This window comes from Actinomycetospora soli, from assembly GCF_021026295.1.
GTDB classification, from domain to species: Bacteria; Actinomycetota; Actinomycetes; order Mycobacteriales; family Pseudonocardiaceae; genus Actinomycetospora; species Actinomycetospora soli.
This window is the reverse complement of sequence record NZ_JAJNDA010000001.1, coordinates 166858-279495: the sequence shown is the minus strand read 5'-3', so window position 1 is coordinate 279495 and position 112638 is coordinate 166858. Positions and strand designations below refer to the sequence as shown.

Here is a 112638-nt window from a genome sequence, read left to right as displayed (position 1 = left end):
GGAGAGGTCGGCGTGGGTCACGACCGACCCGTCGTCCTCCCGGCGCAGGATCCGGCGGTCGAGCGCGGACACCGCGATCAGCCGACCGTCGGGGAGCCAGCCGATGCCCGAGGGCTGTGCCGGAATCTCGAGCTCGGTGCGCAGGTCGGCGCCGTCCTCGCGGGCCGAGAGCACACGGTGGGTGTAGAAGTCGACGAACCACAGCCGGTCCTCGTGCCAGCGCGGGCACTCGGTGAACGACAGGCCGTCGACGACGGTGCGGATCTCGCGGCTCATGTACGGACCTCCTGGCCTCGACGGTGCGGCGGGAGGAACCTACTGCCTCAGAACGGGCGGCGGCGGTGTCCGAGCGTGCCCATCAGCAGGAACAGCAGCGGGAACATCACGAAGCCCACCGGGTGCCCGAGCACGGTCAGGGTCACCATGCCCAGCGCCAGCACGACCGGGATCAGGGCGACCGGCCACACCGTGTGCCGTACGGGCAGGTGCGGCTGCGCCGGGACGACCTGTCCGGCCGGGGCGAGGTGCGGCTCCGGCAGGTCGCGGAACAGGGCGTCGAGCTCGTCGCGGTAGACCGCCGCGCCCGCGGCGGCCGAGCGGTCGCTGTACTCGGCCACGTCGAGGCGCCCGGCCTCGAGGTGGGTGTCGAGCGCCTGCATGGCGGCGGTGCGCTCGTCGTGGCCGACCCGCAGGCGGGGCGTCTCGGCCGGCCGGTCCGCGGGGTCGTGGTCCATGCCTCCATGGTGCGCCCGGATCGGCGTTCGTGCCGTGAGGTCGACGTTCAATTCTGCGCGGTCGGCCGGACGACGATCTCCCCGACGTCCACCCCGGGCGGCTGCGCCATCGCGAACGCGACCGCACGGGCGATCGCGTCCGGCGGCATCGCGATCTCCGTCATCTGCCGCTGGTACTCCCGACGACGGGTCGGGTCGGCCACCGCGTCGACGAACTCGGTGGCGGTGAACCCGGGGGAGATCGCGGTGACGCGCAGGTGGGGTCCGGCCTCCTGCCGCAGCCCCTCGCACAGGGTCCGCACCGCGTTCTTCGTCGCGGCGTAGACGACCTGGTCCGCACGATGCGCAGCCCCGAGGTCGACACGATGCTGATCAGGTGGCCCGCGGACTGCGCCCGGAACAGGGGGAGGGCGGCGGCCACGCCGTGCAGCACGCCGCGCAGGTTGACGTCGATCATCTCGTCCCACGCGTCGACGGGCTGCTCGTCGAGCGGGCCCACATGCGCGATGCCGGCGTTCGCGACGAACACGTCCAGCCGCCCGAACGCCGCGACGGCGAGGTCCACGAGCGCGGCGACGTCCGCGCGCGAGCGCACGTCCGTCGCGCGGGTGCGGACCTCCCCGCCGAGCTCGGCCGCCAGCGACTCGAGGCGGTCGGCCCGCCGGGCGCCGAGGACCAGCCGCGCGCCCTGCCCCGCCAGCAGCCGGGCGGTCGCCGCCCCGATCCCGCTGCTCGCCCCGGTGATGACGACGACGGGTGCGTCCATGGTGCGCTCCTTGATGTGATAGGTCTATCACTTGCTAGAGTAACAGCCCTCTCACATCGTTGGAGGGTCGATGCCCGGAGGCCCGCGACAGCGCGGTCGGTACCACCACGGCGACCTGCCGTCGGCCCTGCTCGACGCCGGGCTCGAGCAGCTCGCGACGGCGGGTCCGGCCGGGTTCTCGGTGGCGGAGGTCGCGCGGCGCGTCGGTGTCAGCACCGCCGCCCCGTACCGGCACTTCACCGACCGCGACGGGTTCCTCGCCGCCGTCGCCGCCCGGGCCGCCGAGCGCCTGGCGGCGGCGGTCGCGGCGGCCGCGACCGACGACGACCCCCGCGACCGGCTCGCCGCGGCGGCGGGCGCGTACGCGGTGTTCGTCGCCGAGCACCGCACCGGCTTCGACGTCGTCTACGCGCCGGCGCTCCGGGCGGCGCGCGACGCCGACCTCGCAGCGGCGGGACGCGCGGTGATGGCGCTGTTCCTCGACCCCGCCCGCGAGATCGCCGGCGACGGGGCGCTGGAGCTCACCGAGCAGGTCGTCGCCCTCGCCCACGGCTACGCCACGCTCGACGCCGAGGGCTTCCTCACCGCCGACCGCGTCACCGACGTGCCGACCGCGACCCGGGCCCGGCGGGCCGCCCGGGCGTTGATCGATGGCGCTGCCGGCTGACTACGGCAGGAGCTCGAACCGCTTCGCCTCGTACCGCAGCTCGTCGCGGTGCTCCGGGGCGGCGATCGCGATCAGCTCCCGGGCGCGCTGGGCGATCGAGCGTCCGCGCAGCGAGGCGACGCCGTACTCGGTCACGACGTGGTCGACGGTGTTCTTCAGCGTGGTGACCACGCTGCCCGCCGTGAGCTGGGCGCGGATGCGCGACATCCCGGACGACGTCGCCGCGTGCGTCACGAGGAACGCCCGGCCGCCCTCGGAGTACATGGCGCCGCGGGCGAAGTCGGACTGGCCACCCGAGGACGACCAGTACCGGCCGGCGATCGTCTCGCTGGCCGCCTGGCCCATGAGGTCGACCTCCGTGGTGGCGTTGATCGACACGAAGTTCGGCTCCTCGGCGACCACGCGGGGGTCGTTGGTCCACTCCACCGGCAGGAACATGACGTCGGTGCGCCCGTCGAGCCAGCGGTGCATCGCCTCGTCGCCGATCGAGAAGGTGGTGACGTGCTCGCCCGGGCGCTGCTTCTTGCGGACTCCCGTGACGACGCCGAGGTCGACGAGGTGGGCGAGGCCGCTCGCGAGGCACTCGGTGTGGATGCCGAGGTCACGGTGACCGGTCAGCGCCGCGGTGACCGCGCCCGGGGTGCCGCCGACGCCGATCTGCAGGCACGCCCCGTCGGGGACCATGTCGGCCACCAGCTCCGCGATCGCGTGGTCGGCGGGGGAGGGGTCGCGGTGGCGCACCGGCGGGAGGGCGCGGTCGGTCGCGATCCACCCGGCCACCTGGTCGGCGCGCAGCAGGTTCTCGCCGCGGGTGAACGGCATCGCCGAGGTGGCCTCCAGCAGGAAGGGGACCTCGCCGATCATCGAGGCGACGTAGTCGGCGTTCGTGCCCAGGCTGAAGCGGCCCTCGTCGTCGGGACCGGCGGCCGCGGCGAGGACCACGGTGCGCTTCGTGGCCTGCCGGAGCAGCAGGGGCATCTCGGAGAAGTGGTTGGGGACGAGGTCGCACGTCCCCTTCCGGTAGGCCTCGCGCGAGCCCGGGCCGAGGTAGTAGTCGACGTGGCGCAGCCGGTCGCCGAACTCCCCGCGGATGTACGGCCGTTCGACGAACGGGTCCATCCGGTGCACCCGCACGCCGTCGAGCTCGTCGGCGATCGACTCGAGCAGGTCGAGCAGTGTCTGCGGCTCGCCCTGTCCGATCGGCACGATGACGTCGGCCCCGGGCGGGACGAGGGTGCGCAGGCGCGCGCGGGCCTCGTCGGGGGACAGCGGAGCGGTCATGGTCGAGCCGTACCCGCCGGGGCCGCCGGCTCCACCGGCGACTGGAACAACGTGGGCGAACTCCCGGTTGGAGGGTTGACACGTCAAGCGAGGAGGCGACATGGAGACCACGCTCTGGGACCGGGGCACCTTCCACGCCGAGCTCGGGCAGTGGATCGACGCCGCCCGCGTGCTGGCCGAGCTCGTCGAGGCCGAGCCGGACGCCTCGGCGGCGCGGCTGCTGCTCGCGCGTGCCTACTACCACTCCGCGCAGCTGGGCCGGGCCGAGGAGCAGGCCCGCCTGCTCGTCGCCGACCGTCCCGACGACGGGTACGCCCACCTGCTGCTCGGTCGGTCGCTGCAGCGGCAGGGGAGGCACGACGAGGCGACGGGCCCGTTGCGCCTCGCCGCCGCGCTCGGCGCGGCTGCCTAGCCTCTCGCTGGGCCGTGTGAGTGAACGACACGCCGAGGTCGGTTGCGCACTACTCGATGTGAGCGTCCCGCGTCACGCGGCTGACGTCCGGCCGTCCCCCGCCGATATCCGGCTCGTCGACACGACGGCGAGGGAGTGGCATGACGCAGGTGGGGGAGCCGTGGGTGGTGGTCCTCTCGGACCCGCAGACGGGCGGGATCGAGAGCTTCGGGCCCTATTCGCGGCAGGAGGCGGAGCGGCTGCAGCTGTGGTGCGCGGCGGAGCTCGACCTCGACGATCTGGGGGACGTGGTCGTGCTCGCGGCGCGGATGCGGTCGTGAGCGGGGAGTGGCGGCTGACGCTGCGCCGCTTCACGGCGTTCGACGTGCGGCCGGCGGAGCCCGCCGGCCCGGTGGCACCACCCGTCGTCGGGAACGGATCCGACGATCCCGACGACGGGTGGGGTGCCGCGGTGCGGCACGGCGAGCGCGGGGAGTGGGGCGAGGCGGCCCGGCTGCTCGGGACGGTCGTCGAGGACGACCTCTCGAGCCCGGTGCCGCGGGTGCTCCTGGTGGAGGCGCTGATGTCGTCGGCGCAGTGGCGGCCGGCCGCCGCCCACCTGCGGCGGCTGCTGGCCGACCACCCGGCCGATGCCTACGCGGCGTACCTGCTGGAACGGTGCGCGGCTCAGCTCGGGTCCCACTCCAGCGTGGTGGTGTCGAGCGAGTCGAGCAGGTCGAACCAGGGGCCGGTGCGGGGCAGCTCGAAGCGGTAGAAGAACCGGGCGGCGGCGCGCTTGCCCGCGGCGAACGCGTCGTCCCGCTGCCCGAGGGCGAGCAGCTGCTCGAGCCAGATCCACGCGGCGACGACGTGGCCGACGGCCTCGAGGTAGACGCTCGCGTTCGCGAGGGTGACGTCCGGGTCGCCGGCCGCGTGCAGGGTGGCGGTGGTCTTCTCGATCCGCACGAGCGCGGCCTCCAGGGCGGCGGCGTACTCCTGCTGGTCGCCCGCTCGGCCGATCGTGTCGCGGACGGTCGAGAGCAGCAGGTCCAGGCCGGCCCCGCCGCGCATCACGGCCTTGCGGCCGAGCAGGTCGATCGCCTGGATGCCGTGCGTGCCCTCGTGGATCGGGTTCAGCCGGTTGTCGCGGTAGAACTGCTCGACGGGGAAGTCGCGGGTGTAGCCCGAGCCGCCGAGCACCTGGATCGCGAGGTCGTTCGCGGCCAGGCACCACTGGGAGGGCCAGCTCTTCGCGATCGGGGTGAGCACGTCGAGCAGCAGCGCGGCCCGCGCCCGCGACTCGTCGTCGGGGTGGGTGTCCTTCTCGTCGACCAGCCGCGAGCAGTAGAGCCCGAGCGCCATCCCGGCCTCGGCGTAGGACTTCTGCGCGAGCAGCATCCGCTTCACGTCGGGGTGCTGCGCGATCGGGATCATCGGGGTGGAGACGTCGCGGCCGCCGACGGCGCGACCCTGCGTGCGGGTGAGCGCGTACTCCAGGGAGTGCAGGTAGCCGGTGACGCCGAGGGCGGTCGCGCCCATCCCGACGCCGACCCGTGCCTCGTTCATCATGTGGAACATCGCGGCGAGGCCGCCGTGCTCGGCGCCGACCAGCCAGCCGACGGCCCCCTCGCGCTCACCGAAGTTCAGCAGCGTGTTGACCGTGCCGCGGTAGCCCATCTTGTGGTTCAGCCCGGCGAGGACGACGTCGTTGCGGGTGCCGTCGTCGAGGACGCGCGGCACCGCGATGAGGCTGATGCCCTTCACCCCGGGCGGACCACCGGGGATCTTGGCGAGCACCAGGTGGACGATGTTGTCGGTCAGCTCGTGCTCGCCGCCCGAGATCCACATCTTGGTGCCGACGACGCGGTAGGACCCGTCCGGCTGCGGCTCGGCGCGGGTGGTGATGTCGGCGAGCGACGAGCCGGCCTGGGGCTCGGAGAGGCACATCGTCCCGGACGTGGAGCCGTCGAGCATGCCCGGCACCCACGCCTCGACCTGCTCCGGCGTGCCGTGGGCGAGGAGCAGGTTGACCGCGGCCGTCGTCAGGAACGGGTAGGACGCGGTGCCGATGTTGGCGGCCTGGAACCACGCGAGCGCGGCGCGGGCGACGGTGAACGGCAGCCCGGTGCCGCCGTGCTCGGCCGGGACGGACGCGGCGAGGAACCCGGCCTCGGCGAAGGCCTGGATCGCCTCCTTCACCCCGTCGACGAGGACGACCCTCCCGTCCGGTCCCTGGTGGGGCTCGGCGAGGTCGGCGGCCCGGTTGTGCGGCTCGAAGCGCTCCGTGGCGATCTGCTCGGCGAGGTCGAGCACGGCGTCGATCGTCTCGCGGTCGTGCTCCGCGAACGGCGCGCGGTCGAGCAGGTCTCCGACGCGCAGCCAGTCGTGGAGGAGGAAGTCCAGGTCGGCGCGGTCGAGGATCCGGGAGGTCACCGGACCATCATGCGCCAGGGTCCGCCGGGTCGGCCGGCGGACGGCGAGGTGCACGTGAGGCAGGTTCGCGGGGCGTCGGGCATGTCTGGTGCGACTCCCGGGAGCGGGACCTACCGGCCCGCCCCCAGCCACGCGCAGGCCAGGAGGGCCAGCTCGACGTCGAGGCGGTCGCCGTCGACCGGGCGGCCGCGGATCTCCTTCGCCCGGCGCACCCGGTACTTGACCGTCGAGGGGTGCACCCCGAGCTGGGTCGCGGTGGCCGCGTTGCTGCCGCCGGTCGCGAGGAAGACCCGCAACGTCTCGCGCAGCCGGGCGCGCGTCTGACCGGGCTCGGCGAGCGGACCGAGCACCCGCTTCACCCAGGCGGTGGCCCCGTCGAGGTCGGCGCAGAGCAGGGCGACCGCCCCCACCTCGTCGAACAACGTCACGGCCGGGGCGTCCTCGCCGGCGGCGAGCGTGACCGCCCGGGCCCGCAGCGCCTGCTCGTGCGTCGCCCGGAAGCCCTCGACGCCGGCGGCCGGTGCCCCGCACGCCACCCGGACCGGCTCCCCGCCCCGGCGCACCACCGCCGACACGGTCTCCCGGGACACCTCGACGACGCCCGGCAGCCACACCCACGCGCTCGTGGTGTCCCAGGGGACGACCAGGGCGCGCCCCTGCGCGTCGAGGGCCAGGGCGAGCGCGTCGGCGCAGCGCTCGAGCGCGACCAGGGCCGGACCCGCCGTCGGGGGCTCGTCGAGCCAGAGCACGAGCCCGAGGTGCTCCCGCCCGAAGCGGTAGCCGAGGACGGACTCGACCGCTCGGCGTTCGTCCGCCCCCGACGGCGCCCGGCGGTCGAGCACGTCGCGGATGCGGGCGACGCGGATCGCGTGCCGGTTCTCCAGCCAGCGGTCCCGTTCCGCCTCGTACACGGCGACGACGTGCTGCGAGACGTGGTCGACGTACTCGAAGACGGTCAGCACGACGTGCTGGGAGACCGCGGCGACCCGGTCCCGCTCGACGGCGGCCTCCACGCAGGAGAACGCCCACTCCATGAGGTGGGCCTGCCCCAGGCGGTAGGCGCGGACGAGGGCGTTGACCGGCACCCCGCGCTGCGCGAGCCGCCGGGCGTACTCGACGGCGGCCGGCGGCGCCTCGACCTCGCGCGGGGGCAGGTCGTGCGCCAGGACGTGCAGGATCGTCTCGACGTTGCCGCCGACGCTCGCCCCGAGCAGGTCGATCAGGCCGGGATCGCCGCGCAGCTCGTCGATGCGGGCGGCGAGCAGGTCGCGGATGGCGTCGGAGATCTCGTCCCGGTGGCGGGCGAGACCGGCGGCCACCGCGGCGACCGCGGCCGACCTGTCGTCGGGACGGGGCAGCGTGCCGTTGAGCTCCCGCACCAGACCACCGTCCCCTGTGACGCCCGCCACCGTGACGGTAGACCCGCAGCCGCGGACGAACCAGCGGCCGGGCTTCGTCTCCCGGGGACGAAGCGGCGGAATGTGTCCCGGGTCACGGTTGGGGTCCCGACGAGACGAGGAGATTCCGTGCCCCTGCACCCCGAGGCCCAGGCCCTGCTGAACGCGCTGGCCGAGATGGGCAGCCCGCCCTTCGAGTGCATGACGGTGCCGCAGGCCCGTCAGGCCACGGCGGCGTTCCTCGACCTGCAGCCGCCGGCCGAGGACGTCGGCACGATCTCGAACCGGGCGATCCCCGGCCCGGCGGGCGACATCCCGGTGCGGATCTACGTGCCGAAGGGCGAGAAGGTCCGCGGCGTCCTGGTGTACTTCCACGGCGGCGGCTGGGTGATCGGCGACCTCGAGACCGTCGACCGGCCGTGCCGCTCCATCGCCAACGCCGCGGACGTCGTCGTGGTGTCGGTGGACTACCGGCTCGCACCCGAGCACCCCCAGCCCGCGGCCTTCGAGGACTGCTTCGCCGCGACCGCGTGGGTCGCCGAGCACGCCGAGGAGCTGAACGTCGACCCGTCGCGGCTCGCCGTCGGCGGCGACTCCGCGGGCGGCCACCTCGCCGCGGCGGTCTCCCTGCACGCCCGCGACCACGGCGGCCCCGCCATCGCGTTCCAGCTGCTGATCTACCCGGTCACCGACTTCGCCTTCACCACGCCGTCGCACGCCGAGAACGGCGAGGGCTACCTGCTGCAGCGCGCGACGATGCAGTGGTTCTGGGCGCACTACCTCGGCGCGTCCGACCCGGACAAGGACCAGACCGTCTTCCCGGCGCGCGCCGCGTCCTTCGCCGACCTGCCGCCCGCCTTCGTCGCGACCGCCGAGTTCGACCCGCTGCGCGACGAGGGCGAGGCCTACGCCGAGTCGATGCGCGCGGCCGGCGGCCAGGTCAGCAACACCCGCTACGACGGCATGATCCACGGCTTCCTGTGGACGCTCGGTGCCACGCCGTCGGGTGCCCGGCTCGTGGACGACTCCGTCGCCGCCCTGCGTTCCGCCCTGGAGAGGTGAGCACGATGACCGTGACCGAGACCCGCCCCGAGACCACCGGCTCCGGTGCGACCGAGCACGTCGACGTCCTCGTCGTCGGCGCCGGTGTCGCCGGGATCGGCGCCGGACACCACCTGCGCGAGAACTTCCCGGAGCGCAGCTTCCTCATCCTCGACGCCCACCCCGACCGCGGCGGGACGTGGTGGACCCACCGCTACCCGGGCGCCCGCTCGGACTCCGACCTGTTCACCTACGGCTACCGGCACAAGCCGTGGCGGGGCCCGTCGATCGCGTCGTCCGAGGAGATCCTCACCTACCTGGACGAGGTGATCGAGGAGGACCACCTCAAGGAGCGCATCCGGTACCAGCACCGGGTCGTCTCCACGAGCTGGTCGTCCGACGACGCCTGTTGGACCGTCGAGGTGCACCGCGAGGACACCGGCGAGACCGTGCAGGTCAGCTGCCACTTCCTGTGGATGTGCCAGGGCTACTACAAGCACGACGAGCCCTACACGCCCGAGTTCCCCGGCCGCGAGCGCTTCACCGGCCCGGTGCTGCACCCGCAGAGCTGGCCGCAGGACCTGGACTGGACCGGCAAGAAGGTCGTCGTCATCGGCTCCGGGGCCACCGCGGCGACGGTGGTGCCGGCGATGGCCGAGACCGCCGAGCACGTGACGATGCTCCAGCGCACCCCGACCTTCATGATCGCCGCGCCGAAGACGCACGAGCTCGCGATCCAGCTCCGCGCGCTCGACATCCCGGAGGAGTGGACCTACGAGATCCTCCGCCGGACCTACATCGAGCAGTTCAACGAGCTGACCCGGCTCTCGGCGGAGGACCCGGACACGGCGCGGCAGTACCTCCTCGACGAGATGCGCCCGCACCTGCCCGAGGGCTTCGACATCGAGAAGCACTTCAACCCCGCCTACCGGCCCTGGCAGCAGCGGATCGCGCTGCTGCCCGACGGCGACATGTTCGCCTCGATCAAGGAGGGCAAGGCCTCGGTCGTCACCGACACGATCGAGACGTTCACCGAGACCGGCATCACGCTCTCGTCGGGGGAGGAGCTCGAGGCCGACATCATCGTCTCGGCCACCGGGTTCAACCTCTCCTGCTTCGGGGACGTCGCGTTCTCCGTCGACGGCGAGCCGGTGGACTTCTCGGAGCGGGTCACCTGGCGCGGAATCATGATCGACGGCGTGCCGAACATGGCCTTCGTGTTCGGCTACTTCCGGCACTCGTGGACGCTGCGGGCCGACCTGATCTCCGACCTGGTGACGCGGCTGCTGCAGCACATGGACTCGCTCGGGGTGCGCTCGGTGACCCCGGTGGCCGGTCCGGACGTCGAGCTGCGGCCCTGGTCGGACCCGGAGAACTTCAACCCGGGGTACGTCATGCGCTCGCAGGACAAGATGTTCAAGCAGGGCGACCGCGCCCCGTGGACCCACATGCACGAGTTCGCCGAGGAGCGGCACACGCTGCCCGCGGCCGATCTCGACGACGGGTCGCTCAAGTACGACTAGGTCGACAGCCAGAGGACGAGCCCCGCGAGGACGAGGCTCGTCGCGAGGGTCAGCCAGCCGCCGAGGGCGTGGGCCAGGGCGCCCCACCCCCGGCGGCGGGCGCCGAGCGCGGCCACGACGCCGGAGCCGAGCACCCCCAGCCCGATCAGCACGAGGGCGACGAGCTGGGGGAGCCCGGTGCACAGCAGGGCCGTGCTCGAGGACGTGCACGAGTCCGCCGCCATCGCGATCGGCAGCAGGGCGACCATCCCCACGAAGCCGCCCGCGGCCAGGAGCACGGCCGCGTGCACGGCGGAGGCGATCACGACGGCGGGTCGGGGCGGGGTCTCGAGGAGCATGGCGCAGACCCTGCTCGCGCCGACCCGACGTCGGGACCGGGGAACTACTCAGGCGCCGCGGTAGCGGGGCGGGCGCTTCTCGGCGAACGCCGCCGGGCCCTCGACGGCGTCGTCGGTGCGCATCACCGCGAGGAACGCCTCGTGCTCGCGCGCCATCGCCGTCGCGTGGTCCAGACCGAGCCCGTCGAGCACCCGCTCGCGCGCCGCGCGCACCGCGAGGGGACCCTTCGCGGCGATCGACCGGGCGAGCGCGCACGCCGCCGGCACCAGCTCGGCGAGGTCGACGACCCGGTTGACGAGGCCCGACCGGTACGCCTCCGCGGCGTCGATCGGCTCGCCGGACAGGATCATCTCCATCGCGAGGCCCAGCGGCACGGCCCGCGGCAGTCGCACGGTGCCGCCCGCCCCCGGGATGATCGCCCACTTCGTCTCGGCCAGCCCGAACGTGGCGTTCGGCGAGCAGAGCCGGATGTCGCACGCGAGCGCCATCTCCAGCCCGCCCGCCAGGGCGTGCCCGTTCACCGCGGCGATCAGCGGCTTGTGTCGGGTGGTGGCGGTGAAGCCGCCGAAGTTCCACGGCGGGTCCTCGCCCGCCCGCACGGCCTCCCGGTAGGCCGGGATGAGCGTCTTGAGGTCCGCGCCCGCGGAGAACGTCGTGTCCCCGGCGCCGGTCAGGACCGCGACGAGCCGGGCGTCGTCGGCCTCGAAGTCCGCGACCGCGGCGCCGAGGTCCTGCTGGTGCGCCGGATCGAGGGCGTTGCGCGCCTCCGGGCGGTCGATGGTGATGACGAGGACGCGGTCGTCGTCGGGGTCGGTCGCGACGCGGATCGGCACGGTCCGAGAGCTTCGTCGACCGCCGCCGCTCGATCAACGTCTGCGGTTGTGCGCGATCGGCTCGGGTGCCACAGTGGTGTGGCTCACTCACGATGCTGTGGAGGCCACCACCCATGAGCAGCACCTCTCTCTACGAGCGCCTCGGCGGGACCTACGCGATCGCCGGCGCGGTCGACGTCCTGGTCGACCGGCTCTTCGAGAACGCGGGCGTCAACGCCAACGAGGCGGTGCACGAGCACCACGGCAACCCCGCGAACGGCCCGGGCTACAAGTTCCTCGTGACCGCGTGGTCGATCGAGGCCGCGGGCGGGCCGAAGTGCTACCCGGGGCTGGACATGATCGCCGCCCACACGACGCTGCACATCACCGACGAGCAGTTCAACGCGGTGTACTTCGAGATCGAGGCGACGCTGCGCTTCCTCGGCGTCCCGGAGGCCGAGACCGCGGAGTTCATGCAGATCATCGAGCACTACCGCCCCGAGGTCGTGCAGCAGTCGAAGGTCGACCAGGTCGGCACGCTGGAGCCCGCCGTCGCGTGAGCGAGGAGTCGCTGGACGTCGACCTGCAGCGGGCGTCGGCCGCGTGGCCACGCCCGGTGCGGGTCGGCCTCGTCCCGCCCGACCCCGGGTGGCCCGACGAGGCGGCGCGCTGGGCCGAGCGCCTCGCCCGGCCGGTCCGCCACGTCGGCGCCACCGCCGTGCCCGGTCTCCCGGCCCACCCGCAGATCGACCTGCTCGTCCTGGACCCCGACGACGAGGCGGCGCGTTCCACGCTCGAGGCGTGGGACATGGTCGAGGTCGGCTCCGGGACGTGGCGCCGGCCCGCCCTGCCCGACGACGGCTCGTGCCCGACCGCCGTCGAGGTGCGCCTCCTGCGCCCGCACGACCCGGCCGTCGAGCCCGTGCTCCGGTTCCGGGACCTCCTGCGCGCCGACGAAGCCGCAGCGCGGCGGTACACCGACGTGCGTCGGGGTCTGGCGGGGGAGTACGGCGACCTCGGCGCCTACCGCCGCGCGAAGGGTCCGGTGATCGCAGCGCTCCTGCGGGGGTGAGGTCGGGGTTCGTCCGCCGGCGCGAGAGGCGGCGACGGACCCGCCCCACCCGCCGTCGGGACGATCACACCGACCGTGCGCGGACCGTCAAGAGGACCCGGGCCGGCGTCAACGACGCGTCAACGCGCGCGTACCGGGCCCGGGTCCGACGCAGGGTGGCGTCCACACGGCGGCCCGCCCCGAGGGCCGCCCCTCCGGAACGGACGGCGGACGTGGCGGACCTCCTCTACGTGGGCCTGGTGATCGTGATGTTCGCGGTCCTGGTGCTCGCGGCGCGCGGGCTGGAGCGGTTGTGAGCGGCGTGACCGGCGACGTGGTCGGCGGGATCGTGGCGCTCGCGCTGCTGCTCTACCTCGTCGTGTCCCTGCTGCGCCCCGAGTGGTTCTGATGTCGGACACCGCAGCCGGGTTGCTGCAACTCGTCGTGCTGCTCGTGCTCCTGGCCGCCGCCTGGCGGCCGCTGGGGGACTGGATGGCGCACGTCTACACCACCGAGCACCACTGGCGCGTCGAGCGCGTGATCTACCGGGTCGGCCGCGTCGACCCCGACTCCGACCAGCGCGCGGGCACCTACGCGTTGGCGGTCCTCGCCTTCTCGCTGGTCGGGGTGCTGCTCGTCTACGCGATCCAGCGGCTGCAGGGCTTCCTGCCCCTCGACGCGACCGCCGGCGGCGACGCGAAGGGCGCGGTGGACCCGGCGGTCGCCTTCAACACGGCGATCTCGTTCGTCACGAACACGAACTGGCAGTCCTACGTCCCCGAGTCGACGATGAGCCACGTCTCGAACGCCGCAGCACTGGCCGTGCAGAACTTCGTGTCGGCGGCCGTGGGCATGGCGGTCGCGGTGGCCCTGGTCCGCGGGTTCGTCCGCTCGCGCAGCGGCCGGATCGGCAACGCGTGGGTGGACATCACGCGCGGCTTGGTCCGCGTCCTCGTGCCGATGGCGACCGTCCTCGCCGTCGCGCTCGTGGCCTGCGGCGTGGTGATGAGCCTGCGCACCGGGCTCACGCTGACCGCGGCCGACGGGAGCACCCACCCCGCCGCGATCGGGCCGGTCGCGTCCCAGGAGGCGATCAAGGAGCTGGGCACCAACGGCGGCGGCATCCTCAACGCCAACTCCGCGCACCCGTTCGAGAACCCCAACGGCCTGTCGAACCTGCTCGAGATCCTCGCGATGCTGATCATCCCGGTGGCGCTCACCCGCACCTTCGGCCGCATGGTCGGCTCGATCCGGCAGGGCGTCTCCCTGCTCGCCGTCATGACCGTCCTGTGGGGCGGGATGCTCGCGGTGATCTGGGCGGCCGAGGCGCACGCCCCCGGAGCGACCGGGTCGGGCCTGGAGGGCAAGGAGGCGCGCTTCGGGATCCCGTCGTCCGCGCTGTTCGCCGACACCTCCACCGGCACGTCGACCGGCGCGGTGAACTCGCTGCACGACTCCTACACCGCCTTCGGGGGCGGCGGGACGCTGCTCAACATGCTGTTCGGCGAGCTCTCGCCGGGCGGGGTCGGGACCGGGCTGTACTCGATCCTCGTCATCGCGATCATCGCCGTGTTCCTCGCGGGTCTGATGGTCGGTCGCACCCCGGAACTGCTCGGCAAGTCCCTCGGGCGCCGCGAGGTGACCTGCGCGGCCGTGGTCGTGCTCGTCATGCCGACGCTGGTGCTGCTCGGGACGGGGGCCGCCGTGGTGCTGCCCGGGACGGCCGGGGCGCTGACGAACAGCGGCCCGCACGGACTGTCCGAGGTGCTGTACGCGTTCGCGTCGGCGGCCAACAACAACGGCTCGGCGTTCGGCGGGCTCACCGCCACCTCGCCGTTCTTCCAGATCGCGCTCGGCGCGGCGATGCTCTTCGGGCGGTTCCTGCCGATCCTCGCCGTCCTCGCGCTCGCGGGCCTGCTCTCGGCGCAGCCCCGCCGCGCGGAGTCGGCCGGGACCCTGCGCACGGGCACGCCGCTGTTCGCGGGCCTCGTCACCGCGACCGTGGTGCTCGTCAGCGCCATCACCTTCCTGCCCGCCCTGGCCCTGAGCCCGATCGCCGAGGGCCTGGCGGCGTCCGCCCAGATCGGAGCGCTCCCGTGACCTCCTCGGTCCTCACCCCGCCCTCCGGCACCGACACCCCGCCGGAGCGTCCGTCGGGCACCGGACGGTCCGTCCCGGCCGGCGCCTTCCGGCCGCGGGCCCTGCTCGAGGCGACCCCGCTCGCGCTGCGCAAGCTCGACCCGCGCGTCCAGCTCCGCAACCCGGTCATGTTCGTGGTGTGGGTCGGGTCGGTCGTCGTCACGGTGGCCGCGGTCGTCGATCCCGGCGTGTTCGCGTGGCTCGTCGCGATCTGGCTGTGGTTCACCGTCCTGTTCGCCAACCTCGCCGAGGCCGTCGCCGAGGGCCGCGGGAAGGCCCAGGCCGACGCGTTGCGCCGCACCCGCACCGGCACGGTCGCGCGTCGGGAGGACGGCAGCGAGGTCCCGGCGACCGAGCTGCGCCCGGGCGACCGCGTCGTCGTCGAGGCGGGCATGACGATCCCCGGCGACGGCGACGTCGTCGAGGGGATCGCCACGGTCGACGAGTCCGCGATCACCGGCGAGTCCGCGCCCGTGGTCCGCGAGTCCGGCGGCGACCGGTCCGCGGTCACCGGCGGGACCACCGTGCTCTCCGACCGCATCGTCGTGCAGGTGACCGCCAAGCCCGGCGAGTCCTTCGTCGACCGGATGATCGCGCTGGTCGAGGGCGCGCAGCGGCAGCGGACGCCGAACGAGATCGCCCTGTCGATCCTGCTCTCGGCGCTGACGATCGTCTTCCTGCTCGCGGTGGTGTCCCTGCAGCCGATGGCGGTCTACTCGGGTCGGCCGCAGTCGCTCGTCGTGCTGGTGGCGCTGCTGGTCTGCCTCATCCCGACGACGATCGGCGCGCTGCTCTCCGCGATCGGCATCGCGGGGATGGACCGGCTCGTGCAACGGAACGTGCTCGCCACGTCCGGTCGCGCCGTCGAGGCCGCCGGGGACGTCTCCACGCTGCTGCTCGACAAGACCGGGACGATCACCTACGGCAACCGGCGCGCCACCGCGCTGCACCCGGTCGGCGTTCCCGACGACGAGCTCGCCCGGCTCGCGCGTCTCGCCTCCCTGGCCGACGGGACGCCCGAGGGCCGCTCGGTGGTCGAGCTGTGCGCGGAACGCTACGGCCTGCCCGCGGAGGCGTCCGCCGACGAGGCCCGCGCCGAGTTCGTGCCGTTCTCCGCGACGACCCGCATGTCGGGGGTGGACGTCGCGCGCCCGGACGGGACCACCGTCGCCGTCCGGAAGGGGGCCGTGGCGTCGGTCCTGGCCTGGCTCGACGAGCACGGCGGGGTCGACCCGGCGGACGGCGAGCGGGTCCGCCGGACCGCTGAGGAGATCTCGTCGCGGGGCGGGACGCCGCTGGTGTGCGGGCAGGTCTCGGGGTCGACCGCGACCCTCGGCGGGGCCATCGAGCTGTCGGACGTGGTCAAGCCCGGGATCGCGGAGCGGTTCGCCGACCTGCGGGCCATGGGCATCCGCACCGTGATGGTCACCGGCGACAACCCGGTGACCGCCCGGGCGATCGGCGACGCGGCCGGCGTGGACGAGGTCCTCGCGGAGGCCACCCCGGAGGACAAGCTCGCGCTGATCCGGCGTGAGCAGCGCGGCGGCCGGCTCGTCGCGATGACCGGCGACGGCACCAACGACGCGCCCGCGCTCGCCCAGGCCGACGTCGGCGTCGCCATGAACACCGGCACCACGGCGGCCAAGGAGGCCGGGTCGATGGTGGACCTGGACTCCGACCCGACGAAGCTCATCGGGATCGTCGAGGTGGGCAAGCAGCTGCTGGTCACCCGCGGGGCGCTCACGACGTTCTCCGTGGCCAACGACCTCGCCAAGTACTTCGCGATCCTGCCCGCGATGTTCGCCGCGCTGTACCCGCAGCTCGGCCTGCTCAACGTCATGGGCCTCGCGACCCCGGAGTCGGCGATCCTCTCGGCGGTCGTGTTCAACGCGCTGATCATCATCGCGCTCATCCCGCTGGCCCTGCGCGGCGTCCGCTTCCGGCCGGTGAGCTCCGAGCAGATGCTGCGGCGCAACCTGCTGATCTACGGCGTCGGCGGCGTGATCGTGCCGTTCCTCGCCATCCCGCTCATCGACCTCGTCGTCCGGCTGATCCCGGGGATCGGGTGACCTCATGACCACCACCATCGACCCGACCACCGACACCATCGCCGACGCGGCCGCGGAGGCACCCCGGACGCCCGTCCTGCGCGGCCTGCTGCGCCAGCTCGGGCCGGCGCTGCGGCTGATGCTCGTGGCGACCGTCCTGCTCGGGGTCGTCCATCCCGCCGTCGTCTGGGGGATCAGCCGGGTGCCCGGGCTCCACGGCCCGGCCGAGGGGTCGACGACCGCCGCCGGGGCCTCCACGCTGATCGGCATCGACCCGGTCCCGGCCGACCCCGCGGCGGACCCCTGGTTCCACCTGCGGCCCTCGGCCTCCGCCCCGGAGACGGCGACGGCCGGGCTCGGCCCGGCCGACCCGTCGACCTCCGGCGGGTCGAACCTCGCGACGACCGCCGAGGGGCTCGCCCGGGCGGTCGCGGAGCGCCGCACCGTCGTCGCGGGCCGGGAGGGCGTGGCGCCCGCGGCGGTGCCCGACGACGCGGTGACCGCGTCCGCCTCGGGGCTCGACCCGGACATCAGCCCGGCCTACGCGGCGCTGCAGGTGCCCCGGGTCGCCCGGGTGACCGGGCTGCCCGTGGCGCAGGTCCGCGCGCTCGTCGCCGACGCCACCGACGGGCGGGTCCTCGGTGTGCTCGGCGAGCCGACGGTGAACACGACCGAGCTGAACGCGGCGCTGGTGGCCGCCCGCCCGGGGCTGCGGTAGCGGACGTTGTCGGGGGTGCGGTCCATGATGGACGCCGTGGACGAGACCGCGCGCGACGACTCCCGGCCGGCGGGCCGGGAGTCGGTACGCAGCGACCCCGCCCGGGGTGAGCTGCGGATCCACCTCGGGGCGGCGCCCGGCGTCGGGAAGACCTACGCGGCGCTCTGCGAGGCGCGGCGCCGGCTCGACCGCGGGACCGACGTCGTCGTGGGGCTGGTGGAGACGCACGGGCGCGCCCGCACCGCCGACCTGCTCGACGGGCTGGAGGTCCTGCCGCGGCGCACCGTGGTGCACCGCGGCACGGCGCTCTCCGAGCTCGACGTCGAGGCGGTGCTGGCGCGGGCGCCCGAGGTCGTCGTGGTCGACGAGCTGGCGCACACCAACGCCCCGGGCAGCCGGCACGGCCGGCGCTACTCCGACGTCGAGGAGATCCTCGCGGCGGGCATCGACGTGATCTCGACGGTGAACGTGCAGCACCTCGCCTCGCTGCACGACGTGGTCGAGCGGATCACCGGGACGCGCCAGCAGGAGACGGTGCCCGACGAGGTGGTCCGGGCGGCCGAGCAGGTCGAGCTGGTCGACATCACCCCGGAGGCGCTGCGCCGGCGCCTCGCCCACGGCAACGTCTACCCGGCGGAGCGGATCGACGCGTCCCTGGCGCACTACTTCCGCACCGGGAACCTCATCGCGCTGCGCGAGCTCGCGCTGCTGTGGGTGGCCGACCAGGTGGACGTGGCGCTGCGCCGCTACCGCGCCGACGAGCAGATCGACGAGGTGTGGGAGGCCCGCGAGCGGGTGGTGGTCGCGGTGACCGGCGGGCCGGAGAGCCTCACGGTGCTGCGCCGGGCCGCGCGGATCGCCCGCCGGGCCGGGGCCGCCGACCTGCTCTGCGTGCAGGTCCTGCGCGGGGACGGGGTCGCCACGCGCGACGCCGGTCGCGGCGCCGGGCGGGACCTGCGCCGGCTCGCCAAGGAGGTCGGCGCCTCCTTCCACACGGTGGTGGGGGACGACGTGGCGACGGCGCTGCTCGACTTCGCCCGCGGCGCCAACGCCACGCAGCTCGTGCTCGGCACGTCGCGCCGCTCGCGTCTGGCCCGGCTGGCCGACCCCGGGATCGGGGCGCGGGCCGTCGCGGCGTCCGGGGCGATCGACGTCCACCTCGTCTCGCACGTCGAGCCGGCCGCCGACGGGCGGGGCGCCGACGACGACGCCGGCTGGTGGCCACGCCTCGTGCGGCTCCTGCGCGGCCGGCGGGCGGTCCGCGGCTGGCCCGCGGCGATCGTGCTGCCGATCCTGGCCGCCTGCTTCGGGTGGCTCTTCCCGGCCGTCGGGCTGTCCACCGACACGGTCGCGTTCTTCCTGGCCACGGTGCTCACCGCGATCATCGGCGGGCTCGTGCCCGCCGTGGTCGCCGCGTTGTTCGCCGGGGCGCTGCTCAACTACTTCTTCACGCCGCCGCTGCACACCTTCACCATCGGCCGCTTCGAGGACCTCGTGGCGGTGACGACGATGCTGCTCATCGCCGTGCTGGTGGCCGCGGTGGTCGACCGGGCCGACCGGCGCGCCGCGCAGGCCGCCCAGGCGCGCGCGGAGGCGACCCTGCTCGCGTCGTTCGCGCGCGTGGTCATCTCGCGCTCGGATCCCCTGCCGCGTCTGCTCGAGCGGGTGCGCGAGGCGTTCGGGTTCACGTCGGTGGCCGTGCTGGAGCGGGGCCCGAAGTCGTCGTGGACGGTCACGGCGCGGGTGCCCGACGACGCGGCGGACACGGGGCGCGACCCGGCCGAGACCGACGCCGACGTCGAGATCGACGAGGGCTCGCACCTGGTCGGGTGCGGGCGCACGCTGACCGCGGCGGAGAACCGGCTCTTCGCCGCGGTCGCGGGCCCGGCGCTGCTCGCGCTGCGCAACCGGCGGATCAGCGCGGAGGCGGTCGACGCGGCGCGGCGGGCGGAGGCGAGCGGCCTGCGGACGGCCCTGCTCTCGGCGGTCGGACACGACCTGCGGACGCCGCTGTCGGCGATCAAGGCGGCGGTGTCCAGTCTCCGCGATCCCGAGCTGGCGCTCGACCCCGCCGACCGCGAGGAGCTGCTCGCCACGGTGGAGGAGTCCGGCGACCGGCTGGTCGCCCTCGTCGACAACCTGCTCGACTCCTCACGGCTGGCCACCGGCGCGGTCACCCCGCACCGCACCACCGTGGGCGTGGCCGAGATCGTCGACGCGGCCGTCGCCGCGCTGCCCACCGCCGAGGTCCGCGACCGGGTCGAGATCCGGTCGTCGCCGCCGGGGGAGCCCGACGAGGTCGTCGCCGACCCCGGGCTGGCCGAGCGCATCGTGGCGAACCTCGTGGACAACGCGGTGCGCCACGGCGGCGACGGTCCGGTGTCGCTGCGCACCAGCGCGCACGCCGACCGGGTGGAGCTCCGCGTGGTCGACCGGGGGCCCGGCGCGGCCCGGGACGCGGAGCTGTTCACCGCCTTCCAGCACCTCGGCGACCACGACTCGTCCGCGGCCGCGGGTGGACTCGGGCTCGGGCTGCACGTGGCGCGGGGCTTCGCGCGGGCGATGGGCGGCACGCTCGAACCGGAGGAGACGCCGGGTGGCGGGCTGACCATGGTGCTCTCGCTGCCCCGGGCGCACGTGCCGCGCCCGGTGCGGCCGGTGGTGGCGGGAGCGGTCTCGTGAGCCGGGTCCTCGTCGTCGACGACGACCCGCACCTGCTGCGCACGCTGCGGATCAACCTCACCGCCCACGGCCACACCGTGGTGCCCGTGGCCACCGGGGCGGGTGCGCTGCGCGCGGCCGCGGACCGACCGGCACCGGACGTGGTCGTGCTCGACCTCGGCCTGCCCGACGTCCCCGGTCTGGAGGTCCTCGAGGGCATCCGGGGCTGGAGCGCGATGCCGGTGATCGTGCTGTCCGCCCGCACCGACGCCGGCGACAAGGTGGCGGCGCTCGACGGCGGCGCCGACGACTACGTGACCAAGCCCTTCGGCATGCCGGAGCTGCTCGCGCGCATCCGGGCGGCCGTGCGTCGGGCGGCCACCGTGCCGGGAGAGGGCGAGCCGCGCGTCACCACGCCCGACTTCGAGGTGGACCTCGTCGCGAAGAAGGTGGTGCGGGACGGCGAGGAGGTGCACCTGTCGCCGACCGAGTGGGGCGTGCTCGAGCACCTCGTGCGCCACCCCGGGATGCTCGTCACCCAGCAGCAGCTGCTGCAGGAGGTGTGGGGCCCGCAGTACGGCACCGAGGGCCACTACCTGCGCGTGTACCTGGGGCACCTGCGTCGCAAGCTCGAGCCCGAGCCGTCCCGTCCGCGCTACCTGATCACCGAACCCGGGCGGGGGTACCGCTTCGAGCCGACGGGCTGAACCGTTCCCGCACCCTGCCCCGCGGCACCTCGCATGATGTTGGATTCGGACATCCGCGGACGGAGGTGGCGACGATGCCCGTGACGACGGCCGGCGAGGTCGAGCGCAAGTTCGAGGTGTCCGGGGTCGAGGTGCTCGACGCCGCCCAGGTCCGGGACGTGCTCGGCCACCCCGTCCCCGAGGAGCCGGAGGAACGGCTGCAGGAGGCGGTCTACCTCGACACCGACGACCGGGCGCTGCACCGCGATCGCGTCACGTTCCGGCGCCGGACGGGCGGTCCCGACGACGGGTGGCACGTCAAGCTGCCCGGCGTCGGCGACCGGCGGGAGGAACTGCGCGCGCCGCTCACGCCCACGGGCTCCGCCCCGCCGCCGGGGATCGCCGCGCTGGTCCGGGCGTTCGCGCGGGGTCGCCCGCTCGCGCCGGTGGCCGAACTGCTGGTCCGGCGCCGGGCGTGGGAGGCCACCGACGAGCGGGGACGGGTGGTGGCGGAGCTCGTCGTCGACCAGGTCACCGCCCGCACGCTCGACCGGGGCGGCGACGCCGGCGACCTGCAGGCGTGGCAGGAGATCGAGGTCGAGCTCGGGCCGGCCGCGCCCGCCGGCTTCCTCGACGTGGTGGAGGAGCGGCTCGCGGCGCTGGGGATCCGGCGGTCGGCCAGCGCGTCGAAGGTGGGCCGGGTGCTCGGCGAGCGCACGCTCCCGCCGATGCCGCCGGAGGACGACGCGGCCGGCGTCGTGCTGCGCTATCTCGCCGAGCAGGCCCGGGTGCTGCGCGGCTGGGACCCGCTCGTCCGGCTCGACCGCGAGGACGCGGTGCACCAGATGCGGGTGGCGGCGCGGCGGCTGCGCAGCGCGCTGCAGGGCTTCGGGCGCGTCGTCGACCGGGAGCGGACGCGGGCGTTGACCGACGAGCTGCGCTGGCTCGCGGGAGAGCTCGCCCCGGCCCGCGACACCGAGGTCATGCTGGCCCGCCTGCAGGAGCTGCTGGCGGGGGTGCCCGCGACGCTCGTCGTCGGGCCGGTGGCGGCCGAGGTGGCGCAGGCGTTCCGACGCCGTGCGGCGGCGGCCCGGGAGCGGGTGCTCGGGGCGCTCGACTCGGAGCGCTACGTCGCGCTGCTCGAGGAGCTCGACGCCCTGCTGGCCGACCCGCCGCTGACGACCCGCGCGGCCCGGTCCGCGCGCCGGGAACTGCCCCGCGAGGTCGACCGGGCGCACCGGAAGGTGGTGTCCGCGATGGCGGTCGCCGACCGGTACCCCCGCGGCCGCGAGCGCGACGAGGCGCTGCACGAGACGCGGAAGAAGGCCAAGCGGCTGCGGTACGCGACCGAGCTCGCCCAGCCGGTGCTGGGGAAGCCGGCGCGGCGGCTGAAGCGGCGGATGAAGGCCGTCCAGGAACTGCTGGGCGTGCACCAGGACGCCGCGGTCACCTGCGCGACCCTGCTGGAGCTCGCGGGCGAGGGCGACCGCCGCGAGGTCGCGCACGACTTCACCCTCGGCGTGCTCCACGCCTCGGAGGTCGCGCGGGCCCACGAGGCCGAGGACCGGCTGCCCGGCGTGTGGGCGAAGGTGCCGCCGCTCCGGCGGTGAGCGGGCGAGCCAGGTGCACGGCTCCCGGTCCGCGCGGAGTGACGGACCGGGAGCCGCGCGACCCGGCGACCGTGCGGGGGGTGGCCGGTCGCCGGGGGCCGGGTCAGCCGGGGACCGGTCCGGGTCGGCGGGGGAGGGCCGCGTCGCGGTCGGCGGAGGGCCACTGCAGGCCGGTGACCCCCTCGGCGGCCTCGGAGAGCAGGAACCGAACGGCGTGCGCGGTGTCGGTGGCGTCCTGGTCGGGGCTGACCGCGTTGACGCGGACCCCCTCGTCGCCGAGCCAGCGGGCGAGCACCGGCGCCTGGTCGGTCCCGTCGCCGACCAGGACGACGGCCGCGTGCCGCGAGGCGCGCAACGGCGCGTGGGCCGCCTTGAGGATCGTCAGGATCTCGTTCTCGGCCCGACCGACGGTGACGATGCCGTCGAGGACACCGCGGTCGGCGACCACCGCGGCCACCGCCCGGCGCACCAGCTCCGCGCACGCCTCCGGCGCGAGCGGCCGGTAGGACACCGGGGACAGCGGCCCCCCGTGCCGTCGGCGCGCCGCCCGCGCCGCCTCGGCGTCCTCGTCGAGCAGCTCGACGCCGGCACCACCGGCGACCAGCGCGTCGATGATCGTGGGCCCGGGTTCCCGGGTCCCCCCGACGACGAGCACGACCCGTCCGTCGACATCCCCCATGACAGCTCCGTCTCCGCGCTCTCCGGCACGGTCGCGATGCGTGAGCGGCTGACGCTATGCCTCCGGCATTCGGGTGGCTATGTCATGGACGCACCGGATGTCCCTCACGCGTAGACATCAGGAGGACATCGGTCGGCGACGGACGTCCCACACGATTTCCGCGCCCGGACGCCGACCGGTTCGGTCTCGTGACGGTCATCGGCGCACCGGCCCGGACGGCTCGATGACGACGACCTCGCCGGGGGCGGGCGGGGCGGCCAGCGTCGCGGGGGCCGCGTCGAGGCCGATGCGGCGGGTGACCAGGCGGGCGGGGTCGAGCCGGCCCGTCGTCACGAGCTCCATCAGGGCCGGGTAGTCGGCGGCGGCCATGCCGTGGCTGCCGAGGACGGCGAGCTCCCGCGCGATCACGGCCGGCACGGGCACCACGGGGTCGGTTGCGAGGAGCCCGACCTGCACCAGCGTTCCGCCGCGCCGCAGCGCGTGCACCCCCGTCGTCAGCGACTCGGGGCGGCCGGCGGCCTCGACCGCGACCTCGAACCCGTCGTCGGGAACCTCCGCCGGGTCGATCGCGGCGCCGGCGCCGAGCGCGAGGGCGCGGGTCCGGGCCGCGGGGGAGGGGTCCGCGACGGTGACGTCGGCACCGAGCACGCCCGCGACCAGCACCGCCGCGAGCCCCACGCCCCCGCCGCCGAGGACGAGCACGCGGTGCCCGGCCCGGACCCGGGCGCGGGCGACGACGGCGCGGTACGCCGTCGCCACCCGGCACCCGAGCAGCGCCGCGCCGCCCGCGTCGAGGTCCTCGGGCACCGGCACGACGTTGGTGTCGGCGTGGCGCAGGGCGACGAGCTCGGCGAAGGACCCGTCGTGGGTGAACCCGGGCTGGGACTGGTCCGGGCAGACCTGGGCCTGCCCGGCGGCGCACTCGGCGCACCGCCCGCAGCCCTCGACGAAGGGGGTGAGCACCCGGTCGCCCACCCGGACGCGGCGCACCTCCGAGCCGACCGCCACCACCCGCCCGGCCAGCTCGTGGCCCGGCACCAGGGGCAGCACCACCCCGCCGTCGTGACCCCGCCAGGCGAAGCGGTCGCTGGCGCACAGTCCGGTCGCCTCGACCGCCACGACCACGCCGTCCGGGTCCGGGACCGGGTCCGGCCGCTCGACGACGGCGGGCTCGGCCCCGAACTCGGTGATCACCACGGCGCGCACGGCCGCATGGTCTCAGGCGGCCGGGGCCGCCCGGAGCGGGCGGACCGGGGTCCGGTGGCGCGCGACGATCTCGTCGGTGATCCAGGCGTAGTCGGCCGGGTCGACCGGGAGCAGCCACTCCCGCAGCCGCTGCAGACCGCGGACCGGGGTGCCGAGGTCGTCGAGCATCTCGTCGATGTTGTGCAGCGAGAACGGGATGATGTTGGTGCCGCGGGCGTGCTTGCCCTCGGTGCGCTCCTCCATCCACGCGAGCCGGCGCGCGATGTGGGCGCGCTGCTCGGCCGGGCCCGGCAGGTGCAGGCCGCCGTCCAGCCGCGCGGCGATCCACAGCGCGGCGACCTCGGCCGAGAGCGGGCTGAAGAAGGACGAGTTGTAGCCGCAGAAGGACAGCTCGGGGACGTCGACGGGCTGGATCTGGCGGTACAGCTCGAAGTTGCCGCGGTCGTCGGTGATGCGCGCCTGCAGGTCCTCGGACAGGAACGGCACCCGCTGGTGGAAGCCGGTGCCGCAGACGACGACGTCGGCGGGGATCGTGCTGCCGTCGCCGAGCACGGCCCGGCCGGGCTCGAGCCGGGCGATCTGCGTGTCGCGCTTCACGACGATGTCGCCCGCCGCGACCTTCTCGTAGAACCCCTCGGTGACCAGCGAGACCGTCGAGCGCGCGATCTCCTCGAGCGAGCCGGGCGGGCGCAGGCCCAGCTTCTCGAGGCCGCACTGGCGCAGGATCAGCGACTGCACCGAGCCGAGCATCGAGTTGCGCACCGGGCGGCCCGGACCGTGCAGGAAACGCTCGAAGCCGGCGAGCTCGACGTAGCGGAAGAGCGCCTCGCCCATCCGCGAGAGCATCAGGTACTTGTAGTTCAGTACCCCGGCGAACATCTTCGGCAGCTTCCACAGCAGCTCGCGGGCGACCACCGTCGTCGTCGCCGACACCTCGTCGAGGGCGGTCGCGACGTCGCAGGCGGACTTGCCGTACCCGACCACCACGACGTTCTTCCCCGCGGCGTCGTCGAGCACGTGGAAGTCCGACGCGGCGTCGATGCGCCCGCACGCGGCCGTGAACGCGTCGGCACCCTCGAAGACGGGCACGGCGGCCTCGGAGAAGATCCCGTTCGCGACGACGAGGTGGTCGAAGGTCCCGGTGGTCTCGTGGCCGCCCGAGGCGGTCCGCACCGTCCACACCCCGTCGCCGAGGTCGGCCGCGAGGACCTCGGTGTCCAGCCGCAGGGACGACTCCAGCCCGAAGTGGCGGGCGTAGTCGGCGAGGTAGGCCTGCACCTGGGCGCCGCTGGGCCACTCCGGGTAGTCCGCGGGCATCGGGAAGTCCGAGAGGCAGTAGGTGTCCTTGCCGTTCTGCGTGGTCACGCCCGGGTAGCGGCGGCTGGCGCTCCACACCCCGCCCACGTCGGGCGCCTTCTCGAACACGGTGACGTCGTGGCCGACGGCCCGGAGGACCTTGGCCGAGGACAGGCCGGCGAACCCGGCGCCGACGATCGCGATCTTCATCTCTCAGGACTCCTCGGTGGCGGTGGCGAGCTGGGGGATGGCCGGGACGGCGCGCTCGGGGCCGGTCGCCGAGTAGCCGCCGTCGATGGCCCAGTCGGCGCCGGTGACCGCGGACGCGGCGTCGGAGAGCAGGAAGGCGACGACGGCGCCGACCTCGTCGGGGTCGGCGACGCGCCCGGTGAGGTGGAAGGGGGCGGCGACGCGGTCGGTGTGCGCGCGGTCGCCGCCGGAGAGGGAGTCCATGATCTTCGACCACGTCCAGCCCGGGGAGACCGAGTTGACCCGGATGCCGTCGGGTGCCAGGTCCATCGCCATCGAGCGGGTCAGCTGCACGACGGCGGCCTTCGACGCCGGGTAGACCCAGCGGCCGGTCTGGGCGACCTTGGAGGAGATCGACCCGAAGTTCACGACGGCGCCGCGGGCGGCCCGGAGGTGCTCCAGGGCGGCCTGCACCACGACGACGGCGCTGACCAGGTTGACGTCGAGGGCGGCGAGCCAGTCGGCCCGCGTGGTGTCGCGTCCGTCGTCGAGGTAGCTGCAGGCCAGGTTGACCACGCCGTGCAGCCCGCCGTGCTCGGCGACCACGGCCGCGACGGTCGCCCGGACCGCGGCGTCGTCGGTGAGATCGGTGGGGTGGAAGCCGACCCCGGGGTCGTCGAGCAGCGGCTTCGCGCCGTCGGCGTCGACGTCCGCGATCGCCACGCGGGCGCCCGCCGTCCGGAGCTCGCGGATCACACCGTGGCCCAGAAGTGTCGATCCGCCGGTCACGAGAATCGTGCGTCCGTCGAGTTCGGTCATGGCGGGGAACAGTAGGAATCGTCTAGCGTATCCACTATCCTCGTCACGCGGACGCTATCCCGCTGACGCGCACCGGGGAGGTCGCTCATGACGACGACGATGCAGGTCAGCGCCCCGCTGGCCGCCCACCGCCGCGTGGACTCACCGGATCTCGACGAGGCCCGCGAGCGGGTCGGCGAGGTCTTCTGTCCCCACTCCCTGCGTCCCGAAGATCGTTCCGGCGGGCACCGCGTCCGTTTCAGCGCCGTCGATTTCGGGGCCGTCGGTCTGAACTACCTCGAGTACGGCGCGCCGGTGCGGATCGCGCCCGAGCCGTTCGACTCGTTCGTCCTCGTGCAGATTCCGCTCGCCGGGCGGGCCCGGGTGCGCTCGGGTGGCGAGGGGATCGTGTCCGACCCGACGACCGCGTCGGTGCCCGACCCGGACGTCCCGGCCGAGATGACGTGGGGCGAGGGGAACGCCCAGCTGATCGTGCGGATGGACCGCACCGCGCTCGAGCGGCAGGCGGCCCTGCTGGGGTACGTGCAGGGGGCGCGGCTGCCGCTCGCGATGGACCTCACGACGCCGGCCGCCCGCGCCTGGCGCCAGACCCTCGACCTGCTGCGCGCCGACGTCGAGCACGACGGTCGGCTCGACCATCCGGTGCTGCGGCCGCAGGTCGAGCAGATGGTGCTCTCGGGGCTGCTGCTGGCGCACGCCCCGACGAGCCCCGACCCGGCCTCGGGAACCGTGGTGCCGCGCCTGATCCGCAAGGCCGACGACCTCATCGTCGCCCACGCCCGTGAACCGCTGACGGTCGAGGACGTCGCCGAGTGCGTCGGCCTGTCGGTGCGGGCGCTGCAGGAGGGGTTCCGGCGGCACCTGGACACGACGCCGACCGAGCAGCTGCGCCAGGTGCGCCTCGCCGGGGCGCACGCGGAGCTCGAGGCCGCCGACCCGGCGGCGACGAGCGTGTCCGCCGTGGCCAGCGACTGGGGCTTCACCCACCTCGGCCGCTTCTCGATCGCCTACCGGCGCCGCTACGGGTGCTCGCCGAGCGAGGTGCTGCGCAGGTGAGCACTAAAGGTCGCTATAGCGACCTTTAGTGCTCACAGGCGCGTCAGCGCACCCCGAGCCGCTCCAGGCGCGGGAACACCTCCTGCGCGACGTAGGGCAGCTCGGCCACGTAGTCGAGGAACGCGAGCGTCATCCCGGCGAACCCGGCCTTCGCGTAGCGGGCGATCTCGGTGGCGACGTCGTCGGGCGTGCCGACGAGGGGCGCGCTGCCGTGGCCCGCGGCGAACCGGGACCGGAACGTCGCGAGCATCTCCGGGGTGAACGACTGCGCGTGCAGGCCCTGCAGCGCCATGAGGTTGTCGACGGCCGCCCAGTCCGCGCCCTCCTCGGCGTAGTGGTGCAGCGCGTCGTCGGCCTCGGCCCGGGTCGGGCGGCAGACGACGTGGCCGAGGGTGAGCACGCCCATCGAACGGCCGTGCTGCTCCCGGGCAGCGGTGCGCACGCCGTCGACGATCGCCGCACCGTCCTCCGGGCCTGCGACCACGGTGAACGCAAGTCGGCGTTGCCGGCGGCGAACCCGCGACCCTGTCCCGACGAGCCGGCGTTGAGCACCGGCAGCGTCCCGTGCACCGGCTTGGGCTCGCCCTCGAGGCCGACGAGGTCGAAGTACTCGCCGTGGTGATCGAAGCGGCCCGGCGTCGTCCAGAGCTTCCGGACGACGTCCCACCACTCCTGGGCGCGAGCGTAGCGGGCGTCGTGGTCGGCGGGCAGGTCGACGCCCATCGCGTCGTACTCCGGCTTGTTCCACCCGGCGACGATGTTGATCCCGGCTCGTCCGCCGCCGATCCGGTCGACCGTGGCGAGTTGCTTGGCGGTGACCACCGGGTGGTTGAACGCCGTGTGCACCGTCGGGAACACGTGGATGTCCCGCGTGCGCGCGAGCAGCCCCGCCGCCCACGGCACCGGCTCCAGCACGCCCTCGTGGAAGTTCGTCTCGCCCCCGTAACCGATGAAGCGGGCGATCGGGAGGAGGAAGTCGACCCCGACCTCGTCGGCCAGCACGGCGAGGGCCAGGTTGTCCTCCCAGCTGCCCGACCAGCGCTCGGGGACCGTCGTGACGGCGAGCCCCGAGGAGCAGTTGGGGGAGAACAGTCCGAGCAGGAAGTGGTCGGGGTCGTTCCGCAGCATGCTCGTGGCCTTCCTGTCACGATCTCCGGACGTCCGCTCCGTGACGGGTCCGGGGCGCTCCCAGCCCACCTCAGAGGCCCGCCAGCGCCCCCTTCAGCGCCGTGCCGTCCTCGTCCGCCAGCGCCGCCGCGCGCAGGTCGGCGAGGGTGGCCGCCGCGCTCGGGCGGCCGCGCAGCGACCGGGCCGCCGACACGAGGGCGGTGTAGCTCTCCATCCCGTGCTCCCAGGTGGCGCCGTAGCCCTTGAGCACGCGCTGGCACTCGGCGACCTCACGGGCGAGGTCGGGATCGTCGGCCGCGATCTCGACGATCAGGTCCAGCCACGCCCCGATCGCCTCCTGCTCGCGGGCGAAGCGCAGCGAGCGGGGTCGCAGCGGCCGCATCCGGGCCATCGTCGCGAGCATCGCGTAGCCGCGGACCGACGTGGTGTCGAGGACCATCCCGTCCTTCGTCACGCGCCCGACCACCCGTGCGAAGAGCCGGGAGCGGCGCAGCGCGGCCCCGAGGCGCACGGGCAGGGTGTCGGTGATCTCGTCGACCTGCGGGTGCAGGTACTCGTGCACCCTCGACAGTTGCGCCCGGGTCGCCTTGGCCTCGGTGCGCACCCGCTCCATCCGCCGCGCGCGGCACTTCTGCAGCGCGACGTGGATCGTGTCCTGGTAGCACATCCAGAGCGCGAGCTGCCGGGCCACGGCGACCGTGAGCTCGTCGTCCCCGCACGACGCGATCCGCACGACGCGGTCCAGGTAGCGCCGCGCGTAGTCGACGTCCTGGTACAGCCCGGTCCGAACGAGGCCGTGCAGCACGGTCGAGCGCACGGCCCGCGGGAGCTCGAGGGTCCCGACGGCGAGCCCGGCCAGGTCGGGCCCGACGAGCGACGCCGGGTCGGTCGCCGCGATCTCGGTGCGCCGGGCCTCCTCGCGGTCCTTGCGCTCCTGCGGCGACACCGGGCGGGGGCCGATCGTGATGTCCACCGGCACGGAGGTCGGCCTCGGAGGCGCCGCGGCGTCGAACCCGCCGGAGAACGCCGCCAGGCTCGGCTCCACGCCCTTGCCCGCCGCGCGGATGGCGTCCTCGTAGGCCGACCGCGCGAACGGGAGCACGCCGGAGCCCGCGACCGCGCCGAGCAGCGACGCGCTGATGACGCTGCCGTGGCGGCCGGCGATCGCCGCGAAGTCCTCCGCGACGAGACGCTTCGCGGCCTTCCCGGCGGCGTCGAGCAGCGCCGAGGTGTCGACGCGGCCGTCGCCGAGGTGGGACTTCTCGTCGATCGAGTAGACGCGGTTCGTCGAGGTGATCAGCGTGGTGCGGTCGGGGGTGGCGAAGCCACGCTGTACGGCCCGGCCGCACTCCATGAGCTCGGAGGCGACGACGAGGTCCACCTCGCCGGGTGCGGGGAAGACGCTCAGCACGGGCTCGGGCCGCCCGCCGGCGACGTCCCCGGGCACGGGCGGGTGGAGCTCGACGTAGTACACGGTGGCGCCGGTGCGCTGGGCGACGCCCGCGACCGAGGTGGTCTGGGCGTGGTGGCCCGCCCCCTCGGCGACGGCGACGATCCAGTCGGCGAGGACGCCGCCGCCCTCGCCACCCATGGCGAGGACGGCGACCGTGATCGGGCGCTGCCCGGCGTACCAGGAGGCGCCCGCCGCGGTGGTGGGCGCGGGCATCAGGGTGGGCATCAGGCGGCCTCCTTCTCGGTCACGGGCTCCATCCGCGCGGCGTGCCGCTCCAGGGCACGCCCGGCGAGCGCGATCCAGCGGGACCGGAACGCGCCGCGCAGCCGTTCGCCGCGCGTCGGGTTGTCGACGACGTCGGTCCGGTAGAACGACGGGCACAGCACCGCGGCGTGGGCGTTGTTGCCGCACACCCCGCAGCCGACGCAGCTGTCGAGCACCGTCGCGATCGGGTCGCTGCGCAGCGGGTCGGGGTTGTCGGTGATCGTCAGCGACGGGCAGCCGGAGATGCGCACGCACGCGTGGTCGCCGGTGCAGGTCTCCGGGTCCACCCCGAACCGCTCGCGGACCACCCGCTCGCCGCGCTTCAGCTTGTCCGACCGTTCCTTGCGCACCCGCCGCTGCCGGTTGAGCTGGCACTCGGACTGCATGACGAGCAGTTCGGGTCCCGACCCCTTCTTCCGCCGGAACGCCCTCAGGAACGTGTCCTTCACGCGCTGCACGTCGTAGGTGTGGTCGATCGTCGTCGCGTTCGTGACGCCGAGCCCGCGCGCGGCCTTCTCGATGGGGTGCTGCGTGGAGCGGCGCTCGGTGTCGGCGTGCGAGGAGAGCACGTCCTGGCCGCCGGTCGCGGCGGCGTAGTCGTTGTCCACCACGACCATGACCTGGTCGGACCTGTTGAACACCGCGTTGCCGACGCCGCTGGTCAGGCCGTTGTGCCAGAACCCGCCGTCACCCATGATCGAGATGGCGCGCTGCTCCGACCCCGGCGCCGAGAGCGCGGCCGCACCCGCCGCCCCGAGCCCGTAGCCCATCGTGGTGGCACCGAGGTCGAACGGGGCGTTGATCGCGAACAGGTGGCAGCCGATGTCGGCGCTGACGTGGTGCTGCCCGGTCTCGCGCTCGGCGAGCTTCAGCCCGGAGAAGATCGGGCGCTCGGGGCAGCCGGTGCACAGGCCCGGCGGGCGCGGGCGCACGACGTCGGCGGCGACGCGCGGGGCGAACGGGCTCGTCGGGTCGTCCGCGTCGCGCAGGAGCGCCGGCCGGGCCGCGACCAGGTCGGGGACGTAGGTCGTCAGGAAGTCCGCGAGCCCGCGGGTGACGACCTGGGTCGTGTACTCGCCGCCCGGCGCGAGCAGGTCCTTGCCGTGCAGTGTGGTGATCGAGCCGGCGCGGCGCAGGATCGCGTGGAGGTTCTGCTCGATGTAGTCGGGCTGGCCCTCCTCGACCATGATCACGGCCTTCTTGTCCGCGCAGAAGTCGAGGACCTCCGCGTCGACGACCGGGTAGGTCACGTTCATGACGTAGACCGGGATCCGGCTGCGGCCGTGGCTGTCCGAGCAGCCGAGGAGCTCCAGCGCCCGGTTCATCGTGTTGTAGAGCCCGCCCTGGACGAGGATCCCGACGTCGGTCGCCTCGGGCGAGCCGGGGAAGACTTCGTTGAGGCCCCGCTCGCGGATGAACCGGACCGCCGCCGGCCAGCGGTCGGCGAGCTTCTCCTTCTCGTGCGCGAAGGAGGCGGGCGGCAGCACGATCCGGTCGACGGCGCGCCGCGGGGCGTCGGCGGCCTCGCGCACGGTCATCGGCGGGCGCACGTTGTCCTTCGCGACGAACCCGCCGTGCAGGTGGCACGAGCGCAGTCGTAGCTCGAGGAACACGGGGGTGTTGCTGGCCTCGGAGAGCTCGAAGCCGGCCTCGACCGCGTCGACGATGGCGGTGATGTTCGGACGCGGGTCGAGCAGCCACATCTGCGACTTCATCGCGAACGCGTGCGAGCGCTCCTGCATGATCGACGAACCCTCGCCGTAGTCCTCGCCGAGGATCACCAGCGCGCCGCCGGTCACGCCGCCGCTCGCGAGGTTGGCCAGGGCGTCCGAGGCGACGTTGGTCCCCACCGGGGACTTGAAGGTGATCGCCCCGCGCAGCGGCTGGTGCACCGAGGCGGCCAGCATCGCGGCGGCGGTGGCCTCGGAGGCGGAGTTCTCGAAGCGGATGTCGAGCTCGTCGAGAATCTCGCTCGCGTCCCCGAGCACGTCCATGAGGTGCGAGATCGGCGCGCCCTGGTAGCCGCCGACGTAGGCCACGCCGGACTGCAGCAGCGCCTTGGTGACGGCGAGGATGCCCTCGACGTGGAGGGTCTCGCCGGCGCCCAGGCGGAGCTTCGCGACCTCGGCGGCGAAGGACCGTTCGGCCATGGGGGCTCCTTCGTGGTGGGTGTGCGCCACACGCTCGCCGGGCGGCCCCGGCGGAGCTATCCCCGCCGCGCCGCCGTTGTCCGTCGGACGCCGCACCCGACGGCGGGTGGACAACCGGGGCGCAGGGTGGATACCGCTCGGGTGCACGGATCGCCATGCTTCGCAGCGAGCCCCGTCCGAAGGAGTCCCCGTGTCCGAGCAGTCCCTGCTGTCCGCGCTCGTGCAGGCCACCCGTTCCGGGGGCGTGGAGGTCGTCGACCTCACCACGCCGCTGCAGGAGTCCACCCCGATCCTCGAGCTGCCCGAGCCGTTCGCGAACACCTCGCGGTTCCGGCTCGAGGAGCTCTCCCGCTACGACGACCGCGGCCCGGCCTGGTACTGGAACGACATCCACACCGGCGAGCACACCGGCACCCACCTCGACGCCCCGAACCACTGGGTCACCGGTCGCGACGGCCTCGACGTCTCGCAGGCACCGATGGGCACGCTCGTCGCCCCCGTCGCGGTGATCGACATGACCGCCGAGGTGGAGAAGGACCCGGACTTCCTCCTCGAGGTCGCCCACCTCGAGGCCTGGCAGGCCGAGCACGGTCCCCTTCCCGACGGCGGGTGGCTCCTCTACCGCACCGGCTGGGAGGCTCGGGGGGAGACCCAGGAGGAGTTCGTCAACGCCGACGCCGCCGGGCCGCACACCCCCGGGGTGTCGACCGAGTGCGCGCGCTGGATCGCGCAGGAGTCCCCGCTGACCGGGTTCGGGGTCGAGACGGTCGGGACGGACGCCGGTGCGGCCGGAGGCTTCGACCCGCCCTTCTCCTGCCACCACTACCTCATGGGGGCGAACAAGTGGGGACTGACCAGTCTGCGGAACCTCGGACGGCTACCGGCGACGGGCGCGGTGCTGATCGTGTGCCCGCTGCCGATTCTGGGCGGCTCGGGCAGCCCGACGCGGGTGCTGGCCCTGGTGGAGAAGGGCTAGGCAGCACCGTCGCCGAGCAGGTCGGCCGGCTGGTCGGCGAGCTCGGCGCGGGGCACGCGTTCGGCGTGGTGGGCAGCGGCAACCTGCGGCTCGCCAACGCCCTGCGTGCCACCGGCGTGCCGTACACCGCGGCGCGCCACGAGGGCGGGGCCGCGACCGCGGCGGACGCCTGGGCACGGACGACGGGGGAGGTGGCGGTGCTGACGGTGCACCAGGGGTGCGGGCTGACCAACGCCCTCACCGGGATCGCCGAGGCCGCCAAGAGCCGGACCCCGCTGCTCGTGCTGGCCGCGGACTCCCCGCGCGCCGCCGTGCGGTCGAACTTCCGGGTGGACCAGGACGCACTGGCCCGCTCGGTGGGCGCCGTGGCCGAGCGCGTGCACACGGCGACCTCGGCGGCGGTCGACGTGGTTCGGGCCTACGGGACGTGCCGCGACCAGCGCCGCACCGTGGTGCTCAGCCTCCCGATCGACGTCCAGGCCGAACCCGCCGTCGGGACCGCCCCTCCCGCCCGGACCACCTGGCGGCCCCCGGCCCCGGACGCGGACGCCGTCGTGGCCCTGGTCGACCTGCTCGACCGCGCCGAGCGGCCCGTGTTCGTCGCGGGACGAGGTGCGCGCGGGGCCCGCGCGGAGCTCGAGGCCCTCGCGGCGCGGTGCGGCGCCCTGCTGGCCACGACCGCCGTCGCCCACGGGCTGTTCACCGGGTCGGACTGGTCGCTCGGCATCTCGGGCGGCTTCTCGACGCCGGAGACCGCGGAGCTGATCACCGGGGCCGACGTCGTCGTCGCGTGGGGCGCGGCGCTCACCCGCTGGACGGTGCGCGGCGGCGAGCTGCTCGCGGGTGCCACCGTGGCCCAGGTCGACGACACCCCCGAGGCGCTCGGCGCGCAGCGCCCGGTCGACCTCGCCGTGCTCGGGGACGTGGCGGCGACCGCCCGGGACGCGCTCGCCGTGGTCGACGAGCAGGTCGGCTACCGGACCCCGGAGGTGGTCGCGCGGATCGCGCCGCGGCACACGCTCGTGCCGGACACCGAGTCCGGGGACCGGATCGACCCGCGCACGCTCACGGCCGCGCTCGACGAGCTGCTGCCGCTGGAACGGACGGTCGCCGTCGACTCCGGCAACTTCATGGGCTACCCGTCGGGCTACCTCCGGGTGCCCGACGAGGCCGGCTTCTGCCTCACCCAGGGGTTCCAGTCGATCGGCCTGGGGCTCGCGACGGCGATCGGGGCGGCGCTCGCCCGCCCCGACCGGCTGCCCGTCGCGGCCTGCGGTGACGGCGGGTTCCTCATGGGCATCAGCGAGTTCGAGACCGCCGTGCGGCTCGGTCTGGGGATGCTCGTCGTGGTCTACGACGACGCCGGGTACGGCGCGGAGTTCCATCACTTCACCGACGCCGACCAGAGCACCGTCCGCTTCCCGGACGCCGACCTCGCCGCGATCGCGCGCGGGTACGGCGCCGACGCGGCGACGGTGCGGTCGGTGGCGGACCTCGACATCGTGCGCGGGTGGCTTGCCGGTCGGCGCGACCGGCCGCTGCTGCTCGACGCCAAGGTGACCTCGGACGAGCCGTCCTGGTGGCTGGCCGAGGCGTTCAGAGAACACTAGGGAGCACTGAGTCGGATGACGGACGTGGTGGTCGTCGGCGCCGGGATCAACGGCATGGTCGCGGCGGCGCGGCTCGCGGGCGCGGGCCGGTCGGTGACGCTGCTCGACGCCGCCGACGAGCTCGGCGGGTTCATCGGCAGCGGGGAGCGGACGGTGCCCGGGTACGTCCACGACACGTGGTCGTCGTGGCACCCGCTGTTCGTCACCGGCCCCGCGTTCGCCGAGCTGGGCGACGACCTCGCCCGCCACGGTCTCGCCTACGCGAACACCGACGGGCCGTTGACGGCGACCGTTCCCGACGACGGGTCGCCGACGATCGCCTACCGCGACGTCGAGGAGACGGTGAAGGGCTTCGCCGATCCCGACGACGCCGAGGCCTACCGCGCGATGATCGCCGGCTTCGGGCGCGACGTGGGCGCGCTCGGGACGCTCCTGGGCTCCGAACTGTGGTCACCCGCCGTCGGGAAGCCGCTGTTCTCGCTGCTGCGCTCGGCGGGGCGGCGCGGGGCGGCGGCCTACGCCCGCGACGCCCTGACCAGCGGCCGGTCGTGGCTGCGGGGGCGGTTCACCGGCGTCGAGGTGGACCGGCTGTGGGCCCCGTGGCTGCTGCACGCCGGCCTGGCGCCGGACGCCGCGTCGGGCGGGGCGATGGTGCCGGTGTTCGCCGCGACCATGCACGGGGCGGGCCTGCCCGTGGTGGTCGGCGGGGCGGGGCGGTTCGTCGACGCGTTCGCCGCGCTGCTCGCCGAGCGCGGGGTCGACGTCCGGCTCGGGCGCCGCGTGGAGCGGATCGTGGTGCGCGGCGGGCGGGCCGTCGGGGTCGAGGGCGACGGCTTCTCGGTGCGGGCCGACGCGGTGCTGGCCTCCGTGGCGCCCGGGGCGCTGTACACGGAACTGCTGCCCAGCGGGGTCGTGCCCGCGCGGATCGCCGAGGAGGCGCGCTCCTACCGGCCGGGCCGCGCCGCGATGCAGATCCACGTGGCCCTCTCGGGTCCGGTGCCGTGGCGCGACCCGGCGCTGCGCGAGGTGCCGCTCGTGCACCTGACCGACGGTTCGTCGTCGACCGGGATCGCCTGCGCCGAGGCCGAGGCGGGCCTGCTGCCGCGGCGGCCCACGGTGGTCGTCGGGCAGCAGCACGTGCTCGACCCGTCGCGGGTCCCGGCCGGGTGCGCGGCGCTCTGGCTGCAGCTCCAGGAGGTGCCGTCGCGCCCGGTGGGGGACGCGGCGGGCGTGCTCGACGTCGGGTCGGGGGAGTGGACGCCGGCGCTGGCCCGTGCCTACGCCGACCGCGTGCTCGACCGGGTCGCCGCCCGGGCACCCGGGCTGCGGGAGCTCGTCGTCGGGGTCAAAGGCGAGCGCAGCGACGGGAGGACAGGCATCGACGTCATCTCGCCGGCCGACCTCGAGGGCCGGAACCCGAACGCGATCGGGGGCGACCCGTACGCCGGGTCGGCCGAGCTGGACCAGAACTTCGCGTGGCGGCCGCTGCCGTCGGCGGGGCGGCACCGGACGTGCGTGCCGGGCCTCTGGCACCTCGGGGCGTCGACGCACCCGGGGCCGGGCCTCGGCGGGGCGTCCGGGCACCTGGTGGCGGAGGCGCTGCTGGGCCGGCGGCGAGCGTGATCGTGGCTCCGGGAGCGACACGCGCACACCCTGGTGCGACACGCTCACGACGTCGTGATCATGAACCGGGTGATCGGTGGCCGGACCACGACGGTCCGTGTATCAAGTTCTCATGCCGATCCTGATCGAGACCACGGTCATCCGGTGAGCGCACCGACCCGCGCGAACGTCGAGATGACGATCCACGGGCGGCGGCTCCGCCGTGACCGCGCCCTGATCATGGCGATCGTCAACCGGACGCCGAACTCCTTCTACGACCACGGGGCCACCTGGCAGCCCGCGGCCGCCGAGGCGGCGGTCGAGCGGGCGGTGGCGCAGGGTGCGGACGTCGTCGACCTCGGCGGCGTGCCCGCGAGCCCCGGGCCGGAGGTGACGGTCGCCGACGAGATCGACCGGGTGCGCCCGACGCTGGTCTGGGCCCGCGAGCGGTTCCCGGAGCTGACGATCTCCATCGACACCTACCGCGCCGAGGCGGCGGAGGCCCTGCTCGCGGCCGGGGCCGACCTGGTCAACGACAGCTGGGCCGGCTGGGACGAGGACATCCTCCCGGTGACCGCCCGGTACGGCGCCGGCTACGTGGCCGCCCACACGGGTGGCCTCACGCCCCGGACCGACCCGGAGAAGCCGGTCTACGACGACGTGATGGGCGACGTCGTGGACTTCACGGTCGCGCTCGCGCAGCGGGCGGTGGAGGCGGGCGTGCCGGCCGACGGCGTCCTGCTCGACCCCACGATCGACTTCGGCAAGAACACGCTGCAGAGCCTCGAGGTGCTGCGCACGCTGCCCCGGCTGATCGACACCGGGTGGCCGGTGCTGCTCGCGATGAGCAACAAGGGCGTGGTGGGGGAGACCCTGGACGTCCCGCTCGACGGCCGCCTCACCGGCACGCTCGCCGCGACCGCGCTGTGCGCGCAGATGGGCGTCGCGATGGTGCGCGCCCACCAGGTCGAGGAGACCCGCCAGACGCTGGAGATGGTCGCCAGCGTGCTGGGCCACCGCCCGCCGTCGCGCGCCGAGAGGTGGATGTAGTGCACCGGGTGTGGCCGCTGCCGGCCGGCGAGCTCGACCCGGCGCAGCTGGAGGAGCTCTACGTCTACCCGGAGCGGTCGTCGGGGTGGGTCGCCGTCAACTTCGTCAGCTCGCTCGACGGCGGCATCGAGATCGACGGGAAGAGCCGGGGACTGTCGTCCGACGCCGACCGGAAGGTCTTCGGGCTCGGGCACGACCTGGCCGACGTCGTGCTGCTCGCCTCCGGCACGGCCGTGGCCGAGGAGTACCCGGGGCTGCGGCCGGAGGGGGAGTCGGCCCGTCGTCGGGAGCGGCACGGGCTCGCCGCGGTGCCGCCGCTCGCCGTCGTGACCTCCGGGTCGCTGCCCGCCGACGCACCGAGCGTCGTCGATGTGCTGGTGCCGACCATCGTGATCACGTGCGCCTCGGCGCCGGCCGACAAGCAGCGGGCGTGGCAGGACGCGGGCGCCGAGGTACTGATCGCCGGGGACGACGACGTGGACCTGGCCGACGCGGTCCGCCAGCTCGCCGGGCGCGGGCTGCGCAGCATCGACTGCGAGGGCGGCCCGGGACTGACCGGCAAGCTGCTCGACGCCGACCTCGTCGACGAGATGCGGATCAGCTTCGTGCCGACGGCCGTCGCCGGGCAGGCGGGCCGCGTGGCGCGCACGGACGCCCCGTTGGACGAGCCGCGCGGGTTCACCGTCGACTCGTTGCTGGTCGAGGACTCGACGCTGCTCGTGCGGTACCTGCGCACGCGGGGCTGACGCCCACCCTCCCTGCGTTGAGCGAAGGGCACCTTCGGTCGAATAGGCCGACCGACGGTGCCCTTCGTTCGGTCGAGCCCGGGATGGCGGTGGGCGCCCACGGCCCGTCTACTCGACCGAAGGTGCCCTTCGCTCAAGCCGGGGTGGCGGTGACGATCGGCCCCAGGGCCGCCCGGACGTCCTCCGGCCACGGCTCGGCGCCGCCCGTGGCGGACGGGGCGTGCACGATGACGAGGCGGCCGCTCGCCACGGGGCGGTCGGAGCAGGCCACGTCGAACGCGTAGGTGAGCGACGACCGGCCGAGCGCCTCGACCCGCAGCGTCGTCTCGACCTCGTCGCCGAAGAACACCCGCGACCGGTAGTCCACCTCGTGCCGCACCCGCGGGGTGCGCCCGAACAGTCGGGCGCACCCCACCGAGCGCAGCAGCTCCGCCTCGGCCGCCTCCACCCACCGCAGCACCGCGGAGTGGTGCTGGTGGCCGGCGGCGTCGGTGTCGTGCCACTCCACGCGTCGTCGCGAGACGATCACGGGTGCTGTTCCCGACGACGGGCCGAGAGACCGGAGCGGTACTGCTTCGGCACCGGGACACCGCGGTAGTCCTGGTCCAGCGCGGCGTTCCAGGTCCAGTAGGGGTCGACCAGGTGCGGGCGGGCGATCGCGCACAGGTCGGCCCGCCCGGACGCGATGATGGTGTTCGCGTCCTCCACCGACGCGACGGCCCCGACGGTGATGGTGGGGACGCCGGTCTCCTGACGGATCCGGTCGGCGAACGGGGTCTGGTAGAGCCGGCCGTACTTCGGGTCGGCGTCGACCGAGGTCTGCCCGGTGGAGACGTCGATGACGTCGGCGCCGTGCGCGGCGAGCATCGGGGCGAGTGCCACCGCGTCGTCGCCGGTGAACCCGCCGTCGTCCACCCAGTCGGTGGCGCTGATGCGCACGCTGATCGGCCGGTCCGCCGGCCACACCTCCCGCACCGCGTCGAGGATCTCCAGCCCGAGCCTCGCCCGGTTCTCCAGCGAGCCGCCGTAGCGGTCGGTGCGCCGGTTCGACAGCGGCGAGAGGAACGACGACACGAGGTAGCCGTGCGCGTAGTGCAGCTCGAGCAGGTCGAAGCCGGCCTCGGCTGCCCGCCGCGCCGTGTCGACGTGCGCGGCGACGACGGCGTCGATGTCGTCCTGGGTCATCTCCCGCGGCACCGGCGAGTCCGACCGGTACGGGACGGGGGACGGCCCGAGGATCTCCCACGCCTCGTCGTCGGGAAGGGGGTCGTCGATCCCCTCCCACATGACCTTCGTGGAGCCCTTGCGCCCGGCGTGGCCGATCTGGGCGCCGATGAGCGCCGGGGTCTGGCCGTGGACGAAGTCGACGACGCGGCGCCACGCCTGCGTCTGCTCGTCGTTCCAGAGGCCCGGGCAGCCGAGGGTGATGCGGCCCTCGGGGCTCACGCAGGTCATCTCGGTCATGACGAGGCCGGCGCCGCCGACGGCGCGCGAACCGAGGTGGACGAGGTGCCAGTCGGTGGGGAGGCCGTCGACCGCGGAGTACTGCGCCATGGGGGACATGACGATGCGGTTGGGGAAGGTCCGCCCCCGCAGGCGCCAGGGGTGGAACATCGGCGGCGTGCCGTCGGCGACCTCCAGGCCGAGTGCCCGGGTCTGCCCGGCCAGCCAGCGGTCCAGCCGGCCGACGTAGTCCGGGTCGCGGAGCCGCAGGTTGTCGTAGGTGACGCGCTGCGAGCGCGTGAGCAGCTGGAACACGAACTGCTGCGGCTGGAGGTGGCGGTAGCGGGCGAGCCCTTCGAACCACTCCAGGCTGGTCTGCGCGGAGCGCTGCAGCGAGGCGACGACGGGCTTGCGCTCCTCGGCGTAGGCCTTGAGCGCCGCGTCGACGTCGGACTCCCTGTCGATGGCGCCGGCGAGCGCGATCGCGTCCTCGAGGGCGAGCTTGGTGCCCGAGCCGATGGAGAAGTGGGCGGTGTGCGCGGCGTCGCCGACGAGGACGACGTTGCCCGCCGACCAGTGCTCGTTGCGCATGACGGTGAACGAGAGCCAGCCGGAGTTGTTGCCGATCAGCCGGTGGCCGTCGAGGTGCTCGGCGAAGATCTCCTCGCAGAAGCGCATCGAGGCCTCGTCGTTCTCGCCCGGTCGGCGCTCGACCGACGCGTGGGCGTCGAGTCCCGCGCGCCGCCAGGTCGCCTCGTCGGTCTCGACGATGAAGGTCGAGCGGGTGTCGTCGAACGGGTAGATGTGCGCCCAGAACAGACCGAACCGGGTCTCGACGATGAGGAACGTGAAGCAGTCGAAGGGCCGCTCGGTGGCGAACCAGGCGTACTTCGCGGTGCGGCCCTCGCGGGAGGGCACGAACTGGTCGGCGAGCGCCTCGCGGGTGCGGCTGTTGACGCCGTCGGCGGCGAGGACGACGTCATAGGAGCGCCGGACCTCGTCGAGCGGGGGCGCCTCGGTCGAGTAGCGGACGTCGACGCCGAGCTCGAGGGCCCGCTCGCCGAGGATCTGCAGGAGCCGCTTGCGCTCCAGCGCGGCGAACGCGTGCCCGTCGGAGCGCTCGACGGTGCCGAGGAAGTCGGTGTCGATGGCCGACCAGTGCCGGAACTCGGCCTGGATGCGGTCGATCGACGTCGGGTCCGCGTCGGCGATGTTCTGCAGGGTCTCCTCGGAGAACACGACCCCGAAGCCGAAGGTGTCGTCGGCGGCGTTGCGCTCGTACACGACGATCTCGCGGTCCGGGTCGGTCCTCTTCGCCAGGATGGCGGTGAACAGCCCGCCGGGGCCGCCGCCGATGGAGGCGATCTTCATGCTCAGACTCCCAGGTCGGTGAGGTGCTCGAAGCGCAGGCCGAGGTCGGTCACGACGACGGCGAGCGGGGCCAGCGCCGCGCGGACGCCGGCGGCGGCGCAGGGCGGCAGGTCGTCGGCGGCGAGCAGGGCGCGCAGCGCGTCGTATGCGGCGAGCAGCTCGGTCTCGGTGGCGGTGAGCTCGGTGCCCACCAGGTCGGTGCTCATGCGGGCTCCTTGGCGGGGGCGGCGGGGGCGGCGGTCGCGGCGAGGGCGGCGCGCTGCTGCTCGGCGCGCACGTCGGTCAGGCGCTTGGCCTTGAGCTCGAAGCGCGGCAGCTCGTCGGTGGCCGCGCGGCGCAGCAGGAAGCGCAGGCCCTCGTGGGCGTCGGCGAGCTCGCGGCCGAGGTCGTCGGCGAGCCGCGCCCACCCGTCGTCGCCGACGGTGGGATGGGGCTCGAGGACGAGGATCACCTCGTCCCGGCCGTCGAGGTGCTCGAGGCGGACCTGGAACTCCTCGATCCCGGCGTGGCCGCGGACGATCGCCTCGATCGCACCGGGGTAGACGTTGGTGCCGCGGACGAGCTTCATGTCGTCCACGCGGCCGATGATCCCGCCCTCGTAGAGGTCGAAGGTGCGGCCGTTGCCGGCGGTCGCGGCGGGGACCTTCATGACGAGGTCCGCGGTGCGGTAGCGCAGTAGCGGCGTGGTGGAGCGGCCGAACGACGTGCAGACCCGTTCGCCGCGCTCGCCGTAGGGCAGGGCCCGGCCGCTCGACGGGTCGATGACCTCCTCGATGAAGTGGTCCTCGATGACGTGGCAGCCGCCGGGCTGGTTCGCGGGCTCGAACATGACGATGGTCGAGATCTCGGTCATGCCCGCGGTGTCGATCGCCTTCGCGCCCCACGCCCGTTCGATGAGGCTCTTGGTCTCCGGGATCGAGCCGGCGGGCTCCCCGGAGAGGATCAGGGTGTGCACCGGGCCGGCGGCCAGGTCGACGCCCATCGCCGCGGCCTCCTGGGCCAGGCGCAGGGCGTAGGTCGGCGTCGACGCGACCACCGTGGCGCCGAAGTCGACGATCTGGCGGACGCGGTGGGGCGTGGTCTGCGCGCCCCCGGGCACGGTCAGCGCCCCGATCTTCTCGAGGCCGCCGTGCAGGCCCCAGAAGCCGATGAAGCTGCCGTACCCGAAGGCGACGTAGCCGACGTCGTGCGGCCGGATCCCCGCGCCCCACAGCGCGTAGCACCACATCTCCGCGGCCCACGACCAGTCCTTGCGGGAGTCGAGGGCGCGCAGCGGGGTGCGCCCGGAGGTGCCCGACGTCGTGTGCACGCGGACCGCCGCCTCCGGCCCGACCACCGGGAGCTCGCCGTAGGGCGGCACCGCGTCCTGGCTCGTCATCCACTCCTCGCGGGTGAGGAAGGGGATGCGGGCGAGGTCGTCCCAGGTGCGGAGCCGGTCGGGGTCGACGCCGGCGAGCGTGCGCGCGTAGTGCGGGCTGCGCGCCTTCGCCCACGCGACCGTCCGGCGCAGCTTGGCGAGCTGGAGCTCGCGCAGCTGCTCCCGCGGGAGGGTCTCGGTCTTGGGGTTCCAGAAGGGTTGGTCGCTCACGGCGATCCTCCGTGGTCGGGCGGCTCCGGGTCGGTGGTTCGGTTCCGGTACGGGCGTCGGTGATCCGCACCGGACGGCAGAGACACGAGAAGGCTCAGGGCAGGCGGACGACGCCCTCCTGGACGACGCTCGCGAGCAGCGTGCCGTCGCGGGAGTACAGCCGGGCGCGGCCGATCCCGGTGCCGCGGTCGGCGAACGGGGAGTCCTGCACGAGGGCCACCCAGTCGTCCATCCGACCGTCGGCGTGCCACCACATCGCGTGGTCGAGGCTCGCCGTCATGATCCCGTCGTCGGACCAGGCCGCTCCGTGGCGACGCAGGATCGGCTCGAGCAGCGTGTAGTCGCAGACGTAGGCCAGCGCCGCGCGGTGGACCGCGGGGTCGTCGGGCAGGGCCTCGAAGGCGCGGAGCCAGACCACCTGACCGGTGCCGGAACCCTTCTCCACGTACACCGGGTCGGGCCAGTGGCGCATGTCGAACGACCGGCCGTCGGCCCAGTAGGCCTCGTCGCGGACGCCGGTCCCGGCCACGGCCTGCGCCGAGGTCGGGAGCGACTCCGGGTCGGGGAGGTCCGGGGCGGGCTCCGCGTGCTGCGGGGCGCCCGGCGTCGGGACCTGGAACGAGGCCATGGCGCGGAAGAGCTCGCGGTCGCCCTGCAGGCCGCGGACGACGCGCTGGGAGAAGCCGCGTCCGTCGCGCAGGCGCTCGACCTCCCAGCGGGTCGGGGTGTGCACGTCGCCGGCCCGGAGGAAGTAGCCGTGCAGGGAGTGGATGCGTCGGTCGTCGTCGACGGTGAGCGACCCCGCGGCGGCGGCCTGCGCGACGAGCTCGCCGCCGTAGACGCGACCCGACGGGATGATCTGCGGGTCGACGAGGAACGTGTCGGTGCCGTCGGCCTTGAGCGCGAGCGCGTCGAGCAGGGGCCGGACGGTGGGCTCGAAGGTCATGCGCGCCGGTACCCCTCGAGGATCGCGTCGTCGACCTCGTCGAGGTTGACGACGATGTTGTCCGGGGTGCGGCAGGTCAGCCAGACCAGCTCCTCGGTGGTCGACATGTTCGCCTCGACGTGCGGCATGTAGGGCGGGACGAAGACGAAGTCGCCCTCGGTCATGTCGACGTACTCCGCGTAGTTCTCGCCGAAGTAGATGCGGCCGTGGCCCTTGAGCACGGTGCCGCCGGTCTCGGCCTCGCCGTGGTGGTGGGGCGGCGAGCGGAACCCGGGCTCGTTCCAGACCTTCCCGAACCAGATCCTGGTGGCCGGGGTGTGCTGGGGGGAGACGCCCGAGATGCGGTGGACGCCTTCGCCCTGGTTCTCGTTCCGGGCCTCGCCGCCGGCCCGGGTGACGACCGGGACGACGTCGGTGCGGAGCGCCTCTTCCGAGGTGGTCATGCTGCCTCCTTGACGTGGATCGTGGTGCGGGTGCTGCCGATACCCTCGATCGCGCACTCGACGACGTCGCCGTCGTGCAGGAACCGGGGCGGGTCCAGCGCGGCGCCGACCCCACCGGGCGTTCCGGTGAGGACGAGGTCGCCGGGGGCCAGGGTGGTGAACTCGCTGATCGCGACGAGCAGGGTCGGGACGCCGAAGACGAGGTCGTCGGTCGACCCGGACTGCATCAGCTCGCCGTTGACGTGGCAGGTCAGGGCGAGGCCGTCGGCGGGATCGAGGCCGGTCACGAGGTGCGGCCCGACCGGGGTCGACGCGTCGAGCGCCTTGCCCGGCAGCCACTGCGTGGTCCGCCACTGCCGGCCGCGGACCGACAGGTCGTTGGCGACGGTGTAGCCGCGGACCGCGTCGCGCGCCTGGTCCGTCGTGGCGTACCGGGGGAGGGGCTTCCCGACGACGACGGCGAGCTCGGCCTCCCAGTCCAGGCCCGCCTCCTCGATCGCCGGGGTGATGACGACGTCGTCTCCTGCGCCGGTCAGCGAGTCGGCGAACTTGGTGAACAGCGTCGGGTGCGCGGGCAGCTCGTTGCCGAGCTCCGCGACGTGTGCCCGGTAGTTGCGTCCGCAGCAGATGACCTTGGCGCTGCGGGGCACGTCGCGGCCGCTGTATGGCGTCTGCTTTACGGCGGTCACGAAAGCACACTAACCTGAGCGGTGTCCGCGACACCAGGAGGAGTTCATGACCATCTCGCTGCACAACCCGGCGTCCCTCGCGAAGCCCAGCGGCTTCACCCACGCCGTGCGCTGCGGGGACACCGTCTGGCTCTCCGGGCAGACGGCCCTGGACGCCGACGGGAGGATCGTGCCGGGCGGGATCGTCGAGCAGTTCCGTCAGGCGCTGTCGAACGTGATCGTCTCCCTGCGGGGGGCCGGGGGCGACCCGCAGCGGTTCCTGTCGGTGACGATCTACCTGACCGACATCCCCGACTACCAGGCGCACGGCAAGGAGATCGGCGCCGTGTGGAAGGAGCTGGTCGGCCGCGACTACCCGGCGATGACCGGGGTCGGCGTCACCGGCCTGTGGCAGACCGAGGCGCTGGTGGAGATCCAGGCGGTCGCGTCGGTGTAGCCCGCGTGTGGCAGCAGAGCGTCGTCACCGGCGTCCAGTGGCAGGAACGCCACGTCGTCGATCCCGCCTCAGCCGCGCACGACCGCCCGGACGTGCGCGGCGGCCGGCCCGGCCAGGTGCTCGCGGAAGCGGGCGAAGAGCGCCTCGGCCCGCAGGCCGATCCAGTCCTCGGGCAGGGCGTCGAGCGGCAGCCCGGGGTCGAGGTAGGGCAGGCGGCGCCAGGCCGTGATGGCGGGGACGTAGTCGGCGAACGCCTGCGCGGCGTCATCCGGGTCGTCGGTCGGGTCCTCGGCGAGCCGGTCGGCGACGGCCGCGAACCGCTGCAGGTAGTCGGCGTAGGTGCCCTCGAGCGCCTCGAGGTCCCACCAGGCGGCGATCGTCTCGCGTGCCGAGGTCCCCGACAGGTGCGTGGCCCGGAAGACGTCGGTGAACTGCCGCAGCCCGGCCCGGTCCAGGGCGCCGAGGACCGCGTCGTCGAGGTGGCCGGGCGCGACCCACGTGCCCGGCCCGATCGTCCCCAGGCCGAGCCGGGTCAACGTCGTCCGGAGCTGGTGGCGTTTGTCGCGCTCGGACTCCGGGACGGAGAACACGACGAGCAGCCACCCGTCGTCGGCGGTCGCCCGGCGGCGGCCGAAGATGCGCTCGTCGCCCTCCGCGAGGATCGCCAGGGCCTCGGGCGACGCTCGGTAGCCCGCCGTCCGGCCGTCCTTCTCCGCGTCCAGCCAGGCGCGCTTCTTGAGCCGGAAGACGGCCGAGCGGGTGGCCTGTTCGTCGACCCCGAGGTCGGCCATCAGGCGCACGATCGTCGCGACCGACATCCATCCGCCCAGCTCCCGGGCGTAGAGGCCGAACAGGGACACGATCAGTGCGCGGGGAGCCGCCGGGCTCTCGACCTCACGCACCTCCACCGTGCTCACCCGCCCACCGTAGGTGCCCGTTCCGTCCCACGCCGTCGGACCCCTCTGTCACCATCGCGATCATGACGACGGGTGCGGTGCGGCGGCCGGGCGGCGTGGAGGTCCTCGCCGCCGTGCTCGTCGTCGCGCTCGGACTGCGGGTGCTCGGGGTGGATCCGCTGGTCACGCCGCAGCTGCGGGTGGGGGCGACGGTGTTCGTGGCCGTCGTCGTGCAGGCTCTCCCGTTCCTGGTGCTCGGCGTGCTGCTCTCGGGGGTGCTGACGGCCTACGTCTCGCCCCTCGCGCTGCGTCGGGTGCTGCCGTCGCGGCCGGGCGCGGCGGTCCCGGTGGCGGTCGCGGCGGGGGTGGCGCTGCCCGGGTGCGAGTGCGCGTCGGTGCCCGTGGCGCGGCGGCTCATCGCGCGCGGCGTGCCCGACGCGGTGGCGCTCGCGTTCCTGCTCGCGGCCCCGGCCGTGAACCCGGTGGTGCTGGTGGCCACGGCGGTCGCGTTCCCCGACGCACCGGAGATGGTCGGCGCCCGCTTCCTCGGCTCGTTCCTGACGGCGAGCGTGGTCGGCTGGGTCTGGGCCCGCGCCGGTCGTGCGGAGTGGCTGGCCGAGCGGGTGCGGCGGGTCCCGACGACGGGTGACGGCCCCCGGTGGCGGGTCGCGGCCGCGACGGCGCGGCACGACCTGGTGGACGCGGGCGGCTTCCTCGTGCTCGGAGGTCTCGCGGCCGCGGTGCTCACGACGGTCGTGCCCGAGGCGTGGGTCGCGGGCCTGGGGGAGCAGGTGGTGCTCGCCGTCCTGGTGATGGCGCTGCTGGCCGTCGTGATGTCGCTGTGCAGCGAGGGCGACGCGTTCGTCGCGGCGTCGCTCTCGGCGCTGCCGCTGCTGCCGCGGCTGGTGTTCCTCGTCGTCGGTCCCGCCGTCGACCTCAAGCTCATCGCGCTGCAGGCAGGGACGTTCGGGCGGGGCTTCGCGGCGCGGTTCGCGCCGCTGACGTTCGTGGTGGCCGTGCTGTGCGGGGTCGGCGCGGGGCTGGTGGTCGGGCTGTGACGCGCGAGGTGCGGAACGCGCTGCTCGTGTTCGTCGGCGCGGTGCTGGTGCTGATCGTCGCGGACGGCACGGTGCTGCACTACGTCCGGCCGGGGATGGCTCCGCTCGTGGCGCTGGCGGGCGTGGTGGTGATCGGGCTGGCGCTGCTCGACGTCGCGCGGGACCTGCGGCGGCGCCCGGAACCGGCGGACGACGACGGGCACGAGCACGGGTCCGGCCGGTCCGCCTGGCTGCTGCTCGTGCCCGCGCTCGTGGTGCTGCTGGCCGCGCCCCCGTCGTTGGGTTCGGACGCGGTCGACCTCGCCGGTTCGCGCACGGTCGCGGTGGGGCGGGCGCCCGAGGAGCCGCTGCCGCCCGGCGACGCGCCGGCGATCCCGGTGGTCGACCTGGTGGCGCGGGCGGCGGCGAGCCCGGACGGCGGGGCGCTGGCCGGGCGGGAGGTCACGCTGACCGGGTTCGTGGTGCCCGCCCGCGACGGTCGGGGCACGGATCTGGCCCGGCTGGTCATCTCGTGCTGCGCCGCGGACGCGAGCCCCGTGCGCGTGCACCTCGACGACGCGCGGTCCCTGGTCGGGCCGCCCGGGGTCGGCGGCGACCGGTGGGTGGACGCGCGGGTCCGGCTCGTCCCGGGCACGGCGACCCGCGGGACCGGTTTCGTCCCGACGGTGACGGTGCTCGACGCCGTCGAGGTGCGCGAGCCGTCGCCGGCGTACGAGTACTGAGCCGGCCGGGGCGGTCAGCGTGGTCGCTGCGGCGGGGTGCAGATGCACCCGCGCGACCACACCCCGACCTGGGTGGCGGTGCAGAAGCGCCGTCCCAGGGCGTCGTGCTCCGCCCACGGGTGCGGGCACATGGCACACGTCGCGCCCGGACCCTGCATCGCCTCGTGCCGCCCGGCCGGCGCTGCGTCGCTCACGGGGCGGTCTCCGCCCCGTCGAGGAGATCGGCGGGGGACCGTCGGTCGTCGGGAGCCGCGGCCGCCGTCATCGCCGCCTCGGCCGTTCCCTCCGGGGTCGACGACGGGATCACGAGCAGCACGAGGCGCAGACCGGCCGGGCCGACGAGCGTCACCGAGTGCGGGGCGGTGGTCCGGAACCCCTCGAGCCGCACCCGGCCGGGCGCGAGCCGCCGCGGAGCGGCTGTCCAGTCGTCGAGGTGGTAGGCGACGCGGGCGACGTCGCCCCGGTCGTGGACGTCCTCGAGCAGCGGGGGCAGTTCGGCCGCCAGGTCCTCGGAGCGGGGCCACCAGGCGCCGTCCACGAATCCGGTGGCGGGTCCTGGGGGCTTCAGCCGCGTGCGTGCGGTGGTCGTGTCCGGGGCCGGGCTCATGCCGGCACTCCCGTCTCCGGTCGTCGACCGGGCGAGGACTGCGCCGACGACGACGCCGACTCGACCGCCGACGTGCAGGAAACCCCCGGTACGGCCACCGTACGCGCCCGCCCACGGTCCGCGGCCGTGTGCCAGGGTCACCGGTCATGCCGCCCGCGCTGAAGACGGTCGCCGACGGGGTCCACGTCGGGGCCCTCTTCCCCCGTCACCTGTTCAACACCGTCGTCGTCGAGGGGCCCGCGGGGGACGTGGTGATCGACGCCGGCTTCCCCTGGTCGGCGGGACGGCTGGCCGGCTTCCTGCGGGGGCGCGACGTCGTCGAGCACGCCGTCACCCACGCCCACGGCGACCACGTCGGGTCCTCGGCCTGGCTCTGCGCGCACACCGGCGCCCCGCTGGCCATGAGCGCGGTCGAGGCTGACGGGTTCGAGCACGGCAGCGTCGCCTGGCACTCGGGCGCGATCGGCCGGCGCGGCGTCGCCCCGCTCGCGCGGCAGCGGCGGCCCGTCGACCGACGCCTGGCGCCCGGCGACGCGGTCGCCGGGTTCGAGGTGGTCGCCCAGCCCGGCCACAGTCCCGGCCTGCTCGCGTTCTGGCGGGCCGCCGACCGTCTCCTGGTCGTCGGCGACGGACCGATCAACGTCGCCGCCGACCCCGCGGCACCCCGGTGGCTCCCGCTGCCCGCCGGCCTCCACCACGACCCGGCCGCCACCGAGGCGTCGCGGCGCGCGATGGCCGCCCTCGAGCCCGCGCTCGTCGTGTCCACCCACGGCCACCCCGTGCGCGGCGACCGGTGGATCCGGGGCATCACCGGCTGACGAACGTGCGAGGCTCCGGCCCATGAGCGCCGTCTACGCCCTGAACCTGTTCGACCTCGCCCCGAACGACGACTACAAGGCCTACTCGAAGCGGTCGGTGGAGGCGGTGGGCAAGCACGGCGGACGGGTCGTCGCGCTCGGGAGGCTCAGCGCGGACTGCCCGTCGACGGGGGACACCCCGCGCCAGGTGATGGTCCTCGTCGAGTGGCCGTCGCCGGAGGCGTTCCAGGCGTTCAAGGACGACCCCGACCACACCGACCTGCACCCCCTGCGCGAGGGCGGCACCGAGAACTACCTCTGGTGGGCCTACGACCGGCTCGAGGACCTGCGCCCCGTGCTCCACGACCGCTGAGCGGCCGCGGCGCCCGGCCGCGCGTGCGAGACTCCCGCCGTGGCCACCAGGGCGGGTCATCCCGCCGTCGTGATCGCCCTCGCCTTCGCGGGCGGGATCGGGGTCGGGACCGGGCTGCTCATGCTGCCGACGGCCGCGGCCGGACCGGAGGGCGCCGGACTGCTCGACGCCCTGTTCACCGCGACGTCGGCGGTGTGCGTGACGGGACTGGTCACGGTGGACACCGGCGCCCACTGGTCGTCGTTCGGGCACGTCGTCCTCGCCGGGCTCATGCAGATCGGCGGGCTGAGCATCATGACGGTGGCGTCCCTGCTCGTGGTGCTGGTGTCGCGCCGGCTCGGCCTGCGGGCGCGGCTGGTCGCACAGGCCCAGTCGGGCAGCCTCGACCTGAGCGACGTCCGTCGTGTCCTGCGCAACGTCGTCCTGTTCAGCCTCGCCGGGGAGGCCGTCACCGCCGTCGTCCTCGCCCTGCGGCTGCATCTCGGCTACGACGCCGGGCTCGCCACCGCGGTGTGGGAGGGCCTCTTTCACGCGGTGTCGGCGTTCAACAACGGCGGGTTCGTGCTCTGGCCGGACGGCATGATCGGGTTCGCCGGCGACCCCTGGATGCTCCTGCCGGTGGCGCTCGCCGTCATCGTCGGGGGCCTCGGCTTCCCGGTGATCTTCGAGCTCGTGCGCTCGTACCGACCCCGGACCTGGTCGGTGACCACCCGGATCACGGTCGTCACGTCCGGCACCCTGCTGGTGCTCGGCACCGTGGTGCTCACGGGCCTGGAGTACGGGAACCCGGCGACGCTCGGACCGATGGGGGTCGGCGACAAGCTCCTGGCCGGGTTCTTCTCGGCGGTCATGCCGCGCAGCGGCGGCTTCTCGGCGGTCGACGTCGGGAGCATGACCCCGGAGAGTTGGCTCGTCACCGACGTCCTCATGTTCATCGGCGGCGGGAGCGCGAGCACCGCGGGCGGCATCAAGGTGACGACGTTCGGGCTGCTGGCGTTGGTGCTGTGGGCCGAGATGCGCAGCGAGGCCGACGTCGACGTCGGGACCCGCCGGATCCCGGAGGCCAACCAACGGCAGGCGCTCGCGGTGGCGCTGCTCGGCCTCGGCCTCGTCGTCGTCTCCACCTTCGTGGTCCTGAGCGTCACCCCGCACGCCACCGAGCGCGTGCTCTTCGAGGTGCTCTCGGCCCTCGGTACGGTCGGGCTCTCGACGGGTATCACGGCCGACCTGCCCGACGCCGCGGAGATCCTGCTCGTCGTGCTCATGTTCATCGGCCGCCTCGGTCCGCTCGCGCTGGCGTCCGCCCTGGCCCTGCGGGAACGACCGCGTCGGTACCGCCGGCCCGAGGAGAGGACGATCATTGGGTGACGCGCACGAGCCGGTGGTCGTCGTGGGGCTGGGTCGCTTCGGTGCGTCAATCGCCCTCGAGCTGACCCGGCAGGGCACCGAGGTGCTCGCCATCGACGCCTCGCACGACGTGGTGCAGGCGGTCTCCCGCGACATCGGCCAGGTGGTGACCGCCGACTGCACGGACCTGGAGACCCTGCGCCAGCTCGGGGTGGGCGACTACCGTCGCGCGGTCGTCGCCGTCGGGGACCACCTCGAGGACAGCATCCTGGTGACGTCGTTGCTGGTGGATCTCGGGGTGCCCGACATCTGGGCGCGGGCGATCAGCACCCACCACGGCCGGATCCTCGAGCGCATCGGCGCCCACCACGTCGTCTTCCCCGAGCAGGACATGGGCCAGCGGGTGGCCCACCTCGTCTCCGGCACGGCGCTCGACTACCTGCGGCTCGACGACGGGTGCGCCCTGGCGAAGCTCCGACCGCCCCGCGGTCTGATCGACGTCCCGCTCGGCAGCTCCGAGATCAGGGACCGCTACCGCGTCACGGTGGTCTCGATCAAGCGCCGCGACGAGGAGTTCACCTCGGCCACCGACGACACCGTCGTCCGCCGGGGCGACATCGTCCTCGTCGTGGGTCGCGACGAGGACGTCGAGAAGCTGCTCGAGGACTCCTGACCCCTCACCCGGGGACGCGGATCAGCACCTCGCCGTGCGGCAGGGAGAACCAGCCGTCGGGGTGCGCGGCCCACGCCCGCCAGGCCGCGGCGATGTCGGCGAGTTCCGCGCGGGTCGCGAAGCCGCCCGCGACGGCGCGCTCGGCGATCGTCGAGTCCACGATGCGCTCGGCCCACTGTCCGCCCCACCAGGCGCGCTCGTCGGGCGTCGCGTGGCACCAGATCGACGCGGACGGGGTCACGTCCGTCGCGCCCGCCGCGTGCGCCCAGGCGAGGACCCGCCGCCCCGCGTCCGGCTCCGTCCCGTGCGCCCGGGCCACGCCTCGGTAGATCTCCAGCCACCGGTCGAGCCGCGGGTCGTGCGGGTGGAGCACGATCCCGGCGTAGTCGCAGTCGCGGACCGCGACGAGCCCGCCCGGCGCGGTCACCCGGATCATCTCGCGCAGCGCGGCCACGGGATCGGTCAGGTGGAGCAGCACCTGGTGGGCGTGGACGACGTCGAACGGCCCGTCCGGCAGCGCGGACACGTCGCCGACGACCGCCTCGACCCCGAGCGCCCGGGCCTTCTCCACCACGCCCGGGTCGGCGTCCACACCGAGGACGGAGCCGACCCGCGTCGCCAGGTCCGCGGTGATGGTCCCGGGACCACACCCGACGTCGAGAACGCGCTGGTCGGGACGCAGGTGCGGGGCGAGGTAGGCGGCCGAGTTGTCGACGGTGCGCCACGTCTGCGAGCGCAGCACGCTCGCGGCGTGCCCCTGGCTGTAGGCGGTCACCGGCACACCGTCGCACGTCCGCGTAGCGTCGAGGGCGTGAGCACCGCGATCGCGCAGCAGCTCGAGCACACCTACGCCGACGCCGTCCCGCACCTGGTCACGCCGTGGACCGCCGCGGCCGCGCCGCACCCGAACCCCCTGGTGGTGAACGAGGAGCTGGCCGGTGAGCTGGGGCTCGACCCGGCGCAGCTGCGGGAGTCCGGCCTGCTGACCGGCACCGTGCCCGAGGGGGTGCAGCCGGTGGCGATGGTCTACTCGGGCCACCAGTTCGGCATGTACCAGCCACGCCTCGGCGACGGCCGGGCGCTGCTGCTCGGCGAGCTCGTCGACCCGCGGGGCCACCGGCACGACCTGCACCTCAAGGGCTCCGGTCGCACACCCTTCGCGCGCGGCGGCGACGGGAAGGCCGCGCTCGGCCCGATGCTGCGCGAGTACCTCATGGGCGAGGCCATGCACGCTCTCGGCATCCCCACCAGCCGGGGGCTCGCGGTGTCGACGACGGGGGAGGACGTCCCGCGCGACACGGGCCTGCTGCCCGGCGCGGTGCTCGCGCGGGTGGCCTCGAGCCACATCCGGGTCGGCACGTTCCAGTACGCGGCGGCCAACGGCGGTCCCGACGTCGTGCGTGCCCTCGCCGACCACGCGATCGCGCAGCACCACCCCGACGCCGACGGCTACCTCGACTTCTACCGCCGTGTGGTGCACGCGCAGGCCGAGCTGATCGCCCGCTGGATGCTCGTCGGCTTCATCCACGGCGTGATGAACACCGACAACACCACGATCTCCGGCGAGACGATCGACTACGGCCCCTGCGCGTTCATGGACCGCTACGACCCGCAGACCGTGTTCAGCTCGATCGACCACGCCGGGCGGTACGCCTACGGTCACCAGCCGCCGATCGCGCGGTGGAACCTGGCTCGCCTCGGCGAGGCGCTCCTTCCCCTGATCGACGAGGACCAGGACGCCGCGATCGAGCAGGCGACCGCCGTGGTGCAGGAGTTCGGGGACGTCTACGAGCGGCACTTCCAGGCCGGGATGGCCGCGAAGCTGGGGCTGCGCGAGCCCGACCCCGACCTCGTCGCCGACCTGCTCGCCCTGCTGCACGCCCAGCAGGTCGACTGGACGACGTTCTTCCGCGCGCCGAACCCGCGCGACCACTTCCTCGACCGCGACGCGTACGACGCGTGGGCGCAGCGCTGGCACCCCGAGCTGGACCGCGAGCACGTCAACCCGCTCTACGTGCCCCGCAACCACCTGGTCGACGAGGCCCTGACGGCCGCCGAGCGGGGCGACCTCGGCCCGTTCCAGGAGATCCTCCAGGTCGTGACGAGGCCGTACACGGAGCAGCCGGGCCGGGAGCGTTACGCCGAGCCGGGCTCGGGGCCGTTCGTCACGTACTGCGGGACCTGACGAGACCGGCGCCGACCCCGCCGCACAGCACCGCGAAGGCCACCAGCAGCACCGGCAGGCCCAGCGCGGTGACGAGCGCGCCCACGACCACCGGCGCGGCGATCGCCCCGAGTGCGCCGACGACCATGGCGACCGACAGGGCCCGGCCGGGGTCGGAGGACGCGACGCTGCCGGTCCAGACCGCGAGCGTCGCCGCCCCGACCATGTAGGGCGCGGCGAAGACGGCCGCCGCGAGCAGGGCGATCACCGGCGACCGGTCCCCGAACGCGAGCAGCAGCAGGGCCACGCCGATCGTCAGCAGGCACCCGGCCGCCACCCGCGGGGGCCCGACGCGGGCCGTCATCGCGCCCGTGAACAGCCCGGCGAGGCCGAGCACACCGATGATCACGAAGAGCACCGGGCGGACCCCCGAGGACAGGCCCGCCCGCGTGGCGACGTCGGCGGAGTAGGTGAACGCCACCGCCGTCCCGGCCTGGTAGACGACGGCGTACAGCGCCGGCAGGCGCAGCGCCCGCCACGGGACCGGGCGCCGGTCGGCGACCGGGGTCGGCGGCACCGCGGGCACCCAGCGCAGGTTGAGCAGGGCCGCGAGGGCGGAGCACACGGCCACCGCCGCCCACGCGGCGCGCCAGGTGGTGCTCGCCGCGACCGCGATTACCGCGATCAGCACCAGCCCGCCGCACGTGCCGGTGCTGATGAACGAGAGCAGACGGGGTCGGCGGTCGGGGTCGACCGTCGCGCGGGCGATGTCGGAGTAGGGCGCCCACACCCAGCCGGCGGCGCTGCCGGCGAGCACGGCCCCGACCGCGAGCACCCCGGGCGAGCCCGCGAGCACCACGATCAGCGCGCCGAGCGCGCCGCACACCCCACCGACGGTGGTCGGCGCCCGCGGTCCACGGCGGGCGGCGAGCAGCGGCGCGCACACGATGCCGGCGAGGAACCCGGCGAACGTCCCGCCCGCGATGAGCCCGAGGACGGCCTCGGGCACACCCGTCGTCGAGAGCCCGGGGTCCACGCGCAGCTCCGGCAGCGTGAGCCCGAAGCAGAACCGCGCCATGCCGAACGCGACGCCCACCACGCCCGCCCCGGCGATCGCCACCCGTGTCTCGGTCGTCCGCACGCGATCACCCTGTCGAGCGAGCGGCACTTCCGCAGCATCTACGCGCGTGGGAGCGCCGATCTCCCGGGTCGGGGTGCACGCCCCGACCGCGCCACCACCGCGGCGACGAGCGTCGTCACCGGTACTGCCGCGACGATCCCGATCGATCCCACGAGCGTCCGCAGCACCTCCTGCGCCACGTCCTCGGCCGTCAGCAGGTCGCCGACCCCGCGCCCGGAGAGCGTGAACAGCAGCAGCAGCGGCAGCGCCGCGCCCGCGTAGGCGAGCACGAGGGTGTTCACCGCCGACGCCACGTGGTCGCGCCCCACGCGCATCGCCGCCGCGTAGAGCTCCCGCGTTCCCGACGACGGGTCGGCGCGGTGGAGCTCCCACACGGTCGAGGTCTGGGTGACCGTGACGTCGTCGAGGACGCCGAGCGCGCCGATGATCAGCCCGGCGAGCAGGAGACCGCGCGCGTCGATGCCCGCGCCGAGCACCCCGATGAGCTCGGTGGACGAGTCGTCGAGGCCGGTGAGCCGGGTCAGCCCGCCGAACACGAGCGCCAGTACCCCGATCAGGCCCAGCGACATCACCGTGCCCAGCGCCGCCGTGGCCGTGCGTGCGGAGAACCCGTGGATCGTCGGGAACACCACCGCGACGATCAGGCCCGACGCCACGAGCGCGACCGGCACCGGCGCCGCGCCCGTGAGCAGCGCGGGCAGCACGAACAGGCCCAGCACGAGCAGCGTGATGCCGAGGGCGCCGAGCGCCGCCAGGCCCTGCCAGCGTCCGAGCAGCACGACGGCGAGCGCGAACACCCCCGCGAGCAGCAGCATCGAGCCACCCCGCTGCCGGTCCACCACCTGGTAGCCCGACGCGTCGGCGGGATCGCCGCCGGACCAGGCGACCACCACCGCGTCGCCGTCGGCGAACCGCGGGGTCGCCGGTCCGCCCGGCAGCAGGGTGTCGATCGTCCGCCCGGACGCCGGGCCCTCGTCCAGCCGGACCTGCAGCGGGAAGCAGCCGGCGCCGGCCTCGACGGCCAGCGTCGGGTCGGCGCAGTCGGCCTCCGCGCCCGCGCGCACCACCGTCCCGTCCAGCGGCTGCGTCGCGACGGCGGCCGCCGCGCCCGTCGTCGTGCCGGCTCCCGAGCCCGCGGCCGCCGCGTGGCTGCCGTCCAGGACCGCCCGGTACTCCGACGGCGAGGGCGCCAGCAGCACCAGCCCGACGACGACGGCGAGGCCGCACGGCACGAGCAGCGCGGCCAGCAGCCGCCGCACGGTCCGCCCGACGGCGGGCGCGGGCCCGTGGCCGTGCCCGTGGCCGTGCCCGGCGGGCTCCGCACGCCGACCCGACCCGGCCCGCCGTCGGGACCGGGGCCCCGACCGCGGAGCCGAGCGACCGGCACCCTCGCGCGTCCTCGCGGCGCGGGAGGGCCGTTCGCTCGTCTCCGGGACGGCCGGGATCGGCGCCGTCGGCGGGTCCTCGGGAGTCACGCCGGGGAGGGCTCGACCTGGTACCGGATGAGGCGGGACGAGTTCGCGACGACCGCCACGGACGACGCGTTGTGCAGGATCGCGGCGACGACGGGGGAGAGCGCCCCGCCGGCGGAAACGACGAGGCCGACCGCGTTGACCGCGATCGACATCCCGTAGTTCTGCCGGATGACGCCGACCCCGCGGCGGCCGAGGTCACGCAGGTCGAGCAGGGCGGTGAGCCGGTCGCCCGCGAGTGCGACGTCGGCGGTCTCCACCGCGACGTCCGTGCCCGCGACCCCCATCGCGATGCCGAGGTCGGCGAGCGCGAGGGCCGGCGCGTCGTTGGTGCCGTCGCCGACCATGGCGACCGTGTAGCCCTCGGCCTGCAGGGCCCGCACCGCGTCCTGCTTGTCCTCGGGCATCACCTCGGCGCGCCACTCGTCGATGCCGAGCTCGGCGGCGACGGCCTCGGCGACGTCGGGGTGGTCGCCGGAGAGCATGACGATCCGCCGCACGCCGTCGGCCCGCAGCGCCTCGAGCACCTCGACGGCCTCGGGGCGCACGGTGTCGCGCAGGCTGATCAGCCCGGTGAGTGTGCCGTCCACCGCGAGGAGCAGGGGCGTCTCGGCCTGGCGCTGGAGGCGGCGGACCCAGTCCGACGCCTTCCGTGACACCGTGACCTTCTGCTCCTTGAACAGGGCCCGCGAGCCGAGCAGCAGCGTGCGGCCGTCGGCCTGCACCCGCATGCCCTGCCCGAGGAGCACCTCGCACTCCTCGTGCGGCGGGATCTCGATCCGCCGCTCCTCGGTGGAGCGGATCACGGCCTGCGCCAGCGGGTGTCGCGAGTGGATCTCCGACGAGGCCGCGAGGGCGAGGACCTGCTCGGGGGAGTAGTCGTCGTGGAAGGAGACGACGTTCGTGACGACGGGTCGGCCCGTCGTCACCGTCCCGGTCTTGTCGAGGACGACCGCGTCCACGCGACCCGCCGCCTCGAGGTGCGAGCCGCCCTTGATGAGGATGCCGCGCCGGGCGCCGTTGCCGATGGCGGCGCTGATCGCGGTCGGCGTGGAGAGGCCGACCGCACAGGGGCACGCGACCAGCAGCATCGTCATGGCGCGACGCACGTCGCGGGTGACGAGCAGGGTGGCCGCGGAGAGCGCGAACGAGAGCGGGACGAAGCGGCGGGAGAAGTTCTCCCCGACGGTCTGGATGGGGGCCCGGTCGGACTGGGCGGCCTCGACCCGCTCGATGATCCGGCCGACGGCGGTGTCCGCGCCGACGGCGGTCGCGCGGACCACGAGCCGGCCGCGCAGCAGCACCGAACCGGCGTGCAGCTCGTCGCCGACCTCGGCGGTGACCGGCAGGTTCTCCCCGGTGATCGCGGCCTGGTCGACGAGGCAGCCCGCCTCGGCCGCCTCCACGACGACGCCGTCGACCGGGAGCACGACGTGCTCGTGGACCACGATCTCGTCGCCGACGCGCACCCGCTCGATGGGCACCTCGACCTCCACGGCCTCGCCCGCGGGGTCGGCCGGGGCGACGCGCATCCACGTGGTGGTCCGGGCGCCGGTGAGCAGGTCGGAGATGGCCCGGCGGCTGCGCCGCAGGGTGAGGTCCTGCAGGTACTCGCCGATGTTGAGCAGCCAGAGCACCGTGAGCGCGACGACGTTCTCGCGCAGCACGAGCGAGGCCACCGTGGCCGCCGAGACCAGGGCGTCGGTGCCCGCGCCCCGGCCGCCGACCAGCGCCCGCAGCGCGCCGCGCAGGAAGGGGTAGCCGGTGAAGATCGTGACGCCGGTGGCCACCGTGCGGCTGGTCGGCCCGAGCATCGGGGGGCGGCGCAGGACCCAGCGGCGCCCGCCGAGCAGGAGCAGCGCGATGCCACCGACCGCCATGCGCAGGAGATCGCCGTTGCCGACCTCCGCCGAGCGCGGGAGCCGCGTCGCGGGCTCGTCGTGCGGGGTCGACGTGGTGACGCCCCGGTAGGCCGCGGCGATCGTCGCGGCGGAGCAGCGGTCGCGGTCGTACCAGACGACGAGGGTGCCGGTGCGCGGGAACGCGTGGACCTGGCGGACGCCCTCGACGTCGTCGAGCGCCTCCTCGACCGCGACGGCGAGCCCGGTCGCGGCGCGCAGGTCGGGGGCGTCGAAACGCACCCGGCCCGCGGCGTCGGAGACGACCCGCAGGGCGGACCCGTCGTCGTGCACCGGGTGCAGGTGCCGGACGGTCGTCACGTCAGTGCTCGTGGTCGTGCTTCTCGACGGCACCGGGCGGCGGCGCCTGCTCGCCCAGCCGCTCCCGGGCCTCGGCGACGACGTCGGCGGTGTTCAGCCGGACGCGCTCGGCGCCGGTCTCCGCGGCCCGCGAGACGCGCAGGCCGAGGGTGGTCACCGCGACCGCGGACTGGTGCACCGCCCGGCCCCCGGACAGCTTCTTCACGCCCTCGACGACGGCGACGCCGGCCACGCCGCTCGCCACGGCCCCGGCCGCCTTCGCCGCCAGGGCACCCCACGCCACCATCCGCTTCTCCTCGTCCGCTCGGGGCTGAACGCCGTGATCGACCCTCGACGCTAGCCGACCGCTCTGGGGCAGCCGCAGGTCGGGACCGAGATCACGACCTCCGGGTGGCCCTTGTCGGTCATGGTTATCGCTGTCATTGCAACACGGACGGCGGGCGCCCGTGCCTCCGATCGGGGGGTGGATGACCCCGATCGGATGGCATCGGTCACGATCACGGGGTGGAACCGGACACCGAGCACGGGACCTCGGACGGCGCGGGCACCGTCGTCACCCTCGACGACGGGGCGGTCCCCACGCTGGTCGGCGACCGCTTTGAGGTCGGGGCACGCCTGGGCCGCGGCGCGACGGCGACCGTGTACCGGGCGCACGACCGCCTCCTTCAGCGCGAGGTCGCCGTCAAGCTGTTCGCGCCCGGCGTCGGGACCCTGGAGTCGGCCTCGGTGCGCCGCGAGCTGCAGGCGGCGGCCCAGGTCTCGCACCCCGGCGTGCTCGAGGTGTTCGACGTCGGGGAGACCGGGGACCGCGTGTTCCTCGTGACCCGCCTCGTCCCCGGCGGCTCCCTGGCCGACGCGCTCGAGCGCGGCCCGCTGCCACCGGAGGTGGTGGTCGGTCTGGCGGGCGAACTGCTCGCGGCCCTGGCCCACGTGCACGCGCTCGGCATCGTCCACCGCGACGTCAAGCCCGCGAACATCCTGCTCGACCCGGCCGACCCGGGACCCGGGGACGCGGCCGACGAGGACCACGACGCCCCCGCCCGCGTGCACCCGGTCCTCGCGGACTTCGGCGTCGCCGCCGTGGCCACCGCGACGACGGCGCACGGGCAGGTCACCGGCACCGCCGCCTACCTCGCGCCCGAGCAGGTGCGCGGCGACGAGGTCGGGTCCCCGGCCGACGTCTACGCGCTCGGGCTCGTCCTGCTCGAGTGCCTGACCGGGCGCCGGGAGTTCCCGGGCGGTCCCGTCGAGTCGTCGGTGGCGCGCCTGCACCGCGACCCGGTGGTGCCGGCCGGCCTGCCCGACGACCTGCGTGACCTCCTCGGCGTCATGACGGCCGCCGCCCCGGTCGACCGGCCCTCCGCCGAGGCCGCCCGCGCCCGGCTCCGCGCGCTCGCGCCGGCGCTGGGCCTGGACGAGGAGACGCTCGCCGTCCCCGCGGCGGCCCTCACCGCCGGGCTGCCGGCCCGCTCGCCGATCGTGATCGGCCCGGCCCCCGTCCCCGGTGGCAGGAACGCGTCGTCACCGGCACCCGGTGGCAGCAACGACGCTGTCCTGCCACCGGCGGGGGCGCCCGTCCCGGCCGCCGTCACCCCGGCGGTCGTCGCCCCGGCCGCCGTCCGACCGGCCGAGCCGCCCACCGGACCGGTCGCCACGCCCGCCCGCACCGGCTCGCTGCGCCGCGGGCTCCTCGGTGCGGCCGCTGTGCTCGTGCTCGCGGGCGGTGTGGTCGGCGGGGTCGTGCTCACCGGCGGCTCCGCCCCGCTGACGACGACCCCGGCGGCACTCCCCGCCGCCCCCGCCGTCCCCGCGGCCGGTCCGCCCCCCGGGCCCGCCGCGCCGGGCGCGTCCGCGGACCCGGCCCCCGAGCCGGTGAGCGTCGACGCCGACCCGGTCGCGGCGGACCCCGCGGGCGGCGCGGACGCCCCGGTCGAGGACCCCGCCGGGCCCGACGCCCCGGCCCCGGCCGCGCCCGTCCCCGCGGCGCCGCCCGGAGCCCCGCCCGCGCCGGCACCGCCCGCGGCCTGCCGCAGCGTCGTGTCCTCGCTGGCGGGCGCGGGCGCCACCGTCAAGATCGTGTTCACCAACCGCGGGGACGCGCCGTGCACCCTGCGGGGCTTCCCGGCGGTGCGGTTCGTCGCGGGCGGCAAGGCGGTGGGCGCGGCCGCGAGCCGGGCCGGCGCGGCCGGACCGGCGCTGACGCTGGCCCCGAACGGGTCGGCGGCCGCGACGCTGCGCATCGTCCCCGTCAAGGAGTTCGACGCGACGAACTGCCGCGCCGTCGACGTCTCCGGGCTGCGCGTCCGCGCGCCCGGGACCGCCGCGGCGGTGACCCTCCCGCGCGACGGGAGGGCCTGCTCGGGCACCGTCGGGAAGCCGCAGCTCACCGTGTCGACGGTGGGTGCGCCCTAGACCTCACGACGGCGGGTCGAGCACGCGGCGCCCGCACTCCACCGCGTGCGCGAGGCGCAGCGTGGTCGCGAGCCAGAGCAGCACGTCGTGCAGGCGCAGGCGCGTGGGCCGGGCGTCGTCGGCGACCTCGCCCAGCGCGGCCGCCAGCTCGGCGAAGGCGTCGGCGTTGGCCCGCAGCTCCCGGTGCACCACCGCCTCGACGCCGCTGTCGCCCTCCTCGACGTGCGGCAGCAGCGCCCGCCGGGTGGTGGTCGTCAGGTGCGGGACCAGCGCGGGGTGGCGGTGGTGCAGGGCCGCGAGGACGTGCGCCCCGTGCGGACCCGCCTCGTCGGAGATCCGGCGCAGCGCCGCCCCGACCGTGCCCGGCTCGTCCAGCACGGAGAACTCGGACGCGGGCAGCGCCCAGAAGGGCCGGCCCGCCGCCCGGGCGCACAGGTCCTCCACCAGGGGCGCGACCCGGAGCAGCGTGTCGTGGACCTCGTGCCAGCCCGTCCGGTCGAGGCGGCCGTGCAGGCCCTCGGCGATCAGCACGTCCGCGTCGGGGCCGCTGCTGGCCGGGTGCGCGTCGAACCGCGCCCACCCGTAGGCCGGCACCTCGACCCAGCGGCCCTCGGGCAGCCCGGGGGACCGGAACCGCAGCCAGCGCCGCCCCCGCGCGTACCCGACGACCGCGGCGAGCGCGCGCTCCGGCGCCACCGCCTCCGGGCCGGTGCCCGGCAGGCGGAGGGCGATCCCGGTCCGTCCCGCTCCGGTCATGCCGCGATGGTGCCGGACGGGAGCCCGGGGCGGGCCGTGTCGGGTCGGGTCGGGCCGTGTCAAGGACGACGATTCGGGCCGCGGGGGCGCGGGGCATCACCGCGCACGGCGGTCCACCCCCGGGCCGACGGATTCCGGCGCCCCCGCAGGCGCGCACCCCGTCAGCAGGAGCAGACCAGCATGAGCACTCGCGACACCGGTTTCCGCGCCCTCCACGACATCGGCCTCGCGGCCTGGTTCGGCGGCTCGCTGTTCGGCGTCGCCGGCCTCAACGCCGCGGCCGAGGAGGCCGAGCAGCAGCGGACCACCGCGCGGATCACCAGCATCGGCTGGGCCAAGTGGAGCCCGGTCAACACCGCGCTCATCGGCGCCCACCTCGTCGGTGGGGCCGGCCTCCTCGTCAACAACCGCAAGCGTGCCGCGGCGCAGAAGGGCGCCACCGGGACGACGATCGCCAAGCTCGTCCTCACCGGCGCCGCGCTCGGCGTGACCGCCTACACCCGCGTGGTGGGCAAGAAGGTCGAGGACGCGGTCATCCACGACTCGCCCGGCGTCTCGTCGAGCACCACCACCCACCTCGACCGCGGCACCACCCAGGAGGGGCGCGGCGGCGCGGCGCAGGCCGTGCAGGAGGCCGACAAGCAGGCGGGCCAGGCGGTCAGCTCGGCCGCGGAGGCCCTGCCGATCGGCGCGGCCGAGGCCCAGCGTCAGCTGACCGTCCTCCAGATGGTCATCCCGGCGCTCACCGGCGCCCTGGTGGTCCTCAACGCGCAGGCCGGGGAGCAGCAGAAGCCCACCGACCAGCTCAAGGGCGTCGCGCGCTCCGTCGGCTCCGCCCTCGGCGTGGCGGCCTGACCGACCGGTCGGCACGTCACGGACGTGGACCCGGGACGGGCCCGTGGTGCACGATGCACTCCTTCGTCCTGCGGTTCACGTGCGATGCCGTGCGACTCCCACTCGGTCACCGGGAGATTCCATGGCATCGGTTCCCGTCCCTCGTGAGATCGGCGGCCCGACCGTCGTCGTCGACCTGGTCGGCGACCTCGACCGGCCGGCCCGGGAGCGGCTCGACGTGCTCCTGCACGCGCTGGCCGCGGTGCCCCAGGCGGTCGTCGTGGACCTGAGCGAGGCGTGGTCCGACTCGCCGTCGGCGCTGGCCCGGCTGTGCCGGTTCCGCGCCGACCGGCTCGCCCGGGGCCTCGGGTGCCGGCTGCGCGGCCTGCACCCCGACGTCGCGCCCGGCTGGGAGCGCGTGCCCCTCGAGCAGGTCTTCGCGGTGTACGCCGAGTCCCGGCGCGGGCCGGCCGCGAGCTGATCAGGTGACGTAGGGCCGCGCGGGGACCGGCACCGGGGACACCGCGGACACCCGCAGGCGGGCGGTGGACGGCGTCGACGACGGCATCCACCGCCCGACCACCCGCACCCACGTGTCGCGGGGCGGGGCCGGTGCCCCGTCGACGGCGACGAGGTAGCTGCGGGCGTCGGCCGCACAGCAGCTGATGGCGGTCCGCGTGACCGACCACCCGCCGTCGTCGGTGGGGGTCACGAATCCGACGAGCGCGACGTCGCGGTCGGCGAGGCCGCGTCCGCCGTCGTAGGCGGCCCGGACCGCGTAGTCCGGGACCGCGAGCTCCAGCGTGCCCGTCGCGGGCAGTGGTCCCGGCGGCACCGTCGTGGCGGGGACCGTCGTGCCCTGACGCGCGGCGGCCCAGCTGCCGAGCGGGCTCGCCGGGACGAGCAGGACCAGCAGGACCGGGACCGCCAGCAACCACCCCACCGCCGGCCGGTGGCCGGGCCCGTGGCCCCGCTCGCGGTCGGCCGCCCGCGCGGCCGCCACGACCTCGGGCGCCACCGCCCGCGGTCCGTGCGTGGGCAGCCGCGCCGCCGCCGACCCGCCGTCGGGATCGTCCGGGCGCCGCGCCCAGCCGAACAGCCCGGCCGCCCCGGCCACGAGCAGCAGCACCGCCGTCGCGAGCAGCCACCAGCGGTGCGACGGGCGGACGTAGTCGAGGTACCCGCCGGTCAGGGTGGACACGGCGAGTGCCAGGCCGGTGACGACGAGCAGGGCGGCGCCGAGGTCGCGTCTCACAGGATCGCGGTGCCGACGGCGAGCGTGGTCGCGATCGCGACGACGAAGGTCAGCGGACCGAGCCGCGCCGCGACCGGGGTGCCGAAGGTCCCCGCCTGCATCGCGGCGAGCTTGACGTCGATCGCGGGCCCGACGACGAGGAAGGCCAGCTTCGCGGTGTCGGAGAACGCGGTGAGGCTCGCGACGACGAAGGCGTCGGCCTCGGAGCACACGGCCAGCACCACGGCGAGCAGCCCCAGGACGACCACGGAGAGCACGGGCACGCCCGCCACGGCGCCCACCCAGGTCGGGGGCACGGCCACGTCCAGCGTCGCCGCGCACGCGGCGCCCACGACGAGGAAGCCGCCGGCGTGCAGGAGGTCGTGCGTGACGACGCCGAGCACCCCGCCGTCGTGGTGGTGGCTCCGGCGCCGCACCGGCAGCGGCCGCCCGAGCCGGGACCACAGCCAGCCGACGACGGTGGCGACCACGAGCGAGGAGACCGCCCGGGCCAGCACCATGCGCGGCTGGCCGGGGAAGGCGACGGCGGTGGCCACGAGCACCACCGGGTTCACCGCCGGCGAGGAGAGCATGAACGCCAGGGCGGCGGAGGGGCGGACCCCGCGGTCGACCAGGCGGGCGGCCAGCGGCACCGAGCCGCACTCGCAGCCCGGCAGGGCGGCGCCGGCGACGGCGGCGACGGGGACCGCGGCGGTCGGGTTCGCCGGGACCACCGCCCGGAGGGCCCGGTCGGGGACGAGCACCGTCACGACGGCCCCCACGACGACGCCGAGGGCGAGGTAGGGCAGCGCCTGCAGCACGATCGCGACGAAGACGGTCGACCACGTCTGCAGCGCGGGGGCGGAGCCGATGCCGATCGCGAAGACCTCCGGGCCCGCCACGACGAGGCCGAGGGCCCCGAGCACGAGGAGCAGCCCGAGCGGGACGGGGGCCGACGTGCGCACCGGGCCTGAGATCGGGGTCCTCCCTCCGGGTGGCGCGACCCGGTCAGCCTAGGACGGGCGTGACGCGCCCGGTGCCGGGGCATCACCCCGGGGCCGTACCCGAGGCCCGCGGAGGAACCCCATGGCACACACCGTCGCCGACCAGATGATCGAGGTCCTGGTGCAGGCGGGCGTCCGGCGCATCTACGGGCTCGTGGGCGACAGCCTGAACCCGATCGTCGACGCCGTGCGCCGGTCGGGCAGCGCGGCGCAGGGCGGGATCGACTGGATCCACGTGCACAACGAGGAGGCCGGCGCTCTCGCCGCCGCGGCGGAGGCGCAGCTCACGGGCACGCTCGCGGTGTGCGCCGGCAGCTGCGGGCCGGGCAACACCCACCTGGTGCAGGGGCTCTACGACGCCCACCGGTCGGGTGCCCCGGTGCTCGCGATCGCCTCGCACATCCCGTCGACGCAGATCGGCACCACGTACTTCCAGGAGACCCACCCGGAGCGGCTCTTCCTCGAGGCCAGCAGCTGGTGCGAACTGATCTCGCGGCCGCAGCAGCTGCCCCGGCTGCAGCGGATCGCGATGCAGACCGCGCTCGCCGACCGCGGGGTCGCGGTGATGGTGATCCCCGGCGACATCACCGCGGAGGCGGCCGCGCACCCGACCGGGCGCGGTGACCTGGTCGCCCCGTCGTCGGTGGTCGTGCCCGCCCGCGACCGGGTCGAGGCGCTCGCCGAGCACGTGAACCGGGCCGGCCGGGTGACGCTGTTCGTGGGCGCCGGCGCCCGGGACGCGCGGGACGAGGTGCTCGCGCTCGCCGAGCGGGTGAAGGCGCCCGTCGGGCACTCGCTGGGTGGGAAGGAGTGGATCCAGTACGACAACCCGTACGACGTCGGGATGAGCGGGCTGCTCGGCTACGGCGCCTGCTACGAGGCCTCGCACGAGGCGGAGCTGCTGGTCCTGCTCGGCACCGACTTCCCGTACGACGGGTTCCTCCCGCAGGCCCGCACCGTCCAGGTGGACGCCGATGGCCGGCACCTGGGACGGCGCAGCGTGCTCGAGCTCGGGGTGGAGGGCGACGTGGGGGAGACCCTGCGGATGCTCCTGCCGCTGGTGGGCGAGAAGACCGACCGGACGTTCCTCGACCGGATGCTGCGCCACCACGCCGAGGCCCTCGAGCACGTGGTGGAGGCGTACACCACGAAGGTCTCCGAGCACACGCCGATCCACCCGGAGTACGTCGCCGACGTCCTCGACGACGAGCTCGCCGACGACGCGGTCATCACGGTCGACACCGGCATGTGCAACGTGTGGGCGGCCCGCTACATCACCCCGACCGGCCGGCGCCGCATCCTCGGCTCCTTCCGGCACGGGACGATGGCCAACGCGCTGCCGCACGCGATCGGCGCCGCGGTGTCGCACCCGGGGCGTCAGGTGGTGTCGATGTCCGGCGACGGCGGCCTCACGATGCTGCTCGGGGAGCTGCTCACCGCCGCCGAGCACGACCTCGACCTCACCGTCGTCGCGTTCAACAACGGCGCGCTCGGCATGATCCGGCTCGAGATGATGGTGGCGGGCTTCCCGTCCTTCCAGACCGACCACGGGCCCGCCGACCTCGGGGCGATCGCCGCGGCGGCCGGGCTGCACGCGGTGACCGTGGAGCGCCCGGCCGAGCTGCGCGGGGCGCTGCGCGCGGCGCTCGACCACCGCGGGCCGTCGCTGGTCGACGTCCGGACCGACCCCGACGCGCTGTCGATCCCACCGCACATCACCGCCGAGCAGGTCCGCGGGTTCGCGCTGGCCGGCATGCGGACGGTCCTGTCCGGCGGCGTCGGGAAGATGGTCACGCTGGCGCGCGCGAACCTCCGCTCGATCCCACGCCACCCGTTGCGGTAGTCCCCGAGGTGTCGCGGCGTGTCGACGTGCGACGCGCCGCGACACCCGATCGAGTGAGTAACAGATTTTCATCTCTGTTTCACGTCGCTTGACCTGCGAGAACGATGCTCGGTGGTCGGACTTTCAACAGTCACGTGTCGTCAGGCCGCGTGACCGTTAAAACGCCACTTCGTTGAGGTCCCCAACACAGTCTTCGTCCGAACGGTCGCTCCCCCCTTGTGCCGATCGGACGCTGTCGGGAGGGACGACGATGCCCACTCACCGAGCGACCACCACACGCTCGCGACCGACCGAGCCGGCCCATCGCGCCGACGTCAGGCGCCGGAGCTTCCTCGGCCTGCTCGTCGCGGCCCCGGTCCTGGTCACCGCCGCCGAGATCGGCCGGCAGACGATCTTCGACTCGGTACCGGACGCGTCCGCGGTGGCACTGCCGTCCGCACCGCAGCCGGCCGAGGTCTACGACCTGCTCGACGTCATCCGCGACAGCGCCCGCCCGACGGCCAACCTCATCACCGTCAAGGTGAACAAGGACGGCACCGTCTCGTTCGCGCTGCCCCGGTCGGACAACGGGCAGGGGATCATCACCTCGACCCAGATGATCATCGCCGAGGAGATGAACCTCGACCCCGACCAGGTCGTGGTCACCCTCGCCGACGCGCGCCCGGAGCTGGTGTTCAACCAGCTCACCGGCGGCTCCAGCACCACCTTCAGCACCTACACGCCGATCCGGGTCGCGGCGGCGCTCGCGCAGGGCCGGCTCCTCGGGGCGGCGGCGAACGAGCTCGACCAGGACATCTCGGTCCTCACGAGCCGCCAGGGCCTCATCACCGGTCCGAACGGGAAGTCGCTGCCCTTCGGCGAGCTCACCGCCAAGGCCGCGGCCCCGATCACCGAGGCCGCGAACGTCGTGCTGAAGGACCGCGAGAAGTTCACCGTCATCGGCAAGAACCGGACGAAGTCCGACGCCCTCGCCATGGTGACCGGGAAGAAGAAGTTCACCACCGACCTCAAGATCCCGGACGCCCTGCCGACGGTGATCTGCCGGGCGCCCGACCTCAACGGCTTCCCGCGCTCGGTCGGCAACCTCGGGGCGATCCGCGCCATGCCCGGCGTCACCGACGTGGTGAAGGTCGGCAACGGCGTGGCCGTGCGCGCGAAGACCTACGGGCAGTGCATCGACGCCGTCAACGCGGTCGAGGCCACCTGGGCCGCCGGCACGGTCTCCGGCGAGGACGACGAGTCGGTGCTGCGCAAGCTGCGCCGCGGCGAGCTCCCGCTGGCGGTGCCGAAGGGCGTCGGGAAGACGCTCGAGAGCGACACCGTCTTCTACTTCCGCAGCAACTCCTCGCTCGAGACGAACTGCGCCATCGCCGACGTCCGCGCGAACAGCGCCACGATCTGGGGCCCCGCCAAGAGCCCGATCGCCGCGCAGAACGAGATCGCGAAGAAGCTCGGCATCCCGCAGAACGCGGTGACCTTCCACGTCATGGAGGGCGGCGGCTCGTTCGGCCGCAAGCTCTTCTTCGACGCCGCGCTCGAGGCCGCCGAGGTCTCGAAGGCGATGGGCAAGCCGGTCAAGCTCATGTGGACCCGCTCCGACGACTCCCGCCAGGGCCGCGTGCACCCGATGGCGACGACGCGCATCCGGGCGAACGTCGCGGGCGACGCGGTGGCGAGCTTCGAGATCCGCCACACCAGCGTGGCCACCGAGACCAACCCCGGTCTGTCCGAGGCGATCACGGCCACCGCGCAGAAGGCGCCCGGCGGCAACCTCACCGTCTCCGAGAGCATCTGGGAGACGACCCAGGTGACGCCGTACAACTTCGGCGTCTCGACCCGCTTCCTCAGCGAGGTCGACATGCGCTTCAACACCAGCTCGATGCGCAACATCTACTCGCCGGACGTCGCCACCGCCCGCGAGCTCATGGTCGACCGGATCGCCGCGCAGATGGGCAAGGACCCCTACGAGTTCCGCAGCGAGTTCACCAAGCTCGAGCGCTGGAAGAAGGTCGTCGACCGGGCCGCCCAGGAGGGCGACTGGGGCAAGTCGATGGCCGACGGCACCGCCCAGGGCATCGGCATGCACGTCGAGTACAAGGGCGTGGCCTGCGCGGTCGTCGAGCTCGACTGCCGCCCCGAGACGGTCAACCGCGAGATCCGGCAGGCCCGCACCGGGCCGCGCGTCACGAAGGTGACCTACGTCGTCGACGTCGGCCTCGTCATCAACCCGCGCGGCGTCCGCGCCCAGATGATGGGCGGGATCAACGACGCCCTGGCGATGACGCTGACGTCGAGCCTGCACCTCACCGACGGCCACTTCGTCGAGGCGAGCTGGGACAACTACTTCTACACCCGGCAGTGGAACACCCCGCCGGAGATGAACATCATCGTCGTCGACGACTCCGACGCCCCGGAGCCCGGCGGCGTCGGCGAGTTCGGCGTCGCGGCGACCTGCGGCGCCATCGCCTGCGCGTACGTGCGCGCCACCGGGAAGACGCCGACGTACTTCCCGCTGGACCACAAGGACCCGCTGCCCTTCACGCCCTACCCGACGTCCCCGCCCGTGCCGCCGTCGCCGGTCAACGGCCTCGAGACCACGTTCTGACGAGGAGACCCGCATGCCCAACCACTCCTTCAAGCTCAACGGCGAGACGGTGGACGTCGAGGTCGAGGACGACGTCCGCCTGCTCTGGGTGATCCGCGACCTCCTCGGCGTCACCGGCCCCAAGTACGGCTGCGGCATCAACGTCTGCAAGGCGTGCACCAGCCACATCAACGGCAAGGCGTTCAACCCGTGCTCCGTGCCGGTCGGGGCGATCAAGCCGACCGACGAGGTCACCACCATCGAGGGGCTCGCGGACACCGCCCCCGGCGGCGACCTGCACCCGATGCAACAGGCCTGGATCGACAACGACGTGGCCCAGTGCGGCTACTGCCAGCCCGGCCAGATCATGGCCGCCGTCGCAAAGGTCCGGCAGTGCCAGGCGGAGGGCCGCGAGGTCGACGACGCCGCGATCGAGGAGCTGCGCAACATCTGTCGCTGCGGCACCTACAACCGCATCCGTGAGGCCATCAAGGCCGGCGCGGAGAAGATGTGACCGCGAGAGAACGAGGAGCAACCGTGTCCTTCCGCAAGCCGCTCGCCGCCCTCGGGCTGGCCGGCGCCGCGCTGCCGCTGCTGGCGGGCGTGGCGCAGGCCGACGAGAGCCAGAGCCCCCTCCAGGGCGTCACCGCCGTGACCGCCATCGGGTCCGACCTCCTGGCGCAGGGCGTCGACGCGTCCAACGTCGAGGGCAACCGTCCCGACACCGCCGACGGCACCGACACCCGCGTGCCCAACGCCGACTACCGCTTCGTCGAGGGCCCGGCCGGTGGCCTCGTCAAGGACGGTCCGTTCGAATAGGTGCGCTTCGCGCCCGTGAGTAGTTCTGACGGTGATAGCCGTCAGAACTACTCACAGGGCGGCAGCCACATCCAGGCCCGCCGTCACGATCCCGTCGGCGTCGATGCCGTGCACGGCGTAGGCGTCGGCGAGGTCGGACGACTGGCCGAACCCGCGCACGCCGAGGTGCCGCGCCCGCACCCGGTGCACGCCCGCCAGGAACGCGAGCGTGTGCGGATGTCCGTCGAGCACCGTCACCAGCGGCGCCGCCCGGTCGGCGGGCAGGGCCGCGTCGAGCACGGCCCGGTCGCCCGTGTCCAGCGCCCGGAAGAGCAGGTCCCCGCTGGTCACGACGACGACGTCGGCCGGGTGCCCGAGCGCGTCCAGCCGCTCGGCGGCCTCCAGCGCCTGCGGCACCACCGCGCCCATGGCCGCGATCGTCACCTGCGGGCGGCGCTCGCCGCGCCGCAGCAGGTAGCCCCCGCCCACCACCTGACGACGACGCCGCTCCCGCGCCGCCGGGTCCTCGGGCACGGCGGCGGCGGACTGGTCGACCGGCCGCGTCGAGAGCCGCAGGTAGGTCGACGACCCGTCCGGGCGGCCGAGGCGGCCCAGCCCGTCGAGCAGGCACCACGTCACCTCGACGGCGAAGGCCGGCTCGAAGGCGACGCACCCGGGCTGCTCCAGGCCGATCGACGGCGTGGTGATCGACTGGTGCGCGCCGCCCTCGGGCGCCAGGGACACCCCGGACGGCGTCCCGACCAGGATCGACTGGCCGCCCGCGTACATGCCGAAGGCCCAGGGCTCGAGGGCGCGGGCGACGAAGGGGTCGTAGAGCACCCCGATCGGCAGCAGCGGCTCGCCCCAGCGCGACCACGTCGCGCCCAACTCGCCCAGGAGCCCGACGAGGTTGGTCTCGGCGATCCCCAGCTCGATGTGCCGGCCGGTGGGCCGTTCGCGCCAGTGCAGGATCGTCTCGGCATCGTCGGCGAACCAGTCCCGGCGCTCCCGCGGGGACCACGAGCCGACCTTGTTCAGCCAGCCGCCGAGGTTCGTGGACGACGCGACGTCGGGGGAGCAGGTCACCACGCGGCGGGCGGCCTCCGGGGCGGAGCGGGTGAGGTCGAGCAGGGCGCGGCCGAGGGCCTGCTGCGTGGTGCCCGTGCCGGTCGGGGTGCGGCCGACGTCGGTGGGGATCTCCGGCAGCTCGGCCGGGCCGTGGTCCTGGCTCGCCGGGCGGGAGCCGCTGCGCTCGGTCTCGTCGGGGCGCGTGAGCCGCGTCGCGGACTCGGCGCACAGGCGGGCGGCCGCGGAGTCGGGCGACAGCGGCGCCCAGGGCTCATCGAGGTCGGTGCCCGCCCAGGCGGCGAGCTCGCGCATCTGGTCCTCGCTGAGCAGCGAGGAGTGGTTCTGCGGGTGGCCCTGCGTCGCGAGCCCGTAGCCCTTGACGGTGTAGGCGAAGATCACCGTGGGGCGGGTGTCGTCGATCCGCCCGTAGGCGTCGAGCAGGGCGCCGAGGTCGTGCCCGCCGAGGTTGCGGATGGCGGCGTGGACGGCGTCGTCGTCGATGTCCCCGAGCAGCGAGGCGATCGCGGACCCGTCGTCGGGATGGTCGTCGGACGACTGGGGGAGCCGCTCGCGGAGCTCGGCGGCGGTGCAGCGCAGCAGGCGCTGGTACTCCGGGTTCGACATCGTGTCGATGCGCCGGCGCAGCGCGTCGCCGCCCTCGCGGGCGTAGAGGTCGGTCAGCAGCCGGCCGTACTTGACGGTGATGACCTGCCAGCCGGCCGCCTCGAACAGACCCTGCAGGCGCGTGACCGAGATGTCCGGGACGACGCGGTCGAGCGACTGCCGGTTGAAGTCGACGATCCAGGTGACCTCGCCGAGCTCCCGCACGATCGGGTCGAGCACCGCCTCCCAGACCGCGCCCTCGTCGAGCTCGGCGTCACCGACCAGCGAGAACTGCCGGCCCGTCCCCGCCCGCGTGCCCAGGCCGTGCGCGTAGCGCCGCGCGATCGCGCCCCAGATCGGGGCGGTCGCGCCGATCCCGACCGACCCGGTGGAGTAGTCGACGGGATCGGGGTCCTTGGAGCGCGAGGGGTAGGACTGCAGCCCGCCCTTCTGCCGCAGCGTCGTCAGGTACCGCGCGTCCAACCGCCCCAGCAGGTGGTTGATCGCGTGCAGGACGGGCGAGGCGTGCGGCTTGACCGAGACCCGGTCCTCGGGGCGCAGCACCCCGAACCACAACGCCGTCATGATCGAGACGATCGACGCGGACGAGGCCTGGTGCCCGCCGACCTTCACCCCGCCGGTCGACTCCCGGACCCGGTTGGCGTGGTCGACGATCGCCGTCGAGAGCCAGAGGACCCGCTTCTCGACGTCGCGCAGCGTCTCGAGGTCGGCGGACTCGTCAGCGGTGACCGGCAGCGTCGTCGACACACCCTTCCTGTGCCCGCGCCCGGACCGGGGCACACTGCACCGCGATGACCGAGACCGATCCGCAGCGCGCCGCCCCTGCCGTCCCTGCCGTCCCTGCCGTCCCTGCCGTCCCTGCCGTCCGTGCCGTCCGGGCCCTCGCCGACGACCACGTCCACCGCCTCGCCGCCCTCGACCCGGTCCTCGCCGGGGACCTCGGGTGGGACGACCGGGTCGACGAGCTGCCCGACCTCTCGCCCGACGGGATCGCAGCCGGTGAGGAGCTGCGGCGCGACACGCTCGCCCGGCTCGCCGCGCTGCCCGAGCCCATCGATCCCGACGAGCGCCGCTGCGCGCGGCTCCTGGTCGAGCGGCTGGAGGCCGAGCTCGCGCACAGCGGCACCGGCGAGCCACTGCGGGCGGTCCAGGAACTGTTCGGCCCGCCCGCGGGCGTGCGGACGGCGTTCACGTTGATGCCGACGGCGACCGAGGACGACTGGGCCGCGGTGGCGCGGCGCTCCGCGCGGGTCCCGGCCGCGCTCGAGGGCTACCGGCGCTCGCTCGAGGAGGGCCGGCGCCGAGGGCTGTTCGCGGCCCCGCGCCAGGTGGTCCGGGTCGGCGCGCAGCTGCGGGCCTGGCTCGACGACGACGGCGGACGCGGCTGGTTCTCCGGGTTCGCCCGCGGGGCCGAGGTCGGACCCGCCGTCCGGAGCGAGCTCGACCGGGGCGCGGCCGCGGCCGCCGCGAGCCTCGCCGGGCTGCGGGACTGGCTGCTCGAGGAGTACCTGCCCGCGGCCGAGGGCACGCCGGACGGGGTCGGGGCGGAGCGCTACCGCGTGGCCGCGCGGTACTGGAACGGCACCGACCTCGACGTCGATGAGGTCTACGCGTGGGGCTGGTCGGAGTTCCGGCGGCTGCGCGACGAGATCGCCGTCGAGGCCGAGCGGGTGCTGCCCGGCGCGGACGCCGCCGCGGCCATGGCGCACCTGGACACGGCCGGCGAGGTCATCACGGGCAGCGAGGCGGCCGTCGCGCACCTGCAGGAGCTGATGGACGCGACGATCGCGGCGCTGGACGGGACGCAGTTCGACCTGTCCGGGCCGATCCGGCGCGTCGAGGCCCGGCTCGCGCCCGTGGGCAGCGCCGCGGCGCCGTACTACACGCCGCCGTCGATGGACTTCGCCCGGCCGGGGCGCACCTGGCTGCCGGCGTCGTCGGACGACCGCTACCCGATGTGGGGGCTGTACTCGACCTGGTACCACGAGGGCGTCCCCGGCCATCACCTGCAGCTCGCGTCCTGGCCGCTGCACGCGGAGCGGCTGTCGCTGTTCCAGACGTCGATGGCGGGGGCGGTGAGCGCGAACGTCGAGGGCTGGGCGCTCTACGCCGAGCGGCTCATGGACGAGCTCGGACACCACACCGACCCGGGTCGCGGCTCGGGTACCTCGACGCGCAGATGCTGCGGGCGATCCGCGTGGTGATCGACCTCGGGATGCACCTGTCGCTGCCGATCCCGGACGACTCGCCGGTCGGGGCGGGGGAGCGGTGGACCCCCGAACTCGCCCGGGAGTTCTTCGGGCGGCACAGCGGTCGATCGGTCGAGATGCTCGACTCCGAGCTCATCCGCTACCTCGGCGGGCCGGGACAGGCGATCGGCTACAAGCTGGGTGAGCGGGCGTGGCTGGCGGGGCGGGACGAGGCGCGACGACGTGCGGGCGCGGACTTCGACCTCCCCGCCTGGCACGCGGGCGCCCTGGCCCAGGGGTCCCTGGGCCTGGACGACCTGCGAGGTGAGCTGGCGCTCCTGTGAGCACTAAGGGTCGCTATAGCGACCCTTAGTGCTCACCTGCTCCGCACCTAGTGCCGGAGGCCCGCCTCGCGCATGAGCGGCATGACCTGCTCGCCGAACTGGTCGATCTCCTCGTTGTAGTCGAGGAAGCCCATGATCATGCCCTCCATGCCGTGGTCGGAGAGCTGCTGGAACCCCTCCACGACCTGCTCGGGCGTGCCGACCAGCGGCTGACCGGCCCAGCCGGCGATGAAGCGCTCCTGGAACTTCTCGATCTGCTCGTTGAACGACTGCGACTCCATGCCGATGATCGACATGAGGTTGCGGGCGCCCGGCCAGTCGCCCTCGTCGATGATGCGCTGGTGGTCGCGCTTGGCCTCGGCCTCGGTGTCGCGGCAGACGACCAGGCCGTAGGTCATCGTCGAGATCGCGCGCTGGTAGTCCTCGCGGGCCTTGCGCTTGATCTCCTTCGTGTAGTCGCTCATCGCGTCCATGTCGAGCGAGGCGAAGTTGATGTCGACGTACTTCGCGGAGAAGTCGGTGCCTGACTTCGAGTTGCCGGCGTTGATGAGCACCGGCCGCGGGTCTTGCAGCGGCTTCGGCTCGGACTCCAGGTTCTTCGCCTGGAAGTACGTGCCGTCGAAGTCGAACTCGCCCTCGGCGGTCCAGAGGCGCTCGACGAGCTCGAGCCACTCCCCGCCGTAGACGTAGCGCTCGTCGTGCTCGAGCTGCTTGGGGTTGAACATCCCCATCTCCGGGGTGAACCAGCCCATCACCAGGTTCATCCCGAAGCGGCCCTGGGCGATGTGGTCGTTGGTGACGGCCATGTTCGCGGCGACCACGGGGTGCACGGTCGGGATGTGGGTGGTGGTGAAGACCGTGATCTGCTCGGTGCACTCGGCGATGCCGGCGGCCCAGGTGAAGGTCTCGAAGTTCGTGCCGTTGAAGTTGACGTTGCCGCCGAAGCCCTTCCAGCGGGCGACCGGGACCATCGCCTCCATGCCGAGGCGGTCGGCCTTCTGCGCGATCGACTTCGTGTGCGGCCAGGTGATCTCGTAGCTGGTCGGCGCATCCGTCATGCACAGGCCGCCGGAACAGTTCGACCCGAACAGACCGAGCTTCATCTTCTGGTCGTTGAAGATCGACGGCCCGGTGCGGGTGTGCTCCAGGGGCAGCGTCTGCTCGCGGCCGTACGTGATCGTCTGGACCATGGGGGACAACCTCCAGGGGCGTCGTCGGTGACGGCGATCACGCTAGGAAATCGCGCCCCGCTGATCCATCCGGTTGACGCAGCCGAGCATCCGAAGTGCGCAGCACCCGACGTCAGGCACGCAGCGTCTGCGACGGGAGGCGCCCGTACTTGGCGCGGTACTGCTCGGAGAAGCGGCCCTGGTGCAGGAAGCCCCACGCAGCGGCCAGCTCGGTGACCGAGCTGTCGACGGGGTTGGCGGCGACGAGGTCGGCGTGGACGCGCGCGAGGCGGACGTCGCGGACGTACTCGCTGGGCGTCATCCCGACGTGCCGCGCGAACGTGACCTGCAGCGTCCGCGTCGAGACGCCCATCCGCCTCGCGAGCTGCGGGATGCTGAACGGCTCCGCGGCGTGGGCCTCGATGAACTCGAGGGTCTGGCGCACCACGGCCGGCCGGTCCTCGGTGCGCGGGGCGAGCAGTTCGTCCGTGTACTGGTGGCCGACGCCGTGCAGGAGTGCGGTGAGCACGTAGGTCTCGAGCTGGGCACGGGCGAGCGGCGCGGTGGCGATGCCGCCGGGCCGGTCGAGCTCGGTCTGCAGGAAGCGGACCGCGCTCATCAGCGCCGCTCCGTGACCCGTCGTCAGGTCCATCGAGACGTCGAAGTCGAGGGCGTCGTGGATCGGGTGCCCGAGCAGGCCGCCGAGGTGCTCCTCGAGCGGGCCCCGCGGGAACTTCATGGCGAACTGGGTCGCCTCGGGGGTCCACGTGACCGTCGAGTCCTCCGTGGGCAGCAGCACCGCGCCACTGCGCCCGCCCTCGGTGACGGCCCGTTCCCGACCGCGCCGACGTGTCACCTCGGTCCGCCCGGAGAGGGTGAGGTTGACGTGGTAGCAGTGCTCGAGCGGTGGCAGGTCCAGCGACGCGTGGGCCCCGTAGACGAGGTAGCCGAGCGTCAGTCGGTCGGAGGCGACGCTGTTGAGCCGGGCGTCGAGCGGCCGCCCGCCCAGGGAGTCCAGCTCGTGCGGGACGTAGACCTCGGTGACGACGTGCCGCGCCTCGTCGACGTCGTCGGTGTTCATCACCGCGTGCGCGGCGAGGGGTTCGTCGGTCGGAGCGCTCACCTGCATGACCCCTTGCTCGATCACGCCGTCGTGTGGTGACGGACACGGTGACACGCATACGATCCGCGCGCAACAGAGCCGTCACGGCGGAGATCCATCGCCGTACGCGCCTCGACTGCATACGACTGGTCGCCATCCGGTCGTGCGCGATCCGGCTGCTCCGCGTCGTGTTCCGGATGGCGGGCGGCCGTCGCCCGTGCCTAGTTTTCCCGTGACCGCGATCACTCAACCCCACGGGAGACCGCCGTGACCTACCCCGCCCACGTCCGGGACGGCCTGCTCGGCCACACGAAGCGCACCACCGACAACCCGGTCTTCTCCGACCAGCCGTTCAAGCTCGGGGTGTTCTCGCTGAACTGCTCCGGCGGCATGATCATGAGCGAGGCGGAGACCGGGTTCCGCATCACCTGGGACCAGCAGCTCGAGATCGCGCGCGCGGCCGATCGGGGCGGGCTCGACGCCCTCGTCCCCGTCGGACGGTGGACCGGGTTCCGGGGCGACACGAACTTCAACGGCGTCTGCTTCGAGACCTACACCTGGGCGGCGGGCCTCGCGCAGGCCACCGAGAACATCGGCATCTTCACCACCACCCACGTGCCGACCGTGCACCCGATCGTCGCCGCCAAGATGGCCACGACGATCGACCACATCTCGAACGGCCGGTTCGGCATGAACCTCGTGATGGGCTGGTTCACGCCCGAGATGGAGATGTTCGGGCGCAAGCAGCTCGAGCACGACAAGCGCTACGAGTACGGCCAGGAATGGCTCGACTTCGCGATGCGGCTGTGGAACGAGGAGGGCGACTTCGACTTCGAGGGCGCCGAGTTCTTCTCCTCGAAGGGCGCCCACGCGTACCCGAAGCCGATCCAGGCGCCGCGACCGGCGCTGCTCAACGCGGGTGCCTCGCCGCGCGGCCAGCAGTTCTCCGCGAAGAACGTCGACATCAACCTCATCGCACTGCCGACCGAGGAGGTGCCCGACTACGTGCGCAGCATCAAGGGCACCGCACAGAACGAGTACGACCGCGACATCGACGTGTGGACCTACGCCCTGGTGATCTGCCGTGAGACCGAGGCCGAGGCGAAGCGGGTCCAGCAGGACATCATCGACAAGGGCGACTGGCCGGGCGCCAACATCATCATGGAGACGCTGGGGATCGAGTCCCAGTCGTTCGGCACGCAGATCCGCGAGATGCAGGAACGGTTCATCGCCGGCTGGGGCGGGCCGAACATCGTCGGGACCCCGGAGCAGGTCGCCGAGCAGCTCGGTGAGTACCAGGAGGCCGGCATGGCGGGCGCCGTCTTCGGCTTCCTCGACTACGCGAAGGAGACGCAGGAGTTCTGCGACGAGGTGCTGCCGATCATGAAGAAGAACGGTCTGCGGCACTGAACCGACCGTCAGGCGGTCCGCCGTAGGATCGCCGCGACGAGCCGCCCCGCCGTGGACCGCACCGCGGCGGGGCGACCCCTCGATCGTCAGGAAGTGGCCGTCGATGTCCTCTGCCGTGGAGCCGGACGGGGCGCGTACGCAGGCGTACCGGCGCATCCGGTCCGACATCGCCGCCGGTGCGCTCGTGCCCGGCTCCTGGGTGCGCGAGGGCCCGCTCGCCGACACGCTGGGCGTGAGCCGCACGCCGGTGCGCGAGGCCCTCAACGCGCTCGCCGCCGAGGGCCTGGTCGAGATCGTCCGGCACCGGGGCGCGCGGGTCAGCTCCTGGACCCGTCGCGACGTCGACGAGGTCTACTCCCTCCGGGCCCTGCTCGAGGGGGAGGGCGCGCGCCTCGCCGCCGAGCGCGCCGACGCCTCGGTGATCGCGACCCTCCGCGAGCACGACCGCGCCTTCGCCGCCGCGGCCGCCGAGCTCTCCGCCCTGCGCGCCCGGGGCGCCGACGAGGAGGCCGCCGTCGCCCGCGCGGTCGACGCGAACGACGCGCTGCACCGCGCCGTCATGGAGGCCGCGGACAGCCCGCGCCTCGCCTCCCTGCTCGCGTCGGTGTCCTCCACGCCGCTGGTGGCGCTCGCCTTCGGGCACTACGCCGACGCCGACCTCGCCCGCAGCGTCGCCGGCCACCACGACCTCGTCCTCGGCATCGAGCACCGCGACGCCGCCCTCGCCGAGTCCGCGATGCGCTCGCACATCCTGGGCGCCCGCCATGCCGCTGCCCGGAGCGCCACCGACGCGTGAGTCCCGTTCCCGACGGCGGGTGGTGCCCGGCTGGGCGTCGTGGGTGCGCCCAAGATCCTGTTCTGCGGAGCGATGTGCTCGCTGAGCGATCACCTTGCTCCGCGGAGTGAGATCTTGCAGCCGCAGGGGGTCGCCCGCGGCCGCCGTGCGCCGGCGCGCATCTGGTCCGGCCGTCGACCCAAGATCCTGTTCTGCGGAGCGATGTGCTCGCTCAGCGAACACCTTGCTCCGCGGAATGAGATCTTGCAGCCGCAGGGAGTCGCCCCGCGGCCGGAGCGCGCCGGCCCGCTTCTGGTCCGGCCATCGACCCAAGATCCTGTTGTGCGGAGCGATGTGATCGCTCAGCGAACACCTCGCTCCGCGCAATCAGATCTTGCGCGAGGACGCACACCCGGCGTCCGACGATGCGGCGATCCGCCCACTGGATGACAGCAACGACGCTTTCCTGCCACCAAGAGGGCGAGCGCACCCCCCTGCGCGAATCGGCTGACGGTGTGCGCGAGACGGATGGGTCGCACGACGACGGGTCCCTAGCGTCGGCGGGGTACCTGCCACCACGTGAGTCGCGCGCACCCGGAGGTCGCCCGGTGACCCTGTCCCTGCTCGGTCTCGTCGGATCCCCCAACGCCGGGGGCCGCTCCTCGACCGCGCTGGCGGCGTTCCTCGACGCCACGGGGGTGGCGAGCACGGTCGTCGAGCTCGGCGAGGGTCCGGACCCCGAGGACCTGCAGCGCGCCGTGCAGGCCGCGGACGGTGTCGTGTTCGCGACCCCGACCTATCGCGCCCGCTCGTCCGGGCTGATCAAGGCGTTCCTGGAGAACACCCAGCGTGGCGCCGAGGGGGAGCAGCGCGCCCCGCTGCGTGGCAAGGCCACCGCGATCCTGCACACCGGGAACGCCGCCGAGCACTTCCTCGCCGTCGACGACCTGCGGTCGGTCCTGGCCGGGTTCTTCGCCGCCCAGGTCCTCTCACCGGGCCTGTTCCTGCACGGCGGGCACTACGGCCCCGACGGTGAGCTCACCGCCGAGGCCCTCGACCTCGTCGCGGCCCACGGTCGCGCGTTCGGGCAGTTCACCGGGGCGGTCCGCGGCGCGCCCGCCGTCACCGCGCTGGCGCCGCTGCTGTGACACCCGCCGTCGACACCCGCCGTCGAGAAGGAGCCGTCGTGACCACGCTCGCCGCCGCACCCGCCGTCGACGTCGTCGACCACGCGGTCGCCGCGATCGGACGCGGCCGACCCGTCGTCCTGCACGGCGGCAGCCAGGGCGCGGTCCTGGTGGCCGCGGCCGCCGGGATCGACCCGGCGACGGTCGCGTTCCTCGTCCGGTACGGCAGCGGTTTCCTCGAGGCGTCCGCCCCGGAGGCGCTGCTCGACGTGCTCGACCTGCCGCCGGCGCACGGCCGCAGCGCCCGCACGGTGCCGTTCGACGCCGCGTCCGGCGTGAGCACCGGCATCAGCGCCACCGACCGGGCCCGCACGCTGGCCCTCCTCGCCGACCCCGCGACCCGTCCCGACGACCTCACCCGGCCCGGCCACGTCGTCGCGACCGCGACCCGGCCCGGTCGCGGCGACACCGCCGACGTCGCGTCCGCGTTGGCCGAGCTCGCCGGGCTCGCGCCGGTCGGGGTGCTCTGCACGTTGCTGGACGAGGAGTCGGGCGAACTCCTCGACGCGGTCACCGCCGCCGCCTTCGCGCGGGTCGAGGGCCTCGTGGACCTCGCCGTCACCGATCTGATCCCGAGGTGAGAAGCATGGAACAGTTCCGGATGCTGATCGGCGGCCGTGCCGTCGACGCGATCTCCGGGAGGACGTTCGACTCGCAGAACCCGTACACGGGCGAGACCTGGGCGTCGATCCCCGACGGCGGGCCCGAGGACGTCGACGCCGCCGTCGCGGCCGCGCGCTCGGCCTTCGAGGGCGAGTGGGGCGCCATGACCGGCTTCGCCCGCGCGGCGTGCCTGCGCCGGCTCGGCGACCTGATCGGCCAGAACGCCGAGCGGCTCGCGACCCTCGAGGTCAACGACTCCGGCAAGCTCTACCGCGAGATGCTCGGGCAGCTCAACGGCCTCGGCGGCTGGTACCACTACTTCGCCGGGCTGGCCGACAAGATCGAGGGCGCGCAGATCCCCTCGCCGAACCCCAATTACCTCGTCTACACCCGGCGCGAGCCGATCGGCGTCGTCGCCGCGATCACGCCGTGGAACTCGCCGCTGCTGCTCATGACCTTCAAGCTGGCGCCGCTGCTCGCGGCGGGCTGCACCGTCGTGATCAAGCCGAGCGAGCACGCCCCGGCGTCGACGCTCGGGTTCGCCGACCTGATCGAGCAGGCCGGGATCCCGGCGGGCGTGGTCAACGTCGTCACGGGCCTGAACCGCGAGACGGGCGCCCACCTGGCGGCGCACCCGGGCGTCGACAAGGTCGCGTTCACCGGCTCGACGGCGACCGGCAAGCACGTCGGCCAGGCGGCGATGGAGAACCTCAACCCGGTCACCCTCGAGCTGGGCGGGAAGTCGCCGCAGGTCGTGTTCCCCGACGCCGACCTGCAGGCCGCAGCCAACGGCCTCGTCGCGGGCGTGTTCGCCGCGACCGGCCAGACCTGCATGGCCGGGTCGCGCCTGATCGTCCACGCCGACGTGCACGACGAGCTCGTCCGGCTCGTGGCCGAGCGCGCCGCCTCGATCAAGCTCGGCAACCCGATGGACGCCGAGACCGAGATGGGCCCGGTGGCCAACCAGCCGCAGTACGAGAAGGTGCTCGGCTACCTGGAGAAGGCCCGCGACGAGGGCGCCACGATCGCCTACGGCGGGTCGGCCGATGAGTCGCTGGGCAGCTACTTCGTCAAGCCGACCGTGCTGAGCGTCAAGCCGACCGACACCGTGTACCGCGAGGAGGTCTTCGGGCCGGTGCTCTCCGCGGTGACGTTCACCGACGAGGACGAGGCGGTCAAGCTCGCCAACGACACGCCCTACGGCCTGGCGGGCGCGGTGTGGACGAAGGACATCCACCGCGGCCACCGGGTCGCCGGGAGGATCCGGGCCGGCACGGTGTGGATCAACGCCTACCGGGTGCTCTCGCCGAGCGTCCCCTTCGGCGGGTTCAAGCAGTCCGGGCTGGGCCGCGAGAACGGGCTGAACGGCATCGACGCCTACCTCGAGACCAAGGCGGTGTGGGTCGAGCTGACCGGCGGCACGCGCGACCCGTTCACCCTGGGCTGACCCTGCTCCCGGGCGGGTACCGCACACGCATGAAGGCCATCGCCTACACCGAGAAGTCCGGCCCGTTCACCGAGATCGACCTGCCCGAGCCGACCCCCGGTCCCCGCGACCTCGTCGTCGAGGTCCGGGCGGTCTCGGTCAACCCGGTCGACACCAAGCTCCACCACGGCGTGGACCCCGGCGGGGAGCCGAAGGTCCTGGGCTTCGACGCGGCCGGCGTCGTCACCGCCGTCGGCGACGAGGTGACCCTCTTCTCCGTCGGCGACGAGGTCATGGAGGCCGGCTCGATCCTCCGGCCGGGGACGAACGCGCAGTACCACGTGGTCGACGAGCGCATCGTCGGCCGCAAGCCCTCGACCCTCGACTGGGCCGAGGCGGCCGCGCTCCCGCTGACCGCCATCACGGCCTGGGAGTCCCTCTTCGACCGCTTCCGTCTTCCGGACGGCAGGTCGCGCACGTTGCTCGTCATGGGTGCGGCCGGCGGAGTCGGGTCGATGGTGCTGCAGTACGCCCGAGCGCTGACCGACCTCACGCTCGTCGGCACCGCGTCGCGCGAGGCCTCCCGTGACTGGGCGACCGCGATGGGCGCCCACCACACGGCCGACCACCACGACCTCGTGGCCTCGGTGCGGAAGGTCGCCCCCGACGGCGTCGACCTCGTCTTCTCGCCCTTCACCGAGGGCATGATCGAGACCTACGCCGAGCTGCTGAACCCCGGCGGCGGCATCGTCGCGATCGACGAGCCCGAGGGCCTGGAGACGCTGCCGCTGAAGGACAAGAGCCTCGCGCTGCACTGGGAGCTCATGTTCACGCGGCCCATGTTCGAGCCGGCCGACATGATCGCGCAGCACGAGCTGCTGGACCGCACCGCCGAACTCGTCGAGGCCGGCACCGTGCGCACCACGCTCTCCGAGCGGCTCGACGGACTGACGCCCGCGACCCTGCAGCGGGCCCACGAGCTGGTCGAGGGCGGGCACATGACGGGGAAGGTCGCGATCACCGTCTGAGGCCGGCGAGGAAGTGCGCCGTCTCCCGGGTCGCCGGGTAGAGGGCGCGGTAGTGCTCGTGCATCGCGTCGTGGACCTCGCGGGTGGCGGGGTCCGGCCGGACGGTCCCGACGACGGGGTTCCACGCCGCGATGTCGGGCTCGGCCCCGACGGCCACCGCCGCGAGCCACGCGTCCCCGAGGGCCGCGCCGGTGGTGTCGGCGGGGACGTCCTGGGGCAGGCCGGTCACGTCGCTGACGATCTGCGTCCACACCCCGCCGGCCGTGCCCCCGCCCACCGCGACGAGCCGGGGGTCGGCCGCCGGGAACGCCCCGAGGTTGTGCCGCACGCCGTGGGCGATCCCCTCCAGCGCGGCCCGGTACAGCGCGGGCGCCTCGTGCTGCGTGGTCAGTCCGATCAGCACCCCGCGGGCGTCCGGGTCGAAGATCGGGGTCCGCTCGCCCGCGAAGTAGGGGAGCAGCAGCAGGCCGTCCGCGCCGGCCGGGACGTCCCCGGCGGCGGCGGTCAGCGCCCCGTGGTCACCGCCGACGAGGTCGCGCAGCCACGTGGTGACCGCGCCTCCGGTGGCCATCCCGGCCGCCGTCGTGAAGGAGCCCGGGGCGACCCCGCGGGTCGACCACAGCGTCTCGTGGCGGGCGGGCCCTCCGCGGTCTGGACCAGGAACATCGTCGTGCCGTACATGACCATGGTGTCGCCCGGACCGGCGACGCCCACCGACGCCGCCTCGGCCCAGGCGTCGATCGTCCCGGCCGTGACCGGTGTGCCCTCCCGCAGCCCGGTCTCCGCCGCGGCGCGCGCCGTCACGTGCCCGGCGACCTCGGTCGACCACGCGAGGCGGGGGAGCTCCAGGCCCGGCGCGACCTCGTCGGCGAGATCGTGCGCCCAGTCGGCGGCGTCGAGGTCGTGGAGCGGGTCGCACTGGCTCGCCGAGTGCTGGTCGAGGACGTACTCCCCGGTCAACCGGTGCACGAGGTACGAGCTCGCCATCAGCAGCATCGCCGTCCGCTCCCACACCTCCGGTTCGTGCCGCCGCAGCCACGCGAGCTTCGGCCCCACCGCCTGGCTCGACAGCGGCGTCCCGCCGCGGCGCAGGATCTCGGCCGCCCCGAAGCGCCCGGTCAGCTCGGCGACCTCCCGGGTCGCCCGGGTGTCGACGCCGTAGAGGATCGCCGGGCGCAGCGGCCGACCGTCGGCGTCGGCCGGCAGCAGTACCGGGCCGATCCCGCTGACCCCGACCGCGTCGGGTGTGCCGCCGAGCTCGCGGGTGAGGTGGACGAGGTCGTGCCACCACACCCCCTCCGCGTCGTGCTCGACGTGCCCGGGCGCGGGGTGGGACGTCGCGTGCTCGACCTGCGCCCTCGCCAGGACGGTGCCGTCGCCGCCGACGAGGACGCCCTTCGAGCTCTGCGTCCCGATGTCGACGCCGAGATAGGTGGGCATCTCAGCCGAGGTCGATCCGCAGGCCGGTCCCGCCCTCCGGGGTGGCGAGCTCGAGCAGCCGCGCGGCAGCGGTGTCGCTGATGCTCATGTCGCCTCCCCGGTCACGGCCCATGCTCGCACCCCGACGACGGGTGGGGCCGGTTCAGCTCGCCGAGTCCGGTCCCCCGTCGCTCCGCTCGCCCCGGTACGCCTGGATCGCGTCGTGCACGTACTGCGCGAGCCCCGGCTCCAGGTCGTCGTAGGTCCTCGCGAACCGCTCGTCCTGGACGTACAGGCACGCGAGGTTGCGGTGCATCTCCGGCGAGAGGTCGTAGAACCGCTCGTGGATCTGCCGCCCGTGCGCCTCGGCGGCCGCGCGGGCCGGCTCCGAGTCCGGGGCCGCGCCGGACCGCTTCGCGGCGACGAACGCCGCGTTGATCTCGTCGGTCTCGGCCTTGATCGCGACCCAGTCCTCCTTCGTGTAGCGCGCGGTCCGCTCCTGGGACTGGCGCCACTGCTCCGTGTCGCCCCAGCGCTCCTGCGCCTCGGCCTGGTACTCGTCGGAGAACCCGTCTCCGAAGAGCTCCCGGCGCTCCTCACGGGTCAGCGCGATTCCGTCCATCTCCGCCTCCAGGGCTCGGTCGATGGCCACGACGAGGTCGGTGAGCTCGTCGAGCCGGCTGGTGACCGCGTCCCGCTGCCGACGCAGGTGCGCCGCCACGTCCGCGCCCGGGTCGTCGAGGAGGACGGCGATGTCCTCCAGCGCGAACCCGAGCCGTCGGTAGACCACGACGTGCTGCAGGCGGGTGATGTCGGAGTCGGCGTACAGGCGGTAGCCCGACGGGCTGCGACGGCTCGGGCAGAGCAGCCCGATCTCGTCGTAGTGGTGCAGCGTGCGCACCGTCAGCCCGAAGCGTTCGGCGAGCTGGCCCACCGTCAGCGCCGTGTCCGTCATCCCGGTCATGATGGAGAGGTTCCGGCCTGACGTCGCGTGAGGGTCAAGTGCAGATCCGAGATTCGGTGCCCGACGACCTCGAGGCGCTCGTCGGCCTCTGGCGCCGGGCCGTCGAGGCGACCCACCATTTCCTCGACCCGGCGCACCTCGAGCGGTTCGGGTCGCAGCTGCGCACGCACCTGCCCCGCGCTGCCGTCCGGGTGGCGGTCGGTCCCGACGACGGGCCGCTCGGCTTCCTCGCCGCGCGCGGCGGTGAGATCGACATGCTGTTCGTCGACCCGGCGGCGCACGGGCGCGGCGTCGGGACCGCCCTGCTCGACGACGTCCGCGCCCCGATCCTCACCCTCGACGTCAACGAGCAGAACGAGTCGGCGTGGGCCTGGTACCGACGCCGCGGATTCGTCGAGACGGGGCGCGCGGAGACCGACGCGGACGGCCTGCCGTACCCGCTGATCCACCTCAGACGGGTCACCCCACCTTGACCACCGAGGGCCACTATCGGTCACAATGAGTGGTGGGGGAGCGGCTGTGGGTTCGCAAGGGGACGACGTGATCACCAGTGACGAGACGATGATCGTGACCGACGTGGCACCGGCGCGGGCCTTCGACCAGGCCTGTCGGATGGTGGTCGACTACCTCGGCGAGACCGTGCCGATCGGCGCCTGGGCGGTGACCCGCGTGGCCGCCGGTTGGCAGACCGTGCTCGTCGCCCACGACCGCGACTACGGCCTCGCACCCGGCGCCGGGAACCGGTGGACCGAGACGATGTGCCGCACGATGATCTCGGGCGAGACCCCGCGGGTGGTGCCCGACGTCGCCCTCCGCCCCGAGCTGGCGGGGCCGCACGAGTCGGCGGCCGCGCTCGAGTTCCCCATCGGCGCCTACGTCGGGACCCCGATCGTCCAGCCCGACGGCAGGCTGTTCGGCACCCTGCTCGGCATCAACCGGGACCCGATGGAACCCGGCTTCGTCGAGCACGAGGGGCTCCTGGACCTGCTGTCGAGCCTGCTCTCCAGCGTCCTCGAGGCCGACACGACGTCCGTCGAATCCGCGCGGGAGCTCGAGCGTGCGGTCTCGGACGCCGAGACCGACCAGCTGACGGGCCTGCTCAACCGGCGTGGGTGGACGCGGTGGCTGGAGCGCGAGGAGGAGCGCTTCCGCCGGTTCGGCGACCCCGCCTGCGTCGTGATGATGGACCTCGACGGGCTCAAGACGGTCAACGACACCGAGGGCCACGACGCGGGCGACCGCTACCTGCAGCGCACCGCCCACACGCTGCGGCACGCCACGCGGCACGGCGACCCGCTGGCCCGCCTCGGCGGCGACGAGTTCGCGATGGTCGCCACGGTGGGCGCGGACGACGCGGGCCCGCTCGTGGACCGGCTCCACGCGGTGCTCGACGAGGCCGGGACGCCGTGCTCCATCGGCGTCGCCCCCGTGGGGATCGCGACGGGCTTCTCCGAGGCGGTGTCGGAGGCCGACGCCGCGATGTACTCCGACAAGCGGGCCCGCAAGGGCGGCCGCACCCGTTCGTAGTCGCGGAGCCGCCCGACGGGGTGGTCGTGGTCTCCGGAGGCGTACCGCGGGGGCCCGAGGTGGTACGTGGGGATCGCGTCCCGCGACGACGAGGGGGTCCTGGTGCCGACGCGACTCGTGGAGGTGGCGGCGGAGCTCGTGCCGCCCAAGGCATTCGACGCGGCCTGCCGCATGGTCGTGGACTACCTGGCGGACACCGTCCCGATGGGGGTCTGGGCGGTGTCCCGCGTGGTCGGGCGCCGACAGACGATGCTCGTCACGGCGGACCGGGCGTACGGGCTGCGTCCGGGCGCCGAGGTGGCCTGGTCGACGTCGCTGTGCCGGACGATGTCGCTCGGGACCACTCCGCGGGTGGTGCCGGACACGGCCCTCGTGCCCGACCTCGCGGAGGCCGTCGACGCGCAGGCGCGGGACGCGGTGCGGGTCGGCGCCTACGTGGGCACGCCGGTCCTGCACGCCGACGGGTCGCTGTTCGGCACCGTCGTCGGCCTCAACCCGGATCCGCTGCCCGAGTCGTTCCTGCAGCACGAGACCCTGCTCGACCTGCTCTCCAGCCTCCTGTCGAGCGTGCTCGAGGCCGACAGCGCGGCCGTGGAGACCGCCCGCGCCCTCGAGCGCGCGGTGTCCGACGCGGAGACCGACCCGCTGACCGGGCTGCTGAACCGTCGGGGCTGGCAGCGTTGGATGGAGCGCGAGGAGCACCGGTTCCGGCGCTTCGGCGACCCCGCGGCCGTGGTGATGTTCGACCTCGACGGGCTGAAGACGGTCAACGACACCGAGGGCCACGACGCTGGTGACCGGTACCTGCGGCGCACCGCGGAGACGCTGCTCGCGGCGGTCCGGGGCGGGGACCCGCTGGCGCGGCTCGGGGGCGACGAGTTCGGGCTGGTCGCCTCCGTCGGCGCCGACGACTCGGCGCGGCTCGCCGACCGCCTCCAGGCGGTCCTGGCCGACGCCGACGTCCCGTGCTCGGTGGGGGTGGCGCCGTTCCGGGTCGACGGCGGGTTCGCCCAGGCCCTCGCGGACGCGGACGCCGCGATGTACGCCAACAAGCGCGCCCGCAAGGCCGCCCGGCCGGTGCACGCGGGGGTGGCCGGGGTGCACGAGCCGGCGGTCGAGGTGACGCCGGCGCACTGACGCCCCGCCCTCGTGGCAGGAAAGCGTCGTTGCCGGCGTCCGGTGGCAGGAACGCCACGTCGACGGAGCGCCCGATCGGGCATGATCGGGGCGTGGACTGGAGCGCGGTGCCCGGACTCCTCGACCGCGCGATCGCCCTGCAGCAACCCCAGGTCGACCTGACGCTCCGGATCGTCCGCGCGCGCTCCGACCGGACCCCGGCGCAGGTCGTGACGGTGCTGGAGCGCACCTACCTCACCACCGTCACCACCGCCGGCGCGTCGGTCGGGGCGTCGGCGGGCGCACCCGGCGTCGGGACCACGCTCGCGGTGGCGCTGGGCGGGGGCGAGCTCGCCTTCTCCCTGAACGCGGCCGTGCTGCACGCCCTGGCCGTGTCCGCGGTGCACGGCGTGCGGCCCGAGGAGGTCGAGCGCCGCCGGCTGCTGGTGCTGGCCGTCCTCGGGGGAGCCCGTGGGACGCAGATCGTGGAGGAGGCGGCCGGCGTGGTCGGCGGCACCTGGGGCGCCGCCGCGGTGCGGCACGTCCCCGCCGGCCAGCTGCTCAAGGTCCAGCGCGCGCTCGGGCAGCAGTTCGTCACCACCTACGGCGCCGCGCAGGGACGCGTGGTGTGGGGGAAGGTCCTGCCGTTCGGGTTCGGTGCGGTCCTCGGCGGCGTGGGCAACGCGCTCGTCGCGCGCGGCGTGATCGCGAACGTCCGCCGGGCGCTCGGCGACCCGCCGCACACGTGGCCCGATGCGGCCTGACGGCGTCCGGGACACTGCGGGGATGTTCCGCAGTCACGCCGCCGGGGGAGTGGTCGTCGACCCGGCGGGGCGGGTGGTCGTCGTGAAGCAGCGGTCGAACACCTGGTCGCTGCCCAAGGGTCACGTCGAGGACGGGGAGAGCGTCCTCGACGCGGCCCGGCGCGAGATCCACGAGGAGTGCGGCCTGGCGGACCTCGCGTACGTCCGCGAGCTCGGGTCGTTCAGCCGCCTCGCGGTCCGCCACGGCCTGCCCGAGCACAAGACGATCACGCTCTTCCTGTTCCGCAGCGGGTCCGCCGAGCTGCGCCCGCTCGACCCGGCCAACCCGGAGGCGCGCTGGGTCCCGGCCGACCAGGTCGCCGGCCTGCTCTCCCACCCCGCCGACGGACGCTTCTTCCGCGAGCGGGCGCTGCCGCTCATCCCCGACGACGGAGCTGCCGGCTGAGGAACGCCGCGACCGTCTGGCGAGGTGATCCTGGCCGTTACCGACGGCGGGTGGGTCGGCTTCCACCGACGGCGGACGGACCTAGCCGTCGTCGTCGTCCCCGTCGTCGTCCTGCGGCTGGGCGGGCGCGGCCGGGGCCGGCGCCACGGACTGCGCCGGTGCCCCGGGAGCCGGGGCCGGGGCGATCTGGCTGGTCGGCGGCGGGGCCGCCGGGGCGTCGTCGTCATCGTCGCCCTCGGCGGCGTGGCCGAAGCCGGTGAGTACCGCCACGAGACAGAAGATCGCCCCGAGGACGCCGAGCACGTTCACGATCCGATCCTTGGTCATCCGCGCCAGCGTGACCGCCGTCACCTGCCCGCGTCAAGATCTAGAGCCACCCCGGCAGAATCAGCACCGCCCACGCCAGCAACGGCCCCAGGACCACCACGGTGCCCGCGTAGACGAGCATCCGGCGGTAGAAGGCGTCCTTGTCGACGTCCTCGGGCGTGCTCGCCAGCACGAGCGCGCCGTTGGTCGAGAAGGGGCTGACGTCGACGACGGTGGTGGCGACGGCGAGGGCGGCCACCATGCCGATCGCGCTGACCGAGCCCTGCAGCAGGAACGGCAGCGCCAGCGGGATCGCGACACCGATGATCCCGGCCGACGACGCGAACGCCGAGAGGACCCCGCCGAGGTAGAGCAGGAGCAGAGCGACGACCAGCGGGACGCCGAGCGCGACGATGCCCTGCCCGACCAGGTCCGTCGTCCCGACCTCCTGGAGCACCCCGACGTAGGTGATCACACCGCACACCAGCAGCACCGTGGACCAGCTGATGCTCTTCAGCGCCTCGGCGTTGCCGGCGGGGGAGAGGACGCCGATCAGGACGGCGAGGCTCATGGCCAGCACGCCGACGTCCAGACCGAAGCCGACGGTGCCGACGGCCAGGACGACGATCGCGACGAGGGTCAGCACCTGCGGGTAGCTCACCCGCGTCCCGGTCCGCTCGCGCACCGCGACCCCGCCCGACCCGCCGTCGGGACGGTCCTCGCCGTCGCGCTCCTCGTCGGCGCGCTCCTCGTCGGCGCGGTCCTCGTCGACGTGGTGCGACCGCACGCCCATCAGGTCCCGGCCCCCGAGGAGCAGGAAGACCACCGCGGCGATGACGACGTTGAACGCCAGCGGGACGAGGAACAGGGTCAGCGGGCTCGACGGCAGGGCGGTGCCGGCGACGATCCCGTTCACGACGACGCCGTAGACGCTGATCGGCGAGAACGCCCCCGCCAGCGACCCGTGGACGACCATCATGCCCATCAGCAGCAGGTCGATCCGGTAGCGGCGGGCGAACGGCATCGCGAGCGGGGCCACGATGGCGACCGCGAACAGCGCCCCGATCGCGGAGAACACCGCGGCCAGCGTGAAGAAGATCCAGGGTGCGGCGACCAGGTGCCCGCGGACGAGCCGCATCGACCAGTGCACGAGCAGGTCGATCGTCCCGTTCTGCTGCGCGATGCCGAACAGGAACATCAGCCCGACGAGGATGAGGAAGAGATCCGTCGGGAAGCCGGCGAGCGCGTCGTCGAGGCTCAGCCCCGCCACGAGCACCCCGACCCCGGCCGCGGCGACGAAGCCGATCGCGCCGAGGTTGACCGGGAGCAGCGTGGCGATCACGAACATCGCCACCAGCACCAGGATCGAGACGACCTCCGGTCCCATGCGCACCTCCGTGAGCCCGCCACCCACGCCGGTGGTCCCGGGATTGCGACATACGGAATGCAATCCGTCAAACCGGATCGGGCAGGATGGGCGGCGTGCCCGGGCGCGAGGACCGCTTCGCCGGCTACCGCCTTGCCCGCCTGCGGGTGGACGACCTCGACGGCGCCCCGCTCGAGGTCCATCCCGCCCCGGCGGGCGAGCGCACGGGCCGGTTCCCGTTCGACGCCCCGGTCCACGTCCTCACCGCGTACGACCCGGCATCGGCCCGGCTCTCCGCCGCGGAGAACGCCCGCCGGCAGCGGGCGCTGGAGGCGGAACTGCCCCCGCACGTCCGCCGGTGGGCGTCCGAGACCGGCGCCGCCGACGGTTCCCACACCGAGCACGGCGTCCTCGTCGAGGGACTGACCGACGACGAGGCCGTGGCCCTCGGCGCGCGGCACGGCCAGGACGCGATCTTCCGGTGGAGCGCCGCGGCGTGGTCGGTCCTGCCCTGTGACGGGGGTCGGCGCAGCGACGCGGGGTGGCGGATCAGCGGGTGAGGTCGAGGACGTAGGCGGCGTCCGGGTCGACGCCGGCCTCGTCCGGCAGCCGCGCGAGGTCCTCCGTCGAGCCGCCGACCACGCGCACCCGCGCCACGGTCCACCCGACGCACCCCTCCGGCCGGGCCCGGGCGAGCTCGCCGTCGGGAACCCAGAGGAACGGCTCCACCGTGAGCCACCCCTCGACGTGCAGGCCCACGTCGAGCGGCAGCCGGCCCGCCGCGAGGAGGACCAGGCAGCACGGCGGGCTGCGGAGCACCGTCGTATGGCCGACCACCTCCGTCCGCCCGCCGACGGTGGTCAGGCCCGGGCGCGCTCCGGACTGCTCGAGGGCCTCGGTGCCGCCGGGCCCGGTGGCGGTGACGGCGAGCGCGAAGCCGGTGCGCACGGGGTCGCCGGTCGCCAGCCCGACGTACTCCCCGTCGGCGAGCATCCACGCCGGCACGACCGCCTCCACCCGCACGCCGTGCACCGTAGGCCCTGACCGCACCGCCACCCGCTCAGCCGACGCGGCGACGCGTGTCGGCGGCCCCGACCGGCAGCAGCCCGACGACCAGCACGAGGTCCTCGTCGACGTGGCGCGGCACCTCGCTGAGCTGCCGGGCCGGTTCCGGACGCCACGACAGGCGCGACGACAGCCGGATCGCGGTGACCCGGTAGCGCTCCCGACACAGCGCCACCTGCTCGCCGTGCTCCGTCCCCGGCGCCAGCTCCGGGTCGAGGTACAGCGCCCCCGCGACGGCGAGGTGGCCCGCGCGCGGCTCGGCGGTCGACCAGAACAGCGGGAACAGCCGTTCGCCCGCGTCGAGCACGCTGACCGGCGCGGGCCCGTCGGTGCTCGGCAGCGCCGTCAGCACGGTGCCCTGGGCGCGCACGAGGCCGAGATCGTCGTGGTTCCACCCGTCCCGGCCCGCTCCGGCGGGGAGCGTCTCCGCCACGAACAGGGCGGGCGCGGCGTCGATCAGGCACCCCGGCACGAGCCCCGCGAGGTCGGGGTCGTCGAGGAACGTCCCGGGCAGCTGCACCGCCAGCTCCTCGGTGCGGGCCCGCCGCACGACGACGGGTCCGCCGCGCCGGTCGCCCGCGACGCGCACCGGGCGGCGGCGGGGGCGGGGCCGCCTCACGCCGGTCCACCGGTCGGCGTGGCGTCGACCAGGTCGACCACGGCGGCCCGACCCACGCGCCGCCAGCCCCGGATCGTCCAGGGCCGGACGTCCGGTGCCGCCCCGACGGCGACGTGGAGCACGCCGGCGACCTCGAGCCGGGCGCCCTCCCGGACGCCGGCACCCGCGCCGAGCGACCACCGGCGGCCGGCCACCTCGAGGTGGCCGGGGGAGCAGAGCAGCTCCTGCGGGCGACGACCGAACGTGCCGCGCGCGTCCAGGCGGGCCCGGGCGTCGGTCTGCCAGCGGTCGGCGCCGACGAGGGCGGGTCGCACCTCGTGGTCGGCGATCGCGAGCGCGAGGCGCACGGTCTCCCCGGGCCGACGCGGCCGCAGCAGCGGCAGGGCCGCCGGCGGGACGAGGGCCGTGACGACCACCCCGTCCCAGCCGGGCAGCGCCAGCGGGAAGCGGGTGGGGCCGAGGACGGGCCGGAGGGGATGGTCGGCGCGGACGGTCGTGCTCACGGTGCCTCCTGGGGTCGGCGGGTGCCGTCATCCCCTTGGAGTGCGCCGGGCGCCGATCGGTTCCGGCCGATTCCGGCGGGATCCCGCGGGATCCCGGGTGTTCCCGGGCGGGTTCAGGCCCGTCGGACCGTCGCGCCGCGCAGCCGCAGCCCGCCGGGCCCCCGGCTCGCCGGGCCGGTCACCACCACCTCCGCGCCGATCAGCCGGGCCGCCTCGACGAACGGGTCGCCGTCGACGTCGAGGCCGGCGAGCACGCTCTCGACCACCACGTCGGCGCCGGTCTCGTCGAGCACCCGCAGCATTCGTCGCCGCAGGTCGACGCGGTCCAGCCGGCCGCGCACGGTCGCGGCCGACCCGTACCGGCGCGGCGCGTCCTCCCGCGGCCAGACGTCCCGGGACAGGGCGCCCGGCGCGAAGCTGACCGCGCGGAACCGGGCCCCGCCGAACGTCGCGGTGCGCCCGACCCGCGCCAGGGCGTCGAGCAGGTCCACGCACGCCTCGCCGAGCAGCGGCGTCGTCCAGCCGGGCGGCACCTCGTTCCACAGACCCCGCACGAGCTCGAACACGGCGTCGGTGACCTCGTGCTCGAGGCCGTCGCCCAGGACGCCCTCCTCGCCGACCGCGCACCGCAGCACGGTGGCCGTGCCCTCCGCGGCGAGCCCGACGACCCGCACCCGCGCCGACCGCTCGACCACGCCGGCGCTGCGTCCCGGGCGCGCCTGGTCGACGAGGTGGCGGGCCACGCGGGTGCTGAGCAGCTGCAGCGCGCCCAGCAGGCCCCGCAGCCCGGCGGCGTCGAGCTCCCCGGGGTGGTCGGGCCCCCCGACCAGCCGGACCACCACGTCGTCGGCCATCAGGGCTCCCGGTCGGCGAGCACGGCCCGGCCGCGCGGCGAGAGCTCGTAGCCGACGGGCAGCGACCGGGTCAGCCCGAGCGCCGTGAGCTTCCGGACGTCGGCCTTGAACGGCGCGGTCTCCCGGCCGAACCCGGCGGCGAGGTCGGGGGCCCGCCGCCCGGGCTCCCGCGCGATCGCCCGGAGCGTCGCCCACGTCCACGGTCCGTGGGTGCTGCGCCGGTCCATCGCGTCGAGCCGCGCCGCGACGGCTGCGGCCTCCGGCCCCGACGGCGGGTTCCCCGCCAGTTCGGCGCGCGGGTCCGGCTCGTCGAGCAGGTGGAAGCGGATGCGGAAGAGCGGCGTGTCGTCGGCGGCGTGGCGCCCGGCCTCGGCGAGCAGTGCACCCGCCGTCGGGAAGCCCGCGCGGGCCGCGTCGGCGTCGGTGACCGAGCCCGGGTCGACCTCGGTGACGTCGTCGACGTGCAGCCGGCCGACCGGCGTGCGGTACGGGTGCCCGGCCCGGACCTGCGCGCGACGCCACCGCCGGAAGGTGAGGTCGACCTCCCCGCGCGCGATCGGCTCCGCGAAGCGCCGGGCGAACAGCACGCCGCGCATTGTGGCGTACCCTAGGCTGGGGTGCGTGGCGCAGGACGAGCGACGGCCGGTGGCCCGGCCGGAGCGCGTGCTGTGGAACCGGCTCGCGCACCGGCGGGGCGAGCTGTTCAGCCGTGAGCTCGACCCGGAGCGCCACGCCTACTGGTGGGCGCGCCGGCACGACGGCGGCCCGGGACGGCTCAACCGCTGGGTCGACCGGCTCCGCGACACGACGCTGGAGAACATCCCCTACGTCGACCCCACCGCGGCCGCCGACGGCGCGCGGGTCCTGCTGCTCCTGCACGAACCGGCCGCCGACGCCGAGGACGGCAGCGGGTTCGTCAGCCGGTACGCCAACGACGCGGTCTCGGCCAACCTCTACCGGGCCGCGGACCGCGCGGGCCTCGAGCACGAGGTGACCCTGCACTGGCACCTCGTGCCGTGGTGGATCGCGAACCCGAACCACCACCCGCCCCGGCGGCTCACCGACGAGGTGGTGCGGGCGAAGCCGCGCCTCGGGGAGTTCCTCGACCTGCTCGGGACCCCACCCGCCGAGGTGGTCCTGCTCGGTGCGCCGGCGGCGAAGGCGTGGGATGTCCTGGCGCGACGGTCGGGCCTGCCGTGGCAGCTCACGCGCGCGACCGTGTCCCGCGCACCCCACCCGAACCCGCTGGTGCACGACCGCCTCGACCCGATCACCGGCCGCCGCAACGGCGACCGGCTGGTGGAGGTGCTGCGCCGGGCCGGGCAGCGTGCCCGGGGTGAGGTGGTCCCGCCGCCGCGGGCCGTCGGGCTCGGGCGCCGGCCCTTCTAGCTGTCCCGACCGGACGCGACCAGCTCCGCGACCGCGTGGGCCACGCCCCAGCTGACGGTCACCCCGCCGCTCGCGTGCCCGTAGGCGTGCACCACGAGGCCCTCGTCCCGCTGCTCGGTCTCGACCCGCATCGTCGGGCGGCTCGGCAGCAGCCCCGTGTCCACGCGCTGGACGCGGGCGTCGACGAGGGCCGGTTCCACCTCGCGGCAGCGCCGCAGGACGTCCGAGGCCAGTTCCCGGTCCGGGCGGTCGTCGTCGCGCCCGCTGACGCGCACGCCCCCGAGGTGGACCCGGTCGGGGTGGGGGATGATCGAGACCCAGCGGCGCTGGTCGGTGGTGTCGACCACGACCCGGGTCAGTCCCGGGTTGTCGGTCACCACGTACTGCGAGAACACGGGCCGCACCGCCGGGTCGGGCCCGAGGTCCCGGGCGCCCAGGCCGGAGGCGTTCACGACGACGGGTGCGCTCGCCAGCGGTTCCGCGAGGCTCTCCACCCTGTGTCGGCGGATCCGGCCGCCGGACGCGGTGAGCCGGTCCACCAGCCAGGGGACGTAGCGCGGCATGTCGATGCGCGGGAGGCGGTAGCGCAGTCCGGCGGGGAACCCCGCGGGCAGCTCGTCGGGACGCGCGTCGCGCAGGTCGGGGGACAGCCGGGTGAGCGGCGGCAGGTGGCCGCCGGTGTCGTGGGGCGTCAGCGTGAGGCCCTCGACGAGGGCGACGCCCGAGCCCGGGACGCGGCTCAACCCGCAGAACTCCTGCAACGACCGTTCCGCCCACGCGAGCGACGACGCCAGGGGTGCCTGGGACATCGGCGTCCACACCCCTGCGGCCCGGGCCGACGCGGTGTCCAGCGGGTCGTCGGCACTCCACACCTCGACGTCGAGCCCGGTGCCGGCGAGCACGGCGGCGGTGGTCAGGCCGACGACGCCGGCTCCCACGACGACGACCTCGGCGCGGGGCGTCGGGGCGGTCGGCACGGACGGACCGTAGCGGCGGCGCGCGTCGGGGCGGACCGGAGCCCTCCGTGGTCACCCGAACGGACCTACGAGGATCGGAGCCTGGTCCACCGGGAGTCGTCTTGCGAACGACCTGGCCGCGTGCCGTCGGTGTCGGGAAAGGGTGGCGTGGAGTTCCCGGTCGGCGCGGTCGGCGCGGTCGGCGCGGTCGGCGCGGTCGACGCGGTCGACGCGGTCGACGCCGGGAGCGGGCCCCGGACACGACGACGGCGCCCGGGCCGGGGCCGCGGGCGCCGTCGAGGTGGTGCCGATCAGGACTTGAAGGCGTCCTTGATCTTCTCGCCGGCCTGCTTGATGCTGCTCTTGCTCTGGTCGGCCTTGCCCTCGGCCTCGAGGGACTCGTTGCCGACCGCGCTGCCGGCGCTCTCCTTGACCTTGCCCTTGAGCTCCTCGCCCTTGTTCTCGGCCTTGTCGGCGCCGCTCATGGCGTCCCCTTCCGGTGATGGGCGTCGGATCGGGATCGACCCGCTCGGCCGCCGGGCTACCCGAACGCGATCACGGGGAACCGCCCTCTCCGACCGGGGAGGTCTCCGTGAGGATCCTCCGCCAGCGTTCGTGCTCCTGGGCGACGAGGTCCGGGGGCAGCGCGCCGCCGTCGAACAGCTCGGCGTCGTGCACGTCCCGGCCGGACCAGGTGCCGACCACCCGTCCCGAGCGCACGACGACGGGCGCGATCCAGCCCGCGGCACGGCTCACGCGCCCGCGGTGCTCGGGGGCGAGCACGTCGGCGGCGCGCGTCCCCGGTCCGAGCACCCACGTGTCGAAGGCGGGCAGGAAGCGCAGGTGGTCGGGCGGCGCCGGTTCGTCGGCGACGAGCTCGTCGAGGTCGACGGTGCGGGCGTAGCGGGGTTCGCCGTCGCCCGTGTCCACCGGGGTGATCGTCCCGGCGTCGACCAGGTCCGCGAACCACCGCCGCAGCGTGGGCCGGCGGGTGCCGCCGCGCAGCAGCCAGTCGTCGAACGCGGTCGGGCTCGCGGGGCCGTACACGTCGAGGTAGGCCGGGATCACGCGGGCCGCCGCCGCGTCGGGGTCGGGCAGCGTCGTCCAGGGCGGCGCGGTGAAGGTGGGGCGTCGGCCCCGGGGCGGCCCGTTCACGAGCAGTCCCTGCCATGCGAGGGGCTTGAGCACCGTGCCCCAACCCGAGCCCAGGCGGTCGGCGAGCCCGTCGGACACGTGCGGGGCGAATCCCGCGACCAGTTCCTCGCGGGTGAGCGGTCCGTCGGCGAGGAGGCCGCCGGCCAGCTCCGCGAGCCGGGCGACCTCGTCGGCGGCGGCGAACTCCCGCTGCCACGACCCCTTCTCCCAGGTGCGGGCGGCGGCGAGCAGGGCGAGCAGGTCGGGTGCCCGGGCGGTGTCGAGGACGTGGAGGGTGCCGCGCACGCTCCAGGTCCGGACCAGGGAGCCGTCGGCGAGCCCGTCGCGCACCGCCGTCACCGCCGGCCCGCGGACCGCGACCGCCTGGTCGGCAGCTGCGGTGACCTGCGCCTGGACCCCGAGCAGGCGGCCGGCGACCGCGACCGCGTCCCGCGCGGGAGCCCCGGCGAGGAAGTGGCGCCGCACGCGCCGGGCGAGGACGCGCTCGGTGCGGACCTCCGTGCTCACGGCGCGGTCCTCACCGCTGGGTGAACCCGGAGAGGCCCTCGGGCTCGTGTTCGGAGACGTCCACGCCCGTGACGTCCGCCCGCGCGGGCCCCTCGTGCGCCCAGCGGACCAGGGCCTCGACCGCCTCGTCGTCGCCCTCCACCACCATCTCCACCGTGCCGTCGGAGCGGTTGCGGACCCATCCGGCCACGCCGAGCCGCCCGGCCTCCTGCTCGGCGCTCGCGCGGAAGAAGACACCCTGCACGGTGCCGTGGACGACGAGGTGACGCGCGCTCATGGCGTGCTCCGTACCCTGCGCGTCGCGGCGTGACGCGACTTGCCCCCTGGTCGAACATGTGTTCGACTCTAGCGCATGACGGCGGTGTTCACCCCCTCCCTGTTCGACGTCCCCGGTCTCGCGTCGGGACCGTCCGCGGACGTGTCGTGGTCCGGCGCGCACCGGACGCGGCTCGACGCGCGGTCCTGGGTGGACGTCGTCCCGGGCTGGTTGCCGGGCGCCGAGGAGTGGTTCGACCGACTGGTCCGGGAGGTGCCCTGGCGGCAGCGGCGCCGCCGGATGTTCGAGCAGGAGATCGTGGAGCCGCGGCTCACGGCCGGCTGGGCGCTCGCCGACGCCCCGGAACCGTCGGCCGAGCTCGCCCCGCTGCTCGCCGACCGCTACGGCGAGGCGTTCGACCGGGTGTCCGCCAACTTCTACCGCGACGGGACGGACTCGGTGGCCTGGCACGGGGACCGGGTGCGGTTCACCCACCCGGCGCCGGTCGTGGCGATCGTGTCGCTGGGGGCGCCGCGTCGGTTCGGGCTCCGACCCCTGGTGGCCGGCGGGCGCACCCGCTGGCTCACGGTCTGCGGCGGGGACCTGCTGGTGATGGGTGGGCGCTGCCAGCACGAGTGGCAGCACACCGTGCCGAAGGAGCCCGGCGCCGGGCCCCGGATCAGCGTGACCTTCCGGCACTCCGACCCGGGCCCGGTGGCGGCGCGCACCGAGCGTGCCCGCGAGGTGCCGGCGTGGGCGCTGCGGTGAGCGCCGTCCTCACACCGGGATGTCGGACTCGTCGCCCTCCGCGCGCGGGCCGTGGATGCGGCGGTCGGACTCGTCGATGCGCAGATCGTCGATGCTCGCCTCGCGTCGGCGCATGAGGCCGTTCTCGGCGAACTCCCAGTTCTCGTTGCCGTAGCAGCGCCACCACTGCCCGTCCGCGTCCCGGCACTCGTACTGGAAGCGGACTGCGATTCGGTTCCCGCTGTACGCCCACAGCGACTTCCGCAGGGCGTAGTCCAGCTCGCGCTCCCACTTGCGCGTCAGGAACGCCACGACCTCCTCCCGCCCGCGCACCCACTCGCTGCGGTTCCGCCACACGGTGTCGACGGTGTACGCGAGCGACACCTTCTCCGCGTCGCGCGTGTTCCAGGCGTTCTCGGCGGCGCGCACCTTCGCCGCGGCACCGTCGGCGTCGAACGGCGGGAACGGCGGGCGGGCCTCCTCGGAGCTGCTCATGGCGATCACCTCACCACGTCCGGACGGCACCGGGCGCGTCACCGACCGGATCGCCGGGTGCCGGTGGGTAGCGTGCGCGGGGGACAGCGGTGCCGAGCGACGGGGGACGGATGCGGGTTCTGGGCGTCGACCCCGGCCTCACGCGGTGCGGCCTCGGAGTGGTCGAGGGCGTGCGCGGACGCGAGGTCCGCGCGATCGCCGTCGACGTCGTCCGCACCCCGCCCGACGACGAGGTGGCCGCCCGGCTGGGCGCCATCGCCGACGCGGTGGAGGGCTGGATCGACCGGCACCGGCCCGACGTCGTGGCCGTGGAGCGGGTGTTCAGCCAGCACAACGTGCGCTCGGTGATCGGCACCGCGCAGGCTGGCGGGGTGGTGGCCCTCGTCGCGGGCCGGGCCGGGCTGCCGGTCGCCTTCCACACGCCCTCGGAGGTCAAGGCCGCGGTCACCGGCTCCGGCCGGGCCGACAAGGCACAGGTGACCGCGATGGTGACCCGCGTCCTCGCCCTCGACACCCCGCCGCGCCCCGCCGACGCCGCCGACGCCCTCGCCCTCGCGGTCTGCCACTGCTGGCGGGCGCCGATGGCCGCGCGGATGGCCGAGGCGCAGGCCCGGGCGGCCGAGCTCACCCGGGTCCACGCCGCGAAGCTCGCCGCCGCGACCCGCGGTCGGACCGGTCGCTGACCTCCGTCACCCGACGGGGGCCCGGCGGGTCCCCCCGTGATCGTCGGACCCGCGCGGTAGCGTCCCGCGTCGAACAGGTGTTCGTCGGTGGTCGTGGGCGGGGAGAGGTGGACGATGATCTCGTCGGTGCGCGGTGAGGTCCTCTCGGTGGGGTTGGACCACGCCGTGGTCGAGGTCGGCGGCGTCGGGATGGCGGTCCAGGCCACGCCCACCACGCTCGCGGGGCTGCGCCGGGGGCAGAGCGCCCGGCTCGAGACCGCCCTCGTCGTGCGGGAGGACTCGCTCACCCTGTTCGGGTTCGCCGACGCCGCCGAGCGGGAGCTCTTCGGCCTGCTGCAGACCGTGACCGGCGTCGGCCCGCGCCTGGCCCTCGCCACGCTCGCGGTGCTCGACCCGGCGGCGCTCTCCCGGGCCCTTGCCGACGGGAACCTGACGACGCTGATGAGCGTGCCGGGCATCGGCCGCAAGGGCGCCGAGCGGCTCGTGGTGGAGCTGCGGGACAAGGTCGCGCCGCCCGACCCGGTCGCCGACCTGCCCACGGGCGCGGAGGACGGCGGCACCGCGTCCGTGGTCGCGTCCGGCACGATGCGCGACCAGGTCGTCGAGGCCCTCGTCGGCCTCGGGTTCGCCGCCAAGCCCGCGGAGAAGGCGGTCGACGAGACGGTCGGGGCGCTCGGCGAGTCGGCCGGTTCGTCCGCGGTGCTGCGCGCCGCCCTGCACCGCCTGGGTCCGAACCGGTGAGCGGGGACGAGCTCTCGGCCGACCTGGAGCGGGCGCTGGCCGCCACCCGCGAGGTGGGCGAGTCGGACCTGGAGAACCGCCTGCGCCCCGCGCGGCTCACCGAGTTCATCGGCCAGCCCCGGGTCCGCGAACAGCTCGACCTCGTGCTGCAGGGCGCCATGCGCCGCGGCCGCCCGCCGGACCACGTGCTGCTCTCCGGCCCGCCCGGGCTGGGCAAGACGAGCCTCGCGATGATCATCGGCACCGAGCTCGGCAGCGGCGTCCGCATCACCAGCGGGCCGGCCCTCGAGCGGGCGGGTGACCTCGCGGCGATGCTGTCGAACCTCGTCGAGGGCGACGTCCTGTTCATCGACGAGATCCACCGGATGGCGCGGCCGGCGGAGGAGATGCTCTACCTCGCCATGGAGGACTTCCGCGTCGACATCGTCGTCGGGAAGGGCCCCGGGGCCACGTCCATCCCGCTGGACGTCGCGCCCTTCACCCTCGTCGGCGCGACCACCCGCGCGGGCTCGCTGACCGGGCCGTTGCGGGACCGCTTCGGCTTCACCGGGCACATGGAGTTCTACGAGCCGTCGGACCTCGAGCTCGTGGTGCGCCGCAGCGCCCAGATCCTCGAGGTGGACCTGCAGCCCGACGGCGGGCGGGAGATCGCCCGGCGGTCGAGGGGCACGCCCCGCATCGCGAACCGGCTGCTGCGTCGCGTGCGCGACTACGCGGAGGTGCGGGCCGACGGACGGGTCACCCGCGACGTGGCCCGCGCGGCCCTCGCGGTCTACGACGTCGACGAGCTGGGCCTCGACCGGCTCGACCGGGCCGTGCTCGGCGCCCTGGTGCGCTCCTTCGGCGGCGGCCCCGTCGGGGTGTCCACGCTCGCCGTCGCGGTGGGGGAGGAGCCCGGCACCGTGGAGGAGGTCTGCGAGCCCTACCTGGTGCGCGCGGGCATGCTCGCGCGCACGCCCCGCGGGCGCGTCGCCACCCCGGCGGCGTGGCGGCACCTGGGGGAGACGCCACCCGAACCGGACGCACGGGACGAATCGGAGGAGCAGGGCCCGCCGACGCTCTTCGGCTGAGCTGGCAGACTCGGGGTCGACCGCACCGAGTACCCGCATTGGAGAGAGATGGACCTCCTCTTCCCCCTGCTGATCATCTTCATGATCGGCATGATCTTCTTCTCGAACCGTCAGCGGAAGAAGCAGCAGCAGCAGCAGGAAGACCTGCAGAACTCGATCTCGGTCGGCGACGTCGTGCTGATGACCTCCGGGATCAGCGGCACCGTGGTCGACACCGACGACGAGCGCACCATCGACCTCGAGATCGCCCCCGACGTCATCACGACGTGGCTGCGCGCCGCGGTGCGCGAGAAGCTCTCGAGCGACGCCGACGCGGTCGCCCTCGCCGACGAGGTCGAGGACGAGCCGGCCCTCGGGACCGCCGCGCCCGCCACGGCCACCGGGTCGGGCGACGCCCGCTCCGACCAGGCGTTCGCCGACCCCGCCGCCGACCCGAGCGGCAACGGCGTCCCCGCCGGCTCGAAGGAGTCGCGCAACAACTGAGACCGTCCCTAGCGGATGCCACCCGGCCGGACGTCACGGGCCGGGTGCGGTCGCTGTCGGAGGGTGGTCCTACCCTGCGGTGAGGTCCTTCGCGGGCCGCCGCGGCCCGGTGCCGCGGCGCCCGTGGGCCGGGCGTCGGTGATCGACGCCGGGCCCGCCAGCGAGGCCGACCCGAGGACTCGATCCCGCCCGACCCAGGAGTTCGCAGCGTGGCCCCTCCCACCGTCCGGTTCCGGCCCGGGCGCTACCTGGCCTTCTTCGTGGCCATCGTGGCGATCCTGTACGGCCTGGTGTTCCTCACCGGCGACGGTCGGCCCACCCCGAAGCTCGGCATCGACCTGCAGGGCGGCACGCAGGTCACGCTCACCGCGCGCACCGAGACCGGGGCCGCGCCGACGCCCGACCAGCTGAACCTCGCGCGCCAGATCATCGAGCAGCGCGTGAACGGCCTGGGCGTCTCGGGCGCGGAGGTCGTCCAGAACGGCAACAACCTCGTCATCACGGTCCCCGGCACGTCCGGCGACCAGGCCCGCAGCCTCGGGCAGACCGCGCGGCTGTACTTCCGCCCCGTCGTCAACGGACCGGTCGCGGCCACTCCGCCGGTGCAGCCCGGCCAGCCGGGTCAGGCCGGTGAGCAGGGCCAGGGCGGCCAGACCGGAGGGGCCGGTGCGGCCACGCCCGGCCAGGCGCCCGCGGGGCAGGCCGTCCAGCTGCCCGCGCAGCAGCCGACCCCGCCGCCGTCCCCCTCGCCCGGAGGCGGCACCTCCCAGGACCCGCGGCTCGCCGCGGCGATCACCCAGGCCCGGGAGACCCGGCAGAGCACCGACCCCGCCGTGCAGGCACGGGCGCTGCAGACGCTCAACTGCGCCGCGGACGACCCGCTGCGCGGGTACGACGACCCGTCGCGGCCGCTCGTCGCCTGCGACCGCGAGGGCACCGCGAAGTACGTGCTCGGCCCGTCGATCCTCTCGGGCACCGAGGTCGCCGGCGCCAACTCCGCGCCGAACCCCCAGGGCGCGGGCTACGTCATCGACGTGACGTTCAAGTCCGAGGGCGCGGGCGTCTGGGCGCAGTACACCAGCACCAACATCGGCCAGGCCGTCGCCTTCGTGCTCGACTCGGAGGTCGTCTCGGCCCCCGTCATCCAGGCGGCCCAGCCGGCGGGCACCTCGCAGGTCAGCGGCAACTTCAACCAGCAGTCCGCGCAGGACCTCGCGAACGTGCTGCGCTACGGCTCGCTCCCGCTGTCGTTCGACACCTCGGACGCCCAGACGATCTCCGCGACGCTCGGGCTCGCCTCGTTGGAGGCCGGCCTCATCGCCGGCGTCATCGGGCTGATCCTCGTGTTCGTCTACTCGCTCTTCTACTACCGCGCGCTCGGCGTGCTGACGATCCTGTCGCTGGTCCTGTCCGGGCTCATCGTCTACGCGGTGCTCGTGCTCCTCGGGCGCAGCATCGGCTTCACCCTCGACCTCGCGGGCGTCGCCGGCTTCATCGTGGCGATCGGCATCACGGCGGACTCGTTCGTCATCTTCTTCGAACGCATCAAGGACGAGATGCGCGAGGGCCGGAGCTTCCGGTCGGCCGTGCCCCGCGGCTGGACCCGCGCCCGCCGCACGATCCTGTCCGGCGACGCGGTGAGCTTCCTCGCCGCCGTCGTCCTCTACGTCCTCGCCGTCGGCCAGGTCCGCGGCTTCGCCTTCACCCTGGGCATGTCGACGATCCTCGACCTGATCGTGGTCTTCCTCGTCACGCATCCGCTGCTGGCCCTGGCCTCGAACTCGAAGCTGTTCGCGAGCCCGGCCTGGTCGGGCCTCGGCAAGGTCGCCAACCAGTCCGGCCGCTCCGGTCCTCGTCCCGGTGCCACGCCCCGGGTCGGGGCCCGCGCGGGCGGCTCCCGCGGCGGCGGCAGCCGATCGAACCGCTCCACCACGCGCAGCGGCTCCGGCCGCGGAGGTGCCCGATGACCCGCGCAGGCGGCCGCTCCGGCCGTGACGCCCGCGAACCCCGTGACTCCCGGGACGAGGAGTTCGAGGACGCCCTCCCCGAGGACGACGAGCTCGAGGCCGAGGACGCCGAGGACGCCGACGAGGCCTCCGACGACCGGGCCGAGGACGCACCGGCCGCGCGCCGGGTGCGGCGCAGCCGGCTCGACGCGCTCTACGAGGGCAACGGCGGGCTCGACATCGTCGGCCGCTCGAAGACCTGGTACGCGGTCTTCGGCGCCGTCGTCGTCGTCTGCCTGCTCTCGATGATCCTGCGCGGGTTCAACTTCTCGATCGACTTCGAGGGCGGCACCTCGGTGCAGTTCCCGGCCCGCGGCGCGACCGGGGTGGCCGAGGTCAGCCAGGTCCAGCAGGTGTTCGACCAGTCGGTCGGACGCCCGGCCGAGACCGTGCAGACCGCCGGGACCGGCGACAACGCGACGGTCATCATCAAGTCCGACCGGCTGTCCCAGGCCGAGGTCGTCGCGCTGCGGCAGGCGCTGTTCGACACGTTCCAGCCCCTGGACGCGGCCGGGGCCCCCGACCAGAACGCGGTCAGCGACAGCGCGGTGAGCGCGAGCTGGGGCGGGGAGATCACGCGGCAGGCGCTGATCGCGCTCGTCGTGTTCCTCGTGCTGGTGTCGGTCTACCTGGCGTTCTACTTCGAGCGGCGGATGGCGTTCGCCGCCATGGTGGCGCTCGCGAACGACATCATCATCACGGCCGGCGTCTACTCGCTGGTCGGGTTCGAGGTCTCGCCCGCGACCGTCATCGGTCTCCTGACGATCCTCGGGTTCTCGCTGTACGACACGGTGGTCGTGTTCGACAAGGTCCGCGAGAACACCCGCGGTCTGCAGAGCCTGACCCGGCGCACCTACGCCGAGGCGGCCAACCTCGCCGTCAACCAGACCCTGATGCGGTCGCTGAACACGTCGTTGATCGCGGCGCTGCCGCTGATCGGGCTCTTCGTGGTCGGCGTCGTGCTGCTCGGCGTCGGTGTGCTCGGCGACCTCGCGCTCGTCCAGCTGGTCGGCACCATCGTCGGTGCGGCGTCGTCGGTGCTCCTCGCGACGCCGATCGTCGTCGACCTCGCGATGCGCGACCGCGTCTGGATCCAGCAGGCGCAGCGGGTGCAGGCACGCCGGGAGAAGAACGCCCGGCGCGCCGGGACCACCGACGCCCCGCGCGGGGAGAACACCGACGTGATCGACACCCGCGCCGTCGCGGCCGCGGGTGCGGGCGCGCCGTCGCGTCCGGTCACCGACGGTCGGGCGTCGGCGCCGCGTCCGGGAGCCCGTCCGGCGGGCAAGTCGGGTCGCCCGAGCGGCAAGCGTCGCCGGTGAGCCCGACGACCGACCGCGGGACCGTCGAGCAGCTGCTGCGGGCGGTCCCCGACTTCCCCGAGCCGGGCATCCGGTTCTGGGACCTCACCCCGGTGCTGGCCGACGCGGCCGGGCTGGCCGCCACCACCCGGCTGCTCAGCGAGCCCGTGACCTCGACCGGCGTCGACGTCGTCGTCGGGATCGAGGCGCGCGGGTTCCTGCTCGGCGCCGCGGTCGCGCAGGCGCTCGGCCTCGGGATCGTCCCCGTGCGCAAGCACGGCAAGCTCCCCGCGGTCGCCGCGTCCCGGTCGTACGACCTGGAGTACGGGTCGGCGACCCTCGAGCTGCCCGCCGGGGTCCTCGCGCCCGGCACCCGGGCCCTGCTCGTCGACGACGTCCTCGCCACGGGCGGCACGGCCGCCGCCGCGAGCGAGCTGGTCGAGAGCTGTGGGGCCCGGGTCGTCGCCCTGTCGGTCGTGCTCGAGCTCCCGGCCCTGTCCGGCCGCGCTCGGGTCGGCGACCGTCCGGTGCACGCCGTCCTCGAGCGCTGACACGCAGGCGGGCCTGAGTTCGCACCCGCGAGCACCTGCCCGCGAGAGTGACGTGGGGCAGGTTCCGGGGCCGTCCGGCCTGCCTGGTGTGCACCTCGGACGGGAGAGCGGCACGTCGCGAGGAACTGCCGGACGTCCTAGGGGATTGACCACATCCGGTCCGGGAACTCCCCGTCCGGCCCCACAGATTGGTTCGCCCAGCTAACATTCTTGGCGGCCGACTCGAGGGAGGGCGATGACGATCCAGGCGACCGGGCGCCGCGCGGACACCGGGGACGGGCCGGAGGAGCCCCGCACCCCCACGGATCCCACGATCCGTGACTCGACCCCGGACGGCGGGTCGACCCACACCACGACCGACACGACCCCCCGCGTCCGGCTGCGCGACCGCCTCGTCGCCTCCGACCCGGGTCACGTCCGGCTCGCGCTCGCCACCCGCGCGGCCGCGTCGCTGGCGCTCGCCCTCGCGGTGTCGGCGCTCCTGGCCCGGGCCCTCGGGCTCGCCGGGACGCAGGCGGTGATCGTCATCGTGCTCGGCGCGGTCCTCACGATGATCACGACCTTCACGGCGTCCGACCCGACGCCGGCCGGCCGCGCGCTCACCCAGGTGAGCCTGCCGCTGGCGATGCTCGCCGGGATCACGCTGAGCACGCTGGTCGACAAGCACCGGCTGCTCTCGCTCGCGCTGTTCGTCGTCGTGATGTTCGTGGTCGTGTGGGTCCGGCGGTTCGGACCGCGGGCCTTCGCCTGCGGCATGGTCGCGTGGATGGGCTACTTCATCGCCCTGTTCCTGCAGCTGTCGTTCGCGCAGCTCCCGGTCGTGCTCCTGGCCGTCGCGACGACGACGGTGCTGCTCCTGGTGCTCGCGCTCGTGATCGCCCCGCAGTGGCCCGCGCGGCGGCTGCGCCGCATGGTCGACTCCTTCGCCGCGCGCACCCGCGTCGCCCTCGCCGAGCACCGCGACCCGGACCTGCGCCCCCTCTGGCGCCGCGCCGACGAGACCGCCCGCGACCGCGCCGTGCTGCGCGTCAACGAGGCCGCCGTGCTCGTCGACGGCCAGCTCGCCATCCCGGGTGCCCTGGCCGACGCAGCCCGGGCGGCCGACGTGCGCGCCGCGGTCATCCGGGTCGAGGCCGCCCTCGCGCGGGCCCTCGACGACCCGGACGGCGATCCCGCCGGCGACTCCGAGGCCGACCGCGCCGTCACCGAGGCGCTGGCCGACCTCGACGCCGTGCTCGACGACGACCGCGCCGGACGTCCCCGCACCGGCGACCGGTCGGACGAGACCCCGTTCGAGCCCGCCGCGGACCTGTTCGCGGGCTTCCTGCCCGGCAGCGCCGCCACCGTGGGCCCGATGGTCGCCCCGGACGACACGTCCGACCGGGCCGGCGGGATGCTGCTCACGACCCGCCAGGCCTGGCAGATCGCCCTCGCGGGCGCCCTGTCGATCGCCCTCGGCGACGCGTTGTCCGGCCAGCGCTGGTACTGGGCCGTCCTCGCCTGCTTCCTGGCCTTCACCGGCACCGCCACCGCCGCGGAGACCATCCGCAAGGCGGTGCAGCGCACCGTCGGCACGGTGGTGGGCGTCGTGGTGGCCCTCGTCGTGGTGCCGTGGCTCGGCTCGTCGACCGCGGTCTCGCTCACCGTGATCCTCGTGGCGATCTTCGTCGGCTTCTACCTGTTCCGCGTCTCGTACACGTCCCTGGCGTTCGCGGTGACCCTGATCGTCGCCGAGCTCTACGAACTGCTCGGCACCTACTCCAGCGGCCTGCTCGCCCTGCGCGTCGGCGAGACCGCGCTCGGGGCGATCGTCGGGGGCGTCGTCGCGGTCTCCTTCCTGCCGATCACCGCGGTGCGCGCCGAGCGGGCCGCCCGCGCCCGGCTCGCCGAGGAGCTCCGCGCGGCGGCCACCGACGTGGCCGCCGTGGTGCGCGGGGAGACGGGCCGGGACCTGCACGCCCGCGCGCGGGCCCTGGACGCCGCCGTGCACCAGCTCGCCCTCATCGGGGTGCCGCTCTCGCTGCGGATCGCGCCCGGCGGCGCCCGCCGCCGCCCGACGATCGCCCGCCGCCTCGCCACGTGGGTGCGCTGCGCGGTGCGGGTCCGCGCCCTGGTCGAGGCCGCCCGGCAGCTCGAGCGCACCCGACGCTCGGATCCCGCGCTGCGCCACGAGCGCGTCGGCGCCGCCACCCGCGCCGTGCAGGGGCTCGTCGACGCCCTCGCCGAGGGGCGCGGCCCGGGCGAGCACCGGCACCGCGTCTGGGACGACGCCCCGGACGACGTGCTCACCGAGCTCTCCGCCCTCCACGGCGCCCTCGTCGCGCTCCACGAGATCGACCCGGACGCCGGCGGGGACGACCGCGAGGTGCCCGACGGCACCGGGCCGACCCGACCCGCCGTCGGGACCGGGCTGCGCGGACGCGTGCACGACGAGACCGGGGCCGGCGTCGCGGGCGTCGTCACGGTGGTCGACCCGCACGGGGCGCAGCGGGGCCGCGTCACCACCGCACCCGACGGGAGCTTCGCCCTCGACCTCCCCGACGACGGGTGGTGGCAGCTGGTCGTCGCGGCCGACGGTCACGCGCCGTACGTCGGGCGGGTCGCGGGCGGGACGCACGACGTCGTGCTGCGCCCGTCCCGCGCCCTCCGCCGCTGAGCGACCGCTCACCGGACCGGCGGACCGGCCGGGCACGGGCCGTCGTCCCCAGGTGACCGGACGGCGACGCCGCCGGACAGCGTGCCCGCTCCTGACCTAGGCTGGACTGATCCCGGTGGACGACGACGTTCTCCGGGGTGAGCAGGGGGTCGCACCAGCGGAGGTGACCGTGAGCCAGGACCTGGGGCCGGTCGAGACGGTCACGCCCGAGTCGTCCGACGCGGCGACGGAGCCGACGGTCGGGTCGACGGAGCCGCGCGAGGCCCGCCGTCTGGAGCCGGTCGGCGGCACCACCACCGGGCGCCCGCGCTCGGCGACCCGCCGCGTCCGCGCGCGCATCGCCCGCCGCATCACCGCGCAGCGCACCGGGCCGGTGAAGCCGGTCCTGGAGCCGCTCGCGACGGTCCACCGCGAGCTGCACCCGAGCGCCGACCTCGCGATCCTGCAGCGGGCGTACGACACCGCGGAGGCCTTCCACGAGGGCCAGATGCGCAAGTCGGGCGACCCGTACATCACCCACCCGCTCGCCGTCGCGACGATCCTCGCCGAGCTCGGCATGGACACGACGACGCTGACGGCGGCGCTGCTGCACGACACCGTCGAGGACACCGACTACTCCCTCGAGCGCCTCGCGGCGGACTTCGGCGCCGAGGTCGCCCACCTCGTCGACGGCGTGACGAAGCTCGACAAGGTCCAGCTCGGGGCGGCGGCCGAGGCGGAGACGATCCGCAAGATGGTCGTCGCGATGGCGCGCGACCCGCGGGTGCTCGTCATCAAGCTGTCCGACCGGCTGCACAACATGCGCACGATGCGCTTCCTCAAGCCGGAGAAGCAGGCGAAGAAGGCGCGCGAGACCCTCGAGGTGCTCGCCCCGCTGGCCCACCGGCTCGGGATGTCGACGGTCAAGTGGGAGCTCGAGGACCTCGCGTTCGCGATCCTGCACCCCAAGCGCTACGACGAGATCGTCCGCCTGGTGGCCGACCGCGCGCCGAGCCGCGACACCTACCTGCGCACGGTGATCGACGAGGTGTCCGGCCAGCTCGAGGCCGCGCGGGTGAAGGCCGAGGTGCTCGGCCGCCCGAAGCACTACTACTCGATCTACCAGAAGATGATCGTCAAGGGTAAGGACTTCGACGACATCCACGACCTGGTGGGCGTGCGCATCCTCGTCGAGGACGTGCGCGACTGCTACGCCGCGATGGGCATGGTCCACGCCCTGTGGCAGCCGATGCCGGGCCGGTTCAAGGACTACATCGCCCAGCCCCGCTTCGGGGTCTACCAGTCGCTGCACACCACGGTGATCGGGCCGGACGGGCAGCCCCTCGAGGTGCAGATCCGCACCCACGAGATGCACCGCACCGCCGAGTACGGCATCGCGGCGCACTGGCGCTACAAGGAGACGAAGGGGTCGCACAACACCGGCGGCCTCGAGCTCGACGAGATGGCGTGGATGCGCCAGCTCCTCGACTGGCAGCGGGAGGCGGCCGACCCGGGCGAGTTCCTGGAGTCGCTGCGCTACGACCTCGCCACCCGCGAGATCTTCGTGTTCACGCCGAAGGGCGACGTGATCACGCTGCCCGCCGGCTCGACGCCGGTGGACTTCGCGTACGCGGTGCACACCGAGGTCGGCAACAAGTGCATCGGGTCGCGGGTCAACGGCCGCCTGGTCGCGCTCGAGCGGCAGCTCGAGAACGGCGAGGTCGTCGAGATCTTCACCTCGAAGGCCGAGAGCGCCGGGCCGTCGAAGGACTGGACCGGCTTCGTCGCCTCGCCGCGCGCGAAGCAGAAGATCAAGCAGTGGTTCGCCAAGGAGCGGCGCGAGGAGGCGATCGAGGAGGGCAAGGACTCGATCACCCGCGAGGCGCGCCGCACCGGCCTGCCGCTGCAGCGCCTCGTCTCGGCGGACTCGATGGGGGCGCTGGCCCGCGAGCTGCGCTACGCCGACGTCACCGCGCTGTACGCGGCGGTGGGGGAGCACCACGTCTCCGCCCGCCACGTCGTGCAGCGCCTGGTCGCCCTGCTCGGCGGCGTCGAGCAGAACGAGGACGAGCTCGCCGAACGCGCGACGCCGTCGACGGTCCAGCGGCGCCGCGGCACCGGCGACGTCGGCGTGGTGGTCAACGGCGTCGACTCCGACGACGAGTCCACCTCCGACCTGTGGATCAAGCTCGCGCGCTGCTGCACGCCCGTGCCCGGCGACGACATCCTGGGTTTCGTCACCCGCGGCGGCGGGGTGTCGGTGCACCGCACGGACTGCACCAACGCCGACGACCTCCGCTCGGAGCCGGAGCGGCTGGTCGACGTCAGCTGGGCCTCGTCGTCGACGGCGGTCTTCCTCGTGGCGATCCAGGTGGAGGCCCTCGACCGGCACCGCCTGCTCTCCGACATCACGAAGGCGCTGGCCGACGAGAAGGTCAACATCCTGTCCGCGTCGGTGACGACGAGCCGCGACCGGGTCGCCGTGAGCCGGTTCAGCTTCGAGATGGGCGACCCGAAGCACCTCGGGCACGTCCTGCGGGTGGTCCGCAACGTCGAGGGCGTCTACGACGTCTACCGGATGACCTCGGCGAGCTGAGGTGGCTTCGCCTCGTGAGCAGAAAGGGTCGCTATAGCGACCCTTTCTGCTCACCGGCAAGCTTGCACAGCACCGCGGCCAGGTCGTCGATCGCCCGCTCCTGCGCCTCCGCGGCGAGGTGCGAGCACCACAGCGGGGCCTGGCTCATCGTCGCGTGCATGGCCTGCAGGGTGGCGTCGACCGAGACGACCGCGAAGTCGCCCGCCGCCACACCCGCGGTGATCTCCCGGCGGAACACCAGGTCGTGGCGCCGCCGCAGCTCCCGGATGCGGTCGCGGAGCGCGGTCGGCCAGGAGTCGGGGACCAGGAACAGCCGCAGGGCCGCCGGGTACTCGTGCACCGCGATCGCGATGTGCTCGCGGAGCAGGGCCCGCAGCCGTTCGGGGCGCGGCACGTCCGCGAGCGTGCGCGCGAGCGCCTCGAGCCGCTCCGTCCAGTCGGTCCCGAGCGTCTCGATCGCCGCCGTCGCCAGCTCGTCCTTCCCGGCGAAGTAGTAGTAGAGCGAGCCCTTCGTGACGTCGAGGCGCTCGGCGACCTCCTCGAGCGACGTCGCCTCGTAGCCGCGCTCCCCGAACACCTCGGCCGCGACCGCCACGATGCGCCGCACGCGCTCGTCGCGCTTGCGCTGGACCCGGTTCACGCCGGTGAGCCTAACCGGAGAGACAAGTCTTGACTCTCAGGTCGAACTTCGGCACGTTCGTCAGCGCCACGACGGAGGCCGACGATGGACCTCCCGACCCGAGCTGCCCTTCGACCAGCGCATGCGCGACGTCCTCGGTCTGCAGATCGGCGACGGCACCGCCCAGACCATCGAGCTCGCCCT

The 112638-nt window shown here is 74.4% G+C and carries 109 protein-coding genes and 4 pseudogenes (1 of these 113 only partly in view); 61 read left to right on the top strand and 52 right to left on the bottom strand.

The window, feature by feature from the left end; genetic code table 11:
- The 3 genes and pseudogenes from LN037_RS01410 to LN037_RS01400 all read right to left on the bottom strand — a co-directional run.
- On the bottom strand, nt 1-276 hold the 5' end (the start) of the coding sequence (locus LN037_RS01410) for an SMP-30/gluconolactonase/LRE family protein (protein WP_230749102.1). Its footprint begins 618 nt before the window's first position; only the first 276 of its 894 coding nucleotides appear in the window; the start codon lies at nt 274-276; the stop codon falls past the left edge of the window.
- A 47-nt stretch (nt 277-323) separates the two neighbouring features.
- Nucleotides 324-734 carry a DUF1707 SHOCT-like domain-containing protein gene (locus LN037_RS01405; protein ID WP_230749101.1) on the bottom strand — a complete coding sequence of 137 codons (411 nt, stop codon included), beginning with the start codon at nt 732-734 and terminating at the stop codon, nt 324-326.
- Nucleotides 735-781: 47 nt separating this feature from the next.
- Nucleotides 782-1500 (bottom strand): annotated as a pseudogene (locus tag LN037_RS01400) (SDR family oxidoreductase).
- Nucleotides 1501-1570: 70 nt separating this feature from the next.
- On the opposite strand from LN037_RS01400, the gene LN037_RS01395 reads away from it, so the two are divergent.
- Nucleotides 1571-2167: a TetR/AcrR family transcriptional regulator gene (locus tag LN037_RS01395; protein WP_230749099.1), complete on the top strand. Its 597-nt coding sequence runs from the start codon at nt 1571-1573 to the stop codon at nt 2165-2167.
- On the opposite strand, the gene LN037_RS01390 is transcribed toward LN037_RS01395, so the two are convergent.
- Nucleotides 2168-3448: an acetyl-CoA hydrolase/transferase family protein gene (locus LN037_RS01390; RefSeq protein WP_230749098.1), complete on the bottom strand. Its 1281-nt coding sequence runs from the start codon at nt 3446-3448 to the stop codon at nt 2168-2170.
- A 100-nt stretch (nt 3449-3548) separates the two neighbouring features.
- Here LN037_RS01390 and LN037_RS01385 point away from each other — a divergent pair, with 100 nt between their 5' ends.
- The 3 genes from LN037_RS01385 (at nt 3549) to LN037_RS01375 (ending at nt 4614) form a co-directional block, all read left to right on the top strand.
- Nucleotides 3549-3860 (top strand): tetratricopeptide repeat protein, encoded by a 312-nt coding sequence (locus LN037_RS01385; RefSeq protein WP_230749097.1) that lies wholly within the window; start codon nt 3549-3551, stop codon nt 3858-3860.
- Nucleotides 3861-4000: 140 nt separating this feature from the next.
- Nucleotides 4001-4180, top strand: coding sequence for a hypothetical protein (locus LN037_RS01380; RefSeq protein WP_230749095.1), 180 nt, complete (start codon nt 4001-4003; stop codon nt 4178-4180).
- Entirely contained in the window at nt 4177-4614 is a 438-nt protein-coding gene (locus LN037_RS01375; RefSeq protein ID WP_230749093.1) for a tetratricopeptide repeat protein, read from the top strand. Before LN037_RS01380 ends, LN037_RS01375 begins: the two co-directional genes overlap by 4 nt.
- On the opposite strand, the gene LN037_RS01370 is transcribed toward LN037_RS01375, so the two are convergent.
- Both LN037_RS01370 and LN037_RS01365 read right to left on the bottom strand, forming a co-directional pair.
- Entirely contained in the window at nt 4527-6272 is a 1746-nt protein-coding gene (locus LN037_RS01370; RefSeq protein ID WP_230749092.1) for an acyl-CoA dehydrogenase, read from the bottom strand. The genes LN037_RS01375 and LN037_RS01370 overlap by 88 nt on opposite strands.
- Before the next feature lie 110 nt (nt 6273-6382).
- Nucleotides 6383-7681, bottom strand: coding sequence for a PucR family transcriptional regulator (locus tag LN037_RS01365; RefSeq protein WP_230749090.1), 1299 nt, complete (start codon nt 7679-7681; stop codon nt 6383-6385).
- A 117-nt stretch (nt 7682-7798) separates the two neighbouring features.
- Between LN037_RS01365 and lipP1 the strand changes: the two genes are divergently transcribed.
- Both lipP1 and LN037_RS01355 read left to right on the top strand, forming a co-directional pair.
- A complete protein-coding gene (gene lipP1 / locus LN037_RS01360) occupies nt 7799-8731 on the top strand; it encodes a LipP1 family hormone-sensitive lipase (protein WP_230749089.1) in 933 nt (310 codons plus the stop codon).
- A gap of 5 nt (nt 8732-8736) precedes the next feature.
- Entirely contained in the window at nt 8737-10233 is a 1497-nt protein-coding gene (locus LN037_RS01355) for a flavin-containing monooxygenase (RefSeq protein WP_230749087.1), read from the top strand.
- Here the strand turns inward: LN037_RS01355 and LN037_RS01350 are convergent.
- Entirely contained in the window at nt 10230-10571 is a 342-nt protein-coding gene (locus tag LN037_RS01350) for a hypothetical protein (protein ID WP_230749086.1), read from the bottom strand. The two genes, LN037_RS01355 and LN037_RS01350, sit on opposite strands and share 4 nt — an antisense overlap.
- Before the next feature lie 48 nt (nt 10572-10619).
- On the bottom strand, nt 10620-11405 hold the full coding sequence (locus LN037_RS01345; protein ID WP_230749084.1) for an enoyl-CoA hydratase/isomerase family protein: 786 nt from the start codon (nt 11403-11405) through the stop codon (nt 10620-10622).
- Between the two features lie 113 nt (nt 11406-11518).
- On the opposite strand from LN037_RS01345, the gene LN037_RS01340 reads away from it, so the two are divergent.
- From LN037_RS01340 to LN037_RS01295, 10 genes are all read left to right on the top strand, one after another.
- Nucleotides 11519-11944, top strand: a complete 426-nt coding sequence (locus tag LN037_RS01340; protein WP_230749083.1) for a group I truncated hemoglobin — start codon at nt 11519-11521, stop codon at nt 11942-11944.
- Nucleotides 11941-12456: a GrpB family protein gene (locus LN037_RS01335; protein ID WP_230749082.1), complete on the top strand. Its 516-nt coding sequence runs from the start codon at nt 11941-11943 to the stop codon at nt 12454-12456. The genes LN037_RS01340 and LN037_RS01335 overlap by 4 nt, the downstream gene beginning before the upstream one ends.
- A gap of 155 nt (nt 12457-12611) precedes the next feature.
- On the top strand, nt 12612-12752 hold the full coding sequence (locus tag LN037_RS01330; RefSeq protein ID WP_230749080.1) for a hypothetical protein: 141 nt from the start codon (nt 12612-12614) through the stop codon (nt 12750-12752).
- Nucleotides 12749-12844: a K(+)-transporting ATPase subunit F gene (gene kdpF / locus LN037_RS01325; protein ID WP_230749078.1), complete on the top strand. Its 96-nt coding sequence runs from the start codon at nt 12749-12751 to the stop codon at nt 12842-12844. The genes LN037_RS01330 and kdpF overlap by 4 nt, the downstream gene beginning before the upstream one ends.
- Nucleotides 12844-14535 (top strand): potassium-transporting ATPase subunit KdpA, encoded by a 1692-nt coding sequence (gene kdpA, locus LN037_RS01320; protein WP_230749077.1) that lies wholly within the window; start codon nt 12844-12846, stop codon nt 14533-14535. The genes kdpF and kdpA overlap by 1 nt, the downstream gene beginning before the upstream one ends.
- Nucleotides 14532-16643, top strand: a complete 2112-nt coding sequence (gene kdpB, locus LN037_RS01315; RefSeq protein ID WP_372460342.1) for a potassium-transporting ATPase subunit KdpB — start codon at nt 14532-14534, stop codon at nt 16641-16643. The genes kdpA and kdpB overlap by 4 nt, the downstream gene beginning before the upstream one ends.
- A 4-nt stretch (nt 16644-16647) precedes the next feature.
- Nucleotides 16648-17340 (top strand): potassium-transporting ATPase subunit C, encoded by a 693-nt coding sequence (locus LN037_RS01310; protein WP_230749075.1) that lies wholly within the window; start codon nt 16648-16650, stop codon nt 17338-17340.
- A 27-nt stretch (nt 17341-17367) separates the two neighbouring features.
- Nucleotides 17368-20022, top strand: coding sequence for a sensor histidine kinase (locus tag LN037_RS01305; protein ID WP_230749499.1), 2655 nt, complete (start codon nt 17368-17370; stop codon nt 20020-20022).
- Nucleotides 20019-20708, top strand: a complete 690-nt coding sequence (locus LN037_RS01300; protein WP_230749073.1) for a response regulator — start codon at nt 20019-20021, stop codon at nt 20706-20708. Before LN037_RS01305 ends, LN037_RS01300 begins: the two co-directional genes overlap by 4 nt.
- Before the next feature lie 74 nt (nt 20709-20782).
- Nucleotides 20783-22297: a CYTH and CHAD domain-containing protein gene (locus LN037_RS01295; protein ID WP_230749071.1), complete on the top strand. Its 1515-nt coding sequence runs from the start codon at nt 20783-20785 to the stop codon at nt 22295-22297.
- A 103-nt stretch (nt 22298-22400) separates the two neighbouring features.
- Here LN037_RS01295 and LN037_RS01290 read toward each other — a convergent pair whose 3' ends face one another.
- The 4 genes from LN037_RS01290 to LN037_RS01275 all read right to left on the bottom strand — a co-directional run bounded on the left by LN037_RS01290 (nt 22401) and on the right by LN037_RS01275 (nt 26486).
- Nucleotides 22401-22976, bottom strand: coding sequence for a hypothetical protein (locus LN037_RS01290; RefSeq protein ID WP_230749069.1), 576 nt, complete (start codon nt 22974-22976; stop codon nt 22401-22403).
- A 195-nt stretch (nt 22977-23171) separates the two neighbouring features.
- Nucleotides 23172-24182 carry an alcohol dehydrogenase catalytic domain-containing protein gene (locus LN037_RS33265; protein ID WP_230749068.1) on the bottom strand — a complete coding sequence of 337 codons (1011 nt, stop codon included), beginning with the start codon at nt 24180-24182 and terminating at the stop codon, nt 23172-23174.
- Nucleotides 24183-24194: 12 nt separating this feature from the next.
- Nucleotides 24195-25688, bottom strand: coding sequence for a flavin-containing monooxygenase (locus LN037_RS01280; protein ID WP_230749066.1), 1494 nt, complete (start codon nt 25686-25688; stop codon nt 24195-24197).
- A gap of 3 nt (nt 25689-25691) precedes the next feature.
- Complete coding sequence (locus LN037_RS01275; RefSeq protein ID WP_230749064.1) at nt 25692-26486, bottom strand: SDR family oxidoreductase; 795 nt, start codon at nt 26484-26486, stop codon at nt 25692-25694.
- Nucleotides 26487-26573: 87 nt separating this feature from the next.
- Between LN037_RS01275 and LN037_RS01270 the strand changes: the two genes are divergently transcribed.
- Nucleotides 26574-27542, top strand: a complete 969-nt coding sequence (locus tag LN037_RS01270) for an AraC family transcriptional regulator (RefSeq protein ID WP_230749062.1) — start codon at nt 26574-26576, stop codon at nt 27540-27542.
- Between the two features lie 43 nt (nt 27543-27585).
- On the opposite strand, the gene LN037_RS33260 is transcribed toward LN037_RS01270, so the two are convergent.
- The 4 genes and pseudogenes from LN037_RS33260 to LN037_RS01250 all read right to left on the bottom strand — a co-directional run bounded on the left by LN037_RS33260 (nt 27586) and on the right by LN037_RS01250 (nt 32537).
- A complete protein-coding gene (locus tag LN037_RS33260; RefSeq protein ID WP_230749521.1) occupies nt 27586-27984 on the bottom strand; it encodes an LLM class flavin-dependent oxidoreductase in 399 nt (132 codons plus the stop codon).
- A 95-nt stretch (nt 27985-28079) separates the two neighbouring features.
- Nucleotides 28080-28670, bottom strand: a pseudogene (locus LN037_RS33255) (LLM class flavin-dependent oxidoreductase); the annotation flags it as partial.
- Between the two features lie 70 nt (nt 28671-28740).
- Nucleotides 28741-30348: an indolepyruvate oxidoreductase subunit beta family protein gene (locus LN037_RS01255; protein ID WP_230749060.1), complete on the bottom strand. Its 1608-nt coding sequence runs from the start codon at nt 30346-30348 to the stop codon at nt 28741-28743.
- Nucleotides 30348-32537 carry a thiamine pyrophosphate-dependent enzyme gene (locus LN037_RS01250; RefSeq protein ID WP_230749058.1) on the bottom strand — a complete coding sequence of 730 codons (2190 nt, stop codon included), beginning with the start codon at nt 32535-32537 and terminating at the stop codon, nt 30348-30350. Before LN037_RS01250 ends, LN037_RS01255 begins: the two co-directional genes overlap by 1 nt.
- 190 nt (nt 32538-32727) lie before the next feature.
- Here LN037_RS01250 and LN037_RS01245 point away from each other — a divergent pair, with 190 nt between their 5' ends.
- The 5 genes from LN037_RS01245 (at nt 32728) to LN037_RS01225 (ending at nt 38521) form a co-directional block, all read left to right on the top strand.
- The gene (locus tag LN037_RS01245) at nt 32728-33513 is read left to right on the top strand and encodes a cyclase family protein (protein WP_230749056.1); all 786 of its coding nucleotides are present in this window, start codon (nt 32728-32730) and stop codon (nt 33511-33513) included.
- The gene (locus LN037_RS01240) at nt 33444-35123 is read left to right on the top strand and encodes a thiamine pyrophosphate-binding protein (RefSeq protein WP_308286086.1); all 1680 of its coding nucleotides are present in this window, start codon (nt 33444-33446) and stop codon (nt 35121-35123) included. The genes LN037_RS01245 and LN037_RS01240 overlap by 70 nt, the downstream gene beginning before the upstream one ends.
- 15 nt (nt 35124-35138) lie before the next feature.
- Nucleotides 35139-36746 (top strand): phytoene desaturase family protein, encoded by a 1608-nt coding sequence (locus LN037_RS01235; protein WP_230749054.1) that lies wholly within the window; start codon nt 35139-35141, stop codon nt 36744-36746.
- Nucleotides 36747-36920: 174 nt separating this feature from the next.
- Nucleotides 36921-37775, top strand: a complete 855-nt coding sequence (gene folP / locus LN037_RS01230; RefSeq protein WP_230749495.1) for a dihydropteroate synthase — start codon at nt 36921-36923, stop codon at nt 37773-37775.
- Nucleotides 37775-38521 carry a dihydrofolate reductase family protein gene (locus LN037_RS01225; RefSeq protein WP_230749052.1) on the top strand — a complete coding sequence of 249 codons (747 nt, stop codon included), beginning with the start codon at nt 37775-37777 and terminating at the stop codon, nt 38519-38521. Before folP ends, LN037_RS01225 begins: the two co-directional genes overlap by 1 nt.
- Before the next feature lie 133 nt (nt 38522-38654).
- Here the strand turns inward: LN037_RS01225 and LN037_RS01220 are convergent, their stop codons facing one another.
- The 7 genes from LN037_RS01220 to LN037_RS01190 form a co-directional block, all read right to left on the bottom strand.
- Entirely contained in the window at nt 38655-39029 is a 375-nt protein-coding gene (locus LN037_RS01220) for an acyl-CoA thioesterase (RefSeq protein ID WP_230749051.1), read from the bottom strand.
- 17 nt (nt 39030-39046) lie between these two features.
- Nucleotides 39047-41335: a bifunctional salicylyl-CoA 5-hydroxylase/oxidoreductase gene (locus tag LN037_RS01215; RefSeq protein WP_230749049.1), complete on the bottom strand. Its 2289-nt coding sequence runs from the start codon at nt 41333-41335 to the stop codon at nt 39047-39049.
- Between the two features lie 2 nt (nt 41336-41337).
- The gene (locus LN037_RS01210; RefSeq protein WP_230749047.1) at nt 41338-41541 is read right to left on the bottom strand and encodes a hypothetical protein; all 204 of its coding nucleotides are present in this window, start codon (nt 41539-41541) and stop codon (nt 41338-41340) included.
- Complete coding sequence (locus LN037_RS33250) at nt 41538-42923, bottom strand: phenylacetate--CoA ligase family protein (protein WP_230749045.1); 1386 nt, start codon at nt 42921-42923, stop codon at nt 41538-41540. The genes LN037_RS01210 and LN037_RS33250 overlap by 4 nt, the downstream gene beginning before the upstream one ends.
- A gap of 94 nt (nt 42924-43017) precedes the next feature.
- Nucleotides 43018-43869, bottom strand: a complete 852-nt coding sequence (locus LN037_RS01200) for an acyl-CoA thioesterase (RefSeq protein WP_230749043.1) — start codon at nt 43867-43869, stop codon at nt 43018-43020.
- The gene (locus LN037_RS01195; RefSeq protein ID WP_230749041.1) at nt 43866-44312 is read right to left on the bottom strand and encodes a cupin domain-containing protein; all 447 of its coding nucleotides are present in this window, start codon (nt 44310-44312) and stop codon (nt 43866-43868) included. The genes LN037_RS01200 and LN037_RS01195 overlap by 4 nt, the downstream gene beginning before the upstream one ends.
- Complete coding sequence (locus tag LN037_RS01190) at nt 44309-45001, bottom strand: fumarylacetoacetate hydrolase family protein (RefSeq protein WP_230749039.1); 693 nt, start codon at nt 44999-45001, stop codon at nt 44309-44311. The genes LN037_RS01195 and LN037_RS01190 overlap by 4 nt, the downstream gene beginning before the upstream one ends.
- 46 nt (nt 45002-45047) lie before the next feature.
- Here LN037_RS01190 and LN037_RS01185 point away from each other — a divergent pair, with 46 nt between their 5' ends.
- On the top strand, nt 45048-45437 hold the full coding sequence (locus LN037_RS01185) for a RidA family protein (protein ID WP_230749038.1): 390 nt from the start codon (nt 45048-45050) through the stop codon (nt 45435-45437).
- Between the two features lie 68 nt (nt 45438-45505).
- Here LN037_RS01185 and LN037_RS01180 read toward each other — a convergent pair whose 3' ends face one another.
- On the bottom strand, nt 45506-46354 hold the full coding sequence (locus LN037_RS01180) for a PaaX family transcriptional regulator (RefSeq protein WP_230749036.1): 849 nt from the start codon (nt 46352-46354) through the stop codon (nt 45506-45508).
- A gap of 62 nt (nt 46355-46416) precedes the next feature.
- On the opposite strand from LN037_RS01180, the gene LN037_RS01175 reads away from it, so the two are divergent.
- Entirely contained in the window at nt 46417-47391 is a 975-nt protein-coding gene (locus tag LN037_RS01175) for a permease (RefSeq protein WP_230749034.1), read from the top strand.
- Nucleotides 47388-48113 (top strand): TIGR03943 family putative permease subunit, encoded by a 726-nt coding sequence (locus LN037_RS01170; protein ID WP_230749032.1) that lies wholly within the window; start codon nt 47388-47390, stop codon nt 48111-48113. The genes LN037_RS01175 and LN037_RS01170 overlap by 4 nt, the downstream gene beginning before the upstream one ends.
- A gap of 14 nt (nt 48114-48127) precedes the next feature.
- On the opposite strand, the gene LN037_RS01165 is transcribed toward LN037_RS01170, so the two are convergent.
- Nucleotides 48128-48307, bottom strand: coding sequence for an RGCVC family protein (locus LN037_RS01165; protein ID WP_230749030.1), 180 nt, complete (start codon nt 48305-48307; stop codon nt 48128-48130).
- A complete protein-coding gene (locus tag LN037_RS01160; protein WP_230749028.1) occupies nt 48304-48720 on the bottom strand; it encodes a DUF5994 family protein in 417 nt (138 codons plus the stop codon). Before LN037_RS01160 ends, LN037_RS01165 begins: the two co-directional genes overlap by 4 nt.
- A gap of 146 nt (nt 48721-48866) precedes the next feature.
- Between LN037_RS01160 and LN037_RS01155 the strand changes: the two genes are divergently transcribed.
- Genes LN037_RS01155 through LN037_RS01140 form a run of 4 tightly spaced genes read left to right on the top strand, consistent with a single transcriptional unit; the run spans nt 48867 to nt 51910 of the window.
- Nucleotides 48867-49538, top strand: a complete 672-nt coding sequence (locus tag LN037_RS01155; protein WP_230749026.1) for an MBL fold metallo-hydrolase — start codon at nt 48867-48869, stop codon at nt 49536-49538.
- Between the two features lie 22 nt (nt 49539-49560).
- Nucleotides 49561-49890, top strand: coding sequence for a DUF1330 domain-containing protein (locus LN037_RS01150; RefSeq protein WP_230749024.1), 330 nt, complete (start codon nt 49561-49563; stop codon nt 49888-49890).
- A 39-nt stretch (nt 49891-49929) separates the two neighbouring features.
- On the top strand, nt 49930-51258 hold the full coding sequence (locus LN037_RS01145) for a TrkH family potassium uptake protein (RefSeq protein WP_230749022.1): 1329 nt from the start codon (nt 49930-49932) through the stop codon (nt 51256-51258).
- Complete coding sequence (locus LN037_RS01140; protein WP_230749020.1) at nt 51251-51910, top strand: potassium channel family protein; 660 nt, start codon at nt 51251-51253, stop codon at nt 51908-51910. The genes LN037_RS01145 and LN037_RS01140 overlap by 8 nt, the downstream gene beginning before the upstream one ends.
- Before the next feature lie 4 nt (nt 51911-51914).
- Here the strand turns inward: LN037_RS01140 and LN037_RS01135 are convergent, their stop codons facing one another.
- Nucleotides 51915-52685, bottom strand: a complete 771-nt coding sequence (locus LN037_RS01135) for a class I SAM-dependent methyltransferase (protein ID WP_230749018.1) — start codon at nt 52683-52685, stop codon at nt 51915-51917.
- Nucleotides 52686-52721: 36 nt separating this feature from the next.
- Between LN037_RS01135 and LN037_RS01130 the strand changes: the two genes are divergently transcribed.
- Nucleotides 52722-54095 (top strand): protein adenylyltransferase SelO, encoded by a 1374-nt coding sequence (locus LN037_RS01130; protein ID WP_230749016.1) that lies wholly within the window; start codon nt 52722-52724, stop codon nt 54093-54095.
- Here LN037_RS01130 and LN037_RS01125 read toward each other — a convergent pair.
- From LN037_RS01125 to LN037_RS01110, 4 genes are read right to left on the bottom strand one after another with little or no spacing between them, the layout of a single operon-like run.
- A complete protein-coding gene (locus tag LN037_RS01125) occupies nt 54076-55215 on the bottom strand; it encodes an MFS transporter (RefSeq protein ID WP_230749014.1) in 1140 nt (379 codons plus the stop codon). The genes LN037_RS01130 and LN037_RS01125 overlap by 20 nt on opposite strands.
- Nucleotides 55216-55253: 38 nt before the next feature.
- Nucleotides 55254-56690: a YibE/F family protein gene (locus tag LN037_RS33245; protein WP_230749012.1), complete on the bottom strand. Its 1437-nt coding sequence runs from the start codon at nt 56688-56690 to the stop codon at nt 55254-55256.
- Complete coding sequence (locus tag LN037_RS01115; RefSeq protein WP_308286085.1) at nt 56687-58906, bottom strand: heavy metal translocating P-type ATPase; 2220 nt, start codon at nt 58904-58906, stop codon at nt 56687-56689. Before LN037_RS01115 ends, LN037_RS33245 begins: the two co-directional genes overlap by 4 nt.
- Before the next feature lies 1 nt (nt 58907).
- Nucleotides 58908-59192, bottom strand: coding sequence for a DUF1490 family protein (locus LN037_RS01110; RefSeq protein WP_230749010.1), 285 nt, complete (start codon nt 59190-59192; stop codon nt 58908-58910).
- 218 nt (nt 59193-59410) lie between these two features.
- On the opposite strand from LN037_RS01110, the gene LN037_RS01105 reads away from it, so the two are divergent.
- The gene (locus LN037_RS01105; protein ID WP_230749008.1) at nt 59411-61318 is read left to right on the top strand and encodes a protein kinase domain-containing protein; all 1908 of its coding nucleotides are present in this window, start codon (nt 59411-59413) and stop codon (nt 61316-61318) included.
- A 3-nt stretch (nt 61319-61321) separates the two neighbouring features.
- Here the strand turns inward: LN037_RS01105 and LN037_RS01100 are convergent, their stop codons facing one another.
- Nucleotides 61322-62074, bottom strand: coding sequence for a hypothetical protein (locus LN037_RS01100; RefSeq protein WP_230749006.1), 753 nt, complete (start codon nt 62072-62074; stop codon nt 61322-61324).
- Nucleotides 62075-62254: 180 nt separating this feature from the next.
- Here LN037_RS01100 and LN037_RS01095 point away from each other — a divergent pair, with 180 nt between their 5' ends.
- Nucleotides 62255-62929 carry a hypothetical protein gene (locus LN037_RS01095; RefSeq protein ID WP_230749005.1) on the top strand — a complete coding sequence of 225 codons (675 nt, stop codon included), beginning with the start codon at nt 62255-62257 and terminating at the stop codon, nt 62927-62929.
- A 121-nt stretch (nt 62930-63050) separates the two neighbouring features.
- Nucleotides 63051-63389 carry an STAS domain-containing protein gene (locus LN037_RS01090; RefSeq protein ID WP_230749003.1) on the top strand — a complete coding sequence of 113 codons (339 nt, stop codon included), beginning with the start codon at nt 63051-63053 and terminating at the stop codon, nt 63387-63389.
- On the opposite strand, the gene LN037_RS01085 is transcribed toward LN037_RS01090, so the two are convergent.
- Together LN037_RS01085 and LN037_RS01080 are read right to left on the bottom strand one after the other, a co-directional pair.
- Complete coding sequence (locus tag LN037_RS01085) at nt 63390-64163, bottom strand: TIGR03943 family putative permease subunit (RefSeq protein WP_230749001.1); 774 nt, start codon at nt 64161-64163, stop codon at nt 63390-63392.
- Complete coding sequence (locus LN037_RS01080) at nt 64160-65107, bottom strand: permease (protein WP_230748999.1); 948 nt, start codon at nt 65105-65107, stop codon at nt 64160-64162. Before LN037_RS01080 ends, LN037_RS01085 begins: the two co-directional genes overlap by 4 nt.
- 121 nt (nt 65108-65228) lie before the next feature.
- On the opposite strand from LN037_RS01080, the gene LN037_RS01075 reads away from it, so the two are divergent.
- The 4 genes from LN037_RS01075 to LN037_RS01060 all read left to right on the top strand — a co-directional run bounded on the left by LN037_RS01075 (nt 65229) and on the right by LN037_RS01060 (nt 70392).
- The gene (locus LN037_RS01075; protein WP_230748997.1) at nt 65229-66989 is read left to right on the top strand and encodes a pyruvate dehydrogenase; all 1761 of its coding nucleotides are present in this window, start codon (nt 65229-65231) and stop codon (nt 66987-66989) included.
- 250 nt (nt 66990-67239) lie between these two features.
- Entirely contained in the window at nt 67240-69594 is a 2355-nt protein-coding gene (locus tag LN037_RS01070) for a molybdopterin cofactor-binding domain-containing protein (RefSeq protein WP_230748995.1), read from the top strand.
- Between the two features lie 13 nt (nt 69595-69607).
- A complete protein-coding gene (locus LN037_RS01065) occupies nt 69608-70087 on the top strand; it encodes a (2Fe-2S)-binding protein (protein WP_230748993.1) in 480 nt (159 codons plus the stop codon).
- 23 nt (nt 70088-70110) lie between these two features.
- Nucleotides 70111-70392: a hypothetical protein gene (locus tag LN037_RS01060; RefSeq protein WP_230748991.1), complete on the top strand. Its 282-nt coding sequence runs from the start codon at nt 70111-70113 to the stop codon at nt 70390-70392.
- 51 nt (nt 70393-70443) lie between these two features.
- Here LN037_RS01060 and LN037_RS01055 read toward each other — a convergent pair whose 3' ends face one another.
- Nucleotides 70444-72810 (bottom strand): transketolase-like TK C-terminal-containing protein, encoded by a 2367-nt coding sequence (locus LN037_RS01055; protein ID WP_230748989.1) that lies wholly within the window; start codon nt 72808-72810, stop codon nt 70444-70446.
- A 44-nt stretch (nt 72811-72854) separates the two neighbouring features.
- Between LN037_RS01055 and LN037_RS01050 the strand changes: the two are divergent.
- Nucleotides 72855-74596, top strand: a pseudogene (locus LN037_RS01050) (DUF885 domain-containing protein).
- Nucleotides 74597-74643: 47 nt separating this feature from the next.
- On the opposite strand, the gene LN037_RS01040 reads toward LN037_RS01050, so the two are convergent.
- On the bottom strand, nt 74644-75786 hold the full coding sequence (locus LN037_RS01040; protein WP_230748983.1) for an LLM class flavin-dependent oxidoreductase: 1143 nt from the start codon (nt 75784-75786) through the stop codon (nt 74644-74646).
- A 112-nt stretch (nt 75787-75898) separates the two neighbouring features.
- Nucleotides 75899-76888 carry an AraC family transcriptional regulator gene (locus LN037_RS01035; protein ID WP_230748981.1) on the bottom strand — a complete coding sequence of 330 codons (990 nt, stop codon included), beginning with the start codon at nt 76886-76888 and terminating at the stop codon, nt 75899-75901.
- A gap of 246 nt (nt 76889-77134) precedes the next feature.
- On the opposite strand from LN037_RS01035, the gene LN037_RS01030 reads away from it, so the two are divergent.
- From LN037_RS01030 to LN037_RS01005, 6 genes are all read left to right on the top strand, one after another.
- Complete coding sequence (locus LN037_RS01030) at nt 77135-78277, top strand: LLM class flavin-dependent oxidoreductase (RefSeq protein ID WP_230748980.1); 1143 nt, start codon at nt 77135-77137, stop codon at nt 78275-78277.
- A 103-nt stretch (nt 78278-78380) separates the two neighbouring features.
- Nucleotides 78381-79073 (top strand): GntR family transcriptional regulator, encoded by a 693-nt coding sequence (locus tag LN037_RS01025; RefSeq protein WP_230748978.1) that lies wholly within the window; start codon nt 78381-78383, stop codon nt 79071-79073.
- Between the two features lie 587 nt (nt 79074-79660).
- The gene (locus LN037_RS01020; RefSeq protein ID WP_230748976.1) at nt 79661-80200 is read left to right on the top strand and encodes an NAD(P)H-dependent oxidoreductase; all 540 of its coding nucleotides are present in this window, start codon (nt 79661-79663) and stop codon (nt 80198-80200) included.
- Nucleotides 80201-80238: 38 nt separating this feature from the next.
- Complete coding sequence (locus tag LN037_RS01015) at nt 80239-80820, top strand: 3,4-dihydroxy-2-butanone-4-phosphate synthase (protein ID WP_230748974.1); 582 nt, start codon at nt 80239-80241, stop codon at nt 80818-80820.
- 5 nt (nt 80821-80825) lie between these two features.
- Nucleotides 80826-82289 (top strand): aldehyde dehydrogenase, encoded by a 1464-nt coding sequence (locus LN037_RS01010; RefSeq protein ID WP_230748972.1) that lies wholly within the window; start codon nt 80826-80828, stop codon nt 82287-82289.
- Between the two features lie 29 nt (nt 82290-82318).
- Nucleotides 82319-83296: a zinc-binding alcohol dehydrogenase family protein gene (locus LN037_RS01005; protein ID WP_230748970.1), complete on the top strand. Its 978-nt coding sequence runs from the start codon at nt 82319-82321 to the stop codon at nt 83294-83296.
- Here LN037_RS01005 and LN037_RS01000 read toward each other — a convergent pair.
- Nucleotides 83286-84736 (bottom strand): annotated as a pseudogene (locus LN037_RS01000) (FGGY-family carbohydrate kinase). The gene LN037_RS01005 and the pseudogene LN037_RS01000 sit on opposite strands and share 11 nt — an antisense overlap.
- A 142-nt stretch (nt 84737-84878) precedes the next feature.
- Nucleotides 84879-85670, bottom strand: coding sequence for a MerR family transcriptional regulator (locus LN037_RS00995; protein ID WP_230748968.1), 792 nt, complete (start codon nt 85668-85670; stop codon nt 84879-84881).
- Between the two features lie 47 nt (nt 85671-85717).
- On the opposite strand from LN037_RS00995, the gene LN037_RS00990 reads away from it, so the two are divergent.
- From LN037_RS00990 to LN037_RS00970, 5 genes are all read left to right on the top strand, one after another.
- Nucleotides 85718-86152 carry an acetyltransferase gene (locus LN037_RS00990; protein ID WP_230748966.1) on the top strand — a complete coding sequence of 145 codons (435 nt, stop codon included), beginning with the start codon at nt 85718-85720 and terminating at the stop codon, nt 86150-86152.
- 67 nt (nt 86153-86219) lie between these two features.
- Entirely contained in the window at nt 86220-87206 is a 987-nt protein-coding gene (locus tag LN037_RS00985) for a sensor domain-containing diguanylate cyclase (RefSeq protein WP_230748965.1), read from the top strand.
- A 66-nt stretch (nt 87207-87272) separates the two neighbouring features.
- Nucleotides 87273-88343: a GGDEF domain-containing protein gene (locus tag LN037_RS00980; RefSeq protein ID WP_230748963.1), complete on the top strand. Its 1071-nt coding sequence runs from the start codon at nt 87273-87275 to the stop codon at nt 88341-88343.
- Nucleotides 88344-88435: 92 nt separating this feature from the next.
- On the top strand, nt 88436-89086 hold the full coding sequence (locus tag LN037_RS00975; protein WP_230748961.1) for a hypothetical protein: 651 nt from the start codon (nt 88436-88438) through the stop codon (nt 89084-89086).
- A 22-nt stretch (nt 89087-89108) separates the two neighbouring features.
- The gene (locus tag LN037_RS00970) at nt 89109-89531 is read left to right on the top strand and encodes an NUDIX domain-containing protein (RefSeq protein ID WP_230748959.1); all 423 of its coding nucleotides are present in this window, start codon (nt 89109-89111) and stop codon (nt 89529-89531) included.
- Nucleotides 89532-89612: 81 nt separating this feature from the next.
- On the opposite strand, the gene LN037_RS00965 is transcribed toward LN037_RS00970, so the two are convergent.
- Nucleotides 89613-89858 carry a hypothetical protein gene (locus LN037_RS00965; RefSeq protein ID WP_230748957.1) on the bottom strand — a complete coding sequence of 82 codons (246 nt, stop codon included), beginning with the start codon at nt 89856-89858 and terminating at the stop codon, nt 89613-89615.
- A gap of 40 nt (nt 89859-89898) precedes the next feature.
- A complete protein-coding gene (locus LN037_RS00960) occupies nt 89899-91224 on the bottom strand; it encodes an SLC13 family permease (RefSeq protein ID WP_230748955.1) in 1326 nt (441 codons plus the stop codon).
- Between the two features lie 95 nt (nt 91225-91319).
- Between LN037_RS00960 and LN037_RS00955 the strand changes: the two genes are divergently transcribed.
- Nucleotides 91320-91763: a DUF3293 domain-containing protein gene (locus LN037_RS00955; protein ID WP_230748953.1), complete on the top strand. Its 444-nt coding sequence runs from the start codon at nt 91320-91322 to the stop codon at nt 91761-91763.
- Here LN037_RS00955 and LN037_RS00950 read toward each other — a convergent pair.
- The 5 genes from LN037_RS00950 to LN037_RS00930 form a co-directional block, all read right to left on the bottom strand.
- Entirely contained in the window at nt 91753-92226 is a 474-nt protein-coding gene (locus LN037_RS00950) for a hypothetical protein (protein WP_230748952.1), read from the bottom strand. The genes LN037_RS00955 and LN037_RS00950 overlap by 11 nt on opposite strands.
- Nucleotides 92227-92263: 37 nt before the next feature.
- Nucleotides 92264-92887: a hypothetical protein gene (locus LN037_RS00945; protein ID WP_230748950.1), complete on the bottom strand. Its 624-nt coding sequence runs from the start codon at nt 92885-92887 to the stop codon at nt 92264-92266.
- Nucleotides 92884-93390: a hypothetical protein gene (locus tag LN037_RS00940; RefSeq protein WP_230748948.1), complete on the bottom strand. Its 507-nt coding sequence runs from the start codon at nt 93388-93390 to the stop codon at nt 92884-92886. Before LN037_RS00940 ends, LN037_RS00945 begins: the two co-directional genes overlap by 4 nt.
- Nucleotides 93391-93503: 113 nt before the next feature.
- Complete coding sequence (locus tag LN037_RS00935) at nt 93504-94244, bottom strand: hypothetical protein (RefSeq protein WP_230748946.1); 741 nt, start codon at nt 94242-94244, stop codon at nt 93504-93506.
- On the bottom strand, nt 94244-94831 hold the full coding sequence (locus tag LN037_RS00930; protein WP_230748944.1) for an ASCH domain-containing protein: 588 nt from the start codon (nt 94829-94831) through the stop codon (nt 94244-94246). The genes LN037_RS00935 and LN037_RS00930 overlap by 1 nt, the downstream gene beginning before the upstream one ends.
- A gap of 34 nt (nt 94832-94865) precedes the next feature.
- Here LN037_RS00930 and LN037_RS00925 point away from each other — a divergent pair, with 34 nt between their 5' ends.
- Nucleotides 94866-95633 (top strand): uracil-DNA glycosylase family protein, encoded by a 768-nt coding sequence (locus LN037_RS00925; RefSeq protein ID WP_230748943.1) that lies wholly within the window; start codon nt 94866-94868, stop codon nt 95631-95633.
- Here the strand turns inward: LN037_RS00925 and LN037_RS00920 are convergent.
- From LN037_RS00920 to LN037_RS00905, 4 genes are all read right to left on the bottom strand, one after another.
- Nucleotides 95630-96610 (bottom strand): FAD-dependent oxidoreductase, encoded by a 981-nt coding sequence (locus LN037_RS00920; protein ID WP_230748941.1) that lies wholly within the window; start codon nt 96608-96610, stop codon nt 95630-95632. The genes LN037_RS00925 and LN037_RS00920 overlap by 4 nt on opposite strands.
- A 290-nt stretch (nt 96611-96900) precedes the next feature.
- Nucleotides 96901-97074 (bottom strand): CsbD family protein, encoded by a 174-nt coding sequence (locus tag LN037_RS00915; protein ID WP_230748940.1) that lies wholly within the window; start codon nt 97072-97074, stop codon nt 96901-96903.
- 70 nt (nt 97075-97144) lie between these two features.
- The gene (locus tag LN037_RS00910) at nt 97145-98251 is read right to left on the bottom strand and encodes a DNA glycosylase AlkZ-like family protein (protein WP_230748938.1); all 1107 of its coding nucleotides are present in this window, start codon (nt 98249-98251) and stop codon (nt 97145-97147) included.
- A gap of 10 nt (nt 98252-98261) precedes the next feature.
- Nucleotides 98262-98528, bottom strand: coding sequence for an acylphosphatase (locus tag LN037_RS00905; RefSeq protein WP_230748937.1), 267 nt, complete (start codon nt 98526-98528; stop codon nt 98262-98264).
- Nucleotides 98529-98603: 75 nt separating this feature from the next.
- Here LN037_RS00905 and LN037_RS00900 point away from each other — a divergent pair, with 75 nt between their 5' ends.
- Nucleotides 98604-99275, top strand: a complete 672-nt coding sequence (locus LN037_RS00900; RefSeq protein ID WP_230748935.1) for an alpha-ketoglutarate-dependent dioxygenase AlkB — start codon at nt 98604-98606, stop codon at nt 99273-99275.
- 9 nt (nt 99276-99284) lie between these two features.
- Here the strand turns inward: LN037_RS00900 and LN037_RS00895 are convergent, their stop codons facing one another.
- Nucleotides 99285-99749 (bottom strand): nuclear transport factor 2 family protein, encoded by a 465-nt coding sequence (locus LN037_RS00895; RefSeq protein WP_230748934.1) that lies wholly within the window; start codon nt 99747-99749, stop codon nt 99285-99287.
- 110 nt (nt 99750-99859) lie between these two features.
- Between LN037_RS00895 and ruvC the strand changes: the two genes are divergently transcribed.
- The 9 genes from ruvC (at nt 99860) to LN037_RS00850 (ending at nt 111815) form a co-directional block, all read left to right on the top strand.
- Nucleotides 99860-100432, top strand: a complete 573-nt coding sequence (gene ruvC / locus LN037_RS00890) for a crossover junction endodeoxyribonuclease RuvC (RefSeq protein ID WP_230748932.1) — start codon at nt 99860-99862, stop codon at nt 100430-100432.
- A gap of 114 nt (nt 100433-100546) precedes the next feature.
- A complete protein-coding gene (gene ruvA / locus LN037_RS00885; protein ID WP_230748931.1) occupies nt 100547-101173 on the top strand; it encodes a Holliday junction branch migration protein RuvA in 627 nt (208 codons plus the stop codon).
- Nucleotides 101170-102243: a Holliday junction branch migration DNA helicase RuvB gene (gene ruvB, locus LN037_RS00880; protein WP_230748929.1), complete on the top strand. Its 1074-nt coding sequence runs from the start codon at nt 101170-101172 to the stop codon at nt 102241-102243. Before ruvA ends, ruvB begins: the two co-directional genes overlap by 4 nt.
- A gap of 48 nt (nt 102244-102291) precedes the next feature.
- Nucleotides 102292-102726: a preprotein translocase subunit YajC gene (yajC, locus tag LN037_RS00875; protein ID WP_230748927.1), complete on the top strand. Its 435-nt coding sequence runs from the start codon at nt 102292-102294 to the stop codon at nt 102724-102726.
- Nucleotides 102727-102935: 209 nt separating this feature from the next.
- Nucleotides 102936-104693, top strand: coding sequence for a protein translocase subunit SecD (gene secD / locus LN037_RS00870; protein ID WP_230748925.1), 1758 nt, complete (start codon nt 102936-102938; stop codon nt 104691-104693).
- Nucleotides 104690-106054 carry a protein translocase subunit SecF gene (gene secF / locus LN037_RS00865; RefSeq protein ID WP_230748923.1) on the top strand — a complete coding sequence of 455 codons (1365 nt, stop codon included), beginning with the start codon at nt 104690-104692 and terminating at the stop codon, nt 106052-106054. Before secD ends, secF begins: the two co-directional genes overlap by 4 nt.
- The gene (locus LN037_RS00860; protein ID WP_230748921.1) at nt 106051-106584 is read left to right on the top strand and encodes an adenine phosphoribosyltransferase; all 534 of its coding nucleotides are present in this window, start codon (nt 106051-106053) and stop codon (nt 106582-106584) included. Before secF ends, LN037_RS00860 begins: the two co-directional genes overlap by 4 nt.
- A gap of 235 nt (nt 106585-106819) precedes the next feature.
- The gene (locus LN037_RS00855) at nt 106820-109240 is read left to right on the top strand and encodes an FUSC family protein (RefSeq protein WP_230748919.1); all 2421 of its coding nucleotides are present in this window, start codon (nt 106820-106822) and stop codon (nt 109238-109240) included.
- A gap of 271 nt (nt 109241-109511) precedes the next feature.
- Entirely contained in the window at nt 109512-111815 is a 2304-nt protein-coding gene (locus LN037_RS00850) for a RelA/SpoT family protein (protein WP_230749491.1), read from the top strand.
- Nucleotides 111816-111846: 31 nt separating this feature from the next.
- Here the strand turns inward: LN037_RS00850 and LN037_RS33240 are convergent, their stop codons facing one another.
- Nucleotides 111847-112455: a TetR/AcrR family transcriptional regulator gene (locus tag LN037_RS33240; protein ID WP_230748918.1), complete on the bottom strand. Its 609-nt coding sequence runs from the start codon at nt 112453-112455 to the stop codon at nt 111847-111849.
- Between the last annotated feature and the right edge of the window lie 183 nt (nt 112456-112638).

Excerpts from the sequence above, each read along its gene's own strand:
- LN037_RS01340 (WP_230749083.1), top strand. The coding sequence starts at position 11,519 with ATGAGCAGCACCTCTCTCTACGAGCGCCTCGGCGGGACCTACGCGATC.
- LN037_RS01395 (WP_230749099.1), top strand. The coding sequence starts at position 1,571 with ATGCCCGGAGGCCCGCGACAGCGCGGTCGGTACCACCACGGCGACCTG.
- LN037_RS01065 (WP_230748993.1), top strand. The coding sequence starts at position 69,608 with ATGCCCAACCACTCCTTCAAGCTCAACGGCGAGACGGTGGACGTCGAG.
- LN037_RS00905 (WP_230748937.1), bottom strand. The coding sequence starts at position 98,528 with ATGAGCGCGCGTCACCTCGTCGTCCACGGCACCGTGCAGGGTGTCTTC.
- LN037_RS01095 (WP_230749005.1), top strand. The coding sequence starts at position 62,255 with ATGAGCACTCGCGACACCGGTTTCCGCGCCCTCCACGACATCGGCCTC.
- LN037_RS01040 (WP_230748983.1), bottom strand. The coding sequence starts at position 75,786 with ATGGTCCAGACGATCACGTACGGCCGCGAGCAGACGCTGCCCCTGGAG.
- LN037_RS00900 (WP_230748935.1), top strand. The coding sequence starts at position 98,604 with ATGACGGCGGTGTTCACCCCCTCCCTGTTCGACGTCCCCGGTCTCGCG.
- LN037_RS01235 (WP_230749054.1), top strand. The coding sequence starts at position 35,139 with ATGACGGACGTGGTGGTCGTCGGCGCCGGGATCAACGGCATGGTCGCG.
- LN037_RS01270 (WP_230749062.1), top strand. The coding sequence starts at position 26,574 with ATGACGACGACGATGCAGGTCAGCGCCCCGCTGGCCGCCCACCGCCGC.
- kdpA (WP_230749077.1), top strand. The coding sequence starts at position 12,844 with ATGTCGGACACCGCAGCCGGGTTGCTGCAACTCGTCGTGCTGCTCGTG.
- LN037_RS01005 (WP_230748970.1), top strand. The coding sequence starts at position 82,319 with ATGAAGGCCATCGCCTACACCGAGAAGTCCGGCCCGTTCACCGAGATC.
- LN037_RS01185 (WP_230749038.1), top strand. The coding sequence starts at position 45,048 with ATGACCATCTCGCTGCACAACCCGGCGTCCCTCGCGAAGCCCAGCGGC.
- LN037_RS01075 (WP_230748997.1), top strand. The coding sequence starts at position 65,229 with ATGGCACACACCGTCGCCGACCAGATGATCGAGGTCCTGGTGCAGGCG.
- LN037_RS01195 (WP_230749041.1), bottom strand. The coding sequence starts at position 44,312 with ATGACCACCTCGGAAGAGGCGCTCCGCACCGACGTCGTCCCGGTCGTC.
- LN037_RS01110 (WP_230749010.1), bottom strand. The coding sequence starts at position 59,192 with ATGGTGGCGTGGGGTGCCCTGGCGGCGAAGGCGGCCGGGGCCGTGGCG.
- LN037_RS01250 (WP_230749058.1), bottom strand. The coding sequence starts at position 32,537 with ATGGCCGAACGGTCCTTCGCCGCCGAGGTCGCGAAGCTCCGCCTGGGC.
- LN037_RS01310 (WP_230749075.1), top strand. The coding sequence starts at position 16,648 with ATGACCACCACCATCGACCCGACCACCGACACCATCGCCGACGCGGCC.
- LN037_RS01290 (WP_230749069.1), bottom strand. The coding sequence starts at position 22,976 with ATGGGGGATGTCGACGGACGGGTCGTGCTCGTCGTCGGGGGGACCCGG.
- LN037_RS01380 (WP_230749095.1), top strand. The coding sequence starts at position 4,001 with ATGACGCAGGTGGGGGAGCCGTGGGTGGTGGTCCTCTCGGACCCGCAG.
- folP (WP_230749495.1), top strand. The coding sequence starts at position 36,921 with ATGACGATCCACGGGCGGCGGCTCCGCCGTGACCGCGCCCTGATCATG.
- LN037_RS01025 (WP_230748978.1), top strand. The coding sequence starts at position 78,381 with ATGTCCTCTGCCGTGGAGCCGGACGGGGCGCGTACGCAGGCGTACCGG.
- secF (WP_230748923.1), top strand. The coding sequence starts at position 104,690 with ATGACCCGCGCAGGCGGCCGCTCCGGCCGTGACGCCCGCGAACCCCGT.
- LN037_RS01275 (WP_230749064.1), bottom strand. The coding sequence starts at position 26,486 with ATGACCGAACTCGACGGACGCACGATTCTCGTGACCGGCGGATCGACA.
- LN037_RS01210 (WP_230749047.1), bottom strand. The coding sequence starts at position 41,541 with ATGAGCACCGACCTGGTGGGCACCGAGCTCACCGCCACCGAGACCGAG.
- LN037_RS00970 (WP_230748959.1), top strand. The coding sequence starts at position 89,109 with ATGTTCCGCAGTCACGCCGCCGGGGGAGTGGTCGTCGACCCGGCGGGG.
- yajC (WP_230748927.1), top strand. The coding sequence starts at position 102,292 with ATGGACCTCCTCTTCCCCCTGCTGATCATCTTCATGATCGGCATGATC.
- ruvA (WP_230748931.1), top strand. The coding sequence starts at position 100,547 with ATGATCTCGTCGGTGCGCGGTGAGGTCCTCTCGGTGGGGTTGGACCAC.
- LN037_RS00855 (WP_230748919.1), top strand. The coding sequence starts at position 106,820 with ATGACGATCCAGGCGACCGGGCGCCGCGCGGACACCGGGGACGGGCCG.
- LN037_RS01070 (WP_230748995.1), top strand. The coding sequence starts at position 67,240 with ATGCCCACTCACCGAGCGACCACCACACGCTCGCGACCGACCGAGCCG.
- LN037_RS01100 (WP_230749006.1), bottom strand. The coding sequence starts at position 62,074 with ATGACCGGAGCGGGACGGACCGGGATCGCCCTCCGCCTGCCGGGCACC.
- LN037_RS00965 (WP_230748957.1), bottom strand. The coding sequence starts at position 89,858 with ATGACCAAGGATCGGATCGTGAACGTGCTCGGCGTCCTCGGGGCGATC.
- LN037_RS01215 (WP_230749049.1), bottom strand. The coding sequence starts at position 41,335 with ATGAAGATCGCCTCCATCGGCGGCGGCCCCGGCGGGCTGTTCACCGCC.
- LN037_RS01295 (WP_230749071.1), top strand. The coding sequence starts at position 20,783 with ATGCCCGTGACGACGGCCGGCGAGGTCGAGCGCAAGTTCGAGGTGTCC.
- LN037_RS01405 (WP_230749101.1), bottom strand. The coding sequence starts at position 734 with ATGGACCACGACCCCGCGGACCGGCCGGCCGAGACGCCCCGCCTGCGG.
- LN037_RS00960 (WP_230748955.1), bottom strand. The coding sequence starts at position 91,224 with ATGGGACCGGAGGTCGTCTCGATCCTGGTGCTGGTGGCGATGTTCGTG.
- LN037_RS01010 (WP_230748972.1), top strand. The coding sequence starts at position 80,826 with ATGGAACAGTTCCGGATGCTGATCGGCGGCCGTGCCGTCGACGCGATC.
- LN037_RS01175 (WP_230749034.1), top strand. The coding sequence starts at position 46,417 with ATGACGACGGGTGCGGTGCGGCGGCCGGGCGGCGTGGAGGTCCTCGCC.
- LN037_RS01200 (WP_230749043.1), bottom strand. The coding sequence starts at position 43,869 with ATGACCTTCGAGCCCACCGTCCGGCCCCTGCTCGACGCGCTCGCGCTC.
- LN037_RS01355 (WP_230749087.1), top strand. The coding sequence starts at position 8,737 with ATGACCGTGACCGAGACCCGCCCCGAGACCACCGGCTCCGGTGCGACC.
- LN037_RS01255 (WP_230749060.1), bottom strand. The coding sequence starts at position 30,348 with ATGCCCACCCTGATGCCCGCGCCCACCACCGCGGCGGGCGCCTCCTGG.
- LN037_RS01350 (WP_230749086.1), bottom strand. The coding sequence starts at position 10,571 with ATGCTCCTCGAGACCCCGCCCCGACCCGCCGTCGTGATCGCCTCCGCC.
- LN037_RS00995 (WP_230748968.1), bottom strand. The coding sequence starts at position 85,670 with ATGACGGACACGGCGCTGACGGTGGGCCAGCTCGCCGAACGCTTCGGG.
- LN037_RS01155 (WP_230749026.1), top strand. The coding sequence starts at position 48,867 with ATGCCGCCCGCGCTGAAGACGGTCGCCGACGGGGTCCACGTCGGGGCC.
- ruvC (WP_230748932.1), top strand. The coding sequence starts at position 99,860 with ATGCGGGTTCTGGGCGTCGACCCCGGCCTCACGCGGTGCGGCCTCGGA.
- LN037_RS00895 (WP_230748934.1), bottom strand. The coding sequence starts at position 99,749 with ATGAGCAGCTCCGAGGAGGCCCGCCCGCCGTTCCCGCCGTTCGACGCC.
- LN037_RS00915 (WP_230748940.1), bottom strand. The coding sequence starts at position 97,074 with ATGAGCGGCGCCGACAAGGCCGAGAACAAGGGCGAGGAGCTCAAGGGC.
- LN037_RS00935 (WP_230748946.1), bottom strand. The coding sequence starts at position 94,244 with ATGGCCGACGACGTGGTGGTCCGGCTGGTCGGGGGGCCCGACCACCCC.
- LN037_RS01160 (WP_230749028.1), bottom strand. The coding sequence starts at position 48,720 with ATGAGCCCGGCCCCGGACACGACCACCGCACGCACGCGGCTGAAGCCC.
- LN037_RS01090 (WP_230749003.1), top strand. The coding sequence starts at position 63,051 with ATGGCATCGGTTCCCGTCCCTCGTGAGATCGGCGGCCCGACCGTCGTC.
- LN037_RS01390 (WP_230749098.1), bottom strand. The coding sequence starts at position 3,448 with ATGACCGCTCCGCTGTCCCCCGACGAGGCCCGCGCGCGCCTGCGCACC.
- LN037_RS01305 (WP_230749499.1), top strand. The coding sequence starts at position 17,368 with ATGGACGCCGTGGACGAGACCGCGCGCGACGACTCCCGGCCGGCGGGC.
- LN037_RS01385 (WP_230749097.1), top strand. The coding sequence starts at position 3,549 with ATGGAGACCACGCTCTGGGACCGGGGCACCTTCCACGCCGAGCTCGGG.
- LN037_RS01150 (WP_230749024.1), top strand. The coding sequence starts at position 49,561 with ATGAGCGCCGTCTACGCCCTGAACCTGTTCGACCTCGCCCCGAACGAC.
- LN037_RS01280 (WP_230749066.1), bottom strand. The coding sequence starts at position 25,688 with ATGAAGATCGCGATCGTCGGCGCCGGGTTCGCCGGCCTGTCCTCGGCC.